Annotated in this window: 101 protein-coding genes, 1 tRNA gene and 3 pseudogenes (1 of these 105 cut by a window edge); 62 read left to right on the forward strand and 43 right to left on the reverse strand. The window is 37.6% G+C overall.

Annotation, left to right across the window (positions count from 1 at the left end; all coding sequences use genetic code 11):
- Positions 1-72 precede the first annotated feature (72 nt).
- The 7 genes from tviB to pglJ are packed head-to-tail and all read left to right on the forward strand — an operon-like array spanning position 73 to position 7,762.
- The gene (tviB, locus tag CCAL_RS07210; RefSeq protein WP_170016969.1) at positions 73-1,308 is read left to right on the forward strand and encodes a Vi polysaccharide biosynthesis UDP-N-acetylglucosamine C-6 dehydrogenase TviB; all 1,236 of its coding nucleotides are present in this window, start codon (positions 73-75) and stop codon (positions 1,306-1,308) included.
- Between the two features lie 8 nt (positions 1,309-1,316).
- Positions 1,317-2,837: an MATE family efflux transporter gene (locus tag CCAL_RS07215; RefSeq protein WP_170016967.1), complete on the forward strand. Its 1,521-nt coding sequence runs from the start codon at positions 1,317-1,319 to the stop codon at positions 2,835-2,837.
- Positions 2,837-3,616: a glycosyltransferase family 25 protein gene (locus tag CCAL_RS07220; RefSeq protein ID WP_170016965.1), complete on the forward strand. Its 780-nt coding sequence runs from the start codon at positions 2,837-2,839 to the stop codon at positions 3,614-3,616. Before CCAL_RS07215 ends, CCAL_RS07220 begins: the two co-directional genes overlap by 1 nt.
- Positions 3,613-4,542 (forward strand): glycosyltransferase family 2 protein, encoded by a 930-nt coding sequence (locus CCAL_RS07225; protein ID WP_170016963.1) that lies wholly within the window; start codon positions 3,613-3,615, stop codon positions 4,540-4,542. The genes CCAL_RS07220 and CCAL_RS07225 overlap by 4 nt, the downstream gene beginning before the upstream one ends.
- Complete coding sequence (locus tag CCAL_RS07230; protein ID WP_170016961.1) at positions 4,539-5,609, forward strand: glycosyltransferase; 1,071 nt, start codon at positions 4,539-4,541, stop codon at positions 5,607-5,609. Before CCAL_RS07225 ends, CCAL_RS07230 begins: the two co-directional genes overlap by 4 nt.
- Entirely contained in the window at positions 5,610-6,656 is a 1,047-nt protein-coding gene (locus tag CCAL_RS07235; RefSeq protein ID WP_170016959.1) for a glycosyltransferase, read from the forward strand.
- Positions 6,653-7,762: an N-acetylgalactosamine-N,N'-diacetylbacillosaminyl-diphospho-undecaprenol 4-alpha-N-acetylgalactosaminyltransferase gene (gene pglJ, locus CCAL_RS07240; RefSeq protein WP_169938424.1), complete on the forward strand. Its 1,110-nt coding sequence runs from the start codon at positions 6,653-6,655 to the stop codon at positions 7,760-7,762. Before CCAL_RS07235 ends, pglJ begins: the two co-directional genes overlap by 4 nt.
- 1 nt (position 7,763) lies before the next feature.
- Here the strand turns inward: pglJ and CCAL_RS07245 are convergent, their stop codons facing one another.
- The 3 genes from CCAL_RS07245 to CCAL_RS07255 form a co-directional block, all read right to left on the reverse strand.
- Positions 7,764-8,882 (reverse strand): sensor histidine kinase, encoded by a 1,119-nt coding sequence (locus CCAL_RS07245; protein ID WP_170016957.1) that lies wholly within the window; start codon positions 8,880-8,882, stop codon positions 7,764-7,766.
- Positions 8,875-9,537 (reverse strand): response regulator transcription factor, encoded by a 663-nt coding sequence (locus CCAL_RS07250; RefSeq protein ID WP_170016955.1) that lies wholly within the window; start codon positions 9,535-9,537, stop codon positions 8,875-8,877. Before CCAL_RS07250 ends, CCAL_RS07245 begins: the two co-directional genes overlap by 8 nt.
- 97 nt (positions 9,538-9,634) lie before the next feature.
- Positions 9,635-10,105: a DUF1104 domain-containing protein gene (locus CCAL_RS07255; RefSeq protein WP_169938418.1), complete on the reverse strand. Its 471-nt coding sequence runs from the start codon at positions 10,103-10,105 to the stop codon at positions 9,635-9,637.
- Positions 10,106-10,238: 133 nt separating this feature from the next.
- On the opposite strand from CCAL_RS07255, the gene CCAL_RS07260 reads away from it, so the two are divergent.
- The 15 genes from CCAL_RS07260 (at position 10,239) to CCAL_RS07330 (ending at position 26,139) form a co-directional block, all read left to right on the forward strand.
- Positions 10,239-12,356: an STT3 domain-containing protein gene (locus CCAL_RS07260; RefSeq protein ID WP_170016953.1), complete on the forward strand. Its 2,118-nt coding sequence runs from the start codon at positions 10,239-10,241 to the stop codon at positions 12,354-12,356.
- Between the two features lie 21 nt (positions 12,357-12,377).
- Positions 12,378-13,493 carry a glycosyltransferase family 4 protein gene (locus CCAL_RS07265; protein WP_172285123.1) on the forward strand — a complete coding sequence of 372 codons (1,116 nt, stop codon included), beginning with the start codon at positions 12,378-12,380 and terminating at the stop codon, positions 13,491-13,493.
- A complete protein-coding gene (locus CCAL_RS07270; protein WP_170016949.1) occupies positions 13,486-14,091 on the forward strand; it encodes a sugar transferase in 606 nt (201 codons plus the stop codon). The genes CCAL_RS07265 and CCAL_RS07270 overlap by 8 nt, the downstream gene beginning before the upstream one ends.
- Positions 14,078-14,668, forward strand: coding sequence for an acetyltransferase (locus CCAL_RS07275; RefSeq protein ID WP_169938412.1), 591 nt, complete (start codon positions 14,078-14,080; stop codon positions 14,666-14,668). Before CCAL_RS07270 ends, CCAL_RS07275 begins: the two co-directional genes overlap by 14 nt.
- 149 nt (positions 14,669-14,817) lie before the next feature.
- Entirely contained in the window at positions 14,818-15,909 is a 1,092-nt protein-coding gene (gene pglE / locus CCAL_RS07280) for a UDP-N-acetylbacillosamine transaminase (RefSeq protein WP_172285124.1), read from the forward strand.
- Positions 15,910-17,691 carry a UDP-N-acetylglucosamine 4,6-dehydratase (configuration-retaining) gene (gene pglF, locus CCAL_RS07285; RefSeq protein WP_172285125.1) on the forward strand — a complete coding sequence of 594 codons (1,782 nt, stop codon included), beginning with the start codon at positions 15,910-15,912 and terminating at the stop codon, positions 17,689-17,691.
- Between the two features lie 3 nt (positions 17,692-17,694).
- Positions 17,695-18,594: a PDC sensor domain-containing protein gene (locus CCAL_RS07290; RefSeq protein WP_172285126.1), complete on the forward strand. Its 900-nt coding sequence runs from the start codon at positions 17,695-17,697 to the stop codon at positions 18,592-18,594.
- Entirely contained in the window at positions 18,591-19,202 is a 612-nt protein-coding gene (gene hisH, locus CCAL_RS07295; RefSeq protein WP_169938404.1) for an imidazole glycerol phosphate synthase subunit HisH, read from the forward strand. Before CCAL_RS07290 ends, hisH begins: the two co-directional genes overlap by 4 nt.
- The gene (gene hisA, locus CCAL_RS07300; RefSeq protein ID WP_172285127.1) at positions 19,202-19,912 is read left to right on the forward strand and encodes a 1-(5-phosphoribosyl)-5-[(5-phosphoribosylamino)methylideneamino]imidazole-4-carboxamide isomerase; all 711 of its coding nucleotides are present in this window, start codon (positions 19,202-19,204) and stop codon (positions 19,910-19,912) included. Before hisH ends, hisA begins: the two co-directional genes overlap by 1 nt.
- 64 nt (positions 19,913-19,976) lie before the next feature.
- Entirely contained in the window at positions 19,977-20,342 is a 366-nt protein-coding gene (locus CCAL_RS07305; protein WP_169938400.1) for a chemotaxis response regulator CheY, read from the forward strand.
- The gene (locus CCAL_RS07310; RefSeq protein ID WP_172285128.1) at positions 20,342-21,166 is read left to right on the forward strand and encodes a 50S ribosomal protein L11 methyltransferase; all 825 of its coding nucleotides are present in this window, start codon (positions 20,342-20,344) and stop codon (positions 21,164-21,166) included. The genes CCAL_RS07305 and CCAL_RS07310 overlap by 1 nt, the downstream gene beginning before the upstream one ends.
- 15 nt (positions 21,167-21,181) lie before the next feature.
- A complete protein-coding gene (ftsH, locus tag CCAL_RS07315; protein WP_172285129.1) occupies positions 21,182-23,125 on the forward strand; it encodes an ATP-dependent zinc metalloprotease FtsH in 1,944 nt (647 codons plus the stop codon).
- A gap of 21 nt (positions 23,126-23,146) precedes the next feature.
- Positions 23,147-23,767 (forward strand): phosphatidylserine decarboxylase, encoded by a 621-nt coding sequence (locus CCAL_RS07320; RefSeq protein WP_172285130.1) that lies wholly within the window; start codon positions 23,147-23,149, stop codon positions 23,765-23,767.
- Entirely contained in the window at positions 23,760-24,482 is a 723-nt protein-coding gene (gene pssA, locus CCAL_RS07325) for a CDP-diacylglycerol--serine O-phosphatidyltransferase (protein ID WP_169938392.1), read from the forward strand. The genes CCAL_RS07320 and pssA overlap by 8 nt, the downstream gene beginning before the upstream one ends.
- Positions 24,483-24,624: 142 nt before the next feature.
- A complete protein-coding gene (locus CCAL_RS07330; RefSeq protein ID WP_170016938.1) occupies positions 24,625-26,139 on the forward strand; it encodes a 2-isopropylmalate synthase in 1,515 nt (504 codons plus the stop codon).
- A gap of 37 nt (positions 26,140-26,176) precedes the next feature.
- Here CCAL_RS07330 and CCAL_RS09570 read toward each other — a convergent pair.
- The 7 genes and pseudogenes from CCAL_RS09570 to der form a co-directional block, all read right to left on the reverse strand.
- A pseudogene (locus tag CCAL_RS09570) lies at positions 26,177-26,683 on the reverse strand (methyl-accepting chemotaxis protein); the annotation flags it as partial.
- A gap of 351 nt (positions 26,684-27,034) precedes the next feature.
- Positions 27,035-28,060: pseudogene (locus tag CCAL_RS09575) on the reverse strand (cache domain-containing protein); the annotation flags it as partial.
- Between the two features lie 151 nt (positions 28,061-28,211).
- A complete protein-coding gene (locus CCAL_RS07340; protein ID WP_170016934.1) occupies positions 28,212-30,572 on the reverse strand; it encodes a tetratricopeptide repeat protein in 2,361 nt (786 codons plus the stop codon).
- Positions 30,572-31,816 (reverse strand): serine--tRNA ligase, encoded by a 1,245-nt coding sequence (serS, locus tag CCAL_RS07345; RefSeq protein WP_170016932.1) that lies wholly within the window; start codon positions 31,814-31,816, stop codon positions 30,572-30,574. The genes CCAL_RS07340 and serS overlap by 1 nt, the downstream gene beginning before the upstream one ends.
- Before the next feature lie 192 nt (positions 31,817-32,008).
- A complete protein-coding gene (gene trpS, locus CCAL_RS07350) occupies positions 32,009-32,971 on the reverse strand; it encodes a tryptophan--tRNA ligase (RefSeq protein WP_170016930.1) in 963 nt (320 codons plus the stop codon).
- On the reverse strand, positions 32,968-33,501 hold the full coding sequence (locus tag CCAL_RS07355; protein WP_172285131.1) for a shikimate kinase: 534 nt from the start codon (positions 33,499-33,501) through the stop codon (positions 32,968-32,970). The genes trpS and CCAL_RS07355 overlap by 4 nt, the downstream gene beginning before the upstream one ends.
- Complete coding sequence (gene der / locus CCAL_RS07360) at positions 33,485-34,867, reverse strand: ribosome biogenesis GTPase Der (protein ID WP_172285132.1); 1,383 nt, start codon at positions 34,865-34,867, stop codon at positions 33,485-33,487. Before der ends, CCAL_RS07355 begins: the two co-directional genes overlap by 17 nt.
- A 248-nt stretch (positions 34,868-35,115) precedes the next feature.
- Here der and CCAL_RS07365 point away from each other — a divergent pair, with 248 nt between their 5' ends.
- The 16 genes from CCAL_RS07365 (at position 35,116) to CCAL_RS07440 (ending at position 48,261) form a co-directional block, all read left to right on the forward strand.
- Positions 35,116-35,967 (forward strand): DMT family transporter, encoded by an 852-nt coding sequence (locus CCAL_RS07365; RefSeq protein ID WP_172285162.1) that lies wholly within the window; start codon positions 35,116-35,118, stop codon positions 35,965-35,967.
- 2 nt (positions 35,968-35,969) lie between these two features.
- Positions 35,970-36,767, forward strand: coding sequence for a 3-deoxy-8-phosphooctulonate synthase (kdsA, locus tag CCAL_RS07370; RefSeq protein WP_194239133.1), 798 nt, complete (start codon positions 35,970-35,972; stop codon positions 36,765-36,767).
- Positions 36,768-36,778: 11 nt separating this feature from the next.
- Positions 36,779-37,249 carry a 6,7-dimethyl-8-ribityllumazine synthase gene (gene ribH / locus CCAL_RS07375; protein WP_169972412.1) on the forward strand — a complete coding sequence of 157 codons (471 nt, stop codon included), beginning with the start codon at positions 36,779-36,781 and terminating at the stop codon, positions 37,247-37,249.
- Between the two features lies 1 nt (position 37,250).
- A complete protein-coding gene (nusB, locus tag CCAL_RS07380; protein ID WP_170016922.1) occupies positions 37,251-37,646 on the forward strand; it encodes a transcription antitermination factor NusB in 396 nt (131 codons plus the stop codon).
- Complete coding sequence (gene pyrF, locus CCAL_RS07385) at positions 37,643-38,350, forward strand: orotidine-5'-phosphate decarboxylase (RefSeq protein WP_172285133.1); 708 nt, start codon at positions 37,643-37,645, stop codon at positions 38,348-38,350. The genes nusB and pyrF overlap by 4 nt, the downstream gene beginning before the upstream one ends.
- A gap of 15 nt (positions 38,351-38,365) precedes the next feature.
- Positions 38,366-38,662, forward strand: coding sequence for a helix-hairpin-helix domain-containing protein (locus tag CCAL_RS07390; RefSeq protein WP_170016918.1), 297 nt, complete (start codon positions 38,366-38,368; stop codon positions 38,660-38,662).
- Positions 38,663-38,739: 77 nt separating this feature from the next.
- Entirely contained in the window at positions 38,740-39,399 is a 660-nt protein-coding gene (locus tag CCAL_RS07395; protein ID WP_170016916.1) for a response regulator transcription factor, read from the forward strand.
- Positions 39,393-40,268, forward strand: a complete 876-nt coding sequence (locus CCAL_RS07400; protein WP_170016914.1) for a sensor histidine kinase — start codon at positions 39,393-39,395, stop codon at positions 40,266-40,268. Before CCAL_RS07395 ends, CCAL_RS07400 begins: the two co-directional genes overlap by 7 nt.
- A gap of 117 nt (positions 40,269-40,385) precedes the next feature.
- Positions 40,386-41,393: a PstS family phosphate ABC transporter substrate-binding protein gene (locus CCAL_RS07405; RefSeq protein ID WP_170016912.1), complete on the forward strand. Its 1,008-nt coding sequence runs from the start codon at positions 40,386-40,388 to the stop codon at positions 41,391-41,393.
- Complete coding sequence (gene pstC / locus CCAL_RS07410; RefSeq protein ID WP_172285134.1) at positions 41,393-42,325, forward strand: phosphate ABC transporter permease subunit PstC; 933 nt, start codon at positions 41,393-41,395, stop codon at positions 42,323-42,325. The genes CCAL_RS07405 and pstC overlap by 1 nt, the downstream gene beginning before the upstream one ends.
- Before the next feature lie 9 nt (positions 42,326-42,334).
- Complete coding sequence (gene pstA / locus CCAL_RS07415) at positions 42,335-43,516, forward strand: phosphate ABC transporter permease PstA (RefSeq protein ID WP_236860482.1); 1,182 nt, start codon at positions 42,335-42,337, stop codon at positions 43,514-43,516.
- Positions 43,517-43,523: 7 nt separating this feature from the next.
- Positions 43,524-44,276 (forward strand): phosphate ABC transporter ATP-binding protein PstB, encoded by a 753-nt coding sequence (gene pstB / locus CCAL_RS07420; RefSeq protein ID WP_236860508.1) that lies wholly within the window; start codon positions 43,524-43,526, stop codon positions 44,274-44,276.
- 126 nt (positions 44,277-44,402) lie between these two features.
- Positions 44,403-44,493 (forward strand) — tRNA-Ser (locus tag CCAL_RS07425).
- A 293-nt stretch (positions 44,494-44,786) separates the two neighbouring features.
- Positions 44,787-46,016: a tyrosine-type recombinase/integrase gene (locus CCAL_RS07430; RefSeq protein ID WP_170016906.1), complete on the forward strand. Its 1,230-nt coding sequence runs from the start codon at positions 44,787-44,789 to the stop codon at positions 46,014-46,016.
- A gap of 326 nt (positions 46,017-46,342) precedes the next feature.
- Complete coding sequence (locus CCAL_RS07435) at positions 46,343-46,699, forward strand: plasmid mobilization protein (RefSeq protein WP_170016904.1); 357 nt, start codon at positions 46,343-46,345, stop codon at positions 46,697-46,699.
- Entirely contained in the window at positions 46,693-48,261 is a 1,569-nt protein-coding gene (locus tag CCAL_RS07440; RefSeq protein WP_172285135.1) for a relaxase family protein, read from the forward strand. Before CCAL_RS07435 ends, CCAL_RS07440 begins: the two co-directional genes overlap by 7 nt.
- 47 nt (positions 48,262-48,308) lie before the next feature.
- Here CCAL_RS07440 and CCAL_RS07445 read toward each other — a convergent pair whose 3' ends face one another.
- The gene (locus tag CCAL_RS07445) at positions 48,309-48,530 is read right to left on the reverse strand and encodes a helix-turn-helix domain-containing protein (protein ID WP_170016900.1); all 222 of its coding nucleotides are present in this window, start codon (positions 48,528-48,530) and stop codon (positions 48,309-48,311) included.
- Between the two features lie 207 nt (positions 48,531-48,737).
- Here CCAL_RS07445 and CCAL_RS07450 point away from each other — a divergent pair, with 207 nt between their 5' ends.
- Entirely contained in the window at positions 48,738-49,985 is a 1,248-nt protein-coding gene (locus tag CCAL_RS07450; protein ID WP_172285136.1) for a restriction endonuclease subunit S, read from the forward strand.
- A gap of 29 nt (positions 49,986-50,014) precedes the next feature.
- Here CCAL_RS07450 and CCAL_RS07455 read toward each other — a convergent pair whose 3' ends face one another.
- Genes CCAL_RS07455 through hsdR form a run of 4 tightly spaced genes read right to left on the reverse strand, consistent with a single transcriptional unit; the run spans position 50,015 to position 56,134 of the window.
- The gene (locus tag CCAL_RS07455) at positions 50,015-50,818 is read right to left on the reverse strand and encodes a tyrosine-type recombinase/integrase (RefSeq protein WP_172285137.1); all 804 of its coding nucleotides are present in this window, start codon (positions 50,816-50,818) and stop codon (positions 50,015-50,017) included.
- A gap of 30 nt (positions 50,819-50,848) precedes the next feature.
- On the reverse strand, positions 50,849-52,378 hold the full coding sequence (locus tag CCAL_RS07460) for a restriction endonuclease subunit S (RefSeq protein WP_172285138.1): 1,530 nt from the start codon (positions 52,376-52,378) through the stop codon (positions 50,849-50,851).
- Between the two features lies 1 nt (position 52,379).
- Positions 52,380-53,846: a class I SAM-dependent DNA methyltransferase gene (locus tag CCAL_RS07465; protein ID WP_170017250.1), complete on the reverse strand. Its 1,467-nt coding sequence runs from the start codon at positions 53,844-53,846 to the stop codon at positions 52,380-52,382.
- Positions 53,847-53,854: 8 nt separating this feature from the next.
- Entirely contained in the window at positions 53,855-56,134 is a 2,280-nt protein-coding gene (gene hsdR, locus CCAL_RS07470; RefSeq protein WP_170017252.1) for an EcoAI/FtnUII family type I restriction enzme subunit R, read from the reverse strand.
- A gap of 278 nt (positions 56,135-56,412) precedes the next feature.
- On the opposite strand from hsdR, the gene CCAL_RS07475 reads away from it, so the two are divergent.
- A complete protein-coding gene (locus CCAL_RS07475; protein WP_170017254.1) occupies positions 56,413-56,658 on the forward strand; it encodes a hypothetical protein in 246 nt (81 codons plus the stop codon).
- On the forward strand, positions 56,651-57,073 hold the full coding sequence (locus CCAL_RS07480; RefSeq protein ID WP_170017256.1) for a type II toxin-antitoxin system VapC family toxin: 423 nt from the start codon (positions 56,651-56,653) through the stop codon (positions 57,071-57,073). The genes CCAL_RS07475 and CCAL_RS07480 overlap by 8 nt, the downstream gene beginning before the upstream one ends.
- Positions 57,074-57,347: 274 nt before the next feature.
- Here the strand turns inward: CCAL_RS07480 and CCAL_RS07485 are convergent, their stop codons facing one another.
- The 4 genes from CCAL_RS07485 to CCAL_RS07500 form a co-directional block, all read right to left on the reverse strand.
- Positions 57,348-68,000 (reverse strand): retention module-containing protein, encoded by a 10,653-nt coding sequence (locus CCAL_RS07485; protein ID WP_172285139.1) that lies wholly within the window; start codon positions 67,998-68,000, stop codon positions 57,348-57,350.
- Between the two features lie 114 nt (positions 68,001-68,114).
- Complete coding sequence (locus tag CCAL_RS07490) at positions 68,115-68,930, reverse strand: DNA ligase (protein WP_170017276.1); 816 nt, start codon at positions 68,928-68,930, stop codon at positions 68,115-68,117.
- Between the two features lie 3 nt (positions 68,931-68,933).
- Positions 68,934-69,992, reverse strand: a complete 1,059-nt coding sequence (locus tag CCAL_RS07495; protein WP_172285140.1) for an NAD-dependent epimerase — start codon at positions 69,990-69,992, stop codon at positions 68,934-68,936.
- 9 nt (positions 69,993-70,001) lie between these two features.
- Complete coding sequence (locus CCAL_RS07500) at positions 70,002-71,027, reverse strand: 3'-5' exonuclease (RefSeq protein ID WP_170015761.1); 1,026 nt, start codon at positions 71,025-71,027, stop codon at positions 70,002-70,004.
- A 182-nt stretch (positions 71,028-71,209) separates the two neighbouring features.
- Between CCAL_RS07500 and exbB the strand changes: the two genes are divergently transcribed.
- Genes exbB through CCAL_RS07515 form a run of 3 tightly spaced genes read left to right on the forward strand, consistent with a single transcriptional unit; the run spans position 71,210 to position 72,759 of the window.
- Positions 71,210-71,638 carry a TonB-system energizer ExbB gene (gene exbB / locus CCAL_RS07505; protein WP_169936612.1) on the forward strand — a complete coding sequence of 143 codons (429 nt, stop codon included), beginning with the start codon at positions 71,210-71,212 and terminating at the stop codon, positions 71,636-71,638.
- A complete protein-coding gene (gene exbD, locus CCAL_RS07510) occupies positions 71,625-72,005 on the forward strand; it encodes a TonB system transport protein ExbD (protein ID WP_169936614.1) in 381 nt (126 codons plus the stop codon). Before exbB ends, exbD begins: the two co-directional genes overlap by 14 nt.
- On the forward strand, positions 71,971-72,759 hold the full coding sequence (locus CCAL_RS07515) for an energy transducer TonB (protein ID WP_228026605.1): 789 nt from the start codon (positions 71,971-71,973) through the stop codon (positions 72,757-72,759). The genes exbD and CCAL_RS07515 overlap by 35 nt, the downstream gene beginning before the upstream one ends.
- Positions 72,760-72,834: 75 nt before the next feature.
- Here the strand turns inward: CCAL_RS07515 and CCAL_RS07520 are convergent, their stop codons facing one another.
- Together CCAL_RS07520 and uvrA are read right to left on the reverse strand one after the other, a co-directional pair.
- Complete coding sequence (locus CCAL_RS07520; protein ID WP_170015763.1) at positions 72,835-74,181, reverse strand: FAD-dependent oxidoreductase; 1,347 nt, start codon at positions 74,179-74,181, stop codon at positions 72,835-72,837.
- 202 nt (positions 74,182-74,383) lie between these two features.
- Positions 74,384-77,230, reverse strand: a complete 2,847-nt coding sequence (gene uvrA / locus CCAL_RS07525; RefSeq protein ID WP_170015764.1) for an excinuclease ABC subunit UvrA — start codon at positions 77,228-77,230, stop codon at positions 74,384-74,386.
- Between the two features lie 169 nt (positions 77,231-77,399).
- Between uvrA and CCAL_RS07530 the strand changes: the two genes are divergently transcribed.
- The 7 genes from CCAL_RS07530 (at position 77,400) to CCAL_RS07560 (ending at position 82,571) form a co-directional block, all read left to right on the forward strand.
- On the forward strand, positions 77,400-79,058 hold the full coding sequence (locus CCAL_RS07530; protein WP_170015766.1) for a DASS family sodium-coupled anion symporter: 1,659 nt from the start codon (positions 77,400-77,402) through the stop codon (positions 79,056-79,058).
- 186 nt (positions 79,059-79,244) lie between these two features.
- Positions 79,245-79,529, forward strand: coding sequence for a DUF362 domain-containing protein (locus tag CCAL_RS07535; RefSeq protein ID WP_170015768.1), 285 nt, complete (start codon positions 79,245-79,247; stop codon positions 79,527-79,529).
- Positions 79,530-79,620: 91 nt separating this feature from the next.
- A complete protein-coding gene (gene ndk, locus CCAL_RS07540) occupies positions 79,621-80,034 on the forward strand; it encodes a nucleoside-diphosphate kinase (protein ID WP_169936625.1) in 414 nt (137 codons plus the stop codon).
- A 15-nt stretch (positions 80,035-80,049) separates the two neighbouring features.
- Positions 80,050-80,406, forward strand: coding sequence for a DUF177 domain-containing protein (locus CCAL_RS07545; protein WP_170015770.1), 357 nt, complete (start codon positions 80,050-80,052; stop codon positions 80,404-80,406).
- Positions 80,407-80,417: 11 nt separating this feature from the next.
- Positions 80,418-80,564, forward strand: coding sequence for a 50S ribosomal protein L32 (rpmF, locus tag CCAL_RS07550; protein WP_069633196.1), 147 nt, complete (start codon positions 80,418-80,420; stop codon positions 80,562-80,564).
- A 3-nt stretch (positions 80,565-80,567) separates the two neighbouring features.
- Positions 80,568-81,557 carry a phosphate acyltransferase PlsX gene (gene plsX, locus CCAL_RS07555; RefSeq protein WP_170015772.1) on the forward strand — a complete coding sequence of 330 codons (990 nt, stop codon included), beginning with the start codon at positions 80,568-80,570 and terminating at the stop codon, positions 81,555-81,557.
- A gap of 3 nt (positions 81,558-81,560) precedes the next feature.
- On the forward strand, positions 81,561-82,571 hold the full coding sequence (locus tag CCAL_RS07560) for a beta-ketoacyl-ACP synthase III (RefSeq protein ID WP_170015774.1): 1,011 nt from the start codon (positions 81,561-81,563) through the stop codon (positions 82,569-82,571).
- A gap of 102 nt (positions 82,572-82,673) precedes the next feature.
- Here CCAL_RS07560 and CCAL_RS09580 read toward each other — a convergent pair whose 3' ends face one another.
- Together CCAL_RS09580 and CCAL_RS09585 are read right to left on the reverse strand one after the other, a co-directional pair.
- Positions 82,674-83,516 (reverse strand): methyl-accepting chemotaxis protein, encoded by an 843-nt coding sequence (locus CCAL_RS09580; protein ID WP_394346918.1) that lies wholly within the window; start codon positions 83,514-83,516, stop codon positions 82,674-82,676.
- Between the two features lie 15 nt (positions 83,517-83,531).
- Positions 83,532-84,665, reverse strand: a pseudogene (locus CCAL_RS09585) (Cache 3/Cache 2 fusion domain-containing protein); the annotation flags it as partial.
- Between the two features lie 206 nt (positions 84,666-84,871).
- On the opposite strand from CCAL_RS09585, the gene CCAL_RS07570 reads away from it, so the two are divergent.
- The 8 genes from CCAL_RS07570 (at position 84,872) to CCAL_RS07605 (ending at position 93,505) form a co-directional block, all read left to right on the forward strand.
- Positions 84,872-85,471 (forward strand): peroxiredoxin, encoded by a 600-nt coding sequence (locus tag CCAL_RS07570; protein WP_169936635.1) that lies wholly within the window; start codon positions 84,872-84,874, stop codon positions 85,469-85,471.
- A 129-nt stretch (positions 85,472-85,600) separates the two neighbouring features.
- Positions 85,601-86,695, forward strand: coding sequence for a PilZ domain-containing protein (locus tag CCAL_RS07575; protein ID WP_170015778.1), 1,095 nt, complete (start codon positions 85,601-85,603; stop codon positions 86,693-86,695).
- Positions 86,696-86,703: 8 nt separating this feature from the next.
- Positions 86,704-88,998 carry an ATP-binding protein gene (locus tag CCAL_RS07580; RefSeq protein WP_170015780.1) on the forward strand — a complete coding sequence of 765 codons (2,295 nt, stop codon included), beginning with the start codon at positions 86,704-86,706 and terminating at the stop codon, positions 88,996-88,998.
- A gap of 64 nt (positions 88,999-89,062) precedes the next feature.
- Positions 89,063-89,674: a glycerol-3-phosphate 1-O-acyltransferase PlsY gene (plsY, locus tag CCAL_RS07585; protein WP_170015782.1), complete on the forward strand. Its 612-nt coding sequence runs from the start codon at positions 89,063-89,065 to the stop codon at positions 89,672-89,674.
- Positions 89,671-89,997 carry a dihydroneopterin aldolase gene (locus tag CCAL_RS07590; RefSeq protein ID WP_169936643.1) on the forward strand — a complete coding sequence of 109 codons (327 nt, stop codon included), beginning with the start codon at positions 89,671-89,673 and terminating at the stop codon, positions 89,995-89,997. Before plsY ends, CCAL_RS07590 begins: the two co-directional genes overlap by 4 nt.
- 76 nt (positions 89,998-90,073) lie before the next feature.
- Complete coding sequence (gene hsrA / locus CCAL_RS07595; RefSeq protein WP_169936645.1) at positions 90,074-90,745, forward strand: homeostatic response regulator transcription factor HsrA; 672 nt, start codon at positions 90,074-90,076, stop codon at positions 90,743-90,745.
- Between the two features lie 38 nt (positions 90,746-90,783).
- On the forward strand, positions 90,784-92,046 hold the full coding sequence (locus tag CCAL_RS07600; protein ID WP_172285141.1) for a sensor histidine kinase: 1,263 nt from the start codon (positions 90,784-90,786) through the stop codon (positions 92,044-92,046).
- Between the two features lie 16 nt (positions 92,047-92,062).
- On the forward strand, positions 92,063-93,505 hold the full coding sequence (locus CCAL_RS07605; RefSeq protein WP_170015786.1) for a Ppx/GppA phosphatase family protein: 1,443 nt from the start codon (positions 92,063-92,065) through the stop codon (positions 93,503-93,505).
- Here the strand turns inward: CCAL_RS07605 and CCAL_RS07610 are convergent.
- The 3 genes from CCAL_RS07610 to CCAL_RS07620 are packed head-to-tail and all read right to left on the reverse strand — an operon-like array spanning position 93,502 to position 95,104.
- Positions 93,502-94,374 carry an excinuclease ABC subunit A gene (locus tag CCAL_RS07610; RefSeq protein ID WP_170015788.1) on the reverse strand — a complete coding sequence of 291 codons (873 nt, stop codon included), beginning with the start codon at positions 94,372-94,374 and terminating at the stop codon, positions 93,502-93,504. The genes CCAL_RS07605 and CCAL_RS07610 overlap by 4 nt on opposite strands.
- The gene (gene fliN / locus CCAL_RS07615) at positions 94,371-94,688 is read right to left on the reverse strand and encodes a flagellar motor switch protein FliN (RefSeq protein WP_169936653.1); all 318 of its coding nucleotides are present in this window, start codon (positions 94,686-94,688) and stop codon (positions 94,371-94,373) included. The genes CCAL_RS07610 and fliN overlap by 4 nt, the downstream gene beginning before the upstream one ends.
- Positions 94,685-95,104 carry a chemotaxis protein CheX gene (locus tag CCAL_RS07620; protein WP_169936655.1) on the reverse strand — a complete coding sequence of 140 codons (420 nt, stop codon included), beginning with the start codon at positions 95,102-95,104 and terminating at the stop codon, positions 94,685-94,687. Before CCAL_RS07620 ends, fliN begins: the two co-directional genes overlap by 4 nt.
- Positions 95,105-95,252: 148 nt before the next feature.
- On the opposite strand from CCAL_RS07620, the gene CCAL_RS07625 reads away from it, so the two are divergent.
- The gene (locus CCAL_RS07625; protein WP_170015790.1) at positions 95,253-96,206 is read left to right on the forward strand and encodes a 4Fe-4S dicluster domain-containing protein; all 954 of its coding nucleotides are present in this window, start codon (positions 95,253-95,255) and stop codon (positions 96,204-96,206) included.
- Positions 96,203-96,838: a formate dehydrogenase subunit gamma gene (locus CCAL_RS07630; protein WP_170015792.1), complete on the forward strand. Its 636-nt coding sequence runs from the start codon at positions 96,203-96,205 to the stop codon at positions 96,836-96,838. The genes CCAL_RS07625 and CCAL_RS07630 overlap by 4 nt, the downstream gene beginning before the upstream one ends.
- 14 nt (positions 96,839-96,852) lie before the next feature.
- Here CCAL_RS07630 and CCAL_RS07635 read toward each other — a convergent pair whose 3' ends face one another.
- From CCAL_RS07635 to CCAL_RS07660, 6 genes are read right to left on the reverse strand one after another with little or no spacing between them, the layout of a single operon-like run.
- On the reverse strand, positions 96,853-98,010 hold the full coding sequence (locus CCAL_RS07635; protein WP_170015794.1) for an MFS transporter: 1,158 nt from the start codon (positions 98,008-98,010) through the stop codon (positions 96,853-96,855).
- Between the two features lie 50 nt (positions 98,011-98,060).
- The gene (gene trpA / locus CCAL_RS07640) at positions 98,061-98,810 is read right to left on the reverse strand and encodes a tryptophan synthase subunit alpha (protein ID WP_169936663.1); all 750 of its coding nucleotides are present in this window, start codon (positions 98,808-98,810) and stop codon (positions 98,061-98,063) included.
- On the reverse strand, positions 98,803-99,984 hold the full coding sequence (trpB, locus tag CCAL_RS07645; RefSeq protein WP_170015796.1) for a tryptophan synthase subunit beta: 1,182 nt from the start codon (positions 99,982-99,984) through the stop codon (positions 98,803-98,805). The genes trpA and trpB overlap by 8 nt, the downstream gene beginning before the upstream one ends.
- Before the next feature lie 12 nt (positions 99,985-99,996).
- A complete protein-coding gene (locus tag CCAL_RS07650) occupies positions 99,997-100,629 on the reverse strand; it encodes a phosphoribosylanthranilate isomerase (RefSeq protein WP_169936667.1) in 633 nt (210 codons plus the stop codon).
- Complete coding sequence (gene trpD / locus CCAL_RS07655; protein WP_170015798.1) at positions 100,601-102,196, reverse strand: anthranilate phosphoribosyltransferase; 1,596 nt, start codon at positions 102,194-102,196, stop codon at positions 100,601-100,603. Before trpD ends, CCAL_RS07650 begins: the two co-directional genes overlap by 29 nt.
- A complete protein-coding gene (locus CCAL_RS07660; RefSeq protein ID WP_170015977.1) occupies positions 102,193-103,473 on the reverse strand; it encodes an anthranilate synthase component I family protein in 1,281 nt (426 codons plus the stop codon). Before CCAL_RS07660 ends, trpD begins: the two co-directional genes overlap by 4 nt.
- 156 nt (positions 103,474-103,629) lie before the next feature.
- On the opposite strand from CCAL_RS07660, the gene CCAL_RS07665 reads away from it, so the two are divergent.
- Positions 103,630-104,370 carry a sulfite exporter TauE/SafE family protein gene (locus tag CCAL_RS07665; protein ID WP_169936671.1) on the forward strand — a complete coding sequence of 247 codons (741 nt, stop codon included), beginning with the start codon at positions 103,630-103,632 and terminating at the stop codon, positions 104,368-104,370.
- On the opposite strand, the gene CCAL_RS07670 is transcribed toward CCAL_RS07665, so the two are convergent.
- From CCAL_RS07670 to fliG, 11 genes are all read right to left on the reverse strand, one after another.
- On the reverse strand, positions 104,363-105,841 hold the full coding sequence (locus CCAL_RS07670) for a class I SAM-dependent methyltransferase (protein ID WP_170015800.1): 1,479 nt from the start codon (positions 105,839-105,841) through the stop codon (positions 104,363-104,365). The genes CCAL_RS07665 and CCAL_RS07670 overlap by 8 nt on opposite strands.
- Before the next feature lie 23 nt (positions 105,842-105,864).
- The gene (locus tag CCAL_RS07675; protein WP_169936675.1) at positions 105,865-106,959 is read right to left on the reverse strand and encodes a DNA adenine methylase; all 1,095 of its coding nucleotides are present in this window, start codon (positions 106,957-106,959) and stop codon (positions 105,865-105,867) included.
- Positions 106,952-108,028: a phosphoserine transaminase gene (gene serC / locus CCAL_RS07680; protein ID WP_170015802.1), complete on the reverse strand. Its 1,077-nt coding sequence runs from the start codon at positions 108,026-108,028 to the stop codon at positions 106,952-106,954. The genes CCAL_RS07675 and serC overlap by 8 nt, the downstream gene beginning before the upstream one ends.
- A 27-nt stretch (positions 108,029-108,055) precedes the next feature.
- On the reverse strand, positions 108,056-109,219 hold the full coding sequence (gene xseA / locus CCAL_RS07685; protein ID WP_170015804.1) for an exodeoxyribonuclease VII large subunit: 1,164 nt from the start codon (positions 109,217-109,219) through the stop codon (positions 108,056-108,058).
- Positions 109,213-109,371 carry a hypothetical protein gene (locus tag CCAL_RS09280; protein WP_169936681.1) on the reverse strand — a complete coding sequence of 53 codons (159 nt, stop codon included), beginning with the start codon at positions 109,369-109,371 and terminating at the stop codon, positions 109,213-109,215. Before CCAL_RS09280 ends, xseA begins: the two co-directional genes overlap by 7 nt.
- Positions 109,371-110,081: a bifunctional demethylmenaquinone methyltransferase/2-methoxy-6-polyprenyl-1,4-benzoquinol methylase UbiE gene (gene ubiE / locus CCAL_RS07690; RefSeq protein WP_169936683.1), complete on the reverse strand. Its 711-nt coding sequence runs from the start codon at positions 110,079-110,081 to the stop codon at positions 109,371-109,373. Before ubiE ends, CCAL_RS09280 begins: the two co-directional genes overlap by 1 nt.
- A gap of 16 nt (positions 110,082-110,097) precedes the next feature.
- Positions 110,098-111,507 (reverse strand): CYTH and CHAD domain-containing protein, encoded by a 1,410-nt coding sequence (locus CCAL_RS07695; protein ID WP_170015806.1) that lies wholly within the window; start codon positions 111,505-111,507, stop codon positions 110,098-110,100.
- Between the two features lie 67 nt (positions 111,508-111,574).
- Positions 111,575-111,985 carry a Fur family transcriptional regulator gene (locus tag CCAL_RS07700; protein WP_169999872.1) on the reverse strand — a complete coding sequence of 137 codons (411 nt, stop codon included), beginning with the start codon at positions 111,983-111,985 and terminating at the stop codon, positions 111,575-111,577.
- Positions 111,986-112,050: 65 nt separating this feature from the next.
- Entirely contained in the window at positions 112,051-113,871 is a 1,821-nt protein-coding gene (dxs, locus tag CCAL_RS07705) for a 1-deoxy-D-xylulose-5-phosphate synthase (protein WP_169936689.1), read from the reverse strand.
- A gap of 9 nt (positions 113,872-113,880) precedes the next feature.
- Entirely contained in the window at positions 113,881-114,732 is an 852-nt protein-coding gene (gene fliH / locus CCAL_RS07710) for a flagellar assembly protein FliH (RefSeq protein WP_170015808.1), read from the reverse strand.
- Positions 114,733-114,735: 3 nt separating this feature from the next.
- Positions 114,736-115,343: the 3' portion of a flagellar motor switch protein FliG gene (fliG, locus tag CCAL_RS07715; protein ID WP_194239021.1), read on the reverse strand. The gene runs 394 nt beyond the window's last position; 608 of the gene's 1,002 nt are visible here — the last part of the coding sequence; the start codon falls outside the window, past its right edge; the stop codon is at positions 114,736-114,738.

The following is a 115,343-nucleotide window of genomic DNA, read 5'->3' on the forward strand; positions in this document are numbered from 1 at the left end:
ATACGTGCAAAACGTTTTGATGTAAATTTTAAATTATAAATTTAATCGGCAAAAAGCCAAAAAGGAAAAATTATGAAAATAGCCGTTATCGGTCTTGGTTATGTGGGACTTCCACTTGCAGCTGCATTTAGCAAAAGATACAAAGTCAAAGGCTTTGACGTAAATGCCGCAAGGATAGACGAGCTTAGAAAAGCTCACGACCGCACGCTAGAACTTAGCCGCGAACAAATGGAAGAAGCGATACAAAACGGTATGGAATTTAGTCTAAATTTAGACGATATTAAAGACTGCAACTTCTACATCGTTACAGTGCCAACACCTATCGACAAAAATAACCGTCCCGATCTAACGCCTGTCGTAAAAGCAAGTCAAAGCGTGGCACAAGTCCTTAAAAAAGGCGACATCGTAGTATATGAAAGCACTGTTTATCCAGGTGTAACAGAAGAAATTTGTGTGCCGATACTAGAGAAAATTTCGGGGCTAAAATTTAACGAGGACTTCTTTTGCGGATACTCGCCAGAGCGAATAAATCCTGGTGACAAAGAGCATACCGTAACTAAGATCAAAAAAATCACAAGTGGCTCAACACCTCAAATCGCAGACAAAGTCGATGAAATTTACTCATCTATCATCACCGCTGGAACATACAAAGCAAGTAGTATCAAAGTCGCCGAAGCCGCAAAAGTTATAGAAAATACACAACGTGATATAAATATCGCATTTATCAACGAGCTTGCAATGATATTTGAACGCCTTAATATCGATACAAGCGAGGTTTTAAAAGCTGCCGGAACAAAATGGAATTTCTTAAATTTCCGTCCAGGACTTGTTGGAGGACACTGTATAGGTGTTGATCCATACTACTTAACACATAAAGCCCAAGAAGTCGGCTATCATCCAGAAATCATCCTTGCGGGTCGCCGTATAAATGATAACATGGGAAGGTATGTCGCGCAACGCGTGATTAAGATGATGATAAAAGACGGGATCTTAATCAACAAAGCACGTATCTTGGTTCTTGGTATCACATTTAAAGAAAATTGCCCGGACATCCGCAACTCTCGCGTTATAGATGTCATAGAGGAGCTTAAAGACTTTGGTTGCACCGTAGATGTGAGTGACCCTTGGGCGGACGCAAACGAAGTAAAATACGAATACAACCTAGAGCTTATCAAAGACTATGATACAAACAAATACGACTGTGTGGTATTTGCAGTCGCACATAACGAATTTAAAGAGTTAAAATTTAAAGATACTCTCGTTTTTGATATAAAAAATATCTACGAAAACGCAAACGAAAGACTTTAGGCTAAATTTTGGCGATAAATTTAATTAGCTCAATAATCGTCTTCATGGTCTCCATGGGGATAAATTTCTTCCTAACGCCATACATCCTAAAAAGCCTTGGAAACGAGGCTTTTGGCTTTGTAGGGCTTAGTAACGCCATAGTAAGCTATGCAGCCGTAATTACCGTGGCAATAAACTCTGTTAGCGGTAGATTTGTCGCTTACGAATGGCACAAAGGCAACTTAGAAAGAGCAAATTCTTACTACTCGTCTGTTTTGGCAGTAAATTTCATCTTCGCGCTATTTGTTGTCGTTGCAAGTGGAATTTTTATACTAAATTTAGACGTGATCTTAAATGTCCCAAGCCACCTTAAAACAGACGTAACCCTGACTTTTGTATTTTATTTTATAAATTTTTGTGTCGGACTTTTTAACGGTGTCATCACAGTTTGTGCATTTGTGCGAAACAAGCTTTATCTACTTTCTATTAGAAATGCCATTTCAAGTACGATACTAGCGACTTTGATAGTTTTACTGTTTTACCTGTTTTCAGCGATGATAACTTACATTGCTATCTCTGCACTTATCTCATCTATCTTTGTGCTTTTAAGCACAATTTATATGTCAAAACGCATAACACCCGAGCTTAAATTTGATCTTAAAATTTTTGATTTTAACAAGATAAAAGAGCTTTTAAACTCCGGAGTATGGAACAGTTTTAATGCATTAAACCGCATACTTTTAACCGGCATGGATCTTTTTATATGTAACATCTTTATAAACGCCTGGATGACGGGTATTTTAGCAACTGCCAAAGCCGCCCCAATAATCCTAGAAAGCTTCGTTGCCCAGCTTAGCTCGATCTTTTCTCCCAAATTTGTAGAATTTTACTCAAAAGGCAACATCTTAGCACTGATAAATGAAGCTAAATTTTCAATGCGAACGGTCGCGTTTATCATGAGCGCTCCGGCTGCATTTTTTGTTGTATTTGGACGTGACTTTTACTCGCTTTGGTTGCCGTTTAAAAGTGCCGACGAGATAACCCTAATATACAACTTAAGTATGATAACACTTGCGCCTATAGTCTTTATCAGTTATCTTTTTTCACTTTTTGGTATCGATAGCGCGACAAATAAACTTCGTCGTCCCGCCATAGCAAACACGATCTTAGGCGTTAGCACGATACTAGCGCAAATTTGTATTGTGAAATTTAGTGACTATGGAATTTATGGCATAGCTATCGTTGGAGCCGGTTTTTATTGCATTCGCATACTATTTTTCGACCTCATCAACGCGGCTTTAAATTTAGATGTTAAACTTACGACATTTTATGGGGTTTATCTTAGAAATTTAGCTCTTTTTGTCTTTGTTTGTATGATTTATTATGCTATTTCTAGGCTTGTAAGTATTCAAAGCTGGATCGACCTAGCATTTGCGCTTGTAGCACTTCTTGCATTTGGATACATTATAAATTTATTCTTGATATTTAATAAATTCGAACAACGTATCCTCATGAATAAAATTTTGGCAAAATTTAAAAGGAATTTATGATGAAATTTCCTATCTTTTTAATCTCTCTTCAAAAAGATAGCGCAAGAAGAGAAGTGCTTAAAAGCTTGTTTAAAAGTTACGATGAGTTTGTTTTAACTAGCGCCGTTGATGGACGCGAGATGAGCGCGAAAGAGTATTTTGCTTATGCCGATACCTCACTTAAAGCCTACGGCAAACTTCTAAGCCCCGCAGAGATCGGCTGTGCACTTTCTCACGCAAAAGCATATGAGGCATTTTTAGCCACAGATGCCAAACTAGCACTTATCTTCGAAGACGATGTTATGGGCGATGATAGCAAGATACAAAAAGCTTTTGAGTATGCAAAACTTTTACCACCAAACGGCATACTTATATGCGGTGGCACGGACGGTCTTGAGGGTAGATTTTCGGCATTTGGCAAATGCATAAAAAGAGGTGAAATTTCAGACGCTAAAGACGATACGCTATTTGAAGTCTCGCCAAATTCATACGGCGTGATATACCGAGCAACGGCATATATCCTAACTCGCAAAGCAGCCAAGGCTTTGCTTGAAACACACAAAAAGGCTGTTTGCGTGGCGGATTTATGGGGTTATTTGCTAAAAAGTAATAAATTAAAAATGTATTATGCCGATATTTTTGCACATCCACTTGACCTAACCAACTCCAACCTAGAAACAGAGCGACAAAAACGCGGATACAAACCAAGTTTTAAAACCTATCTAAATAGCTTAAAATTTATCATCTTGTCACGTTTTGATAGATTTATTTTGGGACATGAGAGGATATTTAAAAGATGAACGAAGTAAAAATAAGCGTTATCATCCCGACGTTTAACCGTCCCGAACTTTTAAAAAAGGCGCTAAGCTCGGCACTTAATCAAACTTATAAAAATTTAGAGATCATTGTTAGCGATGATGCAAATGATGAAACAGCAAAACAAATTTGCGAGAAATTTAGCGATAAAAGAGTAAGATACGTTAAAAATAAAACTCACGCCAAAAGCCCAAACGGCAACAAAAACAATGGCTTTGACAACGCAAGCGGCGAGTTTGTATGCATACTTGACGATGACGATGAGCTTTGTTTAGAGGCGATAAGTGAGTGCTTTAGCTACATCAAAGAGGGCTATAAATGTGTATTTGCAGACGGAGTGTGTGAGATAGACGGCAAGATCACAGATAAGATCGCGGGACGAAATCCATACCAAAACAGCTGCGAGATGAGCAAGATCGACTATCACTGCGGACGCATTACAGGGGAGTATTTTAAGCTATTTTCACGCGAATTTATAGAGGGATTTAGGTTTGACGAGAAGAGTTTTGGCGGCGAAAACGAGCTTTATATACGCTTTTTTGAAAACAGAGTTTTTTATCACAAAAAGCCTCTTTATATATACCGTATAAACCGAGCCGATAGCGCTACCACAAATGCCGACAAACACGCAAAAGGCGTGGCTTATGCCTACTTAAAAACTGCCAAAATTTGTCACGATATAGCCATAAAGCACAATCCCAAATTTCTTTGTTTGCAATATAAAAATGCCGCTTACTACGCAAAGATCGCGGGGGATTATAAGCTTATGCTAAGCTGTATCGCGCGTAGCTTCAAGATAAGCATTTGTAAAGAAAATTTAGCCTTTCTAGCAGTCTGTTTCTTGCCAAATTCAGCCATAAAATCACTCTCAAATTTTAGAGTATGGATTAAAAAAAGGTTTGGCGTATGAAAGTTTTATTTGTTGTCTCAACTTTAAGAGCAGGAGGCGCGGAACGAGTTTGCGCGCTTTTGGCATCTAAATTTAGCCTAGAGCACGAAAGCGTTTTGGTAAAATTTGACAAAGATGAGCCGTTTTATGAACTTCACGAAAATGTAAAGCTCATAAATTTAAACCAAGGCGTAGACGAGCTTGGAATTCTTGGTAACATAAAAAAACGTCTGGGTAAAATTTTTAGCCTACGACGCATAGTAAAAGAGGGAAAATTTGACGTCGTCATCTCCTTTTTAGATACTACGAATTTGCTGGTTTTATCAAGCACGTTAGGACTAAAAACTCCTGTAATAATCAGCGAACATACAAGCTTTGACAAGCTTTCTTCTAAGACGATAAAAACACTAAAACGCATACTCTATCCTCGTGCAAGTGCTTTAAGTGTCTTAACAAAAGCTGACGCAAAACTCTACGCCAAATACTGCAAAATCGTAAATGTGATACACAACCCGCTATTTATAAAACCAAATTTATCAAACACTAAAAAAGAAAATTTAGTCATATTTGTAGGGCGTTTGGTAGGTCTTAAAAACTGTGAAATGTTTATCGAAGTAGCAAAAAATTTAAACTCGAGTGGCTATAAATTTATAGTCGCAGGAGACGGCAATGAGAGAAAAAGGCTTGAGGACTTGTCAAATAAACTCGGAGCAGATGTCAAATTTTTAGGCAATGTTACAAACATCGGCGAACTTTATGCAAAAGCTAAATTTATACTCTCAACCTCTAAAGTAGAAGGACTTGGCAACACTCTAATCGAAGCTGTGGCATTTGACTGTGTAAGGATAGCAACCAAAACAAGCGGAGCATGCGAGCTCATAACAAACGGCTATAACGGAATTTTATGTGAAATTTCAAATTCTAAGGCTATGAGCGAGAGCCTAAAAAGTCTCATGAACGACGAGCAAGAGCAACGCAGACTAGCCACAAATGCAAGACTTGGACTTAATGAATTTAGTCTTGAAAATATCTATGAACGCTGGCTTTACCTTTTAAAAATGGCCGGCGTAAAAATACAAGGCGCATAAATGAAAATTTTATTTGTCATAGCAGCTCTTAGAAACGGTGGAGCAGAGCGCGTTTTGAGCATAGTCTCAAGCGAACTTGCCAAAGATAACGAAGTTTATATAGCAGTCTTGGAAGAAAATTTAGGACTTTACGAATTTAACTCAAATATCAAATTTATCTATCCTAAAATTTATGGCTCAAGCAGACTTCTTTCTAAGATAAAAAAAATTTTTGCACTACGTAAATGCTTTAAAGAGATAAATCCCGATGTCATTATAAGCTTTATCGACTGGACAAATGTAGCTTGTGTGGCGGCAAATTTGGGACTTGGATATAAACATATCGCAACAGAACATCACGCAAACGAGTATCTTACGTCGGCTAAATTTAGACTTATACGCGACCTTGCCTATAAGCGCGTTGACATGCTTAGTGTGCTTAGTAAAAGCGACTTTGAGTATTACAACTTCGTAAAAAACCGCACTATCTTGCACAATCCTTGTTTTTTAGCAAGTCCCATCTACTGCAAAAAAGAAAACATCATCTTAAGCGTTGGTCGTCTTGAAAAAGTAAAAGGATACGATGTGTATTTAGACGCCTTAAAAAAGGTACCAAAAGAGCTTTTAAACGGGTGGCGCATAGTTATAGCAGGAGACGGAAGTCTTAGAGGCAAGCTAGAACAAAAGGCAAAAGAATATGGCTTAGAGGTTGAATTTTTAGGTCATGTAAACGATGTTGCGCCGCTTTATGAAAAGGCTAAAATTTTTGTCATATCATCAAGAAGCGAAGGCCTTTCAAATGTCTTGATCGAAGCGGCAAATTTTAACTGTGCTCGCATCTCAAGCGATACCGTCGGCGCAAAAGAGCTTATAAGAAACGGCATAGACGGACTTATCTTTGAAAATCAAAACAAAGACGACTTAGCATTCATGCTTGAAGAAATTTTAAATGATGATAATTTACGCAAAAAAATCGCACAAAACGCCAAGGATAAAGTCGACGAATTTAGTGTAGCAAATATCATGAAAAAGTGGCGTAAAGTGATAGAAGAAACGGTAAAACAATGAAAAAATTATGTCTGTTTTTATACTCAATGGGTCCAGGAGGCGCAGAACGCGTGGTGTCAAATTTACTTCCTTATTTAAAGGAAAACTTTGAAGTCCATCTAGTGCTTATGAGCAATGTCATAGCCTACCCTATCCCAAGCGAAGTCAAACTACATTTTATAGAAAATTCAAATCCCTACGAAAACAAGATAAAAAAGCTTTTTAGGCTATTTTTTGCCTTGCCGATGCTAGCTTTTAAATTTAAAAAACTCTGCCTACAACTTAACATCGATACTTATTTTGTCCTGATGAATCGCCCATGTTATATCGCCTTGCTGGCTAGGATTTTAGGGCTTAAAGGACGCATGGTGATAAGTGAAAGGAGCTGTCCGTCCGTGATATACAAAAACGGCGTAAGCGGCTTTTTCAACCGAGTATTTATGAAAATTTTATATCCAAAAGCGGATTTGATACTAGCTAACGCAAAAGGAAATGCCGACGATCTGATACAAAATTTCGGCTGTGATAAGGCAAAGACAAAAGTTCTTTACAACGCTTTAAATTTAGATGAGATAAAAAAAGCTCAAAACGAGCCGCTAGAAAGTGAATTTAGGCCCTTTTTTATAAATATCGGACGTCTTGATAGCGGTAAAAATCAAGCCATGTTGATACGCGCTATAGCAAGCATAAACGACAAAAGAGCAACACTTGGCATACTGGGAAAAGGCGGGCTAAAAAACGAGCTTGCAAATTTAATAAAAGAGCTTAATGTAAGCAAAAGAGTAAGGCTTCTTGGCACAGATAAAAACCCATTTAAACATATCAAAAATGCATCGTGCCTGCTTTGCGCATCGCGTTTTGAAGGCTTTTCAAATGTGCTTATAGAAGCTTTAGCATGTGAAAAAACGATAATCACAACAGAACACAAAAGCGGTGCAAAAGAGCTTATCGGCGACGATGAGTATGGGATTTTAGTGCCGGTTGATGACGAAGACGCTATGCAAAAAGCAATGATAAAAGTGCTAAACGAACCTGAAATGAGAGCAAAATTTGAGGCAAAAGCCTATCAAAAAGCAAAAGAATTTGATAGCAGGAACATCGCAAACGAGCTTATGAGTTATTTGTAGATTATGCTTTAAATTTAACGATAAACTGCGTTTTGTCTTTATCGCTTGTGCAGTTTATCTTAAACCCAAGCTCGTCACAAAATTTTTTTACTAAATTTAGTCCTACGCCAAAGCCGCCGTTTCGCTTGTCAAACCTAGTATAAAGCTCAAAAATATGAGGCAAATTTTGCTTTGCTATGCCCTCGCCCGTATTTGAGATATTAAGACTATTTTGGCTTAAATTTAACTCTATTCTCCCGCCTTCGTTGCAGTATTTTACAGCGTTTGAGAGCAAGTTGTCGATGATTTTGCGAATTTTAAATTTTGAGGTTGTTAGCGTAAACTCATCAGTATTTAGGCTTAAGCTTATGCCTTTTGCATTTAAAGAAGTACCGAAATATTCAGCTCTTTCTTTAAGCATATCGGCTAAATTTACCTCTTGCACGCTCTCATCGGTTTTATTAAATTTAATCATCGCCAAGTCTTCATATAAATTTGAAAGTGTCATAGCTGCTGTTTTTATATTTGCAAGGTATTTTTCTGGGTTATTTTTAAAAAGCTCGATACTCATCAAGATTACGCTTAAAGGCGTATTTATCTCGTGCGTAGTATCTCGTAAAAATCCATCTAAAAACTCTATCTTCTCATAAAGTGGGCGCAAAGAAAGCCTTATGATAAGATAAGCGATAAGTAAGATCGCCGCTAGAATTCCAAGTGAAACAAACAAAATTTGCATCTTTAACGCAAGTAGTTTTTCGCCAAGACCCGTAGTTTTGATCGCTACAAAATACTCGTTTTTTCGCATCCTATCATGCAAAACAAACTGAGAAATCGCTTCATTTGCCTCGATATATCGTCTTGGTGTGCCTGGCTTTACGCGAAAATCCTCTTTTACAATCTCTTGCGTTTTTAAATTTACGACAAAGGCTAAAATTTCACTAAAATCCTCCCTAGTAAGCTCTCCACTAAATTGCAACTTCATATGCAAGTCACGCCTTAGTTCTCTCATATCAAAGGAGTCTTTGTCTATTATAAAATGCTTCTCTCTTTCGTAAAACACATAGCCAAAAAACGCCAAAAAAGCCGTACTGGTTAAAAAATAAAGTAAAAAAATAGGCAAAATATGGCGATTTTTAGACATACTTATATCCTAGTTTTGACTGGCTTTTTATGCACTCTTTGCCTAGAATTTTACGGAGTTCGGCGATATAAACTCGCAAACTCATCTCGCTTGGATTCTCATTGTATTCCCAAATTTCTGAGAAAATTTCCTCGTGAGTTACAAATTTATCACGATTTTTAAGAAGTAAATTTAAAAGTCTTGATTGTTTTTTTGCTAAAGCCACCGGGTTATCGCCCTCATATAAGACACCTTGTGTCATATCAAAGCTAAATTTATCGCTAAGTTTAATGAAATTTTGCGTGTTGTGGACAAAACTTCGTTTTAAGATATTTTGTACTCTTAAAAGTAGCTCTTTTAGTTCGAAAGGCTTTTTTATGTAATCATCACATCCGCTTAAAAAGCCCGATTGAACATCGTTTATGGTGTTAAGCGAAGTAGTAAATATACAAGGTGTAGTTTGGCCTGATGTGCGTAGTTCTTTTAAAAGCTCAAAGCCGTTTCCGCCGATAATCTTCACATCAAATATCCAAAGGTCAAAGTTGCTTTCATAAGCAAGGCTAAGCGCTTCATCGTAGCTTTTTACGCCTTTTACTTCAAAATTTTCACCACTTAGATACTCACACATCATATCAAGCAGCATCGTTTCGTCTTCTACGATCAAAATCCTAGCCAAACTTTTTCCTTAAAATTTATATTGCAGATATTATCTATTTTCATTTTAACAAGAGTTAAATTCGGCCTCTTTACGAAGCCGAATTTATAAGTTTTGCCTATTTTGGCTCAAGAATTTCACCTCTTAATCTACCCATGCCTCTAGCAAAACCATCACAACATCCACTCATTCTCATACCGCCGTCTTTCCATCTGCCGCCCATTCTCATGTCGCAATTACCTCGGCCCATTCCCATACCGTAAAGCCCCATGCCTCTTGCTTCTTTGACGCTTAAGGCGTCAATTTTATTGCCAAAAGAGTCTCTAAAGTCCCTCATAAATTTATCTCTATCTTCAGGTTTCATTTTTGACATCTTTTCATACATCTTGTCATGAAAACCGCCTCTTATGTCCATCGCCTCACGATGAAGTTTGCCCACTCTTTTGTGAATTTCAAAAGATATCTCGCCAAGCGTTTTTGCATCGCTTGTGGCTATCATCGCATATAACTCGTCGTTTGTGTTTTTCTCAAACGGTGCTGCAAATACACTACCTGCGACCAACATTGCCGCTAAAACTAACTTTTTCATTTTATCTCCTTTGAAAAATTATAAGTGTATTATAAATTTAAAACGTGAAGCATTTGTTAAGTAAATTTCACTCATAAAGCTAAATTTGTATAAATTTTCATTATAATAAAGTCTTTATTTCAAAAGAGAGAATATGAATAAAATTTTAGACTTTATTAAAAATTTCCATCTTTCCAAGCAGCTATTTTTATTAATTTTTCTTGCTTTTTGCCTTAGCGTTATAGCAAGACTTTACTGGGTATTTTGGGCAAGTAGTTTTGTTGGATTTTTCCACAACAACGAACTGATGATAAGCACAAACGATGGCTATGCGTTTGCCGAGGGCACCAGAGATATGCTTGCTGGTTTTCATCAACCAAATGACCTAAGCTACTTTGGCTCGTCGCTTTCGACACTTACATTTTGGATTGTCAAACTTTTTGACCTTAACATAGAAAGCGTCATGATCTATCTAAGCGTTATCTTAAGCTCGCTAGTTGTCATCCCTATCATATTAATCGCACGCGAATACAACGCGCTAAAAGCTGGCTTTATCGCGGCACTTTTAGGCTCTGTGGCAAACAGCTACTATAACCGCACGATGGCTGGGTATTATGATACCGATATGCTTATTATCGTGTTTGGAGTGTTTTTGATATGGGGTGTTATAAGGGTGCTTGAGAGTAAAGACGCAAAAAGCCTCATCATCGCCCCCATTACCATCCTAGCCTATATGTGGTGGTATTTAAGCGCCTTTTCACTCATAGCAGCGACTACTATTTTACTAGCTTTTTACACGCTTGTATTTGATAGAAAAAACGCTCTAAACTACATACTTATCGCATTCATGCTACTGGCGATATCAAATTTTGACCAATACGCAAAATTTGCTTTGATTTTGGCGATCTATCTTGTGATTTTATTTAAAAAAAGCCTTTTAACTCTTAAAATTTCGATCGCCATTTTAGTTGGAGCATTTGCCTTTTTTGCGATAAACGGAGGTCTTAATCCAATAATCTTTCAGCTAAAGTTTTATGTGTTTAGAAACGTTAGCGAACTTTCGAATTTAAGCTTTCATTATTTTAACGTAAACCAAACCATACAAGAGTCAGGCATCGTCGATCTAGTGCTATTTTGCGAGCGCATAAGCGGTCATGTTTTGACATTTGCGGTTTCACTTTTTGGCACACTTTTACTTTGTATAAAAAAGCGTTCATTTATAGTTGCTTTGGGTATGCTTTTGCTGGGATTTTTAGCGCTTAAAGGCGGACTTAGGTTTACGATTTATGCAGTACCTGTCATGGCTATAGGTTTTGGATATGTCATAGTTTTTGTTCTTGAAAAGCTTAAATTTTCAGGAATTTTATTTAAAACCGTCTATATTTTTATAGCCGTTTTATCGCTTTATCCTGTAGCAACTCACATTTATAACTATAAAATTTCGCCCGTTTTTGATGCAAAAGAGGTTCGAGTGCTTGATGAGTTAAAACGTATCTCAGGGCGTGAGGATTATGTTTTGACTTGGTGGGATTATGGTTATCCTATAAGGTATTACAGTGATGTTAAGACCTTGATAGATGGCGGAAAACACCTTGGAAGAGATAACTTTGCAGTTAGTTTTGCACTTGGCGAAAACCAGACAAGCTCAGTCAATATGGCTCGTCTTGAAGTTGAATATACAGAGCGAAATTTCAACGAAAAATTTGGCGCAAATTTAAACCAAATTTTAAAAGAATATGAAAGCCAAGATGTGAATTTATTTTTAAATTCACTTAACGATAAAAGCTTTAAACTACCAAAAAAAACGCGTGAAATTTACTACTATCTACCGGAGCGCATGCTAAATATCTTCCCAACGATCTTGCAGTTTTCAAGACTTGATCTAAAAACAGGACAAAAATGGAACGATCCTGTATTTTTTACGACAAAATACTTTAGGCAAGACAGCGATAAAATAGCACTTGCAAACGGTATAACAATCACAAGCGACATGAGAAATATAGTAGCCGGCAACAACAAGATCCAAGTAAATAGCTTTTTAGAAACAAAATATAACGAAAACGGCAAGCTTGAAGTAACTGAATACAACTTTGATACGAATGCAAAAATTTATATCATTTTCATGCGTGACTACGGACGTTTTTTGGTAATTGACGAGAGTATGTTTAACTCTGTTTTTATCCAGCTTTTTGCACTTGAAAGATATGACGAAGAGCTTTTTGAGCCGGTTATATTAGATAGTGCAACTAAAATTTATAGGTTGAAGAAATGATTTTTAATAAGGTTTTATCTCGTGGCTAGGATAGGTTTTCTTTCGCATGCCGATATGAGCATTTACTATTTTAGAAGCCCAATAATGCGTGCTTTGCAAGATTTGGGACACGAGGTCTTTGCTATCTGTCCAAAGGGCGAATATGTAAAAAGGCTTGAAGCGGAGTTTAAGTGCGTTACTTATGAGCTTGACAGGGCTAGTATAAATCCGCTCACCGTCGTTTCAAACTCAAACAAACTAAGTGAAATTTTACAAGATCTAAATTTAGACCTGCTTCAAACTTCGGCTCATAAATCAAACGTTTTTGGCACGTTTGCCGCTAAAAAAGCAAGCATAAAACGCGTGATAAATTTAGTTGAGGGGCTTGGAAGCTTTTATATAGATAACGACTTTAAAACGCGAATAGTGCGTAAAACGATCGAGACTTTATACAAGCGCGCCTTAAATTTAAGCGATGCGTGTATATTTGTAAATGAGGCCGATCCCAAATATTTTTTAGATCAAGGCATAATTAGTGCGGAAAAAATCATCAAAATCAAAAGCGTGGGCGTGGATACGCGTAAATTTGATCCAAATTTGATCCAAAATGCAGATTTGGGCGATAAAAAAGTCGTTTTGATGATAGGACGTGCGATGTGGCATAAGGGCGTGAGAGAATTTTACGAAGCGGCGGAGCTTTTGAAGGAGCGCAAAGACTGCAAATTCGTCTATGTCGGAGAGGGCTTTGATGGTAACAAAAGCACGGCTGATACGGCATTTTTAAGAGACGGAAACGTAAAATATCTAGGCGCAAGAGATGACGTGGCGCAGCTTCTCAAAGCTTCATATATGCTTGTGCTTCCAAGCTATCGCGAGGGCTTTCCGCGCACGATTTTAGAGGCTATGAGTATGGGGCGCAGCGTTGTGGCAAGTGATGTGGCTGGATGTAATGAAGCTGTAATAGATGGCTTTAACGGGCTACTTTGTGAGATGAAAAACTCTGCTGATTTGGCTAAAAAGATAGAAATTTTGCTAGATGACGAGAGTATGGCAAAGCGTTTTGGCGAAAACGGACGAAAGCTTGCGGTGGCTGAGTTTGACGAGCGAGAGATCGCTAAAAAATATATTGAAGTTTATAGGAAATTTATCGATGTATAGGGCGTTTTTTAAGCGGTTTTTAGATGTTTTGGGGGCTTTGGTGCTTATAGCTTTGACACTTCCTATTGTAGTCGTGGTATGGATTTTGATAAAAATTAAGCTCAAAACCGATCCGATTTTTACGCAAGATAGGCCGGGACTTAACGGCAAAATTTTTAAAATTTATAAATTTAAGTCAATGAGCGATGAGAGGGATGAAAACGGCGAACTCTTGCCCGATGAGTTTCGCCTAACTAGCTTTGGCAAGCGCATAAGAGGGCTAAGCCTAGATGAGCTTCCACAGCTTTTTAACGTGCTAAAAGGCGACATGAGCTTCATCGGACCTCGACCACTTTTGGTTGAATACTTGCCGCTTTATAGCACCGAGCAAGCCAAACGCCACGATGTGAGGCCAGGTATCACGGGACTTGCGCAGGTAAATGGCAGAAATGCGATAAGCTGGGAGGAGAAGTTTAAATTTGACACCTTTTACGCCCAGAATTTAAGCCTTAAAATGGACGTGCAGATTGCACTTTTAACCATAAAAAAAGTGATAAAAAAAGAGGGCGTAAGTAAAGAGGGTATGGCTACAACGGAGAAATTTAATGGCAAGAACTAGCCAAATTTACATCTATGGCGCTTCGGGACATGGGCTAGTCATCGCAGATATCGCACAAGCTGTTGGATATGAGAAAGTCGTCTTTTTAGACGATAAAAACGAGATCAAATTTCACCCAAATTTGCCAAAAGCCGACATCGTCATCGCAATAGGCAGCAACCAAACAAGAAAGACCGTAACCGCACGCGTAAAAAAAGCTGGATTTAACGTAGTAAGTTTGGTTCATCCAAGTGCGGTTATAAGCCCAAGTGCGGTGATAAAAAGTGGCGTGGTAGTCATGTCAAATGCCGTGATAAACGCGGGTGCTGTTATCGGTGAAGGAGCTATCATAAATAGCGGTGCGGTAGTAGAGCATGAGTGTATGATAGGCGAATTTGCGCATATTAGCCCAAACGCAGCTTTGGCTGGAAACGTGAGTGTTGGCGAGTTAACTCATATTGGTATCGGCACTAGCGTGATACAAGGTATTATTATCGGCAAAGAGTGCATTATAGGAGCCGGAAGTGTAGTAGTAAGAGATATATCAAACAAAGTAAAAGCTTACGGTGTGCCGGCAAAAATAATAACCAAAATTTAAACATATCAAAATCACATGCAACAATCGTCATTAAGGTATCCATCAAATAAAAGCATAAAAATTAAAAATACATATCAAATTTCATCAAAATAACTTAAGATTAAAAAATAAGTGCTAAAATCAAAGCTATTTTATCTATAAGGTCAGAAATGGACAGGGTTTTTTTATCTCCGCCAAATATGAGCGGACGTGAACAAGAGTATATAAACGAAGTTTTTAAAAGTAATTACATCGCTCCGCTTGGAGAATTTGTAAATAAATTTGAAAATAGTATAAAATCCTACACGTCTACAAAAGACGCGTTAGCGCTTAGCTCAGGCACTGCAGCGCTTCACCTAGCTCTTAGAACGCTTGGCGTAACGCAAGGTGACATTGTTCTTGCATCAAGCTTTACCTTTATGGCGTCGGTATCTCCGATACTTTACGAAAAGGCCACTCCTGTTTTTATAGACTGTGACGAGAGCTGGAATTTAAGTCCCGAACTTCTTAAAAAAGCCATAGTAAATTTACCCAAAAGGCCAAAAGTGCTTGTGCTAACTCACCTTTACGGTCAAGCTTCAAAGATGAATGAAATTTGTGAAATCTGCCAAAACGAAGGTATCGCGCTCGTAGAAGATGCAGCCGAAGCGCTTGGAGGTTTTTACAATGGTAAAGCACTTGGAACATTTGGCATACTTGGAGCATATAGTTTTAACGGCAACAAGATCATAACGACTTCGGGTGGCGGTATGCTTGTAGGAGATGAAAATTTAGTTGAAAAGGCTAGATTTTACAGCACGCAAGCACGAGAGCCTTTGCTTCACTACGAGCATAAAGACTACGGATATAATTATCGTCTAAGCAATATCCTAGGCGCAGTAGGCGTGGCACAGATGGAAGTTTTAGAAGAGCGCGTAAAAGCCAAACGAGCCGTTTTTGAAATTTACAAAAACGAGCTTGTCAATGAGCTTGAATTTATGCCCGAGCTTGAAAATTCTCGTGGCAACAGATGGCTTACGACAGGTGTGTTTAAAGAAAAAGGCGCACATATACGCGTGATAGAAGCCCTAGCTAAACAAAATATAGAGAGCCGTCCACTTTGGAAGCCTATGCACATGCAACCTGTATTTAAAGGCGCTTTAAGCTTTACAGACGGAACTAGCCAGGAGTTATTTGAGAGGGGAATTTGTCTTCCAAGCGGCTCATGTCTAAAACCACAAATTCAAGAACGCGTCATCAAGATCATAAAGGAAAATTTATAGATGTTTCAAGCAACAAAGCTAAAACGACTTATATTTTTCCTGCTTGCCGACACGATCATCTTTATAGTCTCTATCTACATCGCTTATCTTTTAAGATTTAGCGGAAATATCCCTGAAATTTACTATCAGGGGTTATTTATCACGATGATCTTTTTAGTTGGTCTTAAACTTTCTTTTATGTGGATGTTTAAAATTTATAAGGTTCCTTGGAGATTTTTTGGGCTAAATGAAGCGCGTAAAATTTTTCTAGCGCACATATGTGCTACCGTGATTTTTAGTGTTATTTATTTCATCATTCAAGACTATCTCAAGCCTTATCCGCAAAGCGTCGTTTCTATCGATCTTTTGATATCATGCCTTATGGTCGGTGCTTTAAGAATTTCAAAACGTATGTTTCTTGACTTTTCAAACAAACCGCACAAAGGAGAACCTTGTATCGTCTTTGGCGCAACAACAAAGGCTATACATGTTCTAAACGGTCTTAAGCAGGGCTATCTTGACTTTTATGCAGTTGGCGTAGTCGATGGAAGAAGCGATCTTATAGGAACTTATTGCGATGGATTTTTAGTGCAGGACAAAGATGAAATCCCGGCTATCATCAAAGAATACAACGTAAAAACGGCGATCATCGCTCTAGCACTTAATCAAGATGATTTACAAGTTGTGTTTGACGAGCTTACAAGATACGGTATACGCGATGTCAAACTCTTTTCTTTAGTTGAAAAAGACCCAATAAAAGACATCTCTATTGAGGATTTACTGGCAAGAAAGCCAAAAGACCTAAACCCGGAAATAATAGCAAATTTTTTAAAAGATAAAGTCGCTCTTGTAACCGGAGCTGGCGGAAGTATCGGTAGTGAGATATGTAAACAATGCCTAAAATACGGCGTAAAACAGCTTATCATGGTAGAACACAGCGAATTTAATCTATATAAAATCGCCGAAGACACACACGATAGCAGAACCGTAAGCAGACTTGTCAATATCACAAACGAGCAGGATTTTGAAAGTATTTTTGAGGAATTCAAACCTCAAATCGTAATCCATGCAGCAGCTTATAAGCATGTTCCTCTTTGCGAGTTAAACCCGCGTTCAGCCGTAGAAAACAACATCGTTGGCACAAAAAATGTTATAGACTTTTCTAAAAAACACGGCGTTAAAAAGGTTGTTATGATCTCGTCTGATAAGGCGGTGCGTCCAACAAATATCATGGGAACAACAAAACGAGTCTGCGAACTTTACGCTTTAAATTCTAACGAGCAAGGGGTTTGCGAGATAGTTTGCGTTCGTTTTGGTAACGTGCTTGGCTCATCAGGCTCGGTTATACCTAAATTTAAAGCTCAAATCGCCGCAAACAAACCTCTAAGCGTCACACATCCGGACATAACACGCTATTTTATGCTAACATCAGAAGCTTGCCAGCTTGTACTTCAAGCCGCTTCTATCGCTAAAGGAGGCGAGCTATTTGTGCTTGACATGGGTGAGCCTGTTAAGATAGTTGATCTTGCCAAAAAGATGCTTCTTTTATCAAACAAAGAGCATTTAGGGATCGAATTTGTCGGACTTAGGACGGGTGAGAAATTATATGAAGAGTTACTTATCAACAAGGATGACGTGCAGACTAAATTTGAAAGCATTTTTGTTACACACTCAGAGCCTTATGATTTAGAGCTTTTAAATAAACAAATTTCAGAGCTTCTTACGCTTGAAGGAGACAAGGTGGCAGCCGCACTTAAAAATATCGTTCCAGAATTCAACCACGCTTTAAATTTAAAAGGATAAAAATTGGTCATAAAAGACATACAACGTTTTAGCGATATCAGATACAAGGCTCGCGCTTATGTCTGTTATTTGTTTAATAGAAATTTGCCAAATCACCTACCAGGCGTCTCTCTTGAAAGCCTAAAAAACGGACTTGAAGAGATAGCACATGAGATTTCAAATTTTGATGCTTACTACATACTTGACGAAAACGGCACTCAGATCGAAGATAGCGTCAGTATAAATTTGGACATTACTGCAAGCGGAGCCAGTAAAAGTCGTATCAATAACGCCTACTATTACCGCGCCGTTAGAGAGAAGAGATTTACACTAAGTGACCCATATCCTTCAAATTTAAATGGAGAGCTTTGCGTGACAGCTAGTGCGCCGATTTATAACGATAAAGACGAGTTGAAATTTATTGCCTGCGTTGATATTTCATTAGAAAATCTTCTAAAAATAACCGATACAGGCACTTTGGAAAATTATTTTGGTAGATTTTTAAAGTGTATTTATACGCTTTTTTGTGCAGCGCTTTTTATGATATGCGCGTTTTTATTTGGCTATGCGGTTAAAAGTTTTGTATCAAAAAGTATCGAACACATCGATGTTAGCGAGATATTTGAGTCAACCATCATCCTAACTCTTGCCCTTGCTATATTTGACCTTGTTAAGACGATATTTGAAGAAGAAGTCATTGGTAAAAGCCACTCGGAAGATACGCTTTTGTATAAAACGATGGTTAGATTTATCGGCTCAATTATAATTGCACTCGCGATCGAAGCATTGATGCTTGTGTTTAAATTTGCTATCACATCACCAGAAAGTATCATCAACGCCATATACCTAATAGGCGGTGTTGCGCTATTAATGATCGCTTTAAGCATATATCTACTAAGCGTAAAAAGGCAAAGATCGCAATGATTGGTATTATTGACTACAAAGCAGGAAACATACAAAGCGTTATAAATGCATTTGCCAAGGTCGGAGCAAGCTGCAAGCTAGTAAGCCAAGCAAACGAGCTTAAAAACTACGATAAGGTTGTTTTGCCAGGAGTTGGGGCATTTGCCGAGGCTATGGATAGGCTAAAAGATGCAAATATGCATACGGCAATACATGAATTTATACTTACCGGCAAACCTTTTTTAGGAATTTGTCTAGGCATGCAACTTTTATTTGAACAAAGCGACGAATTTGGTGTTACTAACGGACTTGGGCTTATAAAAGGCAAGGTTGTCAAATTTGATAAAGCTAAATTTTCAAGCCCTTTAAAAATACCTCATGTTGGCTGGAATACCATAAATTTCACCAAAAAAACACCGATAAATCAAGGGCTAAAAGAGCTTGAGTATCTTTATTTTGTCCATAGTTTTCATGCTATTTGCCAAGATGATGCGGTGCTAGGAGAGAGTGAATACGGATACAAATTTGTCTCTGCCGTAGCCAAAGATAACATATACGGCTTTCAACCACATCCAGAAAAAAGTCACAATGTAGGGCTTAAAATTTTAGAAAATTTCAAGGAGCTTTAATGCAAATTTTTCCTGCGATAGACCTAAAAGAGGGTAAGGCGGTTAGACTTAGCAAAGGACTTATGCAAAGTGCAAAAATTTACTCCGATAACCCACAAGATCTTGCAAAACAGTTTCAAGACATGGGGGCAAAATGGCTTCATGTGGTTGATCTTGATGGCGCATTTGCCGGCGAAACGATAAATTTTAAAACGATAGAAAGCATAGTACAAGCTACAAATTTAAATGTCCAAGTAGGCGGTGGCATACGCGACGAAGAACGTATAAAAAAATACCTAGATCTTGGAGTAAGTAGAGTTATCTTAGGCTCCATAGCGCTTAAAGATCCTGACTTTGTGCGTAAAATGGCAAAATTTTACCCGGTTGTTGTAGGCATAGATGCCAAGGACGGCTATGTGGCGATTGAAGGATGGGCGGATGTATCAAGCGTAAAAGCAACCGACCTTGCAAAAGAATTCGCAAACGCCGGAGTAAAAGCGATAATTTGCACCGATATCAACAAAGACGGCATGCTTAGTGGCGTAAATGTTGATTTCACACTTAAAATCGCACATGCAAGCGGCATAGAAACGATAGCCAGCGGAGGCGTAAGCTCAATGGATGATATTCTAGAGCTTAAAAAAACTTCGCTTATCAGTGGAGTTATCGTAGGCAAGGCATTTTACGAAGGCAAAATCGACCTAAAAGAGGCATTTTTAAAAGTTTTATAAAATTTAAAGCTTTAATCAATATAAAATTTGTTACAATAAAGCATTTTCTATAAAAGGACATTGTGTGAAAATATTAGTTGTAGACGACAGCTCGACTATGAGAAGAATTATAAAAAACACCCTTCAAAGACTAGGACATAACGATATTTTGGAGGCTGAACACGGCGCTGAAGCATGGAGTATTATGGGACAGCACAGCGACATAAATGTGTTAATTACCGACTGGAACATGCCTGAAATGAACGGTCTTGAGCTTGTAAAAAAAGTTCGTGCAGAGGCAAAATACGTAGATATGCCTATCATAATGGTAACAACCGAAGGTGGTAAAGCAGAGGTTATTACTGCACTAAAAGCTGGTGTAAACAACTACATCGTTAAGCCTTTTACTCCACAAGTTTTAAAAGAAAAACTCGAAGACGTTCTTGAATAATGAAAGATAAATTCTATGAATTAAGCATAAAAAGCTCTAATTTTTATGATGAAATTTTAGAGCTAGTGTTTTCTTTTGGGATTACCTGTGTTGAAGAGCGTGAAAATGAGATTATTATCCGCGACGAAGACGATCTAAGTCAGATACAATGGGGCATAGAACAATATGTCTCAAAACTTTGCGATACACTAAATATCAAAAACGACCTACAAATTTCATTAAATTTAAAAGAAAATAAAGACTGGATAAACGAATACAAAAGTGGGGTAAAACCCGTTTTATTGGGTGAATTTTATATACGTCCGAGTTGGGAAGAAGCAAAAGAAAACGCAAAAAATATCATAATAGACCCTGCCCTAGCCTTTGGTTCAGGACACCATGAAAGCACCAGCTCTTGCATAATGTTTTTACAAAAATACGCAAAAGACGAAATGAAAGCGATGGACGTAGGATGTGGGAGCGGGATTTTAAGTATCGCACTAACTAAAATAGGCTGTGTTGTCGATGCTTGCGACACAGATGAACTTGCAGTGCAAAGCACTCTACAAAATGCCAAACTAAACAACGCCGACATAAATAAAATTTGGACCGGATCTATATCAAATTTAAATACAAAATACAACATCGTTGTGGCAAACATTATTGCAGATGTTATTTTTATGCTAAAAAATGATTTAAAAAATATTTTAGAAAATAATGCATACTTAATACTTTCAGGTATCTTACAAAAATACGAAGATAGGATACTACAGAATTTTGCCGACCTTAAGCTTATTGAGAAAAAACAACTCAATGACTGGGTTAGCTTCGTCTTTCAAAAGTAAAATTTAAGGGAAATAATGAGTCAAAACAACCAAAATAAAAATCAAAATAATAACAACGGCGGATTTTTTAATAAAAATCCAATATTTATATTTGCTATTTTTGCCATCGTCATCGTCCTTGCTTTTAGAGGATTAACCGGCGATAGCATGGGAACACTTGGCGAAGGCTCCATGAATGCAACAAAAAATATTTCGTATTCGGAGCTTAAAGAGCTAGTTTCAAGTAAACAAATTTCAAGAGTTGAAATTTCAGAAACCGCGATACGTGCACTTGGATTAAACCAAAACATTTATGTGACTAAACGTATTCACTCAGATCCAACCTTCATACCACTTCTTGATGCGACAGGAGTTGAGTACAAGGCATATAGTGAGACAAATTGGTTTGGTGAATTGCTGTTTTCATGGGTTTTACCTGTCTTTATATTTTTTGGCATCTGGATGTTTCTTGCAAGCCGTATGCAAAAAAATATGGGTGGTGGAATTTTAGGCATAGGAAGCGCAAAAAAACTTATAAATTCAGAAAAACCTAATGTCAAATTTGACGATGTAGCAGGCGTTGAAGAGGCAAAAGACGAGGTTGTTGAGATTGTTGATTATCTTAAAAATCCTGACAAATACCTACGTCTAGGAGCAAAAATTCCAAAAGGAATTTTACTTGTAGGACCTCCTGGTACAGGTAAGACTTTACTTGCTCGTGCAGTTGCAGGAGAAGCTGACGTACCATTCTTCTCAATATCGGCGTCAAGCTTTATAGAGATGTTTGTCGGCGTTGGCGCAAGTAGAGTTAGAGATCTTTTTGAAAGTGCTAAAAAAGAAAGTCCTGCGATAGTTTTTATAGATGAGATAGATGCTATCGGTAAAAGTAGAAATTCAGGACCTATGGGCGGAAACGACGAGCGTGAACAGACTTTAAACCAACTACTTTCAGAAATGGACGGCTTTGATGCAGATAAGCTTCCTGTTATCGTTATAGCCGCAACAAACAGACCTGAAGTACTTGACGCAGCACTTTTGCGCCCGGGTCGTTTCGATAGACAAGTTCTTGTTGACAAACCGGACTTTAAAGGCAGGATTGACATCTTAAAAGTTCATATGAAAGATGTTAAGATAGCAAAAAATGTCAATCTTGAAGAGATAGGTCGCCTAACCACGGGCTTAGCCGGCGCAGATTTGCAAAATATAATTAATGAAGCCGCTCTTTTGGCTGGTAGAAACTCAAAAACCGAAGTCGAGCAATCAGACCTAATAGAAGCTGTTGAGCGCTCCATAGCGGGACTTGAGAAAAAATCACGCAGGGTAAATGCAAAAGAAAAACGTATCGTAACTTATCATGAATGCGGACATGCGCTTATCGCCGAGGTTACAAAAGGCGCAAAAAGAGTTACAAAAGTTTCAGTAGTGCCTCGCGGACTAGCGGCACTTGGCTATACACTAAATAGACCGGAAGAAAATAAATTCCTCATGCAAAAACATGAGCTTATAGCAGAGGTTGATGTACTTTTAGGTGGAAGGGCGGCCGAAGAGGTCTTTATAAAAGAAATTTCAACAGGTGCTAGCAATGATCTCGAGCGTGCGACCGATATATTTAAGTCAATGATAAGCATGTATGGCATGAGCGAAGTAGCAGGTCTTATGGTGCTTGAAAAACAACGCAATAACTTCCTAGGCGGACAAACTATAAAAGATTATAGCGATAAAACCGCACAGCTAGTAGATGATACTGTTAAAAACATGCTAAATGAGCGATACAATGCCGTTTTAGATACGCTTCGCACATATAGCGGTGCGATCGAAAACATGGTAAGTGCACTTTACGAAAGTGAAACCATCGAGGGCGAAAAAGTTAGAGAGATAATTAAAAATTTCGAAGAAGAAAACGGACTTGAGACTAGACTTGTTGAAGATGAAATCAAAGAAGAAATTCATATAAATGACGAGTCGCAAGATAAAAACTAGGATACAAAAGAGGTCTAAGAAATGCAATATATATCAAAATACGGATACAAATACATAATAATCTTTGCGTTTTTAATGTTTGTGTTTTTAGCGATTGATATGTTTGAGTGTTTTTTTGTGACGGTTTTTATAGCTTGTGTAGCATTTTTTAGACAAAGAGAAAGTGTTAAATGCACTGATAAGTCCCAAATTTTAGTGCCGATAGATGGCAAAATTTCACATATAGGTGTAGCTGAATTTGAAGGACAAAGTTGCACTAAGGTGGAGATAGATAAGTCTATCTTTGGTGTGGGCGTCTTATATGCAGTTTGCTTGGCAAAAACAGTTGTATTAAAAAAACGTCATGGTCTTTTTTTATGTACAAAAATGAAACAATCAAATGCATTAAACCAAAGAGCTCTTTATATTTTTGAAGATAAAGGTTTTAAAATTTATATGCGAGTTATCGCCGGAGCTCTTTCAAGATCACTTGAACTTGAAGATAAACCAGAAGTATCTCCTGGCGATATTTTAGGTTTTTTAGGTAGCGGTAAGGTTGTTTTATTTTTACCAAAAGATATAAAAATTTGCGTAAGTATAGGTGAGAGGGTGCGTAGCCAAAGCACACTTGGTTACCTTGAAACAAGGAGCATGAATGCATAGTCAAAAACCTCAATTAATGTATATTTTACCAAATTTATTTACCGCTTCTAGCGCATTTTTAGGTATAGTAAGTGTTATCGCAAGTATAAAAGGTGATTATGAAAAGGCGATTTTATGGATTATTTTATCTTTAATACTTGATGGACTTGATGGCAGAGTGGCTCGCCTTACCAAAACAACTAGTAAATTTGGTGTAGAATTTGATAGTCTTGCCGACTTAGTAGCCTTTGGTGTAGCTCCGGCGATACTTTTTTATCTATCTATCGGTCAGCATTTTGGACGCTTTGGAACTCTTGTAAGTGCCATGTTTGTTGTCTTTGGAGCCATCCGCCTTGCTAGGTTTAATGTAACAACCGGCACATATGAACCAAATGTATTTATAGGTCTTCCAATACCTACTGCAGCTATAGTAAGCGCGCTATATGTTGGCGTATATATCAATTATAACCTTATCGGCTTTGAGTGGATATATCTTATAATGCAGTGTGTTTTAGCTGTATTGATGGTAAGCAACATAAGATATCCTAGTTTCAAAAAGGTAAATTTTAGACAAGCGCATGTTATGAGAATTTTAGTCGTTCTTGTCATAGCTTTTTCCATGTTATATCTTTATCCTCTTGAGAGCGCAACCATTGTAATGAGCATTTACATTTTTTATGGTATAATCAGGACAACTTTTATGTTCTTAAAAAATTTAAAAAAGGAGAGTGAATGAGCGTAGGCGTAATAAAGTCATTAAAATTCTTGCCAAAAATCGAAATCAAAAACTCTCTACTGCTGCTACTTAGGTAGCAAAACTTCTTTTTCACTAACTTAACCGTACCAGCAATAAAATAAAATACCAAAAAGGATAAAAAATGAATAATAATAAAATAATAATATTTGATACAACATTGAGAGATGGTGAACAAAGCCCCGGCGCTTCGATGAATACTGCTGAAAAATTGCAAATCGCGCTTCAATTAGAGCGCCTAGGAGTTGATGTTATGGAAGCTGGGTTTGCTGCGGCTAGTCCAGGTGACTTCGATGCGGTAAATCAAATAGCAAAGCAAGCGTCAAACATAAGAGTATGCTCACTTTCACGTGCAGTTGAGCGAGATATAAAAGCAGCCGGAGAAGCCTTAGCACCTGCAAAATACAAAAGAATACATACATTTATAGCAACAAGTCCTATCCACATGGAATACAAGCTAAAAATGCAACCACAAGAAGTCATAAAGCGTGCCGTCGAAGCTGTCAAATATGCTAAAACTTTTTGTGACGATGTAGAGTTTAGCTGTGAAGATGCAGGTAGAACAGATATAAATTTCATGAAAGAAATTTGCGATGCAGTCATTGAAGCAGGTGCAGGAACTATAAATTTACCAGATACTGTCGGCTATCGTTTGCCAACCGAGCTATCTAAGATGGTTTCTGAGATGGTAGAATTTATAAATAATCGTGCGATTGTTTCGGTCCATAACCACAACGACTTAGGCCTAGCTACTGCAAACTCTCTTGCTTGTATATTAGCCGGTGCTAGACAAGTTGAATGCACCATAAACGGCATAGGAGAGCGAGCGGGAAATGCGGCATTAGAAGAGATTGTTATGGCAATTAAAACACGTCAAGATATATTTGCCCCGCTTTATACAGACATAATCGCAAAAGAAATTTACCCATCATCTCGCCTAATAGCAAGTATAACAGGCATAGAGCCTCAGCCAAATAAAGCCATAGTCGGCAAAAATGCCTTTGCCCACGAAAGCGGCATACATCAAGACGGAGTGCTAAAACACAAAGAAACTTACGAGATCATATCTGCCCAAAGTATAGGACTTGAGCAAAATTCTCTTGTTCTTGGTAAGCACAGCGGTCGCCACGCGTTTAAGGATAAGCTAGTTTCTCTTGGTTTTGATCTTGATGTGGATGCATTAAATACCGCATTTGATAAATTTAAGCAACTTGCCGACAAGAAAAAGGAAATTTTTGATGATGATATACGCGCTCTTGTGGCTGAAGAGATAACTAAAATTCCACAAGTATATGAGATAGTTGAACTTCTTCAAAGTAGCGGTGGATCACTTGCGAGCGCCTCTATAAGTATAAAGCATGACGATCAAATAACAAGTGACTCCGCTCTTGGTAACGGCACTGCCGATGCGATATTTAAAGTTATTGATAGGATTAGCAACATTAACGGGGTGCTTAAAGACTATAAGGTTACTGCGGTTTCACAAGGCAAAGACGCTTTAGCCAAAGTTGATGTTAAAGTAGAATTTGAAGGACACAATGCTGTTATGGGACACGGACTTGATATAGATACAATGAAAGCAAGTGCAAAAGCTTATATCGGTGCTTTAAACAGCTATCTTAGGATAAAAGATCTTTAAAACACACAAGGCATGGAAAAGCTCCATGCCTTTAAATTCAGGTTCTAAATTTGATAAGAAGTTGATTTAATTTCTCGCCGACACTTTGTAGATGTTCGGCTGCCGCTGCGATCTCTTCTGTATTTCTCATGTTTATCGCGCTTATCTCATTTATCTTTTCGATCCTACTTAAAACCTCATCGATATTATCACCTTTTTGAGCAAATTCTTTTGCATTTTTTTCAGACTGCTGCTCGCCTTTTCTCATCTCTTCATTTGCGATCTCAACAGTATTTTGGGTTTTATGTGCTATTTGGATTAAATTTTGTGTCTTTTTGACGTTCTCTTCCATTCTTAAGCTAGCCTGAGCAACAGACTCGACTATAGAACCAACCGTTATATTTATCTCCGATAAACTACTTTGTGTTCTTTCGGCAAGCTTTCTAACTTCGTCTGCAACAACGGCAAATCCTCTTCCCTGCTCACCAGCACGAGCCGCCTCGATAGCAGCGTTTAAGGCAAGTAAATTTGTCTGATCCGCGATATCTGAGATAACATTTAACACGTCTTTTATCTGAGTGGCATTTGAGGTCAGAACTTTCATGTGATTAGATAGTTCAAGCTCATTTTCTGAAGTTTGCTGTATATCTCTAGAGATATCTTGGATGTCATTTCTAGCATCAGCTAATTTTAATGCAACACCTTTTAAAATTTCAGCCGTTTCAAACACGTCTTGTGAAGATGTTCTTATATCTTCTCTTATCTTACCAGACATCTCAAATGTGTTTTGTATGGTTTGTGTTGTCTCTTCTACGCTTCTACCAACTGTTCTTGCTGTTGATGAAAGCTCACTTGAGATAGAAGCATTTTCATTACCAACGTCTTTTGCCGCCTCAACCGTTAGTCTTACTTTTTCTATGAAGTTGTTAAATTCTTTCGCGGTTTGTCCTAGCTCATCATTGCTTTGAACGGGGATTCTCTTAGTAAGATCGCCATCTCCAACGGCTAATTCCTTAGCGTGATCTTGTAGGTTATTTATAGGCGTAAGAATTATTGATTTTAAGATCATTGTTAGTAAAATAAGCACCAAAACCACAGCAACAACCGTGACCATGATCTGATCCACCATGCTATCTTTAGCCACCATTATGGCAGAGTACATATTTTCTTGAGTATCAGCAGCAAATATATATCCGATACTTGAGCCGTCAAATCCCTCAAGTGGTATACTTACAACAAAATAGCCTGAAGTTTGAAACCTCTCTTTTAAGTCGCTTTTGCTAACATCGCTCAGTTCTTTTATAAAATTTGCATCTGCACCATCCATCTTTTGCGCTACAGTATAATTACCTTGCACGACTTTTGGAGCGTCTTTTAAGCCTCCCGCGGAACCAAGCAAGGCGTTATCCATAACTATGGCAGCACTTAATCCTAGCTCTTTTTTTAGATCTTTTACGATTGATTCGAAAGATTGCATGATCTCAACCGAGCCTATGTATTCGCCCTCGTAAAATATCGGAGCTATACCTCTAAGCTCAAGCCCGGCTACTCCTGCCTCTATGGCAACCAATGGTTTTTTGGTGTTTTTAACCTGCAAGATACTTTTTCTAAATGAGCTTAGATCATCCCCCGATTTATCGCTCCAGTGTCTTAAAAAGCTCTTAACATCTGCAGTATGAACGTGAATTTTCATATTTTGATATATAGAGTTGTCTTTATAGCTTTCAACAAGTTTTTTTAGCTCATTTTTCAGCATAGCCTTGTCATTGCTTAAAAGTGCATCTATCACAAATTTATTTTGAGCTAAATTTATAGCGCCAAGCGATGCGACCTGAATTTTTGAATTTAATTTCTCAGCAGTAAAAAGCCTAAAATTCTTCTCCTTGTCTGATATTACATTATCCTCGATCTCCTTGCTACCGTTTAAGAAAAACATAAACATGATAGCTATCGCGATCACGAATAAAGATACTATAGGAACATATATTTTCTTACGTATAGAAAAGTTTCCCACAAATTCCTCCTTTAAAAAATAAAATTAAAATTTTAAAATTATATCTAATTAACGTTGTATTATCGTAAAGATAAAGTTATTATTTCTCATTATCGATCATAAAATCATAAAATTCATTCTTATGATCAGTATTTCCTATCTTGTCATATTGTATCAGGGCAGCGTTTATATTGTCGATTTGATGATACAAGTATCCAAGTGCAACACGATTTTCTATCGCATTAGGATCGGTTAGCTTTGTTAGCTCCAAAAGCGCTATGGCATTTTGTGGCTGGTTTGCTCCGGTTGCCGCAACGGATGCTAAAAATAAAGTGGAAGCATCTTGGATATTATACTCATCGATAATTTTGTTATAAAGTCTAAATGACTCTTCAAAGTCGTTACTAAAAAGCTCAATATACGCCAAAGTCTGCATGATATTTACATTTTCAGGAGCACTTCTTAATTGCTCTTTTATCTTTTCGCGCTCGTGGCTTAAAAGACCGGAAATTTGAAGTAGTTTTATGTATTGCTTTCTGATTATATTTGCGCCGTGATAAAATGCCTCTACGTCAAGTTTTTTCGTTTTGAAATAAATTTGTATCTTTTGTGCATACTCTTTTATGTTTTCTTGCTTGTTATAAGCTATGAAATTTAAGATATTAGTCATTATGTCGTTTGGAAGTAAAGAAACTAGGATGTCAGTTTTTTGCTGCATAACATCATCTCTTCCTACTATTTTTGATATTATCGCATCAAAGGCAACATTAAACATAGTCTGTTCTTTTGGCTCCTCAAGCCATCTCATCATCGCGCTTTGATTTGAGTTTATCAAATTTAAGAGTGAAGTGTATAGGTTGTTTTGTTTTAAATTTTTATCACTCTCTAAATTTTCAGTTATCTCTCCTATAAATTTAGGGTCTAAAGACTGGGTCATATCGTAGCTAAAAGCGGCAAAAATTCCAGCTAGATGGTTATTAGGATCTAAATGATAGCTTGACGCAAAATGCTTTGCTGCAAGTGAAAAATTTCCAAGCTGAGCATAGCTTAAGGCTAGATTATACTGGAGTATAGAGTGCTGAGGATAAAGCTTGGCAAGCTCGATAAAGTCGCGGTTTGCCTCTTTTAGTCTGTAGTTTAAAGCCTTGGCGATAACACCTGAAAGCTCGATATTTACCTTTGAAACGGTCGCGCTCTTACTTAAAAAGTCATTCGCCGTAGAAGTATCGTCTAAAAATACACTAACACCGCCTTTTCTTATATACTCTATGCTTTGCTTTACATCAAAAACCTTATATGGAGCAAAATAAAACAGCGTTTCATAACGTCTTGCCTTGTTAAAAAATATCTCATCGCTAAAGCTCATTTGAGCTAAATTTACATCAAATATTTCGGGATTTAAAGTCGCTTTTATCTTAAAAATTTGACTTGGCTTTAATGGATCTGCGGTATAAACATCACGTATGAATCTCGCCCCATCTTTATAAAATCCGGTCTTTAAATCAATTATCGCCGCTATCATTTTTATAAGATCGGGGTTTGTTGTGTTTCTTGCGGCCTTATTTAGATAGTCTCTTGCCTTATCGTAATTAGCCTCATTTGCATAAAGTTGGGCCAAGGTGATATTGGCATTAAAATCTTTTTGTGACTCAAGCTTGTCAATGGCCACTTGATCATCCTTTAAGATAGACGAAATTTTAGCGCTTAAATAAACATACTTGTCTTTATAATGTTCGCTACTTGGGTGCTTAAGCGATTGCAAAGCCTCGTAATAATTACCTTTATAATAATTTATAAGCGCATGATAGTAACTGTAAAGCGGCGAATTTACTTCGTTTTGCAAAAAGGAATTTGCAAGTCCGATGTAGTAGTTGAAATTTTGCGTGCTGTTGGTTTCAAGCGAACAAACCGCTGCATTTATCGCACTTACGGTTGTGTTTTCTCTATCTTGTATGGCTTTATTAAACGATATGACGGCTTGCTCGCAATTTCCCTGCTTCATCTGCGAAACGCCAAGATTATAGTTGGATAAAGACTGGTTGTAAGTTGCTATATTTTCATAAATTTTTAATGCTTCAAATTTATTGCCTTTTTCATATAGTCGGTTTGCTTTTGCGATCATATCGTCAATTCTTGATGCGGCAAAATCTTGTGTTTTATAGTTTGACTCTATCTTTTGAGCAAGTCCTGTAGCGTCTATCTCATTGCCCTTGTCTTTTTTTAACAAAAAAATCAAAACAATAAGCAAAATAATAATAACCAAGACAACTACAGCAATGATGATATATAGTTTTTTAGGTGATTTCTTAACCTCTATAGGTTCTGGTATCTCATCGCCGATTAGCAAATTTGGATCTTGAATACTCTCAAGAGAGACTATCTGCTCTTCCGACTCAGATTCTGTCGTCTCCTCGCCAGGAGGCTTTAGTATCAAGACCTCTTCATCTTGGTTTTGAGGCACTACATATACCTTTTAAGAACTTCTGGAATTTCAATTCTACCATCTTTGGTTTGATAGTTTTCCATTATAGCTATAAGTGTCCTGCCGACTGCCAGACTTGAGCCGTTTAGCGTGTGCACGAGGGCATTTTTCTTTCCGTCTTTATAGCGAATTTTAGCCCTTCTTGCTTGAAAATCACGAGTGTTTGAAACCGAACTTATCTCACGGTATTTGTTTTGACTAGGCAACCAGACTTCAAGGTCGATAGTCTTTGCCGCACCAAATCCCAGATCTCCGCTGCAAAGTAGCATATGACGATGTGCAAGTCCTAGTGAAGTAAGTAGATCAGAAGCGCACTCAACCATTTCTTGCAAAACTTTTTGGCTATCTTCAGGTTTAGTGATACTTACAAGCTCTACTTTTTCAAACTGATGTTGACGTATCATGCCACGAGTATCTCGTCCTGCACTACCAGCCTCTTGCCTAAAACACGCAGAGTAGCAGGTCATCTTTATCGGAAGCTCTTCGCTTTGTAAAATTTCATCATTATAAATGTTTGTAACAGGCACTTCACTTGTTGGTATTAGATATAAATTTTCATTATTTATCTTATAAAGGTCATCGGCAAATTTTGGCAGCTGACCTGTGCCGTATAAGGTGTTTGCATTTACTAAAAACGGAACATTAACAAGCTCAAAACCGCGAGCCGTGTTAAAGTCTATCATATAGTTAACAAGCGCACGACTAAGTCTAGCTGCCTCGCCTCTAAGTATCGTAAAACGTGATCCTGAAATTTTAACTCCACGCTCGAAATCAAGCCATCCAAGCTCTTCGCCAAGCTCATAGTGAGCCTTTGGTTCAAAGTCAAATTTACGTGGTTCAAGCACTGTTTTTACACAAACGTTGTCGTTTTCATCTTCACCAAACGGCACATCGTCATCTATGATATTTGGCACGCTTGAAGCTATCTCTTCAAGCTTTTCTTCAAGCTCTCTTACTATCTCAGAAGCATCGCCAATCGCTGCTTTGTTGGCGTTTAACTCTTCTCGCAAGGCGTCTGTATTTTCGCCGTTTCTACTTTTTATACCAAGCTCTTTGCTTTTTGCATTTTGTATCGCTTGAAAATTTTCAAGCATAACGCGTTTTGCCTTTAGATCATTATATGTATCAAGTAAATTTTTAAGTAAATTTGTATCAACTTTTTTTGCTATAAGTTTTTTATTAAATTCGTCAAAATTTGTTTCGATCAGTCTTAAATTTATCATTTTGCTCCGCCTTTATCTAAAATAAGGGCTATTTTATCAAATTTAGCTTTAAACAGTTATAATCATCTATCCAAAAATTCTTTAAATACCAAAATTTAATAAGTTGAAAATTTATTTTGCGACCAAAGCGGTCTGAAAGAAAAACGATAAAAATGTGACAAGTAAGAATTTGGGCTAATTTTAGCCCAAATATCAATAAACTCCGGTAGCTTCTCTTACTTTTTCCATAACATTAGATGCCACTTCTTTGGCTTTTTTAGCTCCTGCTTCTAAAATTTCAGCAACCTCATCCGTATGACTTTGGTAATAACCAAATTTCTCTCTTGCTTCAGAAAAATACTCCCAAACAAGCTCATTTAGATACATCTTAAAGTGTCCGTGACCTTCACCGCCACGCTCATAACGTTTTTGTAACTCCTCTTGTCCTATTTGATCCAAGAAAAGTTTTGCGATATTATAGACATTACAGTTTTGCCACTCTTTAGGTGCTTCTAGTGGCACAGCTTGGGTTACAATACTTGAAATTTGTTTTTTTAACGTTTTTGCGTCCGCAAAGATATCGATAGTATTTCCGTAGCTTTTGCTCATCTTTGCACCATCGGTTCCTGGCACGGTCGCAACATTTTCATCAACTTTGTGTGTAGGAAGTTTAAAAATTTCACCGTGCTCGTTATTAAATTTTATAGCGATATCACGCGCTATCTCAACATGTTGGATTTGGTCTTTTCCAACAGGAATCACATCTGAACCAAAAAGTAAAATATCAGCCGCCATTAAGACCGGATAGCTAAAAAGTCCATGGTTAGCCGAAATTCCTTTGGCAATTTTATCTTTATAACTATGAGCTCTTTCAAGTAATCCCATAGGTGTGTATTGGCTTAGTATCCAGTAAAGCTCAAGCACGTCTTTTACATCGCTTTGTATCCAAAATGTAGATTTTTGCGGGTCTATGCCAAGGGCTAGAAACGCGGATGCCGCCTCAAGCGTATTTGCACGAAGCCTTTTAGCGTCGCTTACAGATGTCATCGCATGATAATTTGCGATAAACATAAACATATCTTCGCTCTTTTGTGCTTCCACCATTTGTTTTATACTTGCGAAATAATTACCAAGGTGAAGTTTTCCGCTTGGCTGAAGTCCAGTTAAAACTCTCAATTTTTATCCTTTAAGCTCAAAGCTTTCTTTATCTCTTTTACGATCTGCTTTGGTGTTTTGTTTTCTACATTTATTGTTATGTCCGCCTTTTTTTCATACATTTCAACCCTTGAGTTAAAAAGCTCTCTTGCTTTATTTGGGTCTTTTAAAAGCGGTCTTTTAGCAAATTTTTTTTCACTATTTTCACTATTTTGCATACGAGTTATTATCGCGTCAAAGCTTGATTTTAGATAGATTGTCGTGCCTATTTTCTTGATATCTTTTGCGTGTATAAATCCGCCTCCGGTTGAGATAATGGCGTTTCTTACACTAGAAGCTAGAAATTTAGCCAAAGTTTTTTCTAAATTTCTAAAATACGTCTCTCCGTATGTCAAGAAAATGTCTTTGATTTTCATATTTGCCGAGCTTTCTATCAAATCATCGCAGTCTAAATTCATGGTCTTTAAACTCTTACTTAAAGCCCTAGCGACAGTTCCTTTGCCAACCCCCATAAATCCTATAAGAACTATATTATTATTCTTTATCTTCATCGCTCTCCCCACGGTTTTTCGGTATCAAAACTACCGGAGTGCCGCTTAGGCTAAAACTCTCTCTAAGTTTATTTGTAAGGTAGCGTTTGTAACTAAAGTGAAGCGCTCTTGGCTTGTTCATAACAAGCGCAATACGAGGAGGCGCGAAACCAAACTGCACTGCGTAGTAAATTTTAACGCTTTTGCCTTTTTCGCGCGGTATAGGATGTAGTTTTGTAGCTTCTCCTACGACCTCATTTAGCTTTGAGGTTTGTATCTTTTGAGTGAAATTTTGATAAACCTCTTGTATAAGTCCGTATAGCTTATGAACGCGTTTGCCTCCAAGCGCCGAAACGCTGATAATAGGCGCATAAGCAAGAAATTTAAAGCGGTCTTTTATCTCCTTGCAAAGTTCGTCAAATTCCCACTCGCTCTTATCCCATTTGTTTAGCACGATTATCACGCCAAGGTTAAATTTACTAGCAAGACCGGCTATACGCTCATCAAGCTCGGTTAAAGGCTCGCTAGAGTCAAGCACCAGTAGTGCAATGTCGGTTTGTTCTAAAATTTTCTCGGTTCTGTTTAGCGCATATCTTTCTATTCCTTCTATCTTACCGCGCTTTCTAATACCTGCCGTATCGACAAACTCATAAATTCTACCCTCGTGTTCGTAAATTTCATTAACAGGGTCTATCGTGGTTCCTGCTACATCGCTAACTACGGCACGAGAATCTTTTACAAGTGCATTTAAGAGACTTGACTTACCAACATTTACGCGCCCTATGATACCTACTTTAATATTTTTTTCGGCGAAATCTTCATCTGCCCTAAACTCGCCCTCATCATCAAATTCTTCCAAAAAGTCATCAAAATCATCACTCACATCAGCCTTTAACACATCGTCTTTTAGGTGTTTTGCTATCCACTCCGTAAGTTCATCAAGTCCTGTGTTATGGCTTACTGAAATTTGAAAAAGATCTTTTACGCCAAAATTTATAAATTCCCACGCCCTAGTTTCGTCCTTTTTGCTGTCTACTTTGTTTATCACAAGAGCGATCGGGATATTAAGCTTACTAAGCTCATAAAACATCATGCGATCTTCGTCATCCGGCATAAATTTACCATCCACCATATAGATGATGGCGTCTGAATTTTTAGCCTCGTTTAGTGTTTTGATCTTGACGTTACGAAACAGTTCCGAACTATCGTCAAGTCCGCCGCTATCGATAAGCAAACACTCTTTACCCTCGATATCGACAACGGCTTTGTTTGTATCACGTGTCGTGCCGCTAACATCGCTAGTGATAGCTATCCTCTGCCTTGCCAAACGATTAAAAAGCGAACTTTTTCCAACATTTGGTTTTCCAACTAATATAACTTTTTGCACGTTTTTCCTTTGTAATTAGTCGTTATTATACTAAAAATTTCTTTATCTACTTGATATGATACATCGTGATAAATTCGTCTCAGATATGTTTTTCATTGTAAATTTCATCATAAATATTTTTGGGGATTATACAGAATTTAAGCTTTTTATTCATTAATTTAAGCCGTTTTGCACTACAATACGCCTTAAATTTAAAAGAAAGTTTTGTTTTGCATAGATTTATTTTGCACCATTTGGGTGCTTACTATATGATAATAGCTTGTATGTATTTTGCAGCGGTCGGTGCTTTTGCAAAAGTATTAAGCGCTGAGATGTCAAGCGTAGAAGTTGTCTTTTTTAGAAACCTCGTAGGTCTTATCCTTGTGCTTTATGCGATATACAAAAAACCACCGACAAATCAAAAAGGCGGACAGTTTTTCGTGCTTATGTTTCGTGGCTTTATCGGCACGGTCGCACTTTTTGCCTTATTTTACAATATCGCTCATATAAATTTAGGTGCTGCGTATACATTTCAAAAAACAAGCCCTATTTTTACAGCAGTTTTAGCAGCGATATTTTTAAAAGAGGCACTTAGCTACAAGGGCTGGGGAGCGATATTTTTAGGTTTTATAGGAATTTTGTTTATAGTTCAACCAAATTTAGGCATAAGTAAATCCGACTGGCTTGGACTTTGGAGCGGTGTTGGAGCCGCACTTGCTATGCTTAGCGTGCGTTCTTTGCGCAAAAGCTATGATACAAGCGTTATAGTACTTAGCTTTATGGGTTGGGGAACACTGCTTCCGATGATATTAATGGTAACAGCCGAAGTTGTGCAGTTTGAGCCACTTGACTTTTTGCTATCTCCGTTTGTTATGCCAAGCCTAAAAGGAGTTATTTTTATAGTATTTATGGGACTTGCGGGCTATTTTTTCCAACTTTATATGACAAAGGCTTATGCAGCCACTAAAAAGGCGGGAATAGTTGCCGCAGTTAGCTATATGGATGTTGTCTTTTCACTCATGGTGGGCTATCTTATGGGAGACGGTTTGCCAAATAGCATGGCATTTTTTGGTATAATGCTAGTCATTTTAAGCGGCATACTAGTTGCAAGGGAGAAATAATAATGATACTAATAGCAGGACCATGTGCGATCGAGAGCGAAGAGCTTGTAATGTCGGTTGCGCAGCGTCTACAGAAATTTAACGAAGATAGCAGGATTGATTTTTATTTTAAATCAAGTTTTGATAAGGCAAATCGCACAAGCTTAAGCTCGTTTCGCGGACCGGGACTTGAAAAAGGTTGTGAAATTTTAGCAAAGGTAAAAGAAAAATTTGGCTATAAAATCGTGACTGACATACACGAAAGCTATCAAGCCGAGCCTGTCGCAAAAGTTGCCGATGTGTTGCAGATCCCGGCATTTTTATGTCGTCAAACAGACTTGTTAGTAGCCGCAGCAAAAACAAATGCGGTAGTAAACATCAAAAAAGGGCAGTTCCTGGCAGCTTCAGCGATGAAACACTCGGTTAAAAAAGTGCTTGAAACTCGCGGAGTAAGCGGCGAAGGATATGAGGTAGCTAAGCAAAACGGGGTTTGGCTTTGCGAGCGCGGAAGCACATTTGGGTATGGAAATTTGATAGTGGATATGAGAAATTTAGTGTTAATGCGCGAATTTGCGCCGGTAGTATTTGACGCAACACATAGCGTGCAAATGCCTAGCGCACTTGGCGAAAAAAGCGGCGGAGACGCTAGATTTGTGCCGTATCTTGCTAGGGCAGCCGCAAGTGTAGGCGTGGATGGATTTTTCTATGAAACACATATAAACCCATGTGAGGCACTTTGTGACGGACCAAATATGCTAAATTTAGATGAACTTGAAAAAGTTGTCGAACAAACCTTAAAAATACAAGAAATTTTAAAATAAAGGGAATAAAAATGAAAATAATCGAAGGAAAATTAGCCCTAAACGGCAAAGAAAAAATAGCGATCATCAACGCTAGATTTAACCATATCATTACAGATCGCCTAGTTGAAGGTGCAAAAGATGCATTTTTGCGCCACGGTGGAAATGAAGAAAATTTAAGCCTGATCCTAGTGCCTGGTGCATTTGAAATTCCTATGGCGCTTGAAAAAGTACTTGCAAGCGGTAAATTTGACGCGGTTTGTTGCGTAGGCGCGGTAATACGTGGTTCAACACCACACTTTGACTATGTTTCAGCCGAAACTACAAAAGGTATCGCAAATGTAACACTAAAATACGGCAAACCAGTAACATTTGGAGTACTAACTGTTGATAGCATAGAACAAGCGATAGAAAGAGCAGGCAGCAAAGCCGGAAACAAGGGCTTTGAAGCAATGACCGGCGTTATTGAAATGCTTAGTCTTTATGAAAATTTAGGAGCCTAAAATGGCGACTAGACACCAAGCTAGACAGGCGGTAGTTTCACTGCTTTATGCTTACGAGATGGGAAACACTGACGATGCGTTTATAGATGAGTTTTTAGAAGAAAAAAAGATCAGAAACGAGCGCAAAGAGAGTGTTGTAAAAAGTTTTCGTGAAATTTTAGCAACCAAAGATAAACTTGATGAGCAAATTTTACAATACCTAAAAGACGGAGATCTTGATAAGGTGGGTATCGTTGAGCGAAATATACTAAGGCTTGGATTTTACGAGATAAACGAAGCACAAACCGATATCGCAGTAGTAATAAACGAAGCAGTTGAGCTTGCAAAAGAGCTTACAAGCGATACTTCACCACGTTTTATAAACGGTGTTTTGGGCGCATTAAAGGCAAAAAAGTGAAACTATGCGTTGCGCTTGACATGCAAAGTCGCGAGCAAAATTTAAACTTAGCAAAAGATTTAGCAGGGCTTGACATCTGGCTAAAAGTCGGACTAAGAAGCTACCTTAGAGACGGTGAAAAATTTATAAATGAACTAAAAGAGCTTAGCGGAGCTAAAATCTTTCTTGACTTAAAACTTCACGATATACCAAACACTATGGCTGACGCAGCCGAAGTTATCGCAAATTTAAATGTCGATATGATAAACGTCCATGCAAGCGCTGGAAAACGGGCCATGTGCGAGGTTATAACTCGTCTAAATGCACTTCCTGTGCGCCCTCTAGTCCTTGCCGTATCGGCACTTACTAGCTTTAATGAGAAAGAATTTAAGGCTGTTTATAGCAAAAACATAAATGAAAGCGTGAAAAATTTTAGCATAAGTGCTTATGAAGCGGGTCTTGACGGTATGGTTTGTTCTGTTTTTGAAAGCAAGATGATAAAAGAAGCCACAAGTGATAAATTTCTAACGCTAACGCCAGGAATTCGCCCATTTGGTGAAGCAAAAGGAGATCAAAGCAGGGTAGCCAACATAGAGACGGCAAGGCGCGAAAATAGCGATTTTATCGTGGTCGGAAGACCGATTTACGAGGATAATAATCCGCGTGAAATTTGCGAGAGAATTTTATCGCAAATCAAAGCGGTGCGAGAAATGCCGCAGGCTTAAATTTAAAGTAAAACTATGGCAAAATCACCAGCTGCCAACCGGCACATAAAGACCGATAAAGCGGCTTTAAATTTCAGGCAGATACCATACGCGGGTGAAGCTACTAGCGCCGATTTGATCGCGCTTGGATATACCGATATCGCTTCGCTTAAGGGTGCGAATGCCGACGAGATGTATGAGCGCACTAAGGCTCTTGGACGTGGCAGTGATCGGTGTATCTTGTATATGTACCGCATGATTTGCTACTATGCAAACACGCCAAACCCCGATAAAGAGAAGCTAAAATGGTGGGCTTGGAAAGATAAAATTTAAAGAGGCTATTTTAGCGCTAGATCAAATAAATATGCTAATAAATTTAACTAGTAAATTAATGCTTTATAGGAGGTTTTATGAACGAGCATATCGTGGTGGTCGATGACGAGCTTGATCTTTGCGAGCTTTTGGAGTTTAATCTACAAAAAGCGGGATATAACGTAACTACATTTTCAAATACCAAGCGAGTTGAGCAGTTTTTAGATGAAGAAAAAGTGGATCTTGTCATCATGGATAGGAATTTGCCGGGCATTGAGGGCGGAGAATTTATAAAAATTTTGCGTCAAAAAGGCTATAACGAGCCCGTAATATTTCTAAGCGCGAAAGGCTCAAAGGACGAGAAATTGCAGGGGTTTGAGAATGGCGGCGATGATTATATCACAAAGCCGTTTGAGCTTGACGATCTGCTGGTTCGCATAAAAGCGGTGCTTAGGCGAAGTGGCGGAGAGAGCGAGTTTTATAAATTTAAAGAGATAGTCGTAAAAAAGGGCACCGGTGAGGTTTTCGTTGGCGAAAAGGCTTTAAATTTAACCAAGCTTGAAACGGAGCTTTTGATCAAGTTTATCAAAAATAAATTTAATATACTAAGTCGTGATCATCTTTTGCAAAGCGTGTGGCAAGACGATACAAATAGCGATAAAAGCGTCAATATCGCAGTTAAACGCTTAAGGCAAAAGCTTGGCAAATCGGGCGATCATATCGTATCTGTGCGCGGGGAAGGCTATAGGATTTGTTAAAAATTTTTGCTTTATTTACGGTGTTTTTAGCTGTGCTTTTTGGTTCATTTTGGTTCATTTTGGGTGAAATTTTTTGGCAAAAGGTCTATATTTTGCTCTTTGTCGGAATTTTTTTGACAATGCTTTTTGCTTTTATCGTTTTTGAGCTTTTAAGCCTTCAGTCTATACGTGTGCGGGAAGTTTTGGATAAAAAGCAGACTAAATTAAAACGACAATCAGCTAAGATTAGGCTTAGAAACTACCAGCCAGAAGGGCTTTTGGGCGGAATTTCGCATGAGTTTAAAAATCCGCTTGCCATTATCAAAACTTCGGCTCAAACGATAAAAGGCGGCGAAAATTTAGACCAAGCGATAAGGGATAAATTTATAGATAAGATCATCAAAAATAGCGACAAGCTAGATAAGATTATAAATAGACTTAGGATCGGTTTTGGTGAAAATTTGGTTCTAAATTTAAGCCTAGTCGAGCTATCGAAACTTTGCTCGCAAGTTAGCGAGGATCTAGCAAGCAAATATCAAAATCAAAGTATCGTGATAAGCGGAAGCGCTTACGTAAAAGCAGACGCCGATATGATATATCAAGTTTTATTTAACTTGTGCGAAAACGCGTTAAAATACTCGCAAAACGATGTTTTTGTCGAGATATTGCAAGATAGGGTGCTTGTAAAAGATAGCGGTAGCGGGATCGACGATGATGAGATAAAACTGATAACTAAAAAATTTTACAAATCGGGTGAGAAAAATTGGAACAGTTCGCTTGGACTTGGACTTTATATCGTAAAATATATCCTAAAACTACATAAATTTGAATTTTTGGTTAGCTCGCAAATTGGTGTTGGCTCGGAATTCGGCTTTAAATTTAGAGACTAAAAACGGGCGATGATAGCCGTTTTAAGCAAAATTTACACTTAAATATATCGATTTTAATGTTTCCAAAATGTTTTTAACTGCTGATATGATTTCGCATATCTTAAAAAAGGAGAGCGAATGAAAGTTTTTAACATTTTAGCGGCAAGTTGCCTTGTTTTAGCGGCGGCAGGGTTTGAAAGAGATCAGATAAGAATAGCGGGTAGCTCAACCGTATTTCCATTTACTAGCTTTGTAGCTGAGGAATTTGGAGCCAACAAGGCAAACAAAACTCCGATCGTAGAAAGCGTGGGAACGGGCAGCGGATTTAAGCTGTTTTGTTCTGGATTAGGCGGGGACACTCCAGATATCGCAAATGCCTCAAGACCTATAAAACTTAGCGAATTTGAGCTTTGCCAAAAAAATGGCGTAACCGATATTTCGGGCATTATGATAGGTTATGATGGCATAGTCTTAGCTCAAAATACAGCTAACGGCGAGTTAAATTTAAGCAAAGAGCAGATCTTTAAAGCGCTTGCAAAAGATATATTCTTAGGCGGCAAGCTTGTTCCAAATCCATATAAAAGTTGGAAACAAATAGATGAAAGTCTGCCGGATCGCGAGATCGTGGTATATGGTCCTCCAAGCACATCTGGCACTAGAGATAGCTTTGAGGAGCTTGTGATGCAAGAAGTATCTGAAAAGCTAGGCTATGATAAAGGGTATAAGGCTATTAGAGAGGACGGAGTATTTGTGCCTTCAGGCGAAAATGATAATCTAATCGTAGCAAAACTCGGCACAAACAAAGCTGCGCTTGGCATTTTTGGCTATAGTTATTTTGAAGAAAATGCCGATAAACTAACAGCTGTTTCTGTAGATGGTGTAGCCTTAAACGCTCAAAATATCGCAAATGGTAGCTACAAGGTGGCAAGAAGCCTCTTTATCTATGTTAAAAATGCTCACAAAGGCAGCACAAAAGGGCTTGAGGATTTTATAAAATTATATATAAGCGACGATATGATAGGTGAGAACGGCGAATTAAGGACGCTTGGGCTGATACCTCAGGGTGGCGACGAGCTAAAAAGAACCCGCGAGTTCTTCTCTAAGCCTTTGGATATGGATCTAGTTAAGGCTCATAAGGTAAATTGATGCTACCTTTAGCCCAAACAAAAGCTAAAAAATGGCTTTTAAATTTAAAGCAAAATAGCAAAGAAATATTTACAAAGTCGCTACTTTTCGTAGCGACTTTAATCTCCATACTAACTACTTTCGGGATACTTTTTGTTCTGCTTTTTGAAGCGATGCTATTTTTTTCAAGAGAAAGCGTGTCTTACTTTTTTACAGGCAAGATATGGTCTCCAGATGGCGCTTTTGGTGCCGATGGCGGAATCTTCGGAGCTCTGCCTCTTTTTAGCGGCACATTTTATATTACCGCTATTGCAATGCTCGTTGCTATACCGGTCGGGATATTTAGCGCGATATATCTAAGCGAATATGCTTCAAACAGGGCTAAAAACATACTAAAGCCGGTTTTAGAAATACTTGCCGGTATCCCAACGATAGTTTATGGTGTATTTGCTGCGCTTATCGTGAGTCCGATGATAGTGGATGCGGCGGCTAAATTTGGAGTTAGTGCTAGTTACGAAAGCGCTTTAGGAGCTGGATTTGTAATGGGTGTAATGATAACACCTATCATAGCAAGTATGTGCGACGACGCGCTAAGCAGTGTGCCAAAAAGCCTAGAATTTGGCTCCTTAGCACTTGGTATGACTAGAAGTGAAACCATCTTGTTTGTTACGATTCCGACAGCTATGCCGGGCATCATAGCGGCTTGTTTGCTTGGCGTATCAAGAGCGCTTGGAGAGACGATGATAGTCGTCATGGCGGCTAGTTTAAGAGCAAATTTAAGCCTAAATCCGCTTGAAGATATGACGACGGTTACGGTTAAGATCGTGGAGGCTTTGACTGGCGATAAGGAGTTTGATAGTTCGCTAACGCTAAGCGCTTTTGGACTCGGGCTAACGCTTTTTGTCGTAACCTTACTTATAAATCTCGTGTCGGTCAAGATATCAAATTTATAAGGCAAAAGTGTGAAAATAACAAATAGCAAAAACCAAAGTGACTTTGAATTAAAAGAGCTTAAAATTCGCCATTTTAAAGGTAGGGTTTTTAAATTTATCTGCAGTTTTGCATTACTTTTTTGTGTAGGATTTTTGGCTATTTTTCTATATAAAGTAGCCTCTCTTGGAGCTGGTGCTTTTAGTACTTACTATCTAAAACAAGAAATTTTAATAACGGAAAATTTGCTAAACAATCCAAGAGACGCCTTGCCTAGGCAGCTTCATGGTATAGTTTCAAGGGCGTGGTTTTGGGAGTTTGGAAATTTCTTACAAGAGAATAAAAATTTAATAAACACAAAGCGAGAATTTGAAATTTTACTAAATGCTAACGCCAAGCAATACTTAAAAAATCAAACTTCAAAGCTTAGCGCAAAAAATATGCAACTGCTCGATGAGTTACGAGAAAAAGGGCTGATCGTTTCTAAATTTAATAAAGAATTTTTTCTTAATGGCGATTCGAAAATTCCAGAGGCGGCAGGAGTGCTTTCGTCTATAGTGGGGACGATGCTAACGATGTTTGTAGCGATGGTGACATCCGTGCCTATCGCAATAGCTAGCGCGATATATATTGAAGAGTTTTTAAAAGATGGAAAATTTAAAAGTATCTTGCAAGTAAATATCAACAATCTAGCCGCCGTGCCATCTATATTATTTGGACTTTTGGGGCTTGGCGTATTTGTAAATTTATTCGGATTAGCACGCGGTAGTGCCTTAGCGGGCGGTCTTACCTTGTCACTTATGAGCCTGCCTATCGTCATCGTAAGCACCACGGCGGCTCTAAAAGCCGTGCCAAATAGCATAAGGCAAGCCGGTATGGCACTTGGGATATCAAAAGTCGATGTGGTAAAAGATCATGTTTTGCCAAGCGCTTTTGGTGGCATATTGACAGGCTCTATCGTATCTTTAGCTCAGATTATCGGTGAAACCGCACCGCTTATCATCATCGGAATGATAGCTTTCGTGCCACAAACGCCGACATCTTTAAGCGACGCAACAACGGTCATACCGGCTCAAATTTTCTCTTGGGCTAGCATGCCGGAATTTGCTTATGTAGAGAGGACAAATGCAGCGATTTTGGTGCTGTTAGCTTTGCTGCTTGTGATGAATTTAGTAGCATTTTATCTAAGAAAAAAATATCAAAAAAAGGGCTAAAATGAAAATAAAAGCAAGAAGTGTCGGTTTAAATTTATATTACGGCGACAAGCAAGCGCTTTATGACGTAAATGTTGATATATATGATAAAAAAATTACTGCGCTAATCGGCGCTAGCGGATGTGGCAAGAGCACATTTTTAAGGTGTTTTAATAGAATGAATGACCTGATAGATGGCTGCAAGATAGGCGGTTTAGTAGAGGTAAATTCCCAAGATATCTATGCAAGCGATATCGACGTGGTTGCGGTCAGAAGGCGCGTGGGTATGGTTTTTCAGCAGCCAAATCCATTTGCTAAAAGTATATATGACAATATCTCTTACGCCCCGCTTATGCATGGCATAGTAAAAAAGGGCAGTGAATGTGATGAGCTTGTCGAGCGATGTCTGAAAAGTGCGGGACTTTTTAAGGAAGTCAAAGACAAACTAAAACAAAATGCGACAAGTCTGAGCGGAGGGCAGCAGCAAAGACTTTGTATAGCTAGGGCGATAGCGGTAAGACCCGAGATTATTTTGATGGACGAGCCAACCTCGGCGCTTGACCCAATCTCAACGAGCGTGATAGAAGAGCTTATGCGTGAGCTAAGAGATGAATTTAGTATCGTAGTCGTAACTCATAATATGCAACAAGCTCAGCGTGTAGCAGACTATACGGCGTTTTTTCATCTTGGAGAACTAGTAGAATACAACAAAACAGACGAAATATTTAACTCTCCGCAAAAAGGTAAAACTAAAGACTATATAAAAGGACGATTCGGATGATGCGGGAGTAAAAATTTATATGTTTAATTTGCTTCTTGTGTCATTATAATAACTTATCTCGTGTGTGAAATAAAATTTAAGCGATATATCAGCAGGTTTTGTTTATAATGCGATTTACTATTTTGCGGACAGATGGGTGAGCGGCTGAAACCACACCCCTGCTAAGGGTGCAAGTCTTAATCGGGCTTCGAGGGTTCAAATCCCTCTCTGTCCGCCATGCATTATTTTTCCATATTTTTTCTCAATTCTTTTAAGTTATCTAAAGTGCCTAAAATACGATATTTTGGGTGTATTTTAGCTGCCTTTCGTTTATTTTCCATTTCAAAAATTTGATATAATTTCCTCTCAATACTGCGTCATTTGGTGCGTTAGTTATTAAATTTAACGGCTTGTAAAATGCGTTACCTATTAAAATACCGATATTATCGGGTTTTATAAGCCATTTTACTAACGCACTTTTTAATGCGGACTTATAAATACGGCTTTTGCTAATAACAAGAGGATGGCTATATGGAAATTTCAACCGAAAAACAGATTGAAAGCATAACGGTTGCTAGCGGCAAAAAAGAATTTAGCGTAAAAGGCGTTAAGGGGCTAAAACTCTTTTGTTATGCTACCGGCGGAAAGATATTTAAATTTAAATATCAGCTAGGTTCAAGCTATACCACAAAAACGCTTGGAGAGTGGATAAAGGCCGTTTACGGTATTAAACAAGCCCAAGACGATGCGATTGAGGTTTTAAAAAAGTTGCGCGACGGCGAAGAGATTGGTAAGACTAGCGTGCAGATAAAGAATTTCGGCGAGCTGTGGGCGATGTACAAGCAAGACGCTCTAAAGACGCAGAAATTTAAGACATTACAAGGCGAACTAAGCAGGTTTGAGTTTAATTTGCTTAGCGCTCTTAAAAATACCGATATGCAAATTATTAATATCCCATCCAAGGCCACTCCGCTATTTTTGGATGCGTTAAGATCCATTCAAACTACGGATAATCCAAAGAGCGATACGGTTAAAAAGCTGCTTGGTAGATTAAATCAAGTATTTGATTATGCGATCATAAAAGGTTTAATACAAGCAAATCCAACTCGCATCCTATCTGCAAATTTCTCTAAAAACTTTATCAAAGTGCAGTCCGAGCCAAGAAAAGCTATCGTTGATGTAGATAAATTTAAGATTTTACTAAGCGACATAAATGAATACTGGGGCGATATAAACGTAATTAACTGCCTAAAATGGACGATACTTTACGCTCTTCGTCCTTCAAACGCAAGACTTGCAAGATGGGAAGACGTCGACTTGATTAAAAAAGAGTGGGTTATAAATGGTGAATATATGAAGATGGGAGAAACTTTTATCTTGCCTTTAACGGATGAGGCGATAGAATTTTTGCAAACTCAAAAGATGTATAATCGCCAAAATTCAGGCTTTATATTTGAAGGCGTAAAGCATGGCGCGCCGATCAGTGATAACTCAATGCGAATGATGCTTAAAAAACTAGGATATGACGGAAAAATGGACGTTCACGGCTTTAGAAGCTCATTAAGAACGATACTTTCAGAGCTAAATTTTGAAGAGAAGCTTGGTTTTACCGAGGAAATTTTATCGCTTTGTATAGATCACAAACTGCGAAACATCATAAAGTCGGACGAAAGCTATCAAAGGGCTAAATTTGAAAAAGCAAAAAGAGAGGTGTTTGAGTATTGGCATAAGAGATTAAGGGAATGGGGGTTAAAATTCTAAACCACGCTATTTTGTAGTCTAAAATTTTATTCGCTCTTACTATCATCGCTTTTATTTTAATTATTGCCCGAACTAATCAACCATAATATAGACAAAATTCATAACACCTCGAATCGCTCATTAAAATTTCCGAATCCAAAAACATCATGTCATAATTGCACTCATAGAGATAAAAAGTATATTTTTCCGGGCGAGCATACTCCTTGTGGCTACAAATAGCTACGCATTTTACCACTCGGAGAGCTCGTAAGGGTGGCTTGCAGCCCGCCCTTAACCCCCTGCTAAAAATATTTTTTGTTTTAAAATCGAGTCTTACAGGAGCGTTGATGCAAAAAAATATTAAGCCAAAAAAGAAGAGGCAGAAAGTAAAAATAATAACCAAGCGTTTGCGTATTAGTCAGAGCGAGTGGGATATTATTGCGGCAAAGATGGCTAAAGTCGGTCTAAAATTCTCTCAGTTCGCACTTGCTTGCATGTTATCAAGACCTATGACTAAAAATCCGATAACAAAGGAGCTTGTGCTTGAACTATCTTATCAAAGCAACAACTTAAATCAAATGGTAAAGAGATTAAATTCGGGTGAAAGTCTTGATAAGGTGTGCTTATCTATTATTTCAAAAACCAATGAAACGCTTGAAAGGATTTATGATGTTTTATCATTAAAGAGCGGTCAAAAATGCTAGTTAAATTTCTTCCGGCTTGGGATGGCGGCGGATTAGGCAGTGTGAACTATTTGCTAAACGAGCGAACTGAAAACAATACCGCAAGGGTTATCAAGGGTAGCAAGTCCCAAACAAGAGCTGTAATTGAGCAGATTAAATTTAAACATAAAACTTGCTTTGGCGTACTGAGCTTTGCCGAGAAGGCTTATGAAATTTCAGAGCAAGCCAAATTAGAAATAATAGATGAATTTGAAAGAGCCTTGTTTGGTGATTTTATGAGGGGCCGGGTAAATTGTCTTTGGGTTGAACACTCTGATAAAAACGGTAGGCTGGAGTTAAATGTGCTTATTCCAAAAATAGATCTTGTAACGGGCAAGTCATATAATCCATATTACTCAGAGCATGATCAATACCGCATAGACCTTATAAAAAGGATAATAAACAACACCTATCGATTGCAAAGCCCAGATGACCCGACTAGAGAGCAAACTATCAAGACTAGTAAGAAAAATTTAGAGTATTATCAAAATTTAGAACAGGTTGATAAAAAGCTGCATGAGCTTGTAAAAAATGGATTTATTCAAAGTAGAGACCATATGATAGAGCTTTTAGACAGAAGCGGGATTGAAGTCACAAGGGCTTCAAAAAATAGTATTTCGATTAAGCTACCAAACCAAAAAGTAAAAAATAGATTATCAGGAGGAATATATAGTGAATCTTTCAAATGCATTAGCGATCTTAGAGGGCTCGGTGAGGAGTCAGTCAGAAGAATTAAAGCATACCATAGTAGAGATACACAAGCAGAGTGTGAAAGATATAGAAAAGAGCTTGAGCGAATCATTGCAAAAAGAGATAAATTTAATAAAAAGAAATTTGCAAGAACAAATGCAAGAGATGATATCTATAAACAAAAAGAGCAAAGTTTGGAACATAATCTTAATCTTGATTATATTATTAATGACGGGGTTGATAGCGGGATACTTAATCAGCCAGAAATTTATTACGAAGCCACAAATAAAACAAGCCAGAGTAGAGCTGATAGAACAGCTTCAAACGTTACTGAACCAAAAGGAGCAGCAGATAGAGCAGATGAGAGCGTGGCAGATACCAAGCCGGTGGAGACACTCTCAGCCGTCAAACGATCAAATGAGCTACTATATGGCGATACCGATAGAGACGGATATACAAAAACAGAACAACAAATATTACATACATATAAGGACGGAGTAGATGACGATATTAGAAGAGGAATTATTAAAAGAAAACGAGAGCTTAGTGACGATAATCAAACAAGAGAGGGTGAGGCACGAGAGCGATATGAACGATTTATTAAACAACAACAAGGAATTAATCCAAGAACTCAATTTCCAGAGAACCGAGAACAAGAGATTATTGGGAATTTTGAGTCAGATATCAAACAAATACAAAGAGAACTTCAAGAAGCTGAAAGAAATTTACAAGAACGAATTGGCGAATTTAAAGAGCGATTTAAACAAAGAGTTAGAGGCATTAGAGAGCAGATTGGACGAATTGCAGATAAATTTAGGGCAAATTTAAAGGATATAACAGATATGCGGCAATAAGACATATCTCGTTAATCTAAATTTCCAGAAATATGGATAGATCGGTTTCACCTATCCGTATTTTTTGCCTCCTTAGTCGTTGCATATTCATGCTCTTCAAGCCATGTATATATAGCTTCTTTTCTATATGCTATATTGCGCCCAAGCTTTACAAATGGGAGTTTTGGTCCTTTGCTGTTTGCTATACGCCACTTTGCCAATGTATTTTTTTGAACCCCGAACATATCGGCAACCTCTTGTTCGGAGAAAAAATAGATATTTGCATTCATATTTTCCCTCGTCATTTAAAATATTAACGCAATTTTATCGTTTTTGTTTTTTAATACAAAGCCGGATGTCTTTGAAAATGGGGTTATGAAAAAATTGAGCATAAAATACATTATGAGAAGATAGAAAATAAAACAAGGTGTATTCAAGATGAAATTCCTTTTGAAATACCTGATAGTTGGGCTTGGGTGAGATTGGGGAGTGTTATTATGCTTATATCTGGGCAAGATTTGACACCAGAAAAATACTCAAAAGTCAAAAGCGGTATTCCATATATTACCGGCGCAAGCAATCTAGAAGGTGAAGAGGTTATTTTTAATAGATGGACGACCAAGCCAGTCTCAATAGCCAATAGTGGAGATTTGTTGCTTACTTGTAAGGGTACTGTTGGGAAAATTGCTTTTTTAAAACATAAAGAAGCTCATATTGCAAGACAAATTATGGCTATCAGAGCAATAAGCAATCTAGCTTTACACTATGTAAAAGCTTTTTTAATAATTTCTATGCAAAAAATTAAATCAGATGCAAAAAGTATGATACCTGGAATATCACGTGAAGTTTTGCTATCCATCCTCATCCCTCTTCCGCCGCTAGCGGAACAACAAAGAATAGTAGATAAACTTGAGAGATTATTGCCTTCTGTTGAAAGGTACAAGCAAGATAAGGAAAAGCTAGATGAACTAAATTTAAAGTTTCCTTCTCGTTTAAAAAAATCAATTATTGATTATGCTATTAAAGGTAAATTGGTAAAACAAGATAAAAAAGACGAGAGTGTAGAAATTTTACTTCAAAAGATAAAAAAACAAAAAGACAAACTTATAAAAGAAAAGAAAATAAAGCCATTTAAATTTAATTCTACTATTTTTAAACACTCCGATAATTCCCATTATGAGAAGATAGGTAATAAAACTCGTATAATCCAAGATGAAATTCCTTTTGAGATACCAGATAGTTGGGCTTGGGTGAGGTTGGGGGATGTGGCGGAAATTTATACAGGTGACAGCATAAACCAAGATCAAAAGCTTAGAAAATATACAAATTTAAAGGACGGCAGATATTATATTGCCACAAAAGATGTCGGATTTAACGGGACGATAGATTATGAGAATGGAGTTAAAATCCCACAAAATGAGACAAAATTTAAAGCCGCCCCCAAAGATAGCATCTTACTTTGCATAGAGGGCGGAAGCGCGGGCAAAAAGATAGGCTATCTTGAAAGCGAAGTATGCTTTGGCAATAAATTATGCTGCTTTACTCCATTTATTTTGCACTCAAAATTTATATTTTATTATCTGCAAAGCTCTTGTTTTTTGGATTTTTTCAGACAAGGCACGACAGGAATAATCACAGGCGTAAATCTAAGTCAGCTAAAAACTATACTCATACCACTACCGCCCCTGTCAGAACAACGCCGCATAGTCGCCAAAATCGAAGAGATTTTAAATTTAGAAACTTAGACTATGGGCATACGCTTAGCGCGCATGCCCTACCAATCTATAACACTATCTACAATTTGGCGTTGTTCTGTCGCCGTCTTTCGCAGATAAATTCTAGTAGTTTCGATATTTTCGTGCCCCATAAGATCGGCTAAAAATGCAATATCATTAAATTTAGCTAAAAATCTTTTTGCAAAAAGATGCCTAAACGAGTGTGGATAGACTACTTTTTCATCAAGTCCGTAAATTTTAGCAAATTTCTTCAGCTCACCAGCTATGCCTCTTGGCGTGATAGGTTTATTAAAGCGGTTTAAAAATATAAATCCGCTTTTTATCTTGTAGGCTTCTAACCATGATAAAGTTGCACTTTGTAGAGATGTTAGGATATAAATTCGTCTTAATTTTCCGCCTTTTGAGTATAGATCAAGATAACCGAGCTTGACGTGCTCTGCTTTAAATTTTACTAGCTCACTCACTCTTGCGCCAGTTGCCGCCAAAAATCGTATTACAAAATACCATTTTTGCTCATTATTCGTGAGCAAAGCGCCTTTGAAGTACTCATAATCGGCTTCGCTAATGACATTTTCTAAAAATGATTTTTGCTGTACTTTGACAAACTTTAACCTAAAGCCACGCCTTTTAATGCTTTCAAGATAGCAATTTATTGCTCGAAGTCGTAAATTTACGGTTTTTGGGCGATAATTTTCTATAAGCCAAAGTTTATAGGCTTTTAAATTTCGCACGGAAAAGCCATCAAATTTAACTAAGTATTGCTTTAACGTGCAAACATATGAAGAGATAGTATTCTCCGACAAATTTTGATTCTTAAGATAGTTTTGAAATTGTGTAATCATAGTAAAGTCTCCTTCGCTATGATTATAAATTTAAGATTTTAGAATTTGTAGAATTTGCTCGATTTTGGTCACTATTCGCTCTTGTTCTGCTAGAGGCGGGAGTGGAATTAAAGTATTTTTTAAAATTTCCAAATTTATATTCTTCTGTGTCGTTTTATTTGCTGACTTCAGCAATCTATTTTTGCTTATATATAAGGCATACATAAGGTAACGGTTTGAAATTTTATATGGTTGCATAGCTACAATAGCTTGATTTGTAGCCATTTCACAGCCCAAAATCCCAACTCTGCCAATGGTCGCATAAATTGAAATTACAACAGAGCCTGTTTTTATAAGCTTGGCCGATGAGTTTTCTAAACCTAAATTTGTGATTTTATCTTTTGTTTGACTTATCAAATCAAAATTAGAATAATCACTGATGGTGAGCCACTTTATATCTCCCTTCCAATAACCACTCTCACTTTTAGTCGGCGTTCCACCCATAAAAAAATCACAAACATCCCCCAACCTCACCCAAGCCCAACTATCTGGTATCTCAAAAGGAATTTCATCTTGGATTATACGAGTTTTATTACCTATCTTCTCATAATGGGAATTATCGGAGTGTTTAAAAATAGTAGAATTAAATTTAAATGGCTTTATTTTCTTTTCTTTTATAAGTTTGTCTTTTTGTTTTTTTATCTTTTGAAGTAAAATTTCTACACTCTCGTCTTTTTTATCTTGTTTTACCAATTTACCTTTAATAGCATAATCAATAATTGATTTTTTTAAACGAGAAGGAAACTTTAAATTTAGTTCATCTAGCTTTTCCTTATCTTGCTTGTACCTTTCAACAGAAGGCAATAATCTCTCAAGTTTATCTACTATTCTTTGTTGTTCCGCTAGCGGCGGAAGAGGGATGAGGATGGATAGCAAAACTTCACGTGATATTCCAGGTATCATACTTTTTGCATCTGATTTAATTTTTTGCATAGAAATTATTAAAAAAGCTTTTACATAGTGTAAAGCTAGATTGCTTATTGCTCTGATAGCCATAATTTGTCTTGCAATATGAGCTTCTTTATGTTTTAAAAAAGCAATTTTCCCAACAGTACCCTTACAAGTAAGCAACAAATCTCCACTATTGGCTATTGAGACTGGCTTGGTCGTCCATCTATTAAAAATAACCTCTTCACCTTCTAGATTGCTTGCGCCGGTAATATATGGAATACCGCTTTTGACTTTTGAGTATTTTTCTGGTGTCAAATCTTGCCCAGATATAAGCATAATAACACTCCCCAATCTCACCCAAGCCCAACTATCAGGTATTTCAAAAGGAATTTCATCTTGAATACACCTTGTTTTATTTTCTATCTTCTCATAATGTATTTTATCCGCGTCTTTAAATATGGTGCTTTCAAATTTAGAAGGTTTGATCTTTTTTTCTTTTATAAGACTTGCCTTCTCTTTTGCTATGCGTTCAATTAGCTTACTGGCAGGCTCATCGGCGGGATCTTGCGGTACAAGCTTGCCGCTTATAGCTAGATTTAATATAGAGTTTTTAAGCTGCGTAGCAGTCATACTATGCCTTTTGTAAAATTTCATAAATTTGTGATATAGTGGTATCAATGCTTGCGTTTAGTTGTGCACGTTCGTCTTGATACTTTGCTATTAGCTCAAACGGATTTAAAACCTCTTCGCTCTCTTGAGGAAAGCCGCATAGATCAAGGTTAAAGTTTTGTTCTTTTAATTCATTAAAAGTATAATTTTTTGCTTTGTCAAAGCCATTTTCATTTATCTGCTCTCTGTTGTGCCACCATGAAACGACGGGCTCAAAATGTTCTATTTTCATCGGCTTTGTCTTACTGAAATTTTTATAATTTTGTGGCATATCAAGGCGGTAAAACCAAGTATTTTTAGTAGGTTCGCCCGCCGTAAAGAATAAAATATTTGTCGTTATCGATGTATAAGGTGCAAAGACGGAGTGTGGTAGGCGGATAACGGTGTGCAAGTTAAATTCGCTTAAAAGTTTTGATTTTATTGCTACTTTAGCGTTATCTGTGCCAAATAAAAATCCATCGGGTAATATAACTGCCGCACGCCCCGCACGTTTTAGGCGCGCCATTATTACATTCATAAAAAGATCCGCCGTTTCAGAGCTTCTAAGCTCTACAGGGAAGTTGTTTTTGATATTTTCTTTTTCACTACCGCCGTAAGGAGGATTCATCAAAATAACATCAAATTTATCGGCTTGCTTGTATTCTGAGATATTTTTAGTTAGCGAATTATCATGATAAATTTCAGGATTATCTATGTCATGGAGTAAAAGATTAGTCGCGCAGAGTAGAAACGGTAATGCCTTTTTCTCTATCCCATAGATACAACTTTGATAAATTTCCCTATCTTTTGTAGTTTTTACTTGTGAGTCAAGTTCCTTTAGCGCCGAGATGAGAAATCCGCCCGTGCCACAAGCAAAATCGGCTATTTTTTCGCCAAGCTTCACACTTATCATCTTGGCCATAAAGTCGGTAACCGCACGCGGGGTATAAAACTCTCCAGCATTTCCTGCGCTTTGTAGGCTTTTTAGTATAGTTTCATAAATTTCACCAAATGCATGACGCTCTTTGAAGCCGTTTAAATTCAACTCATTTATGGTATTTATCACTTGACGAAGCAAAATACCGTCTTTCATGTAGTTATTATTGTCTTCAAAGGCTTTTTTGATTATAGTCTGAGATATCAGAGTTTTAGGCGTGATGGCAATATTTTTTAAAGACGGAAAAAGTTCATTATTTACGAAATTTAAAAGTGCATCGCCTGTGAGAGCCTTGCCATCCTTGTGATCTATCGCCCAGTTTTTGTAACGTAAATTTTCAGGTAAAATCGAGCGATAATTATCATCATGAATTTCCCAATCTTTCTCTTTTGTGTCATAAATTTTTAAAAATAAAATCCACGTGATTTGCTCGATCCGCTGTGCATCGCCGTTTATACCTGCGTCGTTTCGCATTATATCTTGAAGTCGTTTTATTATATTTGTTAGGCTCATTTTTATCCTTATGCTGCGTAAATTTCGTATTCTAGCTCTTTAATTGCTTTTAAATAGCTATCTTTGCCGCCAAAAATATCTATTATTTCACTCACCCCACCGTAGTTTCTAAATGGATCATTTTCTAGAATTTTTGTATTTTCTATCTCTCCTATACCGCTGTTGGCATATTTTTCAAGCAATATAGTCAAAATTTCTCTTGCCTTATTTTGGTATTTGCTTAAAAAATCTTGCTTTTTGACATTCTCTACACGCTCGCGTCTAGTGCGAGGCGGTGCATCAAAGGCTATATGGCAAATTAGGTCAAATTCATCCATTTCTTTAAATTTTTGTTGATTTTTTAATTCATCAATCAAAATACCTTTATTTAAAAGCTCGTTTATAACGGCATTTTTACGATCATTTTTATTCCAATAGTTTATAAATTTTTCCAAGCTTTCAAATTCTTGCTTTGTGTTTTGCTTTGAAAAATCAGTCAAATTTATGGTTATGAGTTTGCCGTTTTCATCAAAAATTTGCACCTGCTCGTTTATTATCGTAGCTTCAACGCCTTTTATTATGACTTTCTTGATCGGTTCTTTTGGCGTGTCGTTTTTAGGCTCTTTTGGTTTTTCAAATGCAGGCAAATTTTCTTTTGGCCTTATATCTTGTTCGTTGACTGGATTACCGTCAAATTCTGCCTTAGCAAATAGCCTACTAACGCCTCTAAAATCCAAAATCGTAAAATGCGTCTTGCCGACATCCTCTCTAAGCCTAGTACCCCGACCAATTATCTGCCTAAATTCGGTAATGGATCCAATATTGCTATCAATGGCTATCACTTTGCAAGTTTTGCAATCAACACCGGTTGTCAAAAGTTTTGACGTTACGGCTATTACGGGATAGATCGTATCTATGTCTATAAATTTTTCAAGGCTAGCTGGCGTAGTAGTAATGTCGCCTGTCATTTGCACGATGTAGTCTGCATTTTGTGCTACCAAATCGGAATTTTCATTTCGCAAAGCTTCACACATACGTCCTGCATGCTCGATATCAACGCAAAAAACAATCGTTTTTGCAAATCTATCATTTTGCTTTAAAAACTCCGTTATACGCTTGGCGACAAGCTCTGTGCGTTTAGTCAAAACGATATTTCTATCGTAATCTTTGATATTATAAACCCTATCTTCTATCTCATTTCCGTACTCGTCAAAAATTTCTTTTGGTAATCTAAGCTCAAAGAGATCGACGTCTATGCCAATGCGTACAACTCTAAATGGCGCTAAAAAGCCATCATCTATACCTTGATTTAGGCTATAAGTGTAGATTGGTTCACCAAAATATGAGATATTTGACACTTCTTTATCCTCTTTAGGCGTAGCAGTCATACCAATATGTGTGGCCGAGTTAAAATACTCCAAAATTTTACGCCACTGAGAGTCTTCTTTGGCAGAGCCGCGATGACACTCGTCAATAACTATAAGATCGAAAAAATCGGGGCTAAATTCACGAAACGGCTCGCTCTCGTCGTCTCCTACTAGCTGCTGATAAAGCGATAGATAAATTTCATACGCACTATCTAAATGTCTATTTTCCACTTTTGTCATTTTGTTACCAAAAGGCACAAAATCGCCATCTCTGCTTTGATCTACCAAGATATTCCTATCGGCTAAAAATAAAATTTTCTTTTTTGCGCCTGATTTATAGAGCCTATGTATGATCTGAAAAGCCACATATGTTTTGCCGGTGCCTGTTGCCATAACCAGCATCAAGCGATTTTTGCCGGTGGCTACCGCCTCTACGGCACGGTTAATTGCTACTTGCTGGTAGTATCTAGGGCTCTTGCTTCCTTGCGCATAAAAATATGGTTCTTGAATAATTTCTAGCTCTTTTTGCGATAAGTTTTTATATCCCAAATAGCGTTGCCAAAGACAAGAGGGGCTTGGAAATTCATCAAGGCTAATCTGCCTTTGTGTGCCATTTATTAAGTCAAGCTCTATAAAACCGCTTCCGTTGGAGCTATAAGCAAATGGCACATCAAGCATTTGAGCATAGTTTTTGGCTTGCTCTATGCCGTCTCTTATATTATGCGTTTCGTCTTTTGCTTCTATGATAGCAAGGGGTAAATTTGGTTTATAGCTTAGTAGATAATCAGCTTTTTTAAACTCGCTACGCTTTATATGATTTTGTTTTAAATTTATCCTGCCATCAGTGATTTTATACTCCATGGAAATTTGGGTGTTTCTATCCCAGCCCATCTTCTCAATCGCAGGCGTTATAAACCTAAGTTTTATCTCTTCTTCTGTCATACAAGCCTCCTCTAACTGAGTTATAGTTATAATTATAAGAAGTTAAATTCTGCAATTATATCAAAAGTTAAGTATATTTAATGGCTTGTGCTCTATCGTAATTGCAGATATTATAAATAATAAATACACAAGCTATACAGATTTAATAACACAATTGGACTCATAATCATAATTTTAATAAGTATCCATAATAAGTAGAGAATGTAATCTGTATATACCTTATGTTAATGTTGCTTTTTAGAACTTATGCTATAATTGTTAGAAATAAAGGAGAGCGTATGAATAGGCAAAATTTAACCATATCATTGCAAAACGTTTCAGTTGATAAAGTAAACTTAATAGAAACTCTACTAAAAAGTGTGGCTAAAACCATGGATTTTAAAGTTGTAAAAGTTATAAAAGATCCATCTCTTGATAACGTAAATAATGGACTAAATGAGCTTTTGTCAATCTCGGGCATAGTAAAAGACATAATCATCTCAGATACCGACATAAAAGAGGCTAGAGCTAGAAGATATGAGTAAGATTTATCTTGATGCCAATATCATAATCGACCTAATACTAGAAAGCAGAGAGTTTCATAACGAGATATTTAACCTACTAAAAGAGCATATATCAAATAACGGAATTATAGCAACAAGTAATCTAAATTTAAATACTATATTTTTTATAGTTGCAGATAGAGCTAAGAGATATGAAGCAGCAAAAAGCTTTCTAAAAACCGTAATAAACAGCAAATCATGGGAAATTTATGATATCAATCTTGATGATATTAGGCTTGCGGTCGATATGATGGATGAAAATGACGGAGCTGACTTTGAGGACTTGCAACAGTATATAGCTGCTAAAAATAGCGGTTGTGATCTTATCATAACCAATGATAAGGATTTTTTAAATTTTGATATCAAGGTTAAACGAACAAATCCAAATATAAAATAATGTACCGGATAAAAAAGTGCGTTACTTTCTGCGTTAGTAAAAATTTAAATAGCTTAGAAGTATCCGTAAATAAATGCTTTATAATTAAAACATGAATCCCTCTCTGTCCGCCACTACTTATTTATGTCTCTGTAAGCTACGCCTTAGACACTTCAACCTTAATGCATAATAAAATAACATACTTACATAAATAAAAGTAATTTAAATTTATTGTTTGATTAAAAATTTTAGATATTTAAAATCAGACGAGAAGATCTCTCGCCTGATTGATAAATTAGAAGTCTGTTTTGATGTCAGTGTCTATCTGAATGTAGATAGTCTCGCCTGCATGATCACCCGAAGTAACCTTACTTTCATAAAGCTCATATCCCTCTTCGGCTTTATAGTCGGTTGATTTTTCCCATTTGCCAGTTACCGTATCATTACTATCGCCGTCTATTTTTAATATAGTATCGATACTATCGGTCATATCTAGCACATCATCGGCGGATAGGTTAAGCAAGCCTACACTATTATCCCCTTTTCCAAGATCTAGTCTGTTGATATGCTCCATCCTTGCATCTAGGCTGCTAGCATCAGACATCTCGGTTCTTCCAAACCAGTAATTATTAACAGTATAGTTTTGAGTTAAATTATCGAAATTTATAGTTTCGCCAACTTTAACAGTATCATATGTATCTTCACTACCTATATGTTTATCATAATCATAATGCGCAAAGCCATATCTGCTAGAACCAGCTTGTCCATCCTTGCTTATACTATAGCCTTTAAACGTGTCTATGGTATTATCAAAAGTTTCTGTTATACCTATAGTGCTTGGTCCTGTCGGCACACTTGGAGCTACTGGGGTTTCCGGTATAGCAGGATTTACAAACGTAGAAGAAGATGTTTGAGTTACACTATCACCATCCGCATCAGTTATAGTAAATTTAATATCAATAGTCTCGCCTTCTTTACTATTAGCCACATTCTCATCAGCAGTGTAGTCATAAGTGCCCTTTGCAAGATCCACAACTAGCTTACTACCTGTATCTCTTACTACCTCAACTTTGGCTATCACATCTCCGTCACTGTTTATCTCGCACGCTTCGCCGTTTATAGTCTTGGCAGCGATATCATATATGTAAGTTTTACCATCTATTTCGACACTAATAGTACCATTTTCATCAGCACCGAGGTCAAAACCGACTTCTCCATTGGCTTTTGTAACAAAGTTAACGTTTTCAGCTGTTTTAGCCTCAAATTTTAACTTGCTAAATTCCTGTGCATCTGTATTTTCACCGGTTATGCCGTTATAAGAGATAGAATTTAAGCTTGAGAGATTTACGTCTTCGCCTAGTTTATAAGACTCGGCTATTATGCCATTTTTCGTTAAAAACTCCCTCCAAATGCTCTCTTCCGCCTTGCTAATACCGTGGTCGGTAGTAACCTCGGAAGTTATCTCGATGTTGCCATTTCTATAAAATCTTGTTCCGGTGCTATTTGTAGTGATATATCCTGAGCTACCGCTGTTGGTAAATCTATTACCTGTTCCAAAATTCCAAATTTTACCATCGTATAAAATAGACGCAGTGTTGCTTAAAGATGTGCTACTTGCGTCAGATACGGTAGCATCGCCATCAGATACAAAGTGGATCCTATTTTCTACGCCTTTTTCCGTAAATTTACCATTTTTATCAAACGTCTCCATGGTTTTAGCAAGTGCGGCATCATAATTTGTGCCAGATAGCAAAGAGCTTTCTAAAGAGTAAGTAAATGCCTCTTTTCCGTTTACAGTTCTATGTGCATAGTATCTTGCTATCATGGCTTTCGCGTCGTTTATACTCATCCAAGTATCGCCATGAGAATTTGTTAGCGTGGCTGCCTTACCTGAAAATGCCACAAGGCTTACTTTAACGTTCTCTTCACCTTTTGTGCCGTAGTCATTAAGTAACGCCATAAGACCCTTATATGCCGCATCAACTCTCATGGTCTTATCTGTAGCACTAACTTGATCAAACATACTTATAGAAAAGTCAAGCACCAATGTAACGTTTGATTTTGGATTTGCGATGGTTATGTCCATGGTGTTATTTGTTGGATTGTATGACGTTGGCGTACTATCGTTAATCGTTACGTTTATGTCTATACTTGCGTTACTACCAACCATATTTACAGCCTCTACCGTCACACCTTTTGTTGTTGTTGAGTCTAATAAGTTACCCTCACCATCTTTGTGAAATACCGGTTTTAGTAAGCTTGTTGAAATTTGACCGTTATTGTCGACACTTAGCTCTATTACGGTTGCACCGCCTTGGCTTGCTTCTTTACCTACCAACTTGCCATCTTCATTAAACCACAATACCTTGGTGTCGGCATTTGTTAGTAATCCGCTATCTGTGCCGTCTTGTGTAGTAAATGTAAATGACGTTACGGCCGATGAGCTTTCTGTCTTTATGGCATCAGCACTACTTGCTCCGCCCTTTATATCATATTCAGAAACTGTTAAGGTGATATCACTATCTATAAATTTAATACTGTTGTCTACGGTTATACTAGAAGAAACTTCGCTAGATTGATTTCCTGCGATATCTTTTATAAAGGCACTTATGCTGGTATTTTTGCTCTCCATTACTTCAACAGGTATTTTTATAGAACCGTCTTTAACCTCTATGGTGCGCCCGTCGTCAAGCTGGGCAGTAGAGCCGTTTTGAGATAGTATGCTTACAGTTTTTGTTTCGCCGCTTGGATTTGTGATAGTAACAACAACCGTATTTGTCGCACTCACATCACTTGGTAACGTAATGGTTGCGGTCGTTTCGTTTGCCTTGCCATCTTTGGCGTTTTCTTCGTTGTTTAAAACACCGTCTTTCTTGGTATCTTCATCCCATGAAATGATCGGATCATTTGGTTTAGTGTTATCGGTGAAATTTAAAGATGTGGCACTATTATTATCTGTGCTAGTATTACCAGCTTTATCTGTTACGCTAGCTGTTACATTAGTATTTGGCTGAACATCTGTAGTATCTATAGATATATTAAACTTACCCTCACTATCTGTAGTAACTGTGCCTATTACCTTATCTGCTACACTAATAGTTACGTTAGTGTTTGGCTGATTAGTGCTTCCGCTTAGCTCTACCCTATCGGCTATACCATCAGCCTCACTATTAGTATCTGTAATAATAGGTGTATTTAGAGTTATCTCTGGTTTAGTGTTATCGGTGAAATTTAAAGATGTGGCACTATTATTATCTGTGCTAGTATTACCAGCTTTATCTGTTACGCTAGCTGTTACATTAGTATTTGGCTGAACATCTGTAGTATCTATAGATATATTAAACTTACCCTCACTATCTGTAGTAACTGTGCCTATTACCTTATCTGCTACACTAATAGTTACGTTAGTGTTTGGCTGATTAGTGCTTCCGCTTAGCTCTACCCTATCGGCTATACCATCAGCCTCACTATTAGTATCTGTAATAATAGGTGTATTTAGAGTTATCTCTGGTTTAGTGTTATCGGTGAAATTTAAAGATGTGGCACTATTATTATCTGTGCTAGTATTACCAGCTTTATCTGTTACGCTAGCTGTTACATTAGTATTTGGCTGAACATCTGTAGTATCTATAGATATATTAAACTTACCCTCACTATCTGTAGTAACTGTGCCTATTACCTTATCTGCTACACTAATAGTTACGTTAGTGTTTGGCTGATTAGTGCTTCCGCTTAGCTCTACCCTATCGGCTATACCATCAGCCTCACTATTAGTATCTGTAATAATAGGTGTATTTAGAGTTATCTCTGGTTTAGTGTTATCGGTGAAATTTAAAGATGTGGCACTATTATTATCTGTGCTAGTATTACCAGCTTTATCTGTTACGCTAGCTGTTACATTAGTATTTGGCTGAACATCTGTAGTATCTATAGATATATTAAACTTACCCTCACTATCTGTAGTAACTGTGCCTATTACCTTATCTGCTACACTAATAGTTACGTTAGTGTTTGGCTGATTAGTGCTTCCGCTTAGCTCTACCCTATCGGCTATACCATCAGCCTCACTATTAGTATCTGTAATAATAGGTGTATTTAGAGTTATCTCTGGTTTAGTGTTATCGGTGAAATTTAAAGATGTGGCACTATTATTATCTGTGCTAGTATTACCAGCTTTATCTGTTACGCTAGCTGTTACATTAGTATTTGGCTGAACATCTGTAGTATCTATAGATATATTAAACTTACCCTCACTATCTGTAGTAACTGTGCCTATTACCTTATCTGCTACACTAATAGTTACGTTAGTGTTTGGCTGATTAGTGCTTCCGCTTAGCTCTACCCTATCGGCTATACCATCAGCCTCACTATTAGTATCTGTAATAATAGGTGTATTTAGAGTTATCTCTGGTTTAGTGTTATCGGTGAAATTTAAAGATGTGGCACTATTATTATCTGTGCTAGTATTACCAGCTTTATCTGTTACGCTAGCTGTTACATTAGTATTTGGCTGAACATCTGTAGTATCTATAGATATATTAAACTTACCCTCACTATCTGTAGTAACTGTGCCTATTACCTTATCTGCTACACTAATAGTTACGTTAGTGTTTGGCTGATTAGTGCTTCCGCTTAGCTCTACCCTATCGGCTATACCATCAGCCTCACTATTAGTATCTGTAATAATAGGTGTATTTAGAGTTATCTCTGGTTTAGTGTTATCGGTGAAATTTAAAGATGTGGCACTATTATTATCTGTGCTAGTATTACCAGCTTTATCTGTTACGCTAGCTGTTACATTAGTATTTGGCTGAACATCTGTAGTATCTATAGATATATTAAACTTACCCTCACTATCTGTAGTAACTGTGCCTATTACCTTATCTGCTACACTAATAGTTACGTTAGTGTTTGGCTGATTAGTGCTTCCGCTTAGCTCTACCCTATCGGCTATACCATCAGCCTCACTATTAGTATCTGTAATAATAGGTGTATTTAGAGTTATCTCTGGTTTAGTGTTATCGGTGAAATTTAAAGATGTGGCACTATTATTATCTGTGCTAGTATTACCAGCTTTATCTGTTACGCTAGCTGTTACATTAGTATTTGGCTGAACATCTGTAGTATCTATAGATATATTAAACTTACCCTCACTATCTGTAGTAACTGTGCCTATTACCTTATCTGCTACACTAATAGTTACGTTAGTGTTTGGCTGATTAGTGCTTCCGCTTAGCTCTACCCTATCGGCTATACCATCAGCCTCACTATTAGTATCTGTAATAATAGGTGTATTTAGAGTTATCTCTGGTTTAGTGTTATCGGTGAAATTTAAAGATGTGGCACTATTATTATCTGTGCTAGTATTACCAGCTTTATCTGTTACGCTAGCTGTTACATTAGTATTTGGCTGAACATCTGTAGTATCTATAGATATATTAAACTTACCCTCACTATCTGTAGTAACTGTGCCTATTACCTTATCTGCTACACTAATAGTTACGTTAGTGTTTGGCTGATTAGTGCTTCCGCTTAGCTCTACCCTATCGGCTATACCATCAGCCTCACTATTAGTATCTGTAATAATAGGTGTATTTAGAGTTATCTCTGGTTTAGTGTTATCGGTGAAATTTAAAGATGTGGCACTATTATTATCTGTGCTAGTATTACCAGCTTTATCTGTTACGCTAGCTGTTACATTAGTATTTGGCTGAACATCTGTAGTATCTATAGATATATTAAACTTACCCTCACTATCTGTAGTAACTGTGCCTATTACCTTATCTGCTACACTAATAGTTACGTTAGTGTTTGGCTGATTAGTGCTTCCGCTTAGCTCTACCCTATCGGCTATACCATCAGCCTCACTATTAGTATCTGTAATAATAGGTGTATTTAGAGTTATCTCTGGTTTAGTGTTATCGGTGAAATTTAAAGATGTGGCACTATTATTATCTGTGCTAGTATTACCAGCTTTATCTGTTACGCTAGCTGTTACATTAGTATTTGGCTGAACATCTGTAGTATCTATAGATATATTAAACTTACCCTCACTATCTGTAGTAACTGTGCCTATTACCTTATCTGCTACACTAATAGTTACGTTAGTGTTTGGCTGATTAGTGCTTCCGCTTAGCTCTACCCTATCGGCTATACCATCAGCCTCACTATTAGTATCTGTAATAATAGGTGTATTTAGAGTTATCTCTGGTTTAGTGTTATCGGTGAAATTTAAAGATGTGGCACTATTATTATCTGTGCTAGTATTACCAGCTTTATCTGTTACGCTAGCTGTTACATTAGTATTTGGCTGAACATCTGTAGTATCTATAGATATATTAAACTTACCCTCACTATCTGTAGTAACTGTGCCTATTACCTTATCTGCTACACTAATAGTTACGTTAGTGTTTGGCTGATTAGTGCTTCCGCTTAGCTCTACCCTATCGGCTATACCATCAGCCTCACTATTAGTATCTGTAATAATAGGTGTATTTAGAGTTATCTCTGGTTTAGTGTTATCGGTGAAATTTAAAGATGTGGCACTATTATTATCTGTGCTAGTATTACCAGCTTTATCTGTTACGCTAGCTGTTACATTAGTATTTGGCTGAACATCTGTAGTATCTATAGATATATTAAACTTACCCTCACTATCTGTAGTAACTGTGCCTATTACCTTATCTGCTACACTAATAGTTACGTTAGTGTTTGGCTGATTAGTGCTTCCGCTTAGCTCTACCCTATCGGCTATACCATCAGCCTCACTATTAGTATCTGTAATAATAGGTGTATTTAGAGTTATCTCTGGTTTAGTGTTATCGGTGAAATTTAAAGATGTGGCACTATTATTATCTGTGCTAGTATTACCAGCTTTATCTGTTACGCTAGCTGTTACATTAGTATTTGGCTGAACATCTGTAGTATCTATAGATATATTAAACTTACCCTCACTATCTGTAGTAACTGTGCCTATTACCTTATCTGCTACACTAATAGTTACGTTAGTGTTTGGCTGATTAGTGCTTCCGCTTAGCTCTACCCTATCGGCTATACCATCAGCCTCACTATTAGTATCTGTAATAATAGGTGTATTTAGAGTTATCTCTGGTTTAGTGTTATCGGTGAAATTTAAAGATGTGGCACTATTATTATCTGTGCTAGTATTACCAGCTTTATCTGTTACGCTAGCTGTTACATTAGTATTTGGCTGAACATCTGTAGTATCTATAGATATATTAAACTTACCCTCACTATCTGTAGTAACTGTGCCTATTACCTTATCTGCTACACTAATAGTTACGTTAGTGTTTGGCTGATTAGTGCTTCCGCTTAGCTCTACCCTATCGGCTATACCATCAGCCTCACTATTAGTATCTGTAATAATAGGTGTATTTAGAGTTATCTCTGGTTTAGTGTTATCGGTGAAATTTAAAGATGTGGCACTATTATTATCTGTGCTAGTATTACCAGCTTTATCTGTTACGCTAGCTGTTACATTAGTATTTGGCTGAACATCTGTAGTATCTATAGATATATTAAACTTACCCTCACTATCTGTAGTAACTGTGCCTATTACCTTATCTGCTACACTAATAGTTACGTTAGTGTTTGGCTGATTAGTGCTTCCGCTTAGCTCTACCCTATCGGCTATACCATCAGCCTCACTATTAGTATCTGTAATAATAGGTGTATTTAGAGTTATCTCTGGTTTAGTGTTATCGGTGAAATTTAAAGATGTGGCACTATTATTATCTGTGCTAGTATTACCAGCTTTATCTGTTACGCTAGCTGTTACATTAGTATTTGGCTGAACATCTGTAGTATCTATAGATATATTAAACTTACCCTCACTATCTGTAGTAACTGTGCCTATTACCTTATCTGCTACACTAATAGTTACGTTAGTGTTTGGCTGATTAGTGCTTCCGCTTAGCTCTACCCTATCGGCTATACCATCAGCCTCACTATTAGTATCTGTAATAATAGGTGTATTTAGAGTTATCTCTGGTTTAGTGTTATCGGTGAAATTTAAAGATGTGGCACTATTATTATCTGTGCTAGTATTACCAGCTTTATCTGTTACGCTAGCTGTTACATTAGTATTTGGCTGAACATCTGTAGTATCTATAGATATATTAAACTTACCCTCACTATCTGTAGTAACTGTGCCTATTACCTTATCTGCTACACTAATAGTTACGTTAGTGTTTGGCTGATTAGTGCTTCCGCTTAGCTCTACCCTATCGGCTATACCATCAGCCTCACTATTAGTATCTGTAATAATAGGTGTATTTAGAGTTATCTCTGGTTTAGTGTTATCGGTGAAATTTAAAGATGTGGCACTATTATTATCTGTGCTAGTATTACCAGCTTTATCTGTTACGCTAGCTGTTACATTAGTATTTGGCTGAACATCTGTAGTATCTATAGATATATTAAACTTACCCTCACTATCTGTAGTAACTGTGCCTATTACCTTATCTGCTACACTAATAGTTACGTTAGTGTTTGGCTGATTAGTGCTTCCGCTTAGCTCTACCCTATCGGCTATACCATCAGCCTCACTATTAGTATCTGTAATAATAGGTGTATTTAGAGTTATCTCTGGTTTAGTGTTATCGGTGAAATTTAAAGATGTGGCACTATTATTATCTGTGCTAGTATTACCAGCTTTATCTGTTACGCTAGCTGTTACATTAGTATTTGGCTGAACATCTGTAGTATCTATAGATATATTAAACTTACCCTCACTATCTGTAGTAACTGTGCCTATTACCTTATCTGCTACACTAATAGTTACGTTAGTGTTTGGCTGATTAGTGCTTCCGCTTAGCTCTACCCTATCGGCTATACCATCAGCCTCACTATTAGTATCTGTAATAATAGGTGTATTTAGAGTTATCTCTGGTTTAGTGTTATCGGTGAAATTTAAAGATGTGGCACTATTATTATCTGTGCTAGTATTACCAGCTTTATCTGTTACGCTAGCTGTTACATTAGTATTTGGCTGAACATCTGTAGTATCTATAGATATATTAAACTTACCCTCACTATCTGTAGTAACTGTGCCTATTACCTTATCTGCTACACTAATAGTTACGTTAGTGTTTGGCTGATTAGTGCTTCCGCTTAGCTCTACCCTATCGGCTATACCATCAGCCTCACTATTAGTATCTGTAATAATAGGTGTATTTAGAGTTATCTCTGGTTTAGTGTTATCGGTGAAATTTAAAGATGTGGCACTATTATTATCTGTGCTAGTATTACCAGCTTTATCTGTTACGCTAGCTGTTACATTAGTATTTGGCTGAACATCTGTAGTATCTATAGATATATTAAACTTACCCTCACTATCTGTAGTAACTGTGCCTATTACCTTATCTGCTACACTAATAGTTACGTTAGTGTTTGGCTGATTAGTGCTTCCGCTTAGCTCTACCCTATCGGCTATACCATCAGCCTCACTATTAGTATCTGTAATAATAGGTGTATTTAGAGTTATCTCTGGTTTAGTGTTATCGGTGAAATTTAAAGATGTGGCACTATTATTATCTGTGCTAGTATTACCAGCTTTATCTGTTACGCTAGCTGTTACATTAGTATTTGGCTGAACATCTGTAGTATCTATAGATATATTAAACTTACCCTCACTATCTGTAGTAACTGTGCCTATTACCTTATCTGCTACACTAATAGTTACGTTAGTGTTTGGCTGATTAGTGCTTCCGCTTAGCTCTACCCTATCGGCTATACCATCAGCCTCACTATTAGTATCTGTAATAATAGGTGTATTTAGAGTTATCTCTGGTTTAGTGTTATCGGTGAAATTTAAAGATGTGGCACTATTATTATCTGTGCTAGTATTACCAGCTTTATCTGTTACGCTAGCTGTTACATTAGTATTTGGCTGAACATCTGTAGTATCTATAGATATATTAAACTTACCCTCACTATCTGTAGTAACTGTGCCTATTACCTTATCTGCTACACTAATAGTTACGTTAGTGTTTGGCTGATTAGTGCTTCCGCTTAGCTCTACCCTATCGGCTATACCATCAGCCTCACTATTAGTATCTGTAATAATAGGTGTATTTAGAGTTATCTCTGGTTTAGTGTTATCGGTGAAATTTAAAGATGTGGCACTATTATTATCTGTGCTAGTATTACCAGCTTTATCTGTTACGCTAGCTGTTACATTAGTATTTGGCTGAACATCTGTAGTATCTATAGATATATTAAACTTACCCTCACTATCTGTAGTAACTGTGCCTATTACCTTATCTGCTACACTAATAGTTACGTTAGTGTTTGGCTGATTAGTGCTTCCGCTTAGCTCTACCCTATCGGCTATACCATCAGCCTCACTATTAGTATCTGTAATAATAGGTGTATTTAGAGTTATCTCTGGTTTAGTGTTATCGGTGATTATACTTGAGTTGTCAGTATTGTCGCTTGCGTCTGACATCGTACCGATCGATCCAATAGGGTTGTTTAAGCTAAGTCCGCTTAAGACCTCATCTAAACTTCTATCACTATCAGCGTAGATATTGCTTTCATGACCGCCCTCGGTAAAATACGACTCGTTAAGCTGAGCTGTGCCACTGTTGTTGCCACCTGCGACACCTGCGGCGGTTTCTTCTAAGTCATCTAGACTTTCGCCTGCTAAGATCGCCTTTTGTAAGTCCGAAAGCTCGGCTATCGCATCGGCGCCAAAACTCTCATTGCTTGCAGTGCTGTGATCTATAGCCACCGTATCATTTTCTAATATCTCTATATTTTCGCCATTATCCATGGATAAAACAGCTCTAGAGTCGCCACCTTGCGTCTTTACCGTCTCACCTAAAAAGATCGCATCGCCAACATTTAGTGCTCTTTCTTTGCCATTTTCATCAACTGCTACGACGCTACCGATAATCTGCTTTACTACTCCAACTTGCGCTGCCATGGTATTTTCCTTAGTGTTTTACTTTTATTTTGACTAGATTATAACAAAACAAGTAGCTTGCGTCTATTGTACCTAGGTACAATACAAATAACATGATCACGAAGAGCGCTCTGCTTAATGCCCCTCTCTAATCCTTAAAAACACAGGAAATCTCGGCAGCCCGTTTTTGGTTAAATTTTGATATTTATAAGTTATTATCGTGCCTATTGCAGGTGGATTTTTACGCATTTTATCACTAAAGCCCGAGCCTATCTTAAAAGTCGCAGCATCTTTTAAATTTCTACAAGTAAGGCTTCCCATAAATCCTTGAAATTTACCCCTACCCGCATTTATCTTTATAATCTCGCACTCATCGTCTAAAAATTTCTTGAGTTTTAAAATTTTATCGCTTCTGCCACTTTGATAGCTAGCGTTTGGATCGCGCACGACAACACCCTCGCCGCCATTTAAGGTTACCTTATCAAGAAATTTTACTACATTTTCGTGCGAGATGGCTGGTAGTTGCTCTATGATTTTTATTTGCGGGCAAGGATTTTTATCTAGGTAATTCCTTAAAATTTCAAGTCTTTGTATAAGACTGCCATCTTCATTTGGTAGATCAAAGACATGATACTCTAACTCGCTCCAGCCCTTGTCTTGGCTACTGTTTACAATAGAAGTTATGCGTTCAAAGTCAAGAGAGCGACTGTAAATTTCACCGTCAAGGCTAAAATTTGGGAAGCACGACAGCCAGGATTTGGGTGTGGATATGGCTAAATTTGCCCTGCTTTTTAAGGTATTGCCATTCCAAATTCCACGCACACCGTCAAGCTTCTCACTCATCATCCATGTGCTTAAATTTTCATCGCCCTTATAGACTTTAAGAAGCATTGGCTCTTTAGCAAAACAACTCGCTACAAACACCAAAAATAAAGCAAAGAGCATTTTCATGTGCTAAATTTGAACTCCGTAAAACTCGCTATACCACTCGACAAATCTCGCCACACCGTCGTTCACGCTTGTGTTTGGCTTGTAGTTAAAATCCTCTACAAGATCACTCACGTCAGCAAATGTCGCAGGCACGTCGCCAGCCTGAAGTGGCATGAAATTTTTCTCTATCTCGCGCCCTATCCTTATCTCAACCGCCTTTATGTAGTCCATGAGTTCAACTGGGCTGTTGTTGCCTATATTATAGACCTTAAACGGCGCACTTGAAGTCGCTGGATCAGGATTTTTCGCGTTCCATTTTGGGTTTGGCTTAGCTGGGTTGTCCACGCATTTTATGATACCTTTTACGATATCATCCACGTAGGTAAAGTCGCGCTTCATCTTGCCGTGATTAAAGACATCTATGCTCTTGCCCTTAAGTGCAGCTTCGGTAAATAAAAATAGCGCCATATCAGGGCGTCCCCAAGGACCATAAACGGTGAAAAAGCGTAGACCAGTGGTCGGCACACCAAAGAGGTGGCTGTAAGTATGCGCCATCATCTCGTTGCTCTTTTTTGTTACCGCGTAAAGGCTTATCGGGTGATTTACCGCTTCGTGAGTAGAAAACGGCATATTCTCATTTAGCCCGTAAACCGAGCTTGAGCTTGCGTAAACCAAGTTTGCTGTTTTGTTGTGGCGACAGCACTCTAAAATGTTTAAAAAGCCCGTGATATTACTATCTATATAAGCTTGTGGATTGATAAGCGAGTAGCGAACTCCAGCTTGTGCGGCTAGATTTACCACGCAGTCAAATTTATACTCTTTAAATAAATTTTCAAGCACCTCTTTATCGGCTAGATCTGCTTTTATAAATTTTAAATTTGCATTTGTTTTTGAGGTAATTAGCTTTCTTTCCTCTATCTCACTCACGTCAAAACCGGCATTTTTAAGACGCGCTAGTTTTAAATTTACGTCGTAGTAGTCGTTTATATTGTCATATCCAACGACCTCATCACCGCGTTTTGCTAGCGCATTTGCTAGGTGAAAGCCGATAAATCCAGCCGTTCCAGTTACTAAAATTTTCATATTTTTCCTTTACTCATCATCTAAATTTATCTCAGGTAATTGCTCGTTTAATTCTAAATTTTCACGTTTTTTGTTTTTTAAATTTACCGCACCTTTTTGCAAGATCCCATCAAGTCCGACTTTTGCCAGATGTTCATCAAGCTCTTTAGGTTCGACCCGCCCAAGGTCTTCATCTGCAAAATTTTCATCTTCAAAGTGCTCTTGAAATTCTTCTTCATACTCACTCTTGCCCTCAAGTCTTAAAATTTCGCTCTCTACCGCATCACAGAAAACATCCGTATAACTCATTTTAGGACGCTCATTTAGTAAAAATTCACTCATCACATTTAGGTAGCTAGCATAGTCTTCTGACGTTAAATTTCCACGCAAAAGCTCGTATTTTAAAAACAGCCAGTATGTATTTAGTACGTCTGATTCACAGTATTCGTTTATCTTCGCTATCTCGCCGCTAAAAAAGAGTTCGGTGACTTGATCGCCGTGCACATCGTATTTGCCAGGTAAATTTAACGAAGCACAAAGTGTGTCTAGCTTTAGACCTCTAACTGAGCCAAAATCACTAATATGATCAAGCAAATCAAGATGAAATTTACCGTCATATCTACTTCTGTAGTTTTCCCATTTATTTTTATTTAACTCGCGGTTTTCGCTCTCAAAATACGAAGGCGCGCTTAAGTTATATTTCATCGCCCTTACCATTATCATAGGAAGGTCAAACCCTCTTCCGTTAAAGCTAACTATGCGTGGATTATACTCGTTTATAAATTTGATAAATTTGGCCAAAATTTCTCTCTCATTTGCTCCTTCCATAGTGTTTACGCGCAAAAATTTACCGTATTCATCAGCCATAACCGCAGATATAACCACCGTTTTATGAAACATCACAGGCAAAAACTCACTTCCGCTTGCGGCTTTTTGCGCACTAAATGCCTGCTGACACACACTCATATCATCTCCCCTATATCCGTAAATGCGCCTTAAAAGCGAAACATCAGGTATCGTCTCGCAGTCAAATACGCAAATGTAATTTCTAGCCATTTTAAACCTTTAAAAATTTTGTAAATCATATCAAATTTTAGATTTAAAACTAAGAAATATTTTTGATTTAAAAATTTAATCCGACAATTTTCATTTTACATATAATTTTGATAATTATTTGACATTAATTATCAAAATAGATATAATACTCGCGAAAAAATTTAAAGGCAGAAGAGAAATTTATGGAATTATTAAAAGGCAACCTCGACTACATTATTATAGGGATTTTAGGCTTTATGAGCTTTTTTGTTATTTGGTATAGCATTGAGCGCATGATTTATTACGCAAAAGTCGATATAACGCAATTTAAAGCCATAGAAACGCTCGAAGAAGCACTTACTAAAAATTTAACAACACTTTATATTGTGTATTCAAACGCTCCTTATATCGGGCTTTTAGGCACGGTTGGCGGTATCATGATAACATTTTACGACATGGGTATGGCAGGAGGGATCGATACAAAAAGTATTATGATAGGTCTTTCTTTGGCACTTAAGGCAACGGCATTTGGCCTGCTAGTAGCGATACCTACGCTCATGATCTACAACGGCTTTGTAAGAAAGGTCGATGTCATACTAAACCGCTATAAGGCATACAATGCGCTTAAATAGAAAAGACGGGCTAAATATCGTTCCTTTTATCGATATTATGCTTGTTTTGCTTGCCATTGTGCTTAGTATCTCGACATTTATAGCACAGGGAAATATCCCTATAGATCTGCCTAGTTCAAATAGTGCAAAACAAGAGAAAGACGATAAAAAAGTGAGTATAGTTATTGATAAAGATAATAAGATTTTTATCGATGAAACAGAGGTTTATGACGAAGAGCTTAAAGACAAGCTTAGCAATGTCGACCCTAAAATGCTCATCGAACTTAGAAGTGACAAAGAGTCTAAATTTGACACTTTCGTCAAGGTTATTGATATTTTAAAAGAAAAACAACATGAAAACTTTGCAATCACAACTATCACTAAATAAATTCTCAAATTTTAGCGGATTTACTGTATCCGCTTTGGTTCACGCATTTTTTGTCGTATTTTTACTCCATCACCCTTTTGAGCAGATAAAACCTGCCGAAAACAAATCCATAAAGATAAACTTACACTCGTTTAACGTCCCGACATCAACAGTTGAAATTTCAAGCGCTCCACAGATAGCACCTGAGGTTATGATACCAGAGCCCACTCCTCCTGCTCCTGTGTTACCGCCAAAAGAGGCAGAAAAGCCAAAGCCTATCCAACCGATAAAAGAGATAAAACCTCAACCAAAAAAGATGGAAAGAAAAAAGGTTGAGAAAAAGATAGAAAAACCAAAAGAGATCGCCCCTTTGCAACCTACCCTAACACAAAATACACCTCCCGCTAACGTGGCTAATCCAAACAATTTACCGACGACTAATGCCGTTCAAGCAGCAGCTCCGATTGCAAAAATAGCTGAGCTAAATTTATCAAACTCTGCAGGCAGCGAAGAGTTTAAAAAGATAGTTGATGCGATAGTAAAAAACCAGCGATATCCCAAAAATGCAAAGAAAATGCGCCAACAAGGTGTCGCAGAAGTAAAATTTCTCATACGAAAAAACGGTTCGGTAGACGAGATAAAGATAGCCAAAAGTTCAGGATATGCAAGTCTTGACGAGGGAGCTATAAACAACGTAAAGCGTGCGAGTAAGGACTTTCCGATGCTTGGCGCGGATTATTACATAAACATTCCGATCTCATTTAGACTTTTATGATCAGGATAAATTTAAAGCTATCCACTAAAAATTTAGTGGATTAGCCGTTTTGTGTGTTAAAATTTTAAAAAGCAATTAGTCCAAAAATTCCTCTTTAAATTTCTCTTTATCAAAATTTTTATTTAAAAATTTACAGATCTGTTCCAAATCAACACGAGCCGTCTCAAAACAACTTGTAGCTCCCGGACTTGGCGTCATGTTAAAGCTTATGCCGTTATTTGTGCTTATCCTGCCCTCGCCAAGATCAAGCTTTTTATTAAGCCTATCCACAACTTGAGGTCTTACACCTCCAAAATTTTTAGCATAAAAAAGATCATCCTCTCTTAAGCTAGGCACGATTTTACGGGCATCTTTAACAAATTCTTTTTTATTTATAAAAGGGATCTCAAACAAGAAATTTCTTAAAACATAAGAGCGAATGTCTTCATCTTTCATTAAATTTACAAAAACTTCAAGCACATTTCTGTCAAATTTCAAAGCACTTAAAAATTCAAAAAAGCTTGAATTTCCATGATATCTCTCAAGCTTTGGCATGACAAGAGCAGTAGGTCCAAAGCGGGTATTGCCGTTTGCAAGGATGTCCGGATCTCCGTGAAGCGCAGCAAAAGGCAACTTGTCATTTTGCATCATATAAACCTTGCCTTTTAGAAAATTTTTCTTTGCAAAGTAAAAACTTCCCGCCACCGGCAGCGTGCTAAGGTGCATTCCATAGCCCATTTTATGAGCAAGATAGAGCGAGTGAGCACCCGCATCAACCACAACATAATCAGCACCAATCGACTGGCTGTCGCTTGTTTTTAGATAAAACGTATCGCCAACTTTTTTTATATCAAGGACATTGCAATTTAGACTTAGCTCATAACCGTCTCCGCCTATTTTTTGAGCGTTTTTTACGAGAGAGTCAGACATCGCACCAAAGTCAACCGTTGTGTATTGACCTTCTTTTGTGCCCATAGCCACTATATTTTCGGAGCGGGGATTGGCATTTATGTCAAATACAACATTTGGCTCTATCTGCTTTAAGTCCTCTTTAGAATAAAGCTCAAGATAAGGAAACACTTCTTTAAATTCACCGTATCTTGCCGTAAGTTTTTGCACCTCTTCGTCGCCAACAGCCAAAACCATCTTTTGATGAGAAAACATAAATTTGCCCTCATAGCCGTATTTTAGACCGTATTTTATCGGCATTTTTGCTACTTTATTGACCCGTTTTGCTTTTTCTAGTGTGTAGTTCGTCTCGATGTCACCACAATGAATCGTCTGCGAGTTACATCTGCCGTTTGAGTTTAGAGTAGCTACTCCTTCATATTTTTCCAAAAGGGCCACTCGTTTTATGTCCGTAAAAGCCGCTAACTCATAAAACAGTGCCGTCCCGCTGATACCTGCGCCAACTATAACTACTTCGAAATGTTTCTGCCGCATCAATGCCCCTAAGTTAAATTTGTAATCTAAATCATACTATATTTTTTAAAATTTCAAAGAGCAAAAAGTCAAAATACGATTTTATTTATATTAAATTTGACCTTTTGAAACACTTGTTTAGTAAAACCATATTTATATAAATTTTGCATATTTATCGCCTCAACACAAGCCATAAAATAAAGCAAAAATTTTAAAATAAATTTTACTTTTTCTCCTTATGTGATTTCATATTTTTAAGCTCTTCAGACAAGAACATGCCTGTGTATGAAAGCGTTTTTTTGTAATTTTTAGCGACATCTTTTACACTTCCCGCGGCTATGACTTTACCGCCTTTTGCACCACCTTCCGGACCCATGTCTACAAGGTAGTCGCAATTTTTTATAACATCTAAATTATGCTCTATTACAAAAACAGAATTTCCAAGCTCAACCAAATGATGAAGCACCCTAGTCAGCCTATCAACATCGGCAAAGTGTAACCCCGTCGTCGGCTCATCAAGTATATACAGGGTATTTCCTGTATCGCTTCTACTTAACTCTTTTGCTAATTTCACACGCTGAGCTTCACCACCGCTTAGAGTTGTAGCATTTTGACCAAGCGTGATATATCCAAGTCCAACATTGGCTATTGTCTTAAGTTTGGCATAAATTTTAGGGACGGCTTTAAAAAATTCCAACGCCTCGTCTATACTCATGTTTAAAACATCTGATATAGACTTACCTTTGTATAAAATTTCAAGCGTTTGCGCGTTATACCTTGTGCCGTTACACGCGTCGCAAACAACCATTACATCAGGCAAAAAATGCATCTCTATCTTTATCTCGCCGTCGCCTTGGCACTTTTCACATCTTCCACCTTTTACGTTAAAGCTAAATCGCCCGATCTTATATCCTCTTAATTTCGCCTCTTTCGTTTGGGCAAATAAATTTCTTATCTCGTCCATAACTCCGGTATATGTTGCCGGATTTGAACGCGGGGTGCGCCCTATCGGGCTTTGATCAAGATATATGACCTTATCTAAATTTTCAAGTCCGCTTAAATTTACACCGGCTACTTTTTTAACTTTTTTAGCACGATTTAGCTGTTCTTGAGCCTCAGGAAGTAGAGTTTGAAGTATCAATGAACTTTTACCAGAACCGCTAACACCTGTTATGCCAACTAAATTTTTAAGCGGAAATTTTACGCTTAAATTTGAGATGTTGTTGATATTTACATTTGAAATTTCAAGCCATTTTTCTTGCTTTCTGTTTTGCTGATAGTCTATACTCTTATCACCGTTTAGATACTGGGCGGTAGTTGTGTTTGAGCTTAGTAATTTATCAACGCTTCCCGCAAATATCACCTCCCCGCCAAATTTCCCAGCTCCAGGACCGATATCAACCACAAAGTCAGCTTGCTCGATGGTCTTTTTATCGTGTTCGACTACGATTACCGAGTTGCCTTTTAGCTGTAAATTTCTAAGAGTTTTTATAAGTTTTATCGTATCTCTTTCGTGCAAACCGATACTAGGCTCATCAAGCACATACATAACTCCGCTTAAACCGCTTCCTATCTGACTTGCGATACGAATTCTTTGTGCCTCGCCGCCGCTTATGGTTCTAGCGTCACGGCCAAGACTTAGATAGCCAAGTCCAACATCATTTAAGAAAAATAGCCTTTCGCTTATCTCTTTTAATATGGGGGCAGCTATGACTTTTTCTTGTTCGCCAAGATATTTAAATTTATCCTCGTTTGTAAAAAATGCTACACAATTTTCTATACTCATATCTAAAATTTCACCAAGCCCACATCCTGCTACCCTTACAGCTAAACTTTGAGGTCTTAGTCTATGACCACCACAATCAGAGCAGCGCTTTTCGCTCATGTATTCGTCAAAGTCTTTATAGTCTTTAAGAAGGTTATAGCTTATGGCCACAGCTCCTTCAAATTTACGACTAAGCTTATGTCTTTTCCACAAAAACTCAACCTCATTTGCATTACCATACAAGACAAGTCTACGCTCATCCTCGCTTAGCTCATAAAACGGCTTTTTGATATTGATGTCGTTTTGTTCACAAAAAGCCAGTAAAAATTTATAATAATAACTCATGTTATAGCCGTAAAGCAGCTTTATAGCACCGCCTTCTATGCTCTTATCCTCGCTTATAACCTTACTCATATCAAGACTGTATCTTATGCCAAGACCGTCGCAACTCTCGCATGCACCCTTTGGAGAGTTAAAACTAAAGCTCAAAGGCTCAAGCGGAGTAAATGAAATTTTACAATCAAAACAAGCCAAATGCTCGCTATAATGCACAAATTTATCATTTATGCCAAGCTCATCGGAATTTAAAATTTCAACCTCAACTTCGCCATAACTCTCATTTAGCGCCTTTTCCACGTCTTGCGCCAAACGAGTGGAGTTTTCATCACTTACGACAAGGCGGTCGATGACGACTTTTATCGTGTGTTTTTTGGTCTTTGAAAGCTCTATTTCCTCATCAAGTCTTACCGTTACTCCATCGATCTGCGCTCTAACAAAACCCTTTTGTCTTAAATTTTCGATAAGATCGGCCCATGTTCCCTTTTTTTCTCGCACAAGCGGAGCATAAAGCACAACTTTTGCACCATTTGGAAGCTTTGAAATTTCATTGATAATATCTTGCGCACTCATTTTTGATATCGGTTTACCGCATTTATGGCAGTGCTGAGTGCCTATTCTTGCATATAAAAGCCTTAGATAGTCATAAATTTCAGTTATCGTTCCTACTGTTGAGCGTGGGTTTTTAGATGTTGTTTTTTGATCTATCGCGATAGCCGGAGTAAGACCCTCTATCTTATCTACATCGGGTTTTCCTACTCGATCTAAAAACTGCCTAGCATAGCTTGAAAGACTTTCGATATATCGTCTTTGACCCTCAGCATAAAGCGTGTCAAATGCTAAAGTTGATTTACCGGAGCCGGAAAGTCCGGTAAAAACAGTAAGTGAATTTTTTGGAATTTCAAGATTTATATTTTTTAGATTATGCTCTCTTGCGCCTGTTATTTTTATGATATTGTGGTTTTGCATATTTACCGCCTAATTTTTTTGAATTTACCATTATACATCATCTCTATTAATATTTTCATGTTACGTTTGTTGTCATTTTATTAAAAATATTTTAAAAATTTAAATCTAAATATACAATGTAAGCTATTTATTTGATAATATAAAATAAAAATTACAACAAGGTTTTATCATGTCAAATCCAAATATTCCTATCGATAGACGAACCAACAGAGTCGAGCTCATAGGGCTTATTTGCGGTATTGTTTTTGCATTTATCGTTTATAACATCATGCCCGGTAATGCCGGAGAGATAGCAACGGCGGCAGCAAACGGCAAAGTCTTAAAAGTAGATGCCATGCCTGCAGTTGCAGCTATCGCTACATTAATGGCGGTTTGGTGGATGACTGAAGCCATCGCACTTCCTGCTACGGCTTTGCTTCCTATGGTGCTTTTTCCAATATTTGGCGTAGATAGTTTTAGAGCCGTGGCTGCTCCTTATGCTTCTGATACTATCTATCTTTTTATGGGTGGTTTTGTTTTAGCGCTTGCTATGCAAAAATGGAATTTGCATACCAGAATAGCCCTTGGCATAGTATCGTTAGTTGGAACAAGCCCTAGAAAACTAGTCGGCGGATTTATGATAGCAACCGGCTTTTTATCCATGTGGGTAAGCAACACAGCCACCGCCATAATGATGCTTCCTGTTGGCCTTAGCGTCCTTCACCTTGTAAACACCCTAACTAACAAAAACGATACCGTCTCTATAGAAGATGATATGAGAAATATCGATGAATTTTCTATCAAAGGCACACAAGGAGGCGTTGTCAATACAGCCTTTCATAAAGGTAGAGATATAGTAAAAGAGATAAAAGACAAAACAACAGCTTATAGCTCAAATTTCGGGATATCTCTTATGCTAGGTATAGCCTACTCGGCATCTATAGGCTCTATGGGAACTATCATAGGCACTCCTCCAAACACCCTACTTGTAGCATATATGAAGAATGAATTTAATATAGAAATAGGCTTTTTTGAGTGGATGTTAGTAGGTGTTCCGCTAAGCATTATCATGCTTTTTGTGTGCTGGTTTGTTTTAACCTGTGTTTTATTTAAACCCGAAATTAGCGAGATACCAAACGGTAAGGCTGTTATAAAAAATGAGCTTAAAAAGCTTGGTAAGATAAGCAGACCTGAAATTTTAGTCGGAGTTGTATTTTTATTAGCAGCAACTAGTTGGATAGGACTTGGTTTTGTGCTAAAAGGCTTTGGGGTCAAGCTAGCAAGCATTGATGCGATCATTGCCATGAGCACAGCCATACTACTTTTTATCATACCTGCAAATAAAAGCGGAGAGAGGCTGATCGACTGGGATAGTGCCAAGAGGCTTCCTTGGGATATACTTATACTTTTTGGCGGAGGCTTATCACTATCGGCTCAATTTAGCAACACCGGTCTTTCGCTTTGGATAGGGCATCAAGTCTCTGCTCTTGGCGTTATGCCGATAGCTCTTATTATCTTGATCGTAACCGCACTCGTGATTTTCTTAACCGAGATCACATCAAACACGGCAACAGCAGCTGCATTTTTACCTGTTATCGCAGGAGTTAGTATAGGGCTTGGATATACTGGCACAAATGTCATGATATTTACTATACCTGTCGCACTTGCTGCTACTTGCGCATTTATGATGCCTGTAGCCACTCCTCCAAACGCCATCGCATACGGCTCTGGCTATGTCAAACTTAGCTCGATGATAAGAACGGGAATTTGGCTAAATTTAATAGGTGTAGCCTTAATCACCTTTACTACATTATTTATAGCAAAAGCAGTATTTGGTCTTAGCATATAAATTTAACACACCTTAAAAGTCCGAACCGACATTTTCGGACTTTTACCTTTATTTATTAAAATATCTAACTTTGTAGTATAATGTAACTCGCACCTAAATTCTTGATTTGTCAAAAATAAACTTTATATCAATTTCAGTTTTTTTTGATACTCTAACGCTGAAAAATCAACCCAAAAGGAGAAGAAAATGGCAGTAAAAATTACAGATATTTGCATAAGTTGTGGCTCATGTATAGACGAATGCCCAGTAAATGCGATCGTAGATGACTCAGATAACCCAACAGGAGAGGATACATACTACGTATACGCCGATAAATGCGTTGAATGTGTAGGATACAATGATGAACCAGCCTGTGCTTCAGCCTGTCCAACAGACGGCTGCATAGTTTGGGATGCTCCTTATGCTGGTCAACCATCTCGTAGTGAGATCGGCGCAGATCTTAGAGATGGTCATAGCCCGGTTATAGCATAAATTTAGGCCCATTCTATGGGTCTATTTTGTTTTTTAGAATTTTTTTGATATAATTGCCGACTTTATTACGAAACACTTTAAGGAAATTTAAATGCAAAGAACACTTTCTATAATCAAACCAGACGCAGTCAAAAAAAATGTTATAGGCAAGATCGTCGATAGATTTGAAAGCAACGGACTAAGAATCGCGGCAATGAAAAAAATCAGACTAAGCAAATGCGATGCAAAAGCATTTTACGCAGTTCACAGTGAAAGACCATTCTTTAACGATTTAGTTGATTTTATGGTTAGCGGACCTGTTGTTGTTATGGTTCTTGAAGGTGAAAATGCAGTAGCTAAAAACCGCGAACTAATGGGTGCTACAAACCCTAAAGAAGCAGCAGCCGGAACCATCAGAGCAGACTTTGCAGATAGCATAGATGCAAATGCCGTTCATGGAAGCGATAGCCTTGAGAACGCTGTAAATGAGATAAATTTCTTCTTTGCTGCAAGAGAAATTTGCTAAGCAAGAGGTATAAATTTGAAGATAGCATTTGCAAAAGTTGCAAATCAAAATGTAGACTTTGAAATCAAAAGTGAAGAGCTAAATTTCAAAGGACATTTAAAAAGAATAGATCACAAAAACGTAAAATGTTTAGGAAATATCAGTGGAAGCACAGCGCATAACTGCGATAGATGCGGAGCTGACATCTCGTTAGACATAAATGAAAACGTAGATCTTATCGTTAGCGATGGAGTATACACCGACCCCGAAAACGAATTAAGCGATGCGATAGAGTTTTTTGATCATCAGATTGATTTAGAAGAAATTTTAAAAAGCGAAATAGAAGCATTTAAGAGCGACTATTTTTATTGTAAAGATTGTAAAAATTTATAAAGGAGAATAAAATGGCAGTACCAAAGCGAAGAGTTAGCCACACACGTGCAGCAAAACGCAGAACACACTACAAAGTGACACTTCCAATACCTGTTAAAGATAAAGACGGTTCATGGAAAATGCCACACCGTATAAACAAAACAACAGGTGAATACTAAAATATGATACGCATTGCTATTGATGCCATGGGCGGGGATTTCGGCCCCGAACCTATAGTTGCAGGTGTAGTCGAGGCTTTAAAAGACACAAATTTCTCTGCCGTGCTTGTAGGAGATAGCAATGCCATAAAACCTCTTATCCCAACTCATTTATTAAAAAACATAACATTTGTCAAAGCAAACGAAGTCGTTTCTATGTCAGACGGTGCGACTGATGCCTTAAAACGTAAAGATAGCACGATATACAAGTCGATAGAACTGCTTAGAAACAAAGAAGTAGACGCTGTTGTATCAGCCGGCCACAGTGGTGCAACTATGAGCCTAGCTACTTTGCGTGTCGGCAGACTTAAAAATGTCGCGAGACCGGCAATAGCAACTCTCATGCCAAACTCAAAAGACACTACCACTTTAGTGCTTGATGTCGGGGCAAATGTTGATTGTAAAAGCGAACACCTTTTTCAATTTGCCGTTATGGGGGAAGTTTACTCAAAGCAAATTTTAAACAGAGAAACTCCACGCGTAGGACTTTTGTCTAATGGCGAAGAAGCAAGTAAGGGAAATGAGGTAAGTAAAGAAGCTTTTAGCCTTATCTCCAGACTTGACAGCTTTGTAGGCAATGTCGAGGGTAACCAAGTTTTTGACGGAAGCGTCGATGTGGTGGTTTGTGATGGTTTTATAGGAAATATTTTGTTAAAAACCAGCGAAGGTGTCGCGGATGCGATCGGAAAAATCATAAAAAAACAGATCACTAAATCACCTTTGGCGATTGCAGGCTCTGTGCTAATGAAAAAAGTCTTTAAAAAGCTTAAAAAACAAGTTAGCTATGATGAATACGGCGGTGCGCCACTTATAGGCGTAAACGGCTGTGTTATAATTAGTCATGGAAAAAGCAACGCGAAAGCTATCAAAAACGCTGTTTTCCAAGCTATAAATTTTGCAAATTCAGACATTAATAAAACAATAGAAGAAGAACTCTCAAATTTCGTAAGGTAACAAATGCCAAAAGCCTCTTTAATATCAATCGCAGCCTATACTCCAAGTCGCGTTCTATCAAATTTTGATTTAGAAAAAATGGTTGAAACAAGTGACGAATGGATAGTAAAGCGCACGGGCATTAAAGAAAGGCGTATAGCAAAAGATGAGATCACAAGCGATATTGGCACAAAGGCAGGCGAGTTAGCCATTAAGCGTTCTGGGCTTAAAAAAGAACAGATCGACGCTATAATTTGCGCCACCATAAGCCCCGATCATCTTTGTATGCCTTCAACAGCATGTAAGATAGCAGCAAATTTGTCTCTTCCCCACGGAATAACCGCTTTTGACATAAGTGCCGCTTGCACGGGTTTTATATATCTACTTGAGATAGCAAAGTCCCTTGTAGAAAGCGGTGCTAAAAAAAATGTCTTAATCATCGGCGCAGAGAAGTTAAGCTCCGTGGTTGATTATACAGATAGAAGCACTTGCATACTTTTTGGAGACGGAGCCGGTGCGGCTGTTGTTAGCGCAAGCGATGAAAATGAAATTTTAAATGTTCACACAGCAAGCGACGGAACTCAAGGAGAGCTTTTAATCACCCCAGGATGTGGAAGCGCTTTTCCTGCAAGTAAAGAAACTCTTGATAAAAAACTAAATTTCATACATATGGCAGGTAATGAAGTTTTTAAAATAGCTGTTCAAACTCTTACAAAAAGCGTTCTTGACATACTAGAAAAAAACAACCTAACTAGCGATCAAATAGACTTTTTTATACCTCATCAAGCAAATATCCGCATAATCGAAGCGGTAAAACAACGCCTAAATTTTACAGATGAACAGTGCGTTTTAACTGTCGCAAAATACGGCAATACAAGCTCGGCTTCTATTCCGATGGCGATAAACGACGCATATGAAGACGGTCGTATCAAAAACGGCTCTATGTTACTGCTTGACGCATTTGGTGGCGGGTTCACATGGGGTTCTGCAATACTAAAATTCGGTGGCAAAAACTACTGCGATCTTAACGCTTAAAAAGCGTTACACAAATTTAACCTTTAGATAGCTTTCATATATTTTAATCAAAAGCTTAGTCCCTGAAATTTTACTCAGGAACTAAACACCGTAAATATCGATTTAAACCTTAAACTGTGAAACCTTGCCGTCAAGCATTGCGCCCATATCTTGCAAATGTTTTGCCGCGGTACCTATTTCCTCTACGGCTCTTGCGTTTTCGCCTGAAAGGGCATTTGTTTTTGTGATATTTTCTATCATTAAATTTATCTGCTTAGCGACCTCAGCGTAATTACATATAAAATTATCGGTAACTCCTATGGCGTATTGCATAGAATTTGCCATTTGAGTTATCTTCTCCTCTACATTTGCAGATAAATTTGCTATATTTTGAATATTTTTCGCATTTTCGTTCATTGCTTCACTTGATTGAGTGGTTGATTGCACTATGATTTTTAGTGTTACATTTATCTCATTTAATGACTTTTGCGTCTTTTCGGCAAGCTTCCTAACCTCATCGGCAACTACGGCAAAACCACGTCCATGTTCACCGGCACGTGCGGCTTCTATAGCAGCGTTTAAGGCAAGCAAATTTGTCTGCTCAGCTATCTCTTCGATAACCGTTAGCACTTGCTTGATATTTTCGGTATCCGTAACAAGTCTTGAAAGTTTATTGGCAAATTCGGTCTCCACCTCGACACTCTTTTGCACTTCCTCGTTTAGTCGTAGGATAGAGTTGTTTGCTTCGCTTATATATGAATTTGATTTAAAAAGCTCGGTCTTGCCGTTTTCACCATCTTTTACAGACTCTTTTAAATTTTGCTGTATTAACATCGCATCTTTGGTTGTGCTGTTTAGTAAGAGTGCACCGTTTTCTACACGGCTTCCCGTGCTTATCGCGCTACTTGAAAGCTCTTGTGAGGTAGATAAATTCTCGCTTGAGAGTCCTTTTATCTCAATTACCATAAGTCTGATTTTTTCTATAAATTTATTTACCTCTTTGCTTACGTTGGCGATCTCATCATCGCCTTTTATTGGCATTTTTCTTGTTAGATCACCATCTTTTGAGGCTAAATTTTGCATATTTTGCGCCATTTGATTGATAGGGTTTGATATGATTTGTCTTATTAGAAGCGAGCTCATAAGTATCATTAGAACTATCATAGCAGCACTTGCTATATAAATATCCTTTTGCACCTCTTTTTGCGGAGTTAGATAATCGCTTGTAACCGCACTTCCTACAAGAACCCACTCAAACGGCTCAAATCTCTCAAACGCCATTATCTTTTCTACACCCTTATCTTCTATATGCACAAGTCCGCTTTTATCTTTTAAAACCGTATCTAAATCAAATGATGAATTTTCTCTTATGCTTTTGCCTTCACGAGTTGGGTCTATATCAAATTTTTGAGTTTTTAAATTTAATATAGAAAAATACCCGTTTTTACCGAGCTTCATCTGGGAGATCGCACTCTTTAACGAGCTAAGTCCCTCCGTAAAATCATATCCGATAAATAAAATACCTATCAAATTTTTACTGTCATCAAGGATTGGCTCATAGATCGTCGTGTAATTTCTACCAAAAAGCATGGCCGTTCCTATATATCCTTGTTTTTGCATTATAGGCTCATAAGCCGGGTTCTGTTTTGTCAAAAATGTCCCAAGCGCCCTACTTCCGTCCTCTTTTTTAACCGAGGTAGAAATTCTCAAAAAATCATCTCCAACCTTTGCAAACACTGTAGCTACTGCGCCGGTGGCATTTGTGTATCTATCCATCATTGCAAAATTTAGATTTATTTTAGTGTCGCTTGCATAAAGAGTCGGCACTGCTTTACCATCCATAAACGAGATATTTTGGCTATCTATACTTATCTTTCCAAGGCTGTCTTTTAAAACATTAAATGAGATTTTTGCATTTTTTTCATTATCCTCTTTAAAAACCATAATAGCGTGCATCGCCATCGCTACGCTTTGCTCTATAGTCCTTTCGACATCCTTTTTTATCTCACTCTCCAAAGACGATCTTACTCGTAAATTAAAAACCATCATAGAAATCATCAACAAAACAGCTAAAGCAACGGAAATTTTGCCCGCAAGACTTCTTAGATACCTCATTGCACCACCTCCTTATGTTTAAAATTTTTTGAAATTTAATTGTACTTAATAACATTTATAACAAATTTCAAAAACAGAATTTAAGTATTTTCTTTAATTGTTTATTAAGTAAATAGACATATAAATTTATTTTTTACCATTTAATGATTATTAATCTTTGAACGATATAATTTCGCTATTAATAAAATTTATTATTAGGAGAAAAAATGATAGTTACAAAAAAAGCACCTGATTTTACAGCTGCGGCAGTTTTAGGAAATAATCAAATTGTAAATGATTTCAACCTATATAAAAATATCGGCGAAAAAGGCGCGGTAGTATTTTTCTATCCAATGGACTTTACGTTTGTTTGCCCAAGCGAAATAATCGCATTTGATAAAAGATATGATGAGTTCAAAGCTCGCGGTATCGAAGTTATCGCAGTTTCAACAGACAACCAATTCTCACACTTTGCATGGAAAGAAACTCCGGTAAACAAAGGCGGCATAGGTCAAGTTCGCTTCCCTATCGTTGCTGATACAAACCACGCTATTTCACGCGGTTTTGACGTATTGATAGAAGAAGCTGGCGTTGCTCTACGCGGTTCATTCTTGATAGACAAAGACGGTACAGTTCGCCACGCGGTAGTTAACGATCTTCCACTTGGTAGAAACATCGATGAGATGGTAAGAATGGTTGATACAATGCTATTTACTAACGAGCACGGCGAAGTTTGTCCAGCAGGTTGGAACAAGGGCGACGCAGGTATGAAGCCTAGCACAGAAGGCGTTGCTAACTACCTTGGCTCAAATGCCGACAAACTATAAAATTTAAACAAAGAGGTCACTTGACCTCTTTAACACTTTCTTCAACTAAAATTATAAATTTTTAATTTTGCAAAAAAACAAACCCCGATATGATATAATCCATCATTAAATTTAACCACGGAGAATCACATGGAGTTTAAAGGAAGGCAAGAGCTTGTGATTGCTTGTGAAGAGAGCATTTTAACACTCAAAAACCACTTCATACATACTAGTATAGAATTTTGCAAACACGAAAACATCTTTATATCACGAGAGAGAAAGCAGGCGATATTTGAGGATATCTTTGACTCGCTTTTGCTTCTACGCCCGGATGCAAACAAGCTTTATGACGAACTTAGCGAGATAATCAAAGATGAAAAAATACGAGAAAACTACATAAATTTCTCTATGTTAGGTCTTGTTTTAAATTTCAATAAACTACCAAATGTCCAAAACTACGTAGGCTTTTTTGTAAACGCCATCGAGCGAATGAAACAAACCCTTAGCAAGCTAAGCACAACAAAAGAGCTAACATATGATGTTCCAAATTTAAACACAAGTTCTTTCTTTTTTGAAAATACCATAGACACACTTTCTCGCATGAAAAATGCAAACAAAAAACCGGAATTTCTAAATTTATATGACGGTGTTAATATCAAAAACGAGGCCGAAATTTTAAAAGTTCACGAAGATAGCGTTGTTTTTGGCATGGATGTCATGCAAATTCTGGCCATGAAACAAGAAGGAAGCGGATTTATATTGCCAAATGAATTTTTCCCACAACACATAAAAGCTGACATCGTTGATTTTAGCACTATAAATAAAACGGTAACACTGGCAAATTTTACCCGCATATCAAAGATGAATGCAAACCTAAGAAAACATCAGCGCGTCCATCCAAATCGCTTTACAAAAGTCACACTCAAAAACCAAATTTCACAGCTTGACGGAAATTTATATGATATTTCAGACGGCGGTCTTAGTGTCCTTAGCTCAAATATCGGCGATTTTAGGCAAGGTGATAGTTTGGAGGCAAATTTTGAGCTTTTAATGCCAAAAACAAACAAAATTTACAACGTATCGATAAAGCCGATCCTGATAACAGAGCTAGCTTATAAGGGTTGTATTCGCTATTGCTTACAAATACCACAAGATCAAAGTAGCGACATAGTGCACGAATTTACAACCGCACGTGTAGAAGAGACGCTAGAGGAGCTAAAAGCCCATATGGATCTATATAAATAAGGCAAAACATGAAAAGCATACAAGAAAATTTAAAGCTATTTTATCTAGGTATTAAAGATAAAGAGCCATTTTTTTATAAAAACAAGGATTTAACCACTCATGCAGCCATTATCGGTATGACGGGAAGCGGTAAAACAGGTCTTGGCATAACACTTCTTGAAGAGGCTTGTATAGATAATATTCCTTCGATCATAATCGACCCAAAAGGCGATATGACAAACCTTGCTTTGACATTTGAAAATTTAACAAGCGATGACTTTGTCCCATATATCGACGAAAATGAAGCCGTAAACAAGGGCATAAGTATAAGTGAATCAGCAAGTCTTCAAGCTGAGAGTTGGCGTAAAGGCATAGAAAGCAGTTTTCAAGAAATTTCACGCGTAAAAACACTCAAAGAAAGTGCCGATATAACGATATACACGCCAAAAAGTAGTGCCGGAGTCGGCATAGCTTTACTTAGTGATTTTCATGCGCCAAAGATGGATGACGAAGAGAGCTTTAGTGCATATATAAACTCGCTAACGGCTTCGGTATTATCTTTGGTGGGTATCAAAGATGACGACATGAGCTCAAAAGAGCAACTACTCATCGCAAAGATATTTGAGAGTAAATTTAAAGAGGATAAAGATGTAACGATAGAAGACCTTATCGGCTTTATCGCCTCTCCTTCATTTAGCAAAATCGGCGTTTTTGACATAGAAACATTTTATCCAAGCGCCGAGCGCATGAAACTAGCAATGAAGATAAACGCACTTTTAGCAAGCCCAAGCTTTAAAGGCTGGAGCGAAGGCGTTCGTCTTGATATTTCAAAAATGCTCTTTGATGCAAACGGCAAAGCAAAATGCAACATCTTTACCATATCGCATTTAAGCGATGAAGAGCGAATGTTTTTTGTAACGCTTCTACTAAACGAAGTCATCGCCTGGATGCGCACGACAGAGGGCACAAGCTCACTTAGAGCCATACTTTATATGGATGAAATTTTCGGATTTTTCCCGCCAAATTCCAATCCTCCGTCAAAAACACCTATGCTTACACTCTTAAAACAAGCCCGCGCCTTTGGTATAGGCTGTGTTTTAAGCACTCAAAACCCTGTCGATCTTGACTATAAAGGTTTATCAAATATCGGCACTTGGTTTATAGGGCGACTTCAAACAGCTCAAGACAAAGCGAGGGTGATCGACGGCCTAATAGGAATCTCAGGCTCGTCGCTTGATAAAAACGAGATAGGAAACACCATATCAAATTTAGCCAAAAGGCACTTTTTAGTTAAAAACATAAACGAAGACGGACTAAATATCATCTCGACAAGATGGGCGCTAAGCTACCTAAAAGGTTCTTTATCACGCGATCAAATTTCAAATTTAATGAACGAGAAAAAGACAAATTTACAACATAAGATAAGTAAAAATTTAGCAAAAACAGGCGGAACAAAACCCGTCTTATCAAACGAGATAGAGCAAATTTTTGCTCTAAACGAAAACAAATTTCTCTCTCCTTGTCTATTTGCAAAGGCTAAAATTCGCTACTTTGACGCCAAAAAAGGTATCGAAACAACAAAAGACGTGAGCTATCTTTATGAACTCGATGAAACGCAAAATTCCATAAACTGGCTAGAGGCATCGGAAGATTTAGATATAAGTTTAACAAGCAAAAAAGACGATGCAAGCTTTAAGGAGCTGCCAAATTTCATCCAAAACGCTAAAAATTTCAAAAATTTCGAACGCGATTTTAAAGACTTTATGTTTAGAAACCGCAAGCTAGAGCTCTTTGAAGCCATGGGGATAAATTCAACCCCAGATGAAAGCAAAGAGGAGTTTTACGTAAGACTTAGCGATAAATGCAATGAAATTTTAGAGCAAAAAACCGCTGATCTAACACAAAAATTTCAAAAAGAGCAAGCAAGGCTCGGAGATGCTTTAAGCAAGGCAACCGCAAGGCTTGAAAAAGAGCAACGAGAGATGAATGCGAGCGGTCTTGAAGCGATAATTAACATAGGCTCAAGCCTACTTGGGGCATTTTTGGGAAGCTCAAGAGGTGTTACAAAAACCAGTGTCGGTAAGATCGCCACTAGTGTAAAAAGTGCAAACAAAGTCTTAAAAAACAGAACCGACGTAAAACTTGGCGAAGAGAGTGTTGAGGCGATAAATGCTAAGATCGAGGAGTTGATCCAAAATTTCACGAACGAAGCCCAGGCACTAAAAGATAGCTATGATATAAAAAATATCACCCTAAACACCATCGCCCTTGCTCCTAAAAAAAGCGACATTTATGACGAGAAAATCGTTCTTTTGTGGAGATGATTTATAAAATTATCAGCAAATTTTAATTATCATCTCGGTTTTTAAATTTAAACAAGGTTAAGACATGAATGAAAATTTAATAGCATATTTACTAGCATACATACTAGGCGGGATACCTTTTGGGCTCGTTTTTTGCAAACTTTTTTGCAACGTAAATATCACGCACTCTGGCAGTAAAAGTATAGGCGCTACAAATGTTTTACGCGTACTAAAAGAAAAAGAGCCAAAAAAAGCCAAAAAAATAGCCGTCTTAACCGTGGTTTTTGATGTTTTAAAAGGACTTTTACCATTAATCATCGCAAAAATGATCGGACTTAGCGAGCAAACTCTTTGGGCGATGGCAGTTTTATCAGTTATAGGACACTGTTTTTCACCGTTTTTAAAATTTGAAGGCGGCAAAGGCGTGGCAACGGGAGCCGGGGTGCTTGGGTTTTTTCTACATTTTGAGCTTTTAATAGCACTTGCGGTTTGGTTTATCATTGGAAAAATACTTAAAATAAGCTCTCTAGCATCACTTCTAGCACTTGTTGCACTTGTTATCTCAAGCTTTATTTTGCACCCAAATTTAGAGATAAACTCACATGCTCCGATATTAATTATCGCCTTTATCGTGATCTATAAACACGCACCAAATATCAAACGCCTCATTTGCGGCGAAGAGAAAAAAGTGATATGACAACAAAAATCACGACTTTGATTAAGGATTATGAGTTTGAAACCATAATCGGCATGCTTGATTTTGAGCGAGTAAAGCCGCAAAAAATTCGCATAAATGCAAATTTTACAAGCGATGGTTTTATCGACTATGTTGAGATCATAAATTTCATTGAAAATTTTTACAATGAGCATAAATTTCAAAGCGTAGAAGAGTCGGTTGAAAAAATTTCAATTGCTTTAAAGCAAAAATTCAGCAATTTAACAAGTCTAAATTTAGAAATTTTAAAGTTAGAAATTTTAAAAAATGCCCTTGTGGGCGCAAAAGTAGAAAGTATTTATTAAAAATTTATTAAAGTATCTTGAAAAATTGCTTAATTTATGATACAATCGCGCTTAAATTTTAAAACAAGGAATTAAAATGAGAATTTTAATAGTTGAAGACGAGGTAACCCTAAACAAGACCATCGCGGAAGGTCTACAAGAGTTTGGTTACCAAACCGATAGCTCCGAAAATTTCAAAGATGCCGAGTATTATATCGGTATTAGAAATTACGATCTAGTGCTAACAGACTGGATGCTACCAGATGGAGACGGCGTAGACTTAATAAATGTTATCAAACACAAGTCACCTCGCACTTCTGTTGTTGTTCTTTCGGCAAAAGATGACAAAGATAGCGAGATCAAAGCGCTTCGTGCCGGTGCTGATGACTACATAAGAAAGCCATTTGATTTTGATGTTTTGGTTGCTAGAATAGAAGCTAAACTTCGCTTTGGCGGAACAAATATCATTAAGATCGACGACCTTATCATTAACCCTGACGAAGAAAAGATAACGTACCTAGGACGCGACATAGAGCTTAAAGGCAAACCTTTTGAGGTATTAACACATCTTGCTCGTCACTCTGATCAAATCGTAAGTAAAGAGCAACTTCTTGACGCTATCTGGGAAGAGCCTGAGCTAGTTACTCCAAACGTTATCGAAGTTGCGATCAACCAAATTCGCCAAAAAATGGACAAACCTTTAAATATCTCAACTATCGAAACAGTAAGAAGACGCGGATATAGATTTTGCTTTCCCAAAAAAGCTTAAGAACTAGATTTATATTACAACTGGCATCCGCATCGATGATGCTAGTTGTAATTATCTCGGTAATACTCTACTACTACATCAAAGTAACTATTTTTGAAACTGCCGTTCAGGATCTAAATTTTGAAGCAAAAAGCATAGTTGAAAACAAAGAGAAATTTAATCCAAATAATCTAAAAAATTTTGACATTCAAATACCGCATAAAACGCTAAGTAATGTCCAAATCATACACACTAACACCAAAAAAAACCAAAAACCTTACTACTCTATGCAAAAAGAGGAAACTCATGTTTTTATGACGTTAAACTACCCTTACGATAGCGATTCGTATATGATCCTTAAAAAAGATACAACTTTACAAAGTAAAATAGTAGATCAAATTCTAATCGATATCATGATGGTAAACGCAAGTGCGATACTGCTGGTGCTTTTTTATGCATTGTTGCTTTCAAGAATGATGCTAGTACCGATAAAAATACTAACAACAAAACTAATCAATCTTGATGAAAAATTTTTAAAAGAGATAGATTTTAAGCATCTTCCGGAAGAATTCTGTCCGCTTGGAAACAGTATAAATAAACTCATAAATAGAATACAAACCTTTGTAAAATACCAAAAGGAGCTTTTCGTCGGTGTTGCACATGAACTAAAAACACCACTGGCGGTCATGAAAACAAAAAACGAAGTTACTCTTTTAAAAGAGCGTGACAAAGAGCGTTATATGGAGGCGCTGGTATCAAACAACGAAGCCATAAAAACCATGAATTCCATGATAAGTTCTATCTTAGAGATCGGGCGACAAGAGGGCGCACAATTTGAAGAGCCTGTAAATGTTAATGTTATTAGTTTTTTAGAAAAGCTTGGAAACGGCTTTAAAATTTTAGCTCATCAAGAAAGCAAAGAAGTTATCTTAAATCTTGAGCCAAAAATTTTAAATATGAAAATTCAAACAACATTACTAACTCATGTTATACAAAATTTCGTTCAAAATGCTATCAAATTTTCGCCAACCGGAGCAAAAATCACAATATCTTCAAAAGTCGCAAACTCAAATTTTATAATCGAAGTTACCGATGAAGGTGTCGGCATAGATGAAAGCAAGGATCTATTTGCTCCGTTTAAGAGATTTGGCGATAAGGGCGGAGCCGGACTTGGGTTATTTTTGGCAAAAGGTGCGGCTCAAGCACTGGGAGCTACAGTAAGTATCAAAAATAGAACCGATAGAAGTGGGGCTATTTCTACACTTATCGTGCCTATACAAAATCACAGAATCAAACAAACTTCTATCGGTAAAAAAGTTTAAAACAAGGCAAAGCAAAATGGCAAAAAGAACCGCGGTTATTGATCTTGGCTCAAATTCTATGCGTATGGCGATCTTTGAGCGCACGTCGCGCTGGGCATTTTTTATACTTGGCGAATACAAAATGAAAGTTCGTATAGGAGAGGGTGGATATGGCTCAAACAATGAAATTTCAGCCCAGTCGTTACAAAAAGCATACGAAGCCTTTAGCGAATTTAAAAATATAGCCAAAAGCTACAAATGCGGTAAAATTTTATGCGTTGGCACAAGCGCTCTTCGTGACGCTCCAAATTCAAGCGAACTCATCTCACTAATCCGCAAGAAACTTGATATCGGCATAAAGGTCATAGACGGCAAAAAGGAAGCTACTTACGGTGCAATAGCCGCAAATAATCTCCTATCGCCGATAAAAGAAGCCGTAACTATAGACATAGGTGGTGGCTCAACCGAGCTAGCTCGCATAAGCAACTCAAAAATCATAGACACGATCTCTCTTGATATCGGAACAGTGCGCTTAAAAGAGCTATTTGCTAAAAACAAAAGCGAAATTTCGACTTTCGTTCAAAATATATCAAAGCAAATTCCGCCACACTTTAAATCCCAAAACATCATCGCTATCGGTGGTAGTTTGCGTGCTATCTCAACTGCAATCATAACAAAGACAAATTATCCCCTAAACACCTTGCATGGCTTTTCTTATAAACTAAGCGATCAGAAAAATTTCATACAAAGCATAATAAACGCCGACTACGACGACTTGAATAAATTTCTAATCAAAAAAGACAGACACGATACTATAAGAGAGGGTGCGCAGATATTTTTAACCATAGCAAACGCACTTGAAGCAAAAACTGTGCACACAAGCGGAGTTGGTGTGCGTGAGGGCGTATTTTTGAGTGACTTTTTGCGTCCTAGTTTAAAATTTCCACAAAATTTAAATCCAAGTGTAAAAAGCCTGCAAGATCGCTTTATGCCTACTGCAAATAAAAACATCATAAGATATGCTAAAGAAATTTTCCTAGCACTTGCGCCTATACATGAGCTTAATGAAAGCTATCTTGAGCATCTTCTAACAGCAGCAAGACTGTTTAATATCGGTCAAGAGATCGGCTTTTACGGAGATCATCAAAACTCCGCGTATCTTGTGTTAAACGGGCTAAATTTCGGCTTTACACACGAGCAAAAAACTCTAATCGCAGCCATCATCGGAACAAACGGTAAAAAAACAGTATATGAGTACGAAAGATACAAGGCACTTTTGCCAAAGCAAGAACACGTCAGATGGTTAAGCTTTATACTAACTTTAGCAAAAATTCTTGATCTAAATTGCAGTGGAACGAAGCTTAAATTTGAGCTCATAGCCCATACACTTCAAATTTACGGAGCTAAAAATTTAATAATGTCAAAAGAGGAGATAAAAAAACTTGCAAAGCCTGAGCTTTTTGCTATCTGCTTTGCTTAGTTCATACTCATCTTGTCTTTATAGTCGCTAAGGCTGTTTTTGCGCTCTTCCAAAAATGAGCCTAGCTTCTTTTTATTATCTTCAAAAAACGCTTGAAAATCCTCTTCGTTTTGTATCTTGTCTTCACCAAAGCTATCAAGCATAACATTTGAGTTGCCGACTATCACAAGATATCTGCGATTTTCATAGCTTAAAAGCATAAGCTTATTGGCCTTATCAAGATGTTTTTCATATATCACGTTTACATCACTATTTTGATTTTTAAGAAGCCAGCTAATAGACTTCGTTTTGTTTGCAGGAGCTTGGGCAGGAGCCGTAAATCCTGAAAAATTTTGCTTACCAAGCATGATCTTTTTAAACACAAACAAGAACAATAAAAGCAAGACAAGGACACCAAGGATTATAAAATACCTTGAGTCCACAACCGGATCATTACTGTTTTTAGGGGCTGATGTAGACGGGGTTTCTACTTTTACACTTGCTTGTGGCATTGTAGCTACTTGGGCCGGTGTATTTTTCGGGCTTACTCTTATGCGAAGACCAAAACCATCTGTAGTTTTTGAAGCATTTACTACGATAGGATCTTGGGATTTTAAATTTAATATAAGTGAATTCTGCTTAGGTTCGATATCAAATTCTTGTAAAATTTTAGAATTTACAGCCTTGCTTACGGTTTGATCAAAACTTAGCGAATTTAGTATCAAAGACGTTGTATTTTTCTCGCGTTTTTGAAAGATATTTCCCTCATAAGGCGCATCAAAACTTAGCATGATATCTACACGGTCTGTTCTTTCGTAGATATTATATGTAAGTAGATTAGAAGCCAAAATGGGCAAAAAAGATATTAAAAACGTAAGTAAAATTTTCATAAAAGCTCTTTTTTAAAGTATTGTATAACCGACTTAGAGTCTAAAATTTCATTGATACGGATGGCTAGGTTTTTCTCGTAAACCATAACTTCACCCTTGCCAAAAATTCTATTATTTATATAAAGCTCCACGCTCTCTCCTGCAGGCTTTTCAAGATCTACAACAGATCCTGACTCAAGCTTTAAAAGCTCATGCACGCTTATAGTAGTCGTGCCAAGTTCCGCGATAAAGTCAACTCCGATGTCCATCAACTCATCATAGCTTTTAAACAAGCCAACACTGTCTAAATTTTCTAATTTTTCCTCTTCACTCATGCTTTTTTATAGCCTATCTGAAAAGTTCGGTTTTTCATTTTATATATAAATTTTTCATCAAGCTTGACGTGAAATTTATCAACTTCACCGAGAAATTCCGGAGTTCCAAGCTTATATGCGTCATCTTCTTGTTCATTTAGTAAATTTTTTGCTTTGCCGATGATCATGTTTGCTATCTCTTTGCAAAGATCATCAAGGTCATTTCCCTCAAATTCTTTAACTCCAAAAAACGCTTCTAGAAAAATTCTTAACGTATCTTTTTTAAAAAATAGATAAAAATGATACTCTTCTTTGCCTTTATATACAGGAATACTAGCACCATAAAAGCCGTTTCCGATACTTGACCCACTTTCTAGCTTAAAGCCTAAAGTATCAGAGCAAAGATATCTAGTTGATACGTCTATAACGTTTTTCATCTTATTTCCTTAAAAATTTATGACCTCTATTATACTTTGCATTTTCTAAAAAGGTTATAAATTTAGCAACCAAGCCAGCGCCGCACAAGGTAACATTATCACTGAAAATTCGCACTCATACGGGTAGCATTATCAAAAAGGATATGAAATGAACAGACGAAATTTCTTTAAATTTAGCGCCCTGTCTGCTGCTGGCACAGTCGTAACGGCAAATAATGCACAAGCAAGCGAAGTTAAGGACAAAGCAATGGCAAGCATTATCGATATTGATCTTTGCGATGGATGTAAAGACTTTGATATACCGCGTTGCGTAAGTGCTTGTCGCACAAAAAATGAGCAAATTTTTCCTGTTCCTAAAAAACCCATCATGCCGTATTTTCCTCAAAAGAAATTTGAGGACTACTCAGATCAAAAAGATAATATCTCACGCCTAACGCCATATAATTTTACCTATATAGAAACGCTAAAGATCGATGAAAAACAGGTATTTATACCGCGCAGATGTATGCACTGCGATCATCCACCATGTCAAAAGCTCTGCCCCTTTGGAGTCATAGGCAAAAGCGACGAGGGTGCTGTAAGTATAGATAAGGATTTTTGCGTTGGCGGGGCAAAATGCAGAGATGTCTGCCCTTGGGGAGTGCCGCAACGCCAAGCAGGAGTTGGTATATATTTAAAAGTTATGCCTAAACTTGCAGGCGGAGGCGTGATGTATAAGTGCGATATGTGTGCGGACTTACTTGCTAAAAACCAAAAACCCGTATGCGAAACGGCATGCCCGAAAAATGCCATAAAATTTGGCAAAAAAGATGAGATATTTGCCATTGCAAACGAGATGAAAAAGAGCCGTTTTATATACGGCATGAATGAAAATGGCGGAACCTCCACTATATACGTAAGTTCGGTTGATTTTAACACCATAGACGAAGCTATATCTAAAAAATATAAAGACAAGTCAAAATCCGGGATAATGGATATGAAATTTCACACAAATCCTCTGCGCAACTCTCAAAATCTTGCAATGGCTACGCTAATAGCCCCTATGGCTGCATTAGGTGCTGCAAGCATAGCCGTCATAAAGAGCAAAAAGGATAAAAAATGAATGATAAAGTCATTAGACAGAGCCTGCAAAATCGCATAATCCACTGGGGTATAGCCTTTAGTATTTTTGGGCTAATTGTCACGGGAATTTTACAAATGCCGGTAGCAAAAAGATATAATATAACTAAAGTTTTCGAGTGGAGTGGGGATTATTTTTTTACTCTAAATTTGCACTATATTTTTTCGGCTACGTTAATATTTTTTAGCTTTTATCACATCTTTTATCATGGACTAAAACGTGAATTTGACATAGTTCCAAGAAAAGCAGATATCAAAAATAGCTATCTTGTCATAAAAGCAATGATAAAAAAAGACAAAGAGCCTCCAAGCCCAAAATACCTGCCAGAACAGCGTATCGCCTACGCGGCAGCCGTGTTTATCATTGCTCTTCTTATCGTAACTGGACTAATTAAAGCGTATAAAAATTTATTAGGATTTGATATATCAAATTCACTCTATACCTGGGCGGCCACTTTACATAACGTAGGTCTTGTTTTGATAATACTTTTTATCATAGCTCACTTAATAGCATTTGTCCCAAAGGCAAATAGAGCACTTTTAGGCGGTATGTTTAGCGGTAAAATAGATAAAAAATACGCAAAACACAGACATAGTTTATGGAAAATAGAGTAGAAATTTTTAAAAATTTAAGCTACTTTTAATTTTGGTAGTAAAAATGAAAAAAGAGCTGAAACAACGCAAACTAACGATATAGCGTAAAATGTATATGTTATAGTGTAAGTGTCGGCTATCTTGCCAAAAAACGGTGCGGTTATCCCGCCTATACTAACGGCAAGTCCTAGTGTAACACCGGAAGCTAGCCCTATGTGATTTGGTAAGTAACTCTGCGCTAAAACAACCATAGGGCTATATGACATACCCATAGCGGCTCCAAGCGGTATAATCACGGCAAGTGCCATATAAAAGTTGTCATTTATTGCAAATAAAAAGATCGAAAATAACAAAAAAGTAAATGCAGACTTGATAACCGTGTGGTATCCGTATCTATCAGCCAGCACCCCACCAAGAAGCGTACCCGCCGCAACAATAGCATAGTAAGTGCTTAGTATAACGCTCGCGCTTGAAGCGGAATTTCCAAATTTACTTATAAAAAACAGAGCCAAAAACGTGTTTATACCGTGAAAAACTATAGACCTACTCATGATCACAACACAAAGATAGCCAAACGCACTCCAGTCATCCTTACTCTCTTTTTGCACTATCTTTTTTGTTTTAATATATGTCCCAAGCTCGCTTATGCCCTTATAATGATATATAAATAACATAGCAAAGATAACTTGAGGCAACAAAAACCATATCATGCCTCTAAGCCCAAAAAAATAAACAACTAAAGATACGAATACCGGACCCAGTGTAAAACCTAAATTTCCGCCAAATGAAAATATACTAATATTAATCGCACGGTTATTATCGTTTGAGGCTTGGTTGATGATCTTTGCGGCTTGAGGATGAAACATCGCCATGCCTATACCGCTTATCGTTACAGCAAAACAAAGTAGATAAAAATTTGAGCTAAATCCAACACAAGACATACCGCCACCTGCTAGTATAAGCCCGATCAAAACTATATATGGGGTATTTTTCTTATCGTTTATATATCCAATAAACGGCTGGACAAACGAGCCTATGATATTTGCATACAAAACAAGCATGGCTGCGGTTGTGTAGTCATAGTTATAAGTAGCGATCAAAAATGGCAAAATAGCGCTTAATGCACCTTGATTAACATCAGAGCAAAAATGCCCAAAAGATATTAGGTATTTATAAATTTTGTTGTTTGTCATTTAATTTTGCCGAGAGTTAAATTTAAAGAGGGGCTTCTCCCTCTTTAAATTTAAAAAAGCTCCGAGATCTTATCCATCAGCTCTTTGCCGCTGTATTTTGCCGTTAGCTCAACTATCGCAGTGCCAATTATCGCACCATCGGCATAGCCTTTGACCTCATTTGCATCAACGCTATTTTTAACACCAAAACCAACTGCAACAGGCAGGTCGCTCTTTGACTTTAGCTCCTTTACCAACATTGCCAAACGCTCATTACTGGCACGTTTTGAGCCGCTTACTCCAATAGCGCCGATAGCGTAGATAAATCCAGATCCAGAAGTTAAAATTTTATCCGTTCTATAGGCTGAAGTTACGCTAATAAGAGGCACAAGCGCTATCTTATGAGCCGTGCAAAGTTTGAAAAATTCACCATTTTCCTCATAAGGCAGATCAGGCACGATAAGCCCGCTTACACCGTATTGCGCGCATGTTTTTACAAATTTTTCCATGCCGTATGAAAATATAAGATTAAAATATATCAAAAACACTATCGGCTTGTTAAATTCACCCTTGCACTCTTTTAAAATTTCAAACACGCTATCGGTATTTACGCCGTTTGCTGCTGTAGTAAAACTTGCCTCGGCTATAAGCTTGCCGTCTGCTAACGGATCCGAGTAAGGCACTCCAAGCTCAAGCAGATCAAGCGAACTTTTGTCATAATTTCGCAAAAATTCTTTCGTGTGTTCTATGCTTGGATATCCTGCGACGATATAGCCGATATTTGCCTTTTTGCCATTAAATGCTTCTCTTATCTTATCCATAAATTTTTCCTTTTTCATAACCCATTATCGTATCCATATCTTTATCGCCTCTGCCTGAAACGTTAACGACTATCGTCTTTTTAGACTCTAAACTTGGGCAAAGCTTTTCTAAATACGCCAAAGCATGCGAGCTTTCTATCGCAGGAATGATACCCTCAAGCCTTGTCGTAAGTCGCAATGCATTGACACACTCATCGTCAGTTATAGCGTAGTATTTTACACGCTTTATATCATGCAAATATGCGTGTTGCGGACCAACACCAGGGTAGTCAAGTCCTGCAGATATGCTATGAACCTCCTCTATCATGCCGTAAGCATCCTGAAGCACCATGGTTTTCATGCCGTGTATGATACCCTCACGACCGTTTGTAAGAGTTGCCGCATGATAAGGAGTGTTAGCACCAAGACCTCCTGCTTCTATGCCGATTAGTTCGGTGTCTTTATCATCTAAAAATTCGTTAAAAATTCCTATCGCGTTACTTCCTCCGCCAACACAAGCGATGATATAGTCAGCCTTTATGCCATAGTCTTTAAGCTGGGATCTAGTTTCACGCCCTATGATACTTTGAAAGTCGCGCACCATTTTTGGATAAGGATGTGGACCGACAGCCGAGCCTATAACGTAAAACACGCTTTCTATCTCATTTACCCATGCTTGTATCGCAGCCGTTGTCGCCTCTTTTAGCGTCTTTAGACCATCTTCTATGCTAACAACGTTTGCTCCAAGAAGCTGCATGCGGTAAGCATTCAGTTGCTGTCTAGCGATATCAACCGCACCCATATATACATCACACTCTAGCCCTAAAAGTGCCGCCGCAGTCGCACTAGCAACGCCGTGTTGTCCCGCCCCCGTTTCTGCTATGATCTTTTTCTTACCCATCTTTTTAGCAAGCAAAGCTTGTGCTAAAGCGTTGTTTATCTTATGCGCTCCTGTATGGTTTAAGTCTTCTCTTTTTAGATAAATTTTATGCCCATAATGCTCACTTAGGCGCTTTGCATAATAAAGCGGACTAGGACGTCCAACATAATTTTTAAGCAAGTCGTCTAGCTCTGCTTGAAATTGTGCGGTAGATGCGATACTTTCATACGCACTCTCTAGCTCATCAAGCGCAAACATCACGGTTTCAGGCACAAACTGACCGCCGAATTTTCCAAAATACGCCTTTTTATCCATATTTTTTATCCTTTATTCTATTTTCATTTTGTTATTTACTATAGCGGCTAGCACGGCTACCTTGCTTGGAATTTTTATAAATTTTTCATCTTCAAGCTTGCTATTTGCATCTATTACAAGTGGATGAAATTTTAACGCCGCGCATGCGTTGTTTTCATCTATCCCACCTGCTATACCAAAGCTAAACGGCTCTAAATTTTCAAGCTTTTGCCACTCAAAACTAACACCGTTTCCGCCTAAATTTCTTCCTTTGCAGTCATAAAGCACCATGTCGTTTGGTTCATTTGTTTTTGGAAGATCACCCTCTGAGACACTTAAAACACGCCAAACCTCAACATCTAAATTTTTTAGACCAAGATATAAACTTTGGCTTATTTCGCCATGAATTTGAGCCACATTAAGCATTGCAAATTCACAAAGCTCAACTATCTCGCTATCGCTTTGTCCCGCAAAAACACCTACACACTTCCTATCCCGCTCCCGCGCTAAGGCTGAAATTTCCTTTGCCGTATCAGGAGCTACTTGACGCACACTTTGTGCAAATATCACGCCTATATAATCAACATCAAATTCAAGCACATCAAGCGCTTCTTTGACGTTTTTAATACCACAAATTTTAAGACGTGTAGCGTTTAAAGAACTCATAGGCTTTCCCGCTTTCTATCGCTTCAAGCACGATCTCTTTGGCATCCATAGGTGTTTTAACCACGTCTGCCGCATATAGTGCAAACATTGCGTTTAGCACGACTATATCAAGCTTTGCGCCCTTTACTTCGCCTCGCAAAGTCGCTTTTAAAATTTCGGCGTTTTCTTCGCTTGTGCCACCCTCTATGTCGGCGTGAAACGCTCTTTTAAAGCCAAATTGCTCCGGTGTTATGCGGTATTCTAAAATTTTACCGTCTCTTACCTCATGAACTAACGTCTCATCGCAAAGTGTGATCTCATCCATGCCGTCCATACCGTGAACAACCAAGGCGTGTTTTCTACCAAGCTTTAAAAGAGTCTTTGCCATTAGTTCGTTCACCTCTTCAAGATAGTTGCCTACCATTTGAAATTTAAGTCCTAAATTCGGGTTTAAAAGCGGTCCTAGCATATTAAAGCAAGTGCCTATTTTCAGACGATCACGCACCTCTTTTACCTCAGCTGTTATTTTATGGAAAAACGCCGCATGGAAAAAGGCCAAATTTTCATTTCTGATCCTCTCGCGATTTTCATCTATACTTGCGCTTAGTTTTACACCTAGCGCGCTTAACGTATCGCTACTGCCGCTTTTGCTTGTTATGGCTTTATTGCCGTGTTTTGCAACCTTTACACCAAGACTAGCAAGTATAAACGCAACCGTAGTTGAAACATTTATAGTTTTTAACCTATCGCCTCCGGTACCAACTATATCAAACATATCGCTTGGGTCATTATAAGTTATGGAGTATTTTAGGATATTTTGCACCAAAGCCGCAACGCTTTCAGGATAAAGGCTCTTTTCGCTTATAAGCACAAGCAAGCCGGCCAGCTGAACAATGTCGTATTCTTTATCGTTTATAGCTTTGCAAATAACAGCGTAATCAGCCCCATCAAGCATCAGACCCTTTTGTAGTTTTATCATAAATGGTGCAAAATTTACCACTTCATTCTCCTTTATCATCTCTTTTTTGTTTATATTTAAAAAATTATCGATTATTTTTTTGCCATACTGTGAAAAATAGCTTTCAGGATGAAACTGAACACCGTATATTGGGCGATCTTTTACCTTTAAAGCCATCACTACGCCATCATCACTTACAGCCAAACACTCTAAATTTTCGCTAAGTTCATCGACATAAAGCGAGTGATAGCGCATGACGCTAAATTTTTGCGGAAGTCCCGTAAATAATGGCTCGGCATTTAAAATTTCAATATCTGAAGTCTTACCATGAAAAGGCTTTTCAAGACGCTTTATCACACCGCCAAAACATAGTCCGATCGCTTGATGACCCAGACAAATTCCAAGTATCGGCTGGGTTAGATCTGACTTTAAAATTTTTAGACAAATTCCACTATCTTTTGGGTGTTTTGGGCCCGGGCTTAAAATTATTTTTGTAGGATTTAGTGACTTTATCTCACCAAGAGTAATTTTATCGTTTCTAACACATAAAATTTCCTCATCGCTTAGATCCTCTAAATACTGTTTTACATTAAAAACAAAACTATCGTAATTATCAATTAAAAGTATCATCTTACCTCTTTGCAATTATCTCTAAAAACCCTAACGACACTGGCGCGTTTATGGCAAATTTCAGCGTATTCATTCTTTGGAGTAGAGTCATAAACTATACCAGCACCGGCTCCCACAAAAACATCTCTAAAGCCTTTTGTGTCGGTCTTTGCATTAAAAAATGCCGAGCGTATCAATATCGCCATTTGCACGTCACCGTTAAAATGTAAAAATCCTATACCGCCGCCATATATGCCTCTTTGAAGACCTTCAAGCTCAGATATGATCTGCATGGCACGAATTTTTGGCGTTCCACTAAGTGTTCCTGCAGGAAAAATACTTCTAATAACATCAAGCCACGAAAGGTTATCGCGGCAAATTCCATAAACCTCGCTTACGATATGCATAACACTCTCGTAATACTGAATATGCATTGGATTTTTTACAACTACGCTTCTTGGCTTTGCCACATGTCCGATATCGTTTCGCGCCAGATCTATTAACATCTTATGTTCGGCTAGCTCTTTTTCATCGCTTAAAAGATCGTTTTTTAACCTCTCGTCTTCATTTGCATCGCTTCCTCTTGGACGAGTTCCTGCTATCGGTGCAACGAAAATTTTTTTATCTCTCATTTCAAAAACAAGCTCAGGCGAAGAGCCTACGATATCGCCGTAAGGTGTGGGAAAATGAAACATATATGGGCTTGGATTAAGCGTGCTGAGTTTTTTATAAAACTCCACGCTATCTAAATTTGATGAGATTTTTAGCTGTTTTGCAAGAACAACTTGGAAAACATCGCCCGATCTTACATACTCTTTAGCTTTTTCAACAATATCTTCAAAATGTTTCTTTTCGGCATCTAAATCTGTTAAAATTTGAAATTTTGCCTCTTGATATTTACTCTCTAATGGCTTTAGCTCTTTTAAAAACTCGTAATAATCATTCTTATCGCCGTAAAATGTATAAATTTTACTCACTTTATCAAAATGTAAATAAGCATTTGCATTTGCGTAAAAAAACTCCGGAAATTCATATGCACACTCGCTAGGCTCGGCTATATCTTCAAAAAATTTAACACTTCCGTGAGCAAAAACACCAAAAAGACCCGCAAACGGAGCTTGGCTCTTTTGAAGATTTGCATTATAATATCCCACGAGTGCGTCTAAATCATAATTTTTAGCGTCAAAATATTCGCAGTCTATGCCGATTATCGCTTGAAATTTATCTTCTGCAAGGTAGCTTTTAGGGAATTTGTTTTTGATCTGTTCGTAGTAAAAAATCGGTTCATATAAGAGCATTTGATTTCCGTTATAAAATTTTACTTTCATTATAAATAAAAAAGCTTTGCATTTTTTAAAATTTAAAATTCTTTTTACATTTTAAACAAAATCAATACGCATTTTACACAACTTTAAATTCATTTTGATAAAATTCGAGTTTTATAAGGACTTACCATGCTATTTGCTCTTTTGTTGATTGTTGGCACATTTGTGGGCTTTATCTCGGGATTTTTCGGTATCGGAGGCGGGACTATCATAGTGCCTATCATGCTAGCTTTAGGCTATAACATCAAAACTGCTATAGGCATAAGCATAACGCAAATGTTAATGGGTGCTATCTTTGGCTCATACATGAACTATAAAGCCGGTCTTTTGCGTCTAAACAAAGGAATTTATCTAGGTCTTGGCGGCATGAGCGGGGCTAGTCTTAGCGGATATATCGTGGAGCTTGCACCTGAAATTTTACTAGAGAGTATCTTGCTTGCGACATTTGCTTTTTCTATTTTTAGACTTTATTTTACAACCGTCAGTGAAAATTCTTCACCAAATACTTCAAATTTATTGCTATTTTTAGTAGGTTTTTCAGTTGGAGCTATAGCAATTAGTATCGGTATCGGCGGAGCGGTTTTTATAACACCTATTTTGGTTGGATTTTTAGGGTATGAGATGAAAAAGGCGATTTCCATGGGCGTCTTTTTTGTTATGTTTGCTTCTATTTCGGGATTTATTTCTATGGCATACCATGGGCACGTGGAGTATGCAGAGGGCTTTACTTTGGGTATCGGTGCGCTTTTAGGAGTTTATTTTGGCACAAAAACAACTCACAAAACAGACAAAAAAGTTCTTAAAAAATGGTTCTTACTTCTTTATCTGGTCATGAGTTCGTTGATGATAAAAAAGATATTTTTTAGTTAAAATTCTCTAAAAAATACGCCTCGCTTAGCTTGTTGCTAAGCTTATTTAAAAACTCATCCGCATTTTTTAGAGCAAGCGAGGTTTTTATCTCTTCAAGGCTATTTTGACCATCAAATTTTAATGCCGCTTTAGCCTCGCTAGGAGTTAGCTCAACTTTTAAATTTAGCTCATTTGCAAGCAGTATCACAGGACTTGGCTCGTTTATAAAATACTCAAGATAACGTGCAACACAAGGTTTTATGCGAGTTTTACCCTTTTTGTATTTTACATGATGAAATTTCTTTGGCGCTATGCTAACATTTTGTGTGGCAAAAATTTCGATAAGTTGCGAATAAGTGCTTTGCAAATCCTGCTCTAACATATTTGATAGCTCTGACAAATTTAAACTTTGCGGATATGCGTTTTTTAATGCCTCATAAACTGCGTTACCGCTTTTATCGTCTCTTGAGTGAAGGATAAAATTTAATTTACTAAATTCATTCACGCCGATATCCATATCAAAGTCACTCCTGTCGCCTAAAATTTCACTCTTCATAACAAGACTTTTTCTAAACGAGCGATTAAGCATAAAATCCCTCATCTGCTCGCCCTCTATACGGCTTGGGTAGTTTTGCGAGATATGAGCGTCAAAGCGGTAAATCCCAAGACTGTTTCTAAAAATGTCATCAAGCCCTGCATCTATAAGATAGCAAAGCCCGCTCTTCTTAAGAGAAGCGGCAAATTTATAAAAATACATTGGGTCATTTGAAGTCTCTAAAAAATCATGCAAAACATAATAGTCATGTCCTTTTTTGATGATATTTTGCAAGAAATTTGCCTGAGTTAGTAAAAGCTGGGTACTATCTCTTAAGGTCGGATCATTTTGCGCTTGTAAATTTATCCTAAGATAATCACTTAAAAATTTAAGCTCTTTTTTTGCTTTTTCAAGTCTGCTTGTTTGATCTTTTTGAGTAGATGAAACAAATATCATATAATCACGCAAAATATCAAAACTCTTCCAACCCGGATAGACATTATATGAGATATAGGCTATGCCATTTTGGCTTAAAAGCTCGTGTATAAGGCGTAAGATAGCCTCTTTAACTTCATCGCAAACCCAGCTATAAAGCCCATGTGCGATAATATAGTCAAATTTGCCAAGCTTTTTCAACTTATCTTTGTCGATACTTAGGATATCTTTTTCGATAAGTTTAAAATTTTCAAGACCCATGCCTTTGGCTATCTCGTTACCGACTTTAACCTGAGTGCTTGAGATATCAATACCAACAACATCGGCTTGGCTGTTATGGACTGCAAATGGAAGGATATTGCCACCGTAAGCGCAACCAAGCTCAAGCACACGAGCGATATTTGCCTTTGGTGCATCTAAGCCTAAAAATTCAGCTACCGACTGAAGTCTTAACGGCGAGCAGTCTGCAAACGCAGCTGAAAAATAAGGGAATTCATCATAGTATTCTTTTACGTTTTGCATTTTTATCCTGGATTTATTGTTATTTATGCTTTTTGTAAAACATAAAGCATCTCTTTGACGTAAGTATCTCTTGCGCCCAAATTTCTACTACCTCTAAAGGCGTTATATCGTTGTTCTAAAATTTTTAGTTCGCCCATTTTGGCAAGATTATGGACAAAATTTTCTCTTGTTATAAAGCCCTCTGAGTTAAACGAGATAAGTACAAACCGCGCTTTTAGTGAATTTATAAGGTCAAAAAATGCTTCGGGCGCTTTTGTCTTTTGGTTGTAAACAGAGCGGTTCCAGTCTTGCGAGATACCGGATACTTTTGAAATTTCACTTGGTCTTTCGTTTTTAGCGATCAAATTTAGCATGAAGTAATTTGAACTATAAGGGTGCTGGTTATAAGGAGGATCAAGATATACAAGATCAAGCGTGTCAAGATCTGAAACAATGGCGTTTGCATCCTTTTGAAACACCGTATACGGCACACTAAAATTTGAAAAAACAGGCATTTTAAGCAAGATATCGCCGGTTATTCGTTTTAATGCGTTTTGCCCCTCTCCTCCGTATTGTCCTATGCCCTGTTTGTTTTTATAAAATCCCTTAAACACGCCGCTTGTATTTGCGCGGTTGCTAGCCTCATAAAGCAAGGGTGCGATAAAGAATTTTTGCATTTCACAAGGTAGATCATCGATCAAATTTCTAGCCGTATCGATAAATATCGCATTTTTTCTAGTGTAAAAGGCACGTTCGCCTTTTTGTATGTTTTTATCATCTTTTGGCGCATAAAGCTCTGTTATAAACCCTGGCTTTAGTTCCTTGTTTATACGCTTTACAAATGCTTGATATGATGCTTTTAAATGTGTCTTAAACTCTTCATCGGCATTGTATAGATAGCATTCGTTTGCTATACGCGAGTAAAGCTCGATGTCGTTTGCTATTATAAAATTTGAATGCTGTTTTAAAAACCTAGCCACTATGCCAGAGCCTGAAAACAGATCACCACAGCTAAGTTTATCTTTATCAAGCTTGCTCTTGGCATACTTTACGCCCTGCCCGATAAGCCCGAGCAAGGCGCGTTTGTTGCCAAGATATGTTAAAATTTGTTCTTTTAAAAAGGCGGGATTTTCAGCCATTTTTACGAGCAAATTCTTTCATAAAATCAACCAAAACTTTTACATCGTTTTGACTTACGGCATTGTAGATTGAAGCACGTATGCCACCTAAATGACGATGTCCTTTAAGCCCTAGCATGTTGTGTTTAAGTGCTTCTTCTACAAACAAAGGCTCAAGGGTGGCATCAGGAGTGATGTTATAGCTTACATTCATTACTGAACGATGCTCTTTTTGTGCGTGTCCTTTGTAAAAGCCACTAGATCCGTCAATCGCATCATAAAGCAACTTAGCCTTAGCGTCATTACGAGCTTTTATGCCTTCTAGTCCGCCATTATCCATTATCCACTGCATTGTTAAATTTAATAAATATATCGCAAATGTCGGCGGTGTATTATAAAGACTTTTTGCGTCCGCATGGGTTTTGTATCGTAAAAATGTCGGCACATTTTGACTACTTACGCGCTCTATCAAATCCTTTCTTATTATCACGATAGTTACACCACTAGGACCGGCATTTTTCTGTGCTCCGCCGTATAAGATACCAATATCACTAAAATCAAGTGGCTGCGAGAAGAAGTCACTACTTGCATCAACAACAAGCGGTGCTTTACTTTTTGGAAGTGCTTTATACTGAGTGCCATATATCGTGTTGTTTGAGCAGATATAAGTATAGTCTGCATCATCGCCAAATTTTATCTCGGGGATATAGCTAAATTTATCATCTTCGCTTGAAGCTGCGACACGGACATTTACACCCATTAGCTTTGCTTCTTTTATGGCCTTGTTTGTCCAAACGCCCGTGTTTGCATACTCACACACGCCGCCTTGACTTAAATTCATCGGTATCATAGCAAACTGCAAATGTGCTCCGCCTTGTAAAAATAGCACCTCATACTCATCGCCTATACCATAAAGCTTTTTAATCTTATCCATCGCGCCAAAATGCACCTCTTCATAGGTCTTTGAGCGATGTGAAATTTCCATAACAGAGTAACCCTCTCCTCTATAATCAACAAGCTCTGACTGCGCGTGTTCTAGCACGCTCAAAGGTAGTCCCGTAGGTCCTGCACTAAAATTTATCATTCTCATGTTTGCTCCTTAAATTTTGGCTGTTATCTATAAAATTTTTGCTTTTTTAATGGCGTTTTGTCCGACAAGTTCTACTTCGTCGCCCGCTTGCAACTCTTCAAGTATAGCATTTGTGTTATTTAAGCGCACTTGAATTAAGCCTTTTGTGCTCTCAAAAAAGCTCTGGCGTGCCTTATATGTAGCATTTAACTCATTTATCTTGCTCTCAAGCTTTAAAATTTTACCCCTTAAAAGCATATCAAGCTTTTGAGAACTTGCTAAAATTTGTGCTATTTTAAGATCAATTTTGACTTTTAGGGCATTCGTAGAAAGCTTTGCCATGATAAAATTTAGTCTATTTTCAAGCTTTGAAATTTTTTGTAGCATAACCGTATCAAGCGACTTTTCAACAGCGTCTAAATATTGTAGAATTTCATTTTCATCTGGCAAAATTTGCATCATAGCAGCTGTTGGGGTCGGTGCCCTAAAGTCAGCCACAAAGTCACTTATGACATAGTCTATCTCATGCCCTATCGCCGATATTACAGGCGTTTTAGCGTCAAATATCGCCCTAGCAAGACCCTCATCGTTAAAACACCACAAGTCTTCCCTACTACCGCCTCCGCGCGCCAATATAATCACATCAACGCCATATCCGTCAGCTTTTTTAAGCGCACTTATGAGCGAGGTTGGTGCATTTTGACCTTGAGTTAATGCATCAAATATAAAAATTTCAGTCAGCTTCCAGCGAGAATTAGCGACCTTTAGCATGTCTTGTAAAGCCGCAGAAGTTGCCGAAGTAACAAGTGCGACCTTACGAGGCATACGCATAAGTTGTTTTTTGCAAGACGCGTCAAAAAGCCCCTCTTTTGATAGCTTTTCTTGGAGTTGCTTAAACGCAAGTTCTAGCTCGCCCTCGCCGTCAGGACGCATGGATGAGGCGATAAGCTGATAGCTCCCGCTTGGTGTATAAAGCGAAATTTTACCGTAAATTTGCACCTTCATACCATCTTTAACGTCAAATTTAAGTTTGGCATTACTCATACGATACATTACGCACGAAATCGCCGCTCGCTCGTCCTTTAGTGCAAAATACCAATGCCCAGAGCCATGCTTTGTAAGACGCGAAATTTCACCGACTACTTCAACATACTCAAAATGCGTCTCAAGCAAAGCCTTAGCTTGTTCGTTTAACTCAGATACGCTTAGCATTTTGCACCGTTAAAATTTATTAAATCTTTGGCATAAATTTTTAGTGTATTCATAAATTTTTGAACGTTAATTACAATGTGTTTTTTCTTAAGCGTAGTAGATTTTAAAATTTTAAAATCAACCGCAGGCACAAGAAAAGACCAAGCGGTCATTAGCGCACTTTCTTTGCGATAAATAGCGTTGAGATATCCATACTAAAACCGCGACACACCTCAACTTCAAATCCCGCTTCATAAAGCTCATCACAAAAAGTCTTTGCGTCTAAGAAATTCTCTATCGAGCTTGGCAGGTATTCGTAAGCCTCTTTGTTTTTAGAGATAACTCCGCCTATACGAGGTAAAATTTTACTAAGATAAAAGTCCCTTATCGATGTTATAAGACCTTTTTTACTGCGTTTTGTAAATTCAAGCACAACCACATAACCGCCTGGTTTTAAAACACGGTTAAACTCACGTAGTGCAGCCTTGCGCTCTACTACGTTTCTTATGCCATAACTTATACTTAAAATTTGAGCAAATTCATCACCTAAAGTCGTGTTATCCGCATAAGCTTCGATAAATTTAAAATCCGGAAATTTAAGTCTTGCAGCATCAAGCATGCCACTTGAAGGGTCAACCCCCACAAGCTCGTCTATATGAACTCCAAATTCACGTGCCATACTCTTCCAAATACCCATCATATCGCCTGTTCCACACGCTACGTCTACGATATTTATACTTTGTGCGCGAAATTTTTCAAGCATGTATCTGCAAGCAAATTTACGCCAGCTAACATCTATGCCAAGACTCAAAACACGATTTGCCAAGTCATAAGTAGGCGCTATCTCATTGAACATTTGAACTATTTTTTGTTGTTTTTCCATAAATTTTAAGACCTTTTTAAATGTAATAATACTTTAATTTTCGTGAAATTTTACATGTTTTTTCGACAAATTTTACCCTTTTTTGCAAAATTTCTTCTCTTAGTTTATAAATTTGTTTATAAATTTTTGACTGTAGTTTTTTCACTCTTTGGCTTGGCGGCATTTTGTCTAAAATTTCAAGCCATATATCGCGATCTTGAAGCGAGCCAAAAAGCTCTTGTATAAATTTAAGACGACTTTCGTATTTTTTAAAATTCCCGACATAAAGAGTGTTTGAAAAATACTCCATAGCATATCTTAAACGCTTAAGTTCGATCCTGATCTTATGAAATTTTTCGTTTGCACTTTTTTCATTTAGGGCCATGATCTTGCGCTCAAATGCCACAAGTTCTCTTCGTATATGATATGACGCGACTGTTTTTAGATCAAGCTTGGCTTTTGGACCGTTATAAAAGTCGCTTTCTTCTTTTAAGAACAACTCCCAATCATCTAAAAATTCATAATTTTTAACATCGCTTAGAAATTTTTTTATCTCTTCGCTCTCTTTTTCATTGGCTTTACTTATAAAATACACTATCTCATCAACATTTTTTTGAGAGCTCAAAAAGTCCAAAAATACATCAAAATCACGTTTTAGGTTTGTAGAATTTGCCAAAATTTTAAATTTATCACTAAAAATTTCAGTCGTTTTTTGGTCAAAAATATCACTAAACATACGAAGCAAAGAGCGAGTTTTACGTAAATTTACGCGAAACTGATGAAGCACCTCCTCATCAAATGTCAAAAGATACTCATCTTTGTATTTTTTGATATTATTTAAAATTTTAAAAAACAAAACTCTAAACGCCTCTTTGCTGTCCATGTTAGGCGGAAATTTAAGCTCGACATCGCTATTTTCCAAAACATTAAAGATATTGTTTATACTAAAATTTACATTTGGATCGCCGCATATCGCAAGATTTTTATTTTTATATTTTGCATCACATGTAACATCGCTGTGTATAAAATTTGAAAAAAATTCAGGCAGCTTATAAAAAACGGCAGTTTGCTCATCTTTAAATTCAACCTCAAACGTGCAAAGTCCGTTTAGTTCAGCGTTAAAAATGTCGATATTGCAGGAGTTATTGTTTAGCTTAAAGAGATAACGATCTTTTTGTATAAGTGTGCCGATGCGATTTTTAAGAGCCTCTTTAAACTCTTTTTTGTCGCACTCGCACTCGTTTTCTTCGCGTATAAGTCCTTTGCCGATTTTAATGGTTTTTATAAATTTACCATCTTCGCTTCGGTATCTTATCTCTTCGTTTTTTGTGATTTTTATGTAAAATTGCAAAATTTCAAGGTGCTTAAATTTCAAACCTTCTTTTTCTAAGAAACTAATAATTTCAGCATCATGAAGCAAAAATTTACGCTCTATCTCTAAACCCATCAATGCCCCCTGAAATTTTTTATATATTTTATCAGGTTATGGCTTAAAATGCGAAAGAAAGCGCCTTTTATCTACAATGTTTACAGCTTTTTACACTCGCTACTATGTTTAATCTCTCTATGATATTGCAAAGTTTTTGCTCTAATTTCTCTTGGTATTTTCCAAGCTCAGAGTCTTCGTAGCTTACATCTTCAACATTTCCGCAACCCTCGCAAACAACGTGTATATGCGGATGCTCGTAGATGTCGTATCTTGGTTTTTGATTTACGATATTAACCTCGACAACAAGACCTTCATCTTTTAAGGTATTTAAATTTTTATAAACGGTTGCCAGCGAGATCGATGGGTTTTCTTTTAAAATTTCCTCATAAAGTTCATCGATAGTCGGGTGTGTGTGACGATCAAGTATCTTTAAAACACTCAATCTTTGCGGTGTCACTTTTAGTCCAGAGTGTTTTAACATTGATATATACTGCATATTATTTCCTATTTTTTAGAGAATAATACTACATTTACTTTTAAAAATGGCTTTATTATCTAATATTAATTATCTAATAATAATTTTTGAGCTATTTGTTCTGCACTTATACCAAGATAGTTTTCAACTTCTGCGGTATTACCGTGTGGAATAAAAGCGTCATTATACTCGAAACTTGCTATAGATACGTCATAAATTCTATTGTCTTGCAAAAATGCGCTTAAAATTTCACCTACTCCGCCTTTTTTGGCGCTATCGCTAATGATATACCATTTTTTGCAGCTCTTACTAAGCTCCAAAAGCATCTCTTTATCAAGCGGCTTTACAAATACCAAATCAACAAGACTCACATCAAGGCTATCCTTGAGTAAATTTCTTACACTAAGACCCTTTGCAACAGCATTACCGTAACAAATTATCGCCGTGTCAGCGCTTCCTTTGATTAAAATTTCGCCTTTGCCAAGCCTAAAATCCTTTGCCTCAAATTCATCATTTAAACCAAAAGCTCCACGAGGATAGCGAAAAGCGCTAACTCCTTTGTAACGATAGGCAAATTCCATGGCTTTTTTCATGCTAGTTTCGCAACGTGGGGCAAACATCACGACATTTGGGATAGCGTTTAAAAAGCTTATATCAAAAGCACCCTGATGTGTCTCTCCGTCTTCTCCGACTATGCCAGCTCTATCCATAGCAAATGTGATATTTAATTTTTGTATACAAGCATCATGTATAAGCTGGTCGTATGCGCGCTGCATAAAAGTAGAGTAGATAGCAACGAACGGTTTAAAGCCCTCTTTTGCCATCGCCGACATTGAAGTTACCGCGTGTTGTTCAGCGATCGCCACATCCCAAAAACGCTCTGGAAATTTTTCTATCAAAGCGTCTAGCCCCGTGCCTGTTGGCATGGCTGCTGTTACACCGACGATGTCGCTATGCTCTCCAGCCATCTTTAAAAGATGTTCGCTAAATATTGCCGTGGCTGACTTGTTTGACTGTTTTTTTATAAATTCCCCGCTCTTTAGGTCAAATGGACCAACTCCATGCCAACCGGCAAGATAACCCTCTGCATACTCGTATCCTTTGCCCTTTAAAGTCTGAACATGCACGATAACAGGCTTTCTCATCGCTTTTGCTGTTTCAAAAGTGCTTAGAAGCGAAGAGAGATCATGCCCGTTTACCGGACCTATATACTCAAGTCCTAACTCTTCAAAAAACATACCAGGAGTGATAAGTCTTATGCCCTCTTCCATCCTGCGCGCCATGTAAGCGGCACCGTCTGGCATATACTCTAAAAATTTCTCGACTCTGCCTTTAAATTTTTGGTAAAACTGTCCAGCCATCATCTGGCTTAAATACTTGCTAAGCGCGCCGATGGGTTTACTTATGCTCATTTCATTATCGTTTAGCACGATAACACATGGGTATTTTCGGTCGCCTAACTCATTTAACGCCTCATACGCCATACCTCCGCTAAGCGAACCGTCACCGATAATAGCAACAGGTATGCGGTCTTCATTCTTTAGTTTTATTGCCTTTGCTGCGCCCACGGCTAGCGATATAGATGTAGAGCTGTGCCCCGCGATAAAGTAGTCAAATTTACTCTCACTGGGCTTTGTATATCCGCTTACGCCTCCAAATTTACGCAAGGTATCAAACTGATCCCAGCGTCCGGTTAGTAGCTTGTGCGCGTAACTTTGATGGCTTACGTCAAATATAAAAGGATCTTTTTTGACATCAAAAATATAATGCATAGCTACGATGATCTCGACTGCGCCGATATTAGAGCTTAAGTGTCCGCCGTTTTTGCTTACGGTTTGTAAAATTTTATCTCTAAGCTTATGGCAAAGCTCGTTTAGTTCTTCTAAATTTAATCTTTTAATATCCAAATTTTGCACTTACTCACCAACCAACATTTTTAACTTTTCAATCCTAGTTTCGATAGTCGCGTCAATGTTTCCAACCTCACTAATAATCACAACCCCACCCTTGCTAATAGCATCATCGGGAATGATTTTGATATTTTCTTTTGCACTAAAGTGCGACTTTAGATACTGAGCGTCGTCCGGATGAACTCGAATTTGGATATTTTTTGCATCGCTTAAATCACGCACCAAAGAGCTTGAGATATTTGTAGCTATGAGTGCCGAATTTGATGAAATTTCTTTTGCGACTATCTCTTTTGCTATTAAAGTAGCAGCATCGGTAAGTTCAGTCTCGCTCTTTTTTAAAAATTCTTCAAATTTATCATATTCGTCATCAAGTTTTGCAATAGATGATGTAAATCTAGCTTCAAGCTCAGCGATCTTAGCTTCATATGATGTGCTTGCTTGAGCTAAACCTTCGTTTCTGCCATCCTCTTTTGCGCGTAAAATTTCACTCTCAAGCCTTTTAGCAAATTCACTTTCTTGGTTTTCTATTTGCATTTGAAGCTTGATGATGTTTCCACTAAGTTCGTCAGTTTTTTTAAGCAATTCTTCAACAAAATTTACATCAAAACCTGCTTGAGGCTGGTTTAAACTTTGCTGTGGTTGTTGGAACTGGCTTTGCCCAGGCTGGATAGGATCAGACTCTTGCGTCTGTGCAACCTGGCTTTGCGGAGTAGCATACTCCACAGCAGGCTCGTCAGAAACCATTAACATCTCTTCGCTGTATTCGTTACCTCTGCTGTCATTACCCAGTACCTTAAAGCGGTAGTTCTCAACAAAATGCGTTGATGCATTTTCGTTTGTTATGACGCTACTTTTCATTTTCTACTCTATCATCTCGTCTGCTTCACCGACTTGGAATACTCCCTGCTCGGCTAGAGCTTGAACTGCTTCTACTATGCGACGCTGCGCCTCTTCGACATCCTTAACACGAACGGCTCCAAGATAGCTCATCTCCTCTTTAAACGCTTCAGATGCACGCTGCGACATGTTGCCAAGGAATTTATCTCTAAGAGCCTCACTTGAGCCCTTAAAGGCAACCATAAGGTCTTTTTTATCAACATTTTTAAGAATTTCTCTAATGGCGGTATCATTAAGCGTGATAATATCTTCGAAAGTAAACATAAGCTCTTTGATTGTAGTTGCAAGCTTTTGATCGTTTTGTTCGATCCTCTCGATAGTTGTTTTGCTAGCTTTTTGGCCAAGGCGGTTAAGCACCTCTGCAACGGCTCTTGGACCGCCGACTTCGACTTTGTATGAGGTAAGACTTTCAAGTTTACCTTCAAGGACGGTAGAAACACGTTTGATAACAGACGGGCTGATATCGCCTAAATTTGCCATCCTAATCACAACTTCCCCTCTAAGCTCATCGCTAAAAAACGAAAGCGTTTCCGCCGCACTCGTAGAGTCCATGTGAGCCAGGATTAGCGCGA

The sequence above is a fragment of the Campylobacter sp. RM6914 genome, assembly GCF_004803835.1.
GTDB classification, from domain to species: Bacteria; Campylobacterota; Campylobacteria; order Campylobacterales; family Campylobacteraceae; genus Campylobacter_A; species Campylobacter_A californiensis.

What these genes read in the sequence shown, in the direction of transcription:
- kdsA (WP_194239133.1), top strand. Translation starts at nt 35,970, where the DNA reads ATGATACTAATAGCAGGACCATGTGCGATCGAGAGCGAAGAGCTTGTA.
- CCAL_RS07395 (WP_170016916.1), top strand. Translation starts at nt 38,740, where the DNA reads ATGAACGAGCATATCGTGGTGGTCGATGACGAGCTTGATCTTTGCGAG.
- fliH (WP_170015808.1), bottom strand. Translation starts at nt 114,732, where the DNA reads ATGAAAAGTAGCGTCATAACAAACGAAAATGCATCAACGCATTTTGTT.
- CCAL_RS07695 (WP_170015806.1), bottom strand. Translation starts at nt 111,507, where the DNA reads ATGGGTTTAGAGATAGAGCGTAAATTTTTGCTTCATGATGCTGAAATT.
- CCAL_RS07605 (WP_170015786.1), top strand. Translation starts at nt 92,063, where the DNA reads ATGGCAAAAAGAACCGCGGTTATTGATCTTGGCTCAAATTCTATGCGT.
- hisH (WP_169938404.1), top strand. Translation starts at nt 18,591, where the DNA reads ATGATTGGTATTATTGACTACAAAGCAGGAAACATACAAAGCGTTATA.
- CCAL_RS07310 (WP_172285128.1), top strand. Translation starts at nt 20,342, where the DNA reads ATGAAAGATAAATTCTATGAATTAAGCATAAAAAGCTCTAATTTTTAT.
- plsX (WP_170015772.1), top strand. Translation starts at nt 80,568, where the DNA reads ATGATACGCATTGCTATTGATGCCATGGGCGGGGATTTCGGCCCCGAA.
- ribH (WP_169972412.1), top strand. Translation starts at nt 36,779, where the DNA reads ATGAAAATAATCGAAGGAAAATTAGCCCTAAACGGCAAAGAAAAAATA.
- CCAL_RS07355 (WP_172285131.1), bottom strand. Translation starts at nt 33,501, where the DNA reads ATGAAGATAAAGAATAATAATATAGTTCTTATAGGATTTATGGGGGTT.
- CCAL_RS07475 (WP_170017254.1), top strand. Translation starts at nt 56,413, where the DNA reads ATGAATAGGCAAAATTTAACCATATCATTGCAAAACGTTTCAGTTGAT.
- trpA (WP_169936663.1), bottom strand. Translation starts at nt 98,810, where the DNA reads ATGGATAAGATAAGAGAAGCATTTAATGGCAAAAAGGCAAATATCGGC.
- CCAL_RS07530 (WP_170015766.1), top strand. Translation starts at nt 77,400, where the DNA reads ATGTCAAATCCAAATATTCCTATCGATAGACGAACCAACAGAGTCGAG.
- CCAL_RS07575 (WP_170015778.1), top strand. Translation starts at nt 85,601, where the DNA reads ATGGAGTTTAAAGGAAGGCAAGAGCTTGTGATTGCTTGTGAAGAGAGC.
- CCAL_RS07365 (WP_172285162.1), top strand. Translation starts at nt 35,116, where the DNA reads ATGATAATAGCTTGTATGTATTTTGCAGCGGTCGGTGCTTTTGCAAAA.
- plsY (WP_170015782.1), top strand. Translation starts at nt 89,063, where the DNA reads ATGAATGAAAATTTAATAGCATATTTACTAGCATACATACTAGGCGGG.
- CCAL_RS07495 (WP_172285140.1), bottom strand. Translation starts at nt 69,992, where the DNA reads ATGAAAATTTTAGTAACTGGAACGGCTGGATTTATCGGCTTTCACCTA.
- CCAL_RS07405 (WP_170016912.1), top strand. Translation starts at nt 40,386, where the DNA reads ATGAAAGTTTTTAACATTTTAGCGGCAAGTTGCCTTGTTTTAGCGGCG.
- CCAL_RS07220 (WP_170016965.1), top strand. Translation starts at nt 2,837, where the DNA reads ATGAAATTTCCTATCTTTTTAATCTCTCTTCAAAAAGATAGCGCAAGA.
- CCAL_RS07590 (WP_169936643.1), top strand. Translation starts at nt 89,671, where the DNA reads ATGACAACAAAAATCACGACTTTGATTAAGGATTATGAGTTTGAAACC.
- serC (WP_170015802.1), bottom strand. Translation starts at nt 108,028, where the DNA reads ATGAGAATGATAAATTTTAGTGCAGGACCTACGGGACTACCTTTGAGC.
- CCAL_RS07270 (WP_170016949.1), top strand. Translation starts at nt 13,486, where the DNA reads ATGTATAGGGCGTTTTTTAAGCGGTTTTTAGATGTTTTGGGGGCTTTG.
- hisA (WP_172285127.1), top strand. Translation starts at nt 19,202, where the DNA reads ATGCAAATTTTTCCTGCGATAGACCTAAAAGAGGGTAAGGCGGTTAGA.
- uvrA (WP_170015764.1), bottom strand. Translation starts at nt 77,230, where the DNA reads ATGCAAAACCACAATATCATAAAAATAACAGGCGCAAGAGAGCATAAT.
- CCAL_RS07230 (WP_170016961.1), top strand. Translation starts at nt 4,539, where the DNA reads ATGAAAGTTTTATTTGTTGTCTCAACTTTAAGAGCAGGAGGCGCGGAA.
- CCAL_RS07600 (WP_172285141.1), top strand. Translation starts at nt 90,784, where the DNA reads ATGCTAGTTGTAATTATCTCGGTAATACTCTACTACTACATCAAAGTA.
- CCAL_RS07260 (WP_170016953.1), top strand. Translation starts at nt 10,239, where the DNA reads ATGAATAAAATTTTAGACTTTATTAAAAATTTCCATCTTTCCAAGCAG.
- CCAL_RS07570 (WP_169936635.1), top strand. Translation starts at nt 84,872, where the DNA reads ATGATAGTTACAAAAAAAGCACCTGATTTTACAGCTGCGGCAGTTTTA.
- CCAL_RS07650 (WP_169936667.1), bottom strand. Translation starts at nt 100,629, where the DNA reads ATGAGTTCTTTAAACGCTACACGTCTTAAAATTTGTGGTATTAAAAAC.
- CCAL_RS07485 (WP_172285139.1), bottom strand. Translation starts at nt 68,000, where the DNA reads ATGGCAGCGCAAGTTGGAGTAGTAAAGCAGATTATCGGTAGCGTCGTA.
- exbD (WP_169936614.1), top strand. Translation starts at nt 71,625, where the DNA reads ATGCGCTTAAATAGAAAAGACGGGCTAAATATCGTTCCTTTTATCGAT.
- ftsH (WP_172285129.1), top strand. Translation starts at nt 21,182, where the DNA reads ATGAGTCAAAACAACCAAAATAAAAATCAAAATAATAACAACGGCGGA.
- hsdR (WP_170017252.1), bottom strand. Translation starts at nt 56,134, where the DNA reads ATGACAGAAGAAGAGATAAAACTTAGGTTTATAACGCCTGCGATTGAG.
- CCAL_RS07275 (WP_169938412.1), top strand. Translation starts at nt 14,078, where the DNA reads ATGGCAAGAACTAGCCAAATTTACATCTATGGCGCTTCGGGACATGGG.
- pglJ (WP_169938424.1), top strand. Translation starts at nt 6,653, where the DNA reads ATGAAAAAATTATGTCTGTTTTTATACTCAATGGGTCCAGGAGGCGCA.
- tviB (WP_170016969.1), top strand. Translation starts at nt 73, where the DNA reads ATGAAAATAGCCGTTATCGGTCTTGGTTATGTGGGACTTCCACTTGCA.
- CCAL_RS09580 (WP_394346918.1), bottom strand. Translation starts at nt 83,516, where the DNA reads ATGGTAATTGAGATAAAAGGACTCTCAAGCGAGAATTTATCTACCTCA.
- trpB (WP_170015796.1), bottom strand. Translation starts at nt 99,984, where the DNA reads ATGGATAAAAAGGCGTATTTTGGAAAATTCGGCGGTCAGTTTGTGCCT.
- pglE (WP_172285124.1), top strand. Translation starts at nt 14,818, where the DNA reads ATGGACAGGGTTTTTTTATCTCCGCCAAATATGAGCGGACGTGAACAA.
- CCAL_RS07675 (WP_169936675.1), bottom strand. Translation starts at nt 106,959, where the DNA reads ATGGCTGAAAATCCCGCCTTTTTAAAAGAACAAATTTTAACATATCTT.
- CCAL_RS07620 (WP_169936655.1), bottom strand. Translation starts at nt 95,104, where the DNA reads ATGAAAAACGTTATAGACGTATCAACTAGATATCTTTGCTCTGATACT.
- CCAL_RS07580 (WP_170015780.1), top strand. Translation starts at nt 86,704, where the DNA reads ATGAAAAGCATACAAGAAAATTTAAAGCTATTTTATCTAGGTATTAAA.
- CCAL_RS07480 (WP_170017256.1), top strand. Translation starts at nt 56,651, where the DNA reads ATGAGTAAGATTTATCTTGATGCCAATATCATAATCGACCTAATACTA.
- CCAL_RS07445 (WP_170016900.1), bottom strand. Translation starts at nt 48,530, where the DNA reads ATGAATGCAAATATCTATTTTTTCTCCGAACAAGAGGTTGCCGATATG.
- CCAL_RS07610 (WP_170015788.1), bottom strand. Translation starts at nt 94,374, where the DNA reads ATGAAAATTTTACTTACGTTTTTAATATCTTTTTTGCCCATTTTGGCT.
- CCAL_RS07660 (WP_170015977.1), bottom strand. Translation starts at nt 103,473, where the DNA reads ATGCTCTTATATGAACCGATTTTTTACTACGAACAGATCAAAAACAAA.
- CCAL_RS07465 (WP_170017250.1), bottom strand. Translation starts at nt 53,846, where the DNA reads ATGAGCCTAACAAATATAATAAAACGACTTCAAGATATAATGCGAAAC.
- CCAL_RS07535 (WP_170015768.1), top strand. Translation starts at nt 79,245, where the DNA reads ATGGCAGTAAAAATTACAGATATTTGCATAAGTTGTGGCTCATGTATA.
- CCAL_RS07255 (WP_169938418.1), bottom strand. Translation starts at nt 10,105, where the DNA reads ATGAAAAAGTTAGTTTTAGCGGCAATGTTGGTCGCAGGTAGTGTATTT.
- CCAL_RS07635 (WP_170015794.1), bottom strand. Translation starts at nt 98,010, where the DNA reads ATGACAAACAACAAAATTTATAAATACCTAATATCTTTTGGGCATTTT.
- CCAL_RS07435 (WP_170016904.1), top strand. Translation starts at nt 46,343, where the DNA reads ATGCAAAAAAATATTAAGCCAAAAAAGAAGAGGCAGAAAGTAAAAATA.
- CCAL_RS07390 (WP_170016918.1), top strand. Translation starts at nt 38,366, where the DNA reads ATGGCAAAATCACCAGCTGCCAACCGGCACATAAAGACCGATAAAGCG.
- CCAL_RS07455 (WP_172285137.1), bottom strand. Translation starts at nt 50,818, where the DNA reads ATGATTACACAATTTCAAAACTATCTTAAGAATCAAAATTTGTCGGAG.
- CCAL_RS07330 (WP_170016938.1), top strand. Translation starts at nt 24,625, where the DNA reads ATGAATAATAATAAAATAATAATATTTGATACAACATTGAGAGATGGT.
- CCAL_RS07665 (WP_169936671.1), top strand. Translation starts at nt 103,630, where the DNA reads ATGCTATTTGCTCTTTTGTTGATTGTTGGCACATTTGTGGGCTTTATC.
- pstC (WP_172285134.1), top strand. Translation starts at nt 41,393, where the DNA reads ATGCTACCTTTAGCCCAAACAAAAGCTAAAAAATGGCTTTTAAATTTA.
- CCAL_RS07225 (WP_170016963.1), top strand. Translation starts at nt 3,613, where the DNA reads ATGAACGAAGTAAAAATAAGCGTTATCATCCCGACGTTTAACCGTCCC.
- hsrA (WP_169936645.1), top strand. Translation starts at nt 90,074, where the DNA reads ATGAGAATTTTAATAGTTGAAGACGAGGTAACCCTAAACAAGACCATC.
- CCAL_RS07625 (WP_170015790.1), top strand. Translation starts at nt 95,253, where the DNA reads ATGAACAGACGAAATTTCTTTAAATTTAGCGCCCTGTCTGCTGCTGGC.
- CCAL_RS07670 (WP_170015800.1), bottom strand. Translation starts at nt 105,841, where the DNA reads ATGCAAAACGTAAAAGAATACTATGATGAATTCCCTTATTTTTCAGCT.
- CCAL_RS07235 (WP_170016959.1), top strand. Translation starts at nt 5,610, where the DNA reads ATGAAAATTTTATTTGTCATAGCAGCTCTTAGAAACGGTGGAGCAGAG.
- CCAL_RS07515 (WP_228026605.1), top strand. Translation starts at nt 71,971, where the DNA reads ATGAAAACTTTGCAATCACAACTATCACTAAATAAATTCTCAAATTTT.
- ndk (WP_169936625.1), top strand. Translation starts at nt 79,621, where the DNA reads ATGCAAAGAACACTTTCTATAATCAAACCAGACGCAGTCAAAAAAAAT.
- exbB (WP_169936612.1), top strand. Translation starts at nt 71,210, where the DNA reads ATGGAATTATTAAAAGGCAACCTCGACTACATTATTATAGGGATTTTA.
- CCAL_RS07630 (WP_170015792.1), top strand. Translation starts at nt 96,203, where the DNA reads ATGAATGATAAAGTCATTAGACAGAGCCTGCAAAATCGCATAATCCAC.
- CCAL_RS07500 (WP_170015761.1), bottom strand. Translation starts at nt 71,027, where the DNA reads ATGGCTAGAAATTACATTTGCGTATTTGACTGCGAGACGATACCTGAT.
- CCAL_RS07490 (WP_170017276.1), bottom strand. Translation starts at nt 68,930, where the DNA reads ATGAAAATGCTCTTTGCTTTATTTTTGGTGTTTGTAGCGAGTTGTTTT.
- rpmF (WP_069633196.1), top strand. Translation starts at nt 80,418, where the DNA reads ATGGCAGTACCAAAGCGAAGAGTTAGCCACACACGTGCAGCAAAACGC.
- CCAL_RS07245 (WP_170016957.1), bottom strand. Translation starts at nt 8,882, where the DNA reads ATGTCTAAAAATCGCCATATTTTGCCTATTTTTTTACTTTATTTTTTA.
- CCAL_RS07520 (WP_170015763.1), bottom strand. Translation starts at nt 74,181, where the DNA reads ATGCGGCAGAAACATTTCGAAGTAGTTATAGTTGGCGCAGGTATCAGC.
- CCAL_RS07460 (WP_172285138.1), bottom strand. Translation starts at nt 52,378, where the DNA reads ATGACTGCTACGCAGCTTAAAAACTCTATATTAAATCTAGCTATAAGC.
- fliN (WP_169936653.1), bottom strand. Translation starts at nt 94,688, where the DNA reads ATGAGTGAAGAGGAAAAATTAGAAAATTTAGACAGTGTTGGCTTGTTT.
- CCAL_RS07700 (WP_169999872.1), bottom strand. Translation starts at nt 111,985, where the DNA reads ATGCAGTATATATCAATGTTAAAACACTCTGGACTAAAAGTGACACCG.
- pssA (WP_169938392.1), top strand. Translation starts at nt 23,760, where the DNA reads ATGCATAGTCAAAAACCTCAATTAATGTATATTTTACCAAATTTATTT.
- trpD (WP_170015798.1), bottom strand. Translation starts at nt 102,196, where the DNA reads ATGATACTTTTAATTGATAATTACGATAGTTTTGTTTTTAATGTAAAA.
- CCAL_RS07450 (WP_172285136.1), top strand. Translation starts at nt 48,738, where the DNA reads ATGCTTATATCTGGGCAAGATTTGACACCAGAAAAATACTCAAAAGTC.
- ubiE (WP_169936683.1), bottom strand. Translation starts at nt 110,081, where the DNA reads ATGGAAAAACAACAAAAAATAGTTCAAATGTTCAATGAGATAGCGCCT.
- xseA (WP_170015804.1), bottom strand. Translation starts at nt 109,219, where the DNA reads ATGCTAAGCGTATCTGAGTTAAACGAACAAGCTAAGGCTTTGCTTGAG.
- CCAL_RS07430 (WP_170016906.1), top strand. Translation starts at nt 44,787, where the DNA reads ATGGAAATTTCAACCGAAAAACAGATTGAAAGCATAACGGTTGCTAGC.
- CCAL_RS07560 (WP_170015774.1), top strand. Translation starts at nt 81,561, where the DNA reads ATGCCAAAAGCCTCTTTAATATCAATCGCAGCCTATACTCCAAGTCGC.
- pglF (WP_172285125.1), top strand. Translation starts at nt 15,910, where the DNA reads ATGTTTCAAGCAACAAAGCTAAAACGACTTATATTTTTCCTGCTTGCC.
- nusB (WP_170016922.1), top strand. Translation starts at nt 37,251, where the DNA reads ATGGCGACTAGACACCAAGCTAGACAGGCGGTAGTTTCACTGCTTTAT.
- CCAL_RS07440 (WP_172285135.1), top strand. Translation starts at nt 46,693, where the DNA reads ATGCTAGTTAAATTTCTTCCGGCTTGGGATGGCGGCGGATTAGGCAGT.
- CCAL_RS09280 (WP_169936681.1), bottom strand. Translation starts at nt 109,371, where the DNA reads ATGACCGCTTGGTCTTTTCTTGTGCCTGCGGTTGATTTTAAAATTTTA.
- serS (WP_170016932.1), bottom strand. Translation starts at nt 31,816, where the DNA reads ATGATAAATTTAAGACTGATCGAAACAAATTTTGACGAATTTAATAAA.
- CCAL_RS07320 (WP_172285130.1), top strand. Translation starts at nt 23,147, where the DNA reads ATGCAATATATATCAAAATACGGATACAAATACATAATAATCTTTGCG.